This window comes from Spiroplasma endosymbiont of Tricholauxania praeusta (assembly GCF_964019535.1).
Lineage (GTDB): Bacteria > Bacillota_I > Bacilli_A > Mycoplasmatales > VBWQ01 > Spiroplasma_E > Spiroplasma_E ixodetis_A.
In genome coordinates, this window is sequence record NZ_OZ026450.1 from 57672 (window position 1) to 173014 (window position 115343).

Genomic DNA, 115343 nt, shown 5'->3' on the forward strand with positions numbered 1-115343 from the left:
AAAAATTTTGATAATTATATGATAAAAAAGAAAATAACAGTTGTTATTTGTGCTAAAAATAGTAGTGAAATTATTAAAGATCAATTAAATATTAATTTTAATGTTCAAGGTAGTTGAACAAAAAAATCATTATCTGTTATTAAAACAGTATTGGAAAATGATGAAAGTGTAATTAATCAATTAATAACTATTGAAGATAATACTAATGTTAGCAAAGTGGATATTGATAATCATATTGCTTTCCTTGTTAGTAAAAAAATAAATGAGTTTGGTAAGCAAAAATGACATCAAGATTTTAATGATCAAGATTATATTATTACTAGTAATGCGATTACTGGAAATTATCAAAAACCAAAATCTATAATAGTAACAATTGTTGGTAAAAATCAATTGCAAGATACTATCCAATTGATAATTAATCTAACAGCCAATAATACCGTAAAATCTTTATTTGCTATTAAGTCATCATTGGAAAATGATGAAAGCATAAATACTGAACAAATAGATGTTATTGACGATACTAATGTTAGCAAAGTGGATATTGATAATCATATTGCTTTCCTTGTTAGTAAAAAAATAAATGAGTTTGGTAAGCAAAAATGACATCAAGATTTTAATGATCAAGATTATATTATTACTAGTAATGCGATTACTGGAAATTATCAAAAACCAAAATCTATAATAGTAACAATTGTTGGTAAAAATCAATTGCAAGATACTATCGAGTTTTCAATAAATATTCAATGTCAAAATAAAGAACCAAATGAAAAAATTTTTAAAAATAACAATTTTAATGTTAAAGATTTAAATTCTATTGAATTATATCCAAATGTTCTTCCTAGTGGTGTAATATATCCAATTACTTTTAAAGATAATTCTATTTCACTTATTTCACTATTATTTCAAGAAGCTATTAATGATATGAATAATTTTTCTCCTACTAATGACATTAATTTAGAAATGAATATAGGAATTAATATTGATGGCGATAACTATCAAATTCATTTTCAAAAGACAATTAATTTTGATATCATAAAAAAGATAAATAATATTGAACTTGTTAGTGTTTCTGAACAAAATGATAAATATCAGCATTTAAAAAACATTGGTATCATTATTAAATATGATGATGATAAAGAATATAAAATGCTTCAATCCTTGGACGTTAATATTAAAAATAATAATTTAACCTTTATTAATTTTAGTTCTATTGTTAAAATAACTTCACGACGTTAAATTAAAAACAAAGGTGATGAGTATGGATAAGCCGCTGGCAACAATATTAAGACCAACTACCGTTAATGATATAATTGGTCAAAGTCATTTGATAAATGATAAAAATGGAATTATTAATCGAATATTAAATCAGAAGTTTTTAACATCATTAATATTTTATGGTAATCCAGGAACAGGCAAAACCACTATTGCTCAAGCACTAGCTAATGATTTAAAATGTGAATTTGGAGTATTTAATGCTGCCATTGATAAAAAAGAAAATTTAGAAAAATTAATTAAAATAGCACAAAATACTAAACCTTATATAATTATAATTGAAGAAATACAACGCATGAATCGTGATCGTCAAGATTTATTATTACAATATTTAGAACATGGCAATTTTATTTTAATGGCTTGCACTACTGAAAATCCTTATTTTGTAATTAATCCAGCTTTACGAAGTAGATGTCTATTATTAGAATTAAAGCCAATTAGTAATGAAGAAATGTTATTAGGTTTAAAAAAAATAATTACTAATAATTCATTTTTTAATTTTAATATTAGTGATGAAATTTTAGAAAAAATCTGTAATTTAGCAACCGGTGATTTACGAATAGCAATTAATATTTTAGAAATATTAATAAAATTATATCCTAATGAAATCATAACTATTGATATTATTAATGCTATTATGCCTAAAGCAAGTAATTGAAATGCTAAAGAGGGAAATGAACATCATGATTTAAAGTCAGCATTACAAAAATCAATTAGAGGCAGTGATGTTAATGCTGCTTTGCATTATTTAGCAAGGTTATTAGCAACTGGTGATTATGAAGTTTTATTAAGAAGAATGTTGATTATTGTTTACGAAGATATTGGACTTGCTAATCCCGCTTTAACAATTAGGGTAAAAACCGCTATTGATACTTTTCGTCAAATTGGTATGCCTGAAGGTATAATTCCGCTTGGTTTAGTAGTTATTGAAATGGCACTTAGTGAGAAATCAAATAGTGCTAATTTGGCAGTACAAAAAGCATATAGTGATGTTTTACAAGGAAAAATATATCTAATTCCTGATTATTTGAAGCATAATTGATCTAAAACATTAAAAAAATCAGTAGGTAAAGGTAAATTATATAAATTTCCACATGATTATGCTAACGATTATGTACAACAACAGTATTTGCCAACAAAGTTAAAAGATACGAAATATTATCAACCAAAACTTCATAACATTTATGAAAAAAAATTAAATGAAATTTATAATAGATTTACTAAAAAATAAAATTCTGAGGTGCAAAATAAAATGTTAAAAAATAAACATTTATGGTTGGGACTTAGTTTAACATTAGCAACCACTAATATTGTTGCTAACACTAGTATTACTAATAATTTAACAAGTATTAATAAATTAAAACAAGAAAATAAAAATAAAACTGAAACTAATGAAGTTGTTACTAATACTACGTATGGTAATTTAAGTAATAGTACTATTTTAAATAGTCAGGATGAAAATGGAATATATCATCTTTTTGATGTTAAAAGCATTATTGATAATCCAAGTTTAGAACCTTATGTAAAAGATATTTATATTGAGAATTTTAAATTAACTTATAACCCTGAAAAGATAAATAAAGATGTTATTAATGAGTTTGATAAAGAAATTGCTGCTATTAATTATAAAGAAGAACAATTAACAAGTACTAATGATTTGCAAATTTTTCAAAAACAAAACTTGAGCAAAATATCAACAACAGCTTATATTTCAAATAAAAAGTCTAAAAGTAATTTTACTTTTATTCAATTTGGTGGTGCTAATACTCATATATCATTAACTGGAACAAAAGGTATTATTGATGCAATTAAAAACTATGATAATTTAAGTGAAACATTGGGATTATATTATATTGCTCAATCTCATTCAAAAAATAGTAGGGGAATTTGTCTTGACTTTGTTAAACAATTTATTACTAAAAGTAGTTTAAAAAATAATGAGAGCACTGCAGAAAAAATTTCTGAAAATATTTTCAATAATATGATTGATAGTCCAAATTTAGAATCTGTTATTAATAATTTTTCAATTGAAAATAATAGTAAAAAGATAAGTATTAGATATTTAGTTGATAGTACTGGTAACATTATTAGCGTTGGATATTTACAATATGATAGCAAAAATTTGGATACTAATAATAATTTAACATTAAGTCATAGTTTTCCAAAAGATGGAGGAAAACTAATAGATTATAATTCAGAAATAACTACGCTTTTAAAATGAAGTGATTATGCTGATTCATGAAATAATTTTATGTTTTTATATCCAACAATTTTTGCTAATTCGACAGACAGTATAACTTATAGTGTTATGGATAATACAACAACAATTAAAAGTAATGAACTAAACTTTAATACCAAAAAAATTCAAGACAAAGATAATCAATTACCAGTTTGACGAGTAGTAAATCAGCCACCTGCAGGTCATAAATCACAAGGATTAGTTATTTATATATTTATGTGACATGATGAAAACACTATATATCAACAACTTAGAAGTAGTTCTATATCTCGTGCTTTTGATATTGGACCATCTTTCTCAATAAATATTAGTAGATGAACGATTAGTAATATTATTAATGAATAATTATGTATCATCTTATCAATAAAATTAAAAATTTAATTTAAAACTACTTTAACTATGAAAGGAATTAATAAAATGAAAATTAATAAAGAAGAAACATGAAAAGAAGTACAATGAGCATTGAATAATCTTCATGGTCCAATTAGAGCAGGAGCATTAAGTGCGCAAAATTGAACTAATACGACAACAGGAGTTTTACTAACAATAGCAGGACTTAAGTCTGTTACTAGAGATAGTAATATTGAAAAACGTTACCAATTAATTAAAAGTGGAGTAGCTGATATGTTATATGCTGCATTTGGTGGTTGAGTTGTTTGACAAGCATATAATTTAAATGAAACTGGTGGTAGTACAACTACCGAGCCAAATTTACCCACTTTTCCTACTTTACCACCAAATAATGAAAGACTTTATTCTGAAATTGCTGAACAATTAACAGAAGATGCTGTAAGTAATGAATTAACTCCAGAAATGATTTCTATTGCATTAAATAAATTATTTACTGGTACAAATGGATTAGTTAAAGTGCTTAGTGGAATATCAGGTTTTGATTTATATAAAATTCAAAAAGTAACAAAAACTATTGAATACTTAAAATCACTTACTACTTTTGCAACTGCAGGTATTAATTTTACAAATGGTAATATTGTGGGAGGAAATTTAATGTCAATTTCAGCAATGATGGATGTTAGTCATACATATTTTTCTACAATGAGTAAATCTAATACTTCAAATAGTAAAGAGGAAATTATTATTAAAATTATTAATGAAAGAAAAGAACACATTACAAAAAGTTTTTCTTTATATAAAGGTATTTTGAGTAATAAAGATTTAAAGGAAATATATGAGTATTTAGAAAAAAATAATTGAGATAAGTTTGAAATGAGACATTCAGATAAAACAATTCCTAGTTTTGTTAAACTCGGAAAAATAAAAGATTGAAGACCAACATTAACAAGGTTTAAAGAATGAATAGATAATTATACTCCCGAAAATAAAAAGGTAGAATTAGTAACAGAGATTGAAAATAATAGTCATCAGGAAAGAATAAAGTTAAAAATTCCTGATTATGAGTTTGAGCCGGAATTTGTTACAAATGCAAATAATGATATGTCAGAAGTTATCATAGAACCCAATGAAAGACAACCACTTTTAGGAAGTATTAATAGTTAATTAAAATTATTTTTTATTTATTATTTTATTTTTTCTTGTACAATTATTTTAGAAATGATGAATTTTAAAGAAAGATTAAAAATTTAACTTTGTTTTTAAAATAAAAATATTTTAAAATTGACACTTATTTTAAATAATAATATAATTAAAAATGGTTAAATTTTCTAGGTGAATTTAATGAACGAAAAAATAATTTTAATTTGTACTGTGTGTTTAAATCGTAATTATCATACATACAAAAATAAGATTAAATATAAAGAGCGTATGGAACTAAAAAAATATTGTGAACATTGTCAAAAACATACTTTACATAAGGAATCACGTTAGGAGAAATTTTCATGAGTGCAGAAGACAAATCAAAAGAAAAACCAAAAATTAATCCTGAAAAATTGGCTCTTTTAAAAAGTAAATTTAATATTTTACGTAAAATTAAACCTTTAAGAACAAAAAGAACTTCTGAAGGAAAACCAAGTTTTGATCCATGAACAGCCGATAAAAATAAAAAGGTTAATATTAGCGAAATTTGAGAAAAAGAACGTAAAAATCGTACGCCTGAAGAACGTTTTTATTATAAAAAAGAAGCGAGAACTTATCATAAATATTTTTTCTTATACTTATCAAGAGAAATTAGAAGAACTCGTTGAACACCAAGAAAACAATTAAATAATAAATTTATTACAACAGTATTATTTATTGCTGTCTTAGCACTATTCTTTTATGGAATTGAGCAGTTATTACTATTTGTATTACCTTTATTAAAAATAATGTAAAAAATGGAGATGCCAAAAAATGAGCGAAAGAATAAAAAAAGAAACCCCTTTAGTGAAAACTACATCATTAGAAGAAACACATAAACATCGAATTGAGCAAGCACAATGATATATTGTTAATTGTAACAAAGGTCATGAAGATAAAGTTGCTGCTGATTTGAAAAATAAAATTGAAAAAAAATTAAATTTAAAAGATAATATTTTTCAAGTTAGGGTTGTTAAAGAAGCAATACCAGATAAAGATAAAAAAATAACTGAAAAAAATATTTTTCCTGGTTATATTTTTGTTCATATGATTTTAACCGAAGATACTTGATATGATATTCGTAATACAACAGGGATTAATGGTTTTATTGGTTCTAGTGGTAAAGGTGTACCACCGACTCCACTTTCTACTAAAGAAGTTAATGAAATGTTATATCGTAATTCTAAAAATTCATCACAACCTAAAGTTAAAGAGACAAAAAAAATTATTCGTGATTTTGAGTTAAATGATTTTGTTCATATTACTTCTGGTGCTTTACAAGGCCGAGAAGGACAAGTTATTAAATTAGATGAAGATAAGGGTGTTGCAACAGTTTCTGTTGATATGTTTGGTCGTCAAACCGAAATTAAAGTAGAATATGATAGTTGTAAAAAAATTAAAGTTTAGTTTAAATTATTTAATTTTTATGTAAAATAAAATTAAAATATATTTGACTACTAATTATAATGATGTTATTATTTGTAAAGTACTATTTATATATATAAATAGACTTTAATTATGTTTAAACTTGTGGAAGATTTATTCGTTTGGACCACAGTGAGAATCCATTTAGGAGGAGTTGCTCATGGCAGATAAAAAAAATATTAATCGTGAAGGTATTATTCAATTACCAGCTGGTAGTGCCAAACCAGGTGCTAGTTTAGCATCATTCGGTATTGATATGCCACGTTTTTGTAGAGAATTTAACGATAAAACCAAAGATCAAAAAAATGATGTTAATCCAGTTCCAATTCCAGTTTTTATTACAGCATATAAAGATAAAACTTTTGACTTTAAAATAAAAACTGCACCAACAACATTTCTTTTAAAAAGAGCATTGAAACTTGCAAAAGGTTCATCAAATGCTAAATTAACAAAAGTAGGAACACTTACTATTGCTCAAATCACAGAAATTGCTCAAATTAAATTACCTGATTTAAATGCTTATTCTTTAGAAGATGCAATTAAAATTGTTGCAGGAACAGCCAAGAATATGGGTATTACTGTTGAAGATGGAAAGCAAGGTGTTTAATATGAATAGAAGTAAAAGATATCTTGCAGTTGCAAAATTAGTTGATAACACTAAAGTTTATCCAATTGATCGTGCTTTAGAATTAGCTAAACAAACTTCATCATTAAAATTTGATGCAACAGTTGAAGCAGCATTTCGTTTAAATGTTGATCCAAGACATGCTGATCAAATGTTACGTGGTTCTATTGTTTTACCAGCAGGGACCGGAAAAACACAACGTGTTTTAGTAATAACTACTACTAAACAAAAAGAGGCAATGGAAAGTCAAGCTGATTTTGTTGGTGGTAAGGAAATGATTGAAAAAATTCAAAAAGGTTGATTTGATTTTGATGTTATTATTGCAACACCCGAAATGATGGGTGAATTAGGAAAAATTGGTAGAGTATTAGGACCAAAAGGGTTAATGCCTACAGCAAAACTAGGAACAGTAACAATGGATGTTCAAAAAGCAATAGCTGATATTCGTAAAGGTAAAGTTGAATATCGTGTTGATAAACAAGGTAATATTCATGTTATTCTTGGTAAAGTATCATTTGCACAAGAAGGGTTAAAAGATAATTATTTAGCAATTCTTAACACTTTAAGAAAAGTTAAACCCGCAGCAGTTAAGGGTGCTTATATTAAAAATATAAGTATTACTACAGCAATGGGCCCTGGTATTAAAGTATTAATTGAAGAATAATATAATAATATAGAAAAAATCATTAGTACTTTTACTAATGATTTTTTTATGTTTTTATTCATAATTTTTTTAATATTTAAAAAAATTTTACGCTATAATTTATTTATTGTGATAATACCAATTAATACATTATTTTGGTAAAACAATAAAATAATTAGGTAGTAAAGGAGAAACCTTAATGAAAAATCTTATAAATCTTTTTAAGAAACAAAATTGAGGAATAAAAATTGGCTTTGCCTCACTGGTAATTAGTTTGCTCTGTTTAGCATTAGGACTAATTTTAATTGCAACAGCCAATTTTAAAGCCCCAAGTGGAGGAAGTTCACAATATGCCGGAAATGGCTTTCATGCTATTTCTGTATGAGGACTTGATAGTTTTTTAAGCAAAGCTGGCTATGATCAAATGTGAACAGATGCTACTAGTGATAAACTTTTAACTTATCCTCTTGCGCAAGTAGTTGTCGGAATTGTATTTACAGTAATTTTAACTGCTATCTTTCTTGGTGTTAGTGTTTTATCTTTAATATTTGGTTATTTTAAACGTTGATTATATTCTTAGTGTTTAGTAAGTGTTAAATATGGATAAAAATGTAGAATATAAAAAAGTTACATCTTGGGATTGAAAGCAAAAACTAGGATTATTCTTATGTATTTTAACTTTGCTTTTTCTAATAATTAGTTTAATACTATTTGGAACAGCTATTTTTAATGATCACTATAATAATTTTCTTGGTAACGGTTTTTGAAGTTTAAAACACTATGGTATTATTAATTTGTTTTATAATTGAGATCAACTAGATATAGAAGCGGCTAAAAATACTTATGTTTCTCATCCTTTTGAACAAGTTTATTTTGCAATTATTTTTTTAATCATTATTGTACCAATATGTTTTGTTCTTGGAGTTAGTTTATTAGTTAGAGGATGATGAAAGTCAAGAATTTAATATATAATTACTTCATAAATTTATTTATAGTAAAATTTAATAATCATTATTTCATTAAAAAGGGTGTATTATGATGTTTAATTCTAAAAAAATAATTGTTTTTTTACTAATAAATATTGTGTGAGTAGTAGTTTGGATTATGATAACTATTAGTTACGATAGTTATCGCGATCCAATTTTAAATTATGTACCACATAGTAATGATTATTTAACAAATGAACCAACTAATCAATTGGTTCCTAAAGCAAAAAAACCTAAACATGTAGTTATGGTGGGTATTGACGGTATGGCCAGTTATGCATTAAAAAGTGGCTATAGTCCAAATATGAACTATTTAATGCATCATGGTGCATATACATTGGAAGCACGTGATGTTTTACCAACTTCTTCTGCTGCAAATTGAGCAAGTGTTATGTTTGCTACAGATCCTATTAAGCATGGTGTTGTTGATCAAGATTTGTGGAATATTCATCATACTGTTCATGCTGAAGTAAAAGCTGATCAAGTAAGTATTTTTAGTTCTATTATTGATAAGTATGGTCCTTCAAAAAATTTATTTGGTTATGCTAGTGAAGGTGAAATGATTGCTAATTTTCAGCCCAAAGGGCAAGAAAATATAAAAACTTTAATTAGTAATAATGGTAATTATTGTGCAACAGAAAATGATAAACAAACTTTTGAAAATACGAAAAATGTATTAATTAATAAACCTTTATTTTCATTTTTTTATTATGTTAATCCTGATTTAGCAGGTCATTCACGTGAATGAAATAGTGAAGAATATTATCAAACAATTAGTCAGACTGATAAATATATTGGAGGTATTATTGAAAATTTAAAAGATTTAGAAATGTGAGAAGATACCTTATTAATTATTAGTTCTGATCATGGAGGTGTTTCACAATATCATGGTCATTCTTCTGATTCTGAACAAAAAATTCCTTTGCTTTTTGCAGGAAATTGTATTCCAAAACACGGAATTATTCCAGATAAAATTAAAATTTATGATATTCCAGTTACTATTGCTTGATTACTAGATATTAATTCACGACCAATAATTTGAGATGGTCAGCCAATTTTAACACCTTTTTTTGATATGACAAATATGTATGATCATAGTGAGGAGTTTAAGTAATGGATATTATCAATTTTAAACAAATTAATTTTCGAAATAATGGCATTAGATTACTTATTGTGCTTGCTACTATTTTTATTGTTTGAAATAATGTACAAAATGTTACTTTAAATATTGGTGGTAGTTTACATGCTTTTAATGCTTATTTTTGCTCACCAATGTTATTTGTTATATTGATATCATTTGGTTTTTTAAGTGCCAATAATAATTTTAGTTGAAAAGAGTATAGTAAATTAATACTAGCTATTATGATTTTATCTTTAATTACAAGTTTTATGTATTTAGATTTTTTTGCTTTTAAAGAAGGATATGTAACAACAGGTTATATGATAGGATTATGATTTAAATTATTATTTTTTGATTATGGTAAATGAATGATATGAATTATTATTGGTGGTAGCGCATTAGTAAAAGTTGTTACTAACCATTTTTCTTTAAGTAATAAAAGTTGAAATATTGTTAAAATAATAACTTTAGTTATTACTAGTATTTTTTTAATAATAGTTTTAATATTTAGTATTAACTTGCAACTTACTAGTAAGTTATATTGATATGATAACTTTAATTGAGATTTATTTTATGTATCATTTCGTGAGGGTGGATTTTTACAACTGATACCTGGGTTATTAGCTTTTTTAGTTGGTCTTAATTTTCAGTGATGAATAAATTGAGAAAAGATAAAAGATAATGTGGTTTATTCATTACTTAGTTTTTCTTTATTTATTGTTATTATTAGTTGTCGAATGATATTTTATTTTCCTTTAATTTATTGAGATATTATGGAAATTTTGCAAGCTTTATTTTTATTTATTCCTTTTATTATGTTAAATATTAATTATAATAAAACTTTAGCCTTTTTATTTCATGGTACTACTTTTATTTTATTTTTCCATATTGCTTTTAATAAAATAATTAGTGTTGAATTTATGACAGGTTTATTATTGCGCTTAATATTTGGATTAAATGTTGCTAGAAGAGCAGTGGAATTTGTAAATAATAATTTTTTTGTTACTATAATTTACTCATTTGTTAAGATGTCAATTTTAATTTTCTTTTGTGCTTTTTTATCAAGACAGTATGTAAAACTATTTAAATTTAAAGTATTTGCTATAGAAAAAAAGAAAGCAATTATTCATTAAATTATTATAATTAATCTTTTTCACTTATAATAAAAATAATTATTATCTTTTAATTATTAACGATTTTCCTCATTTTATAATCAACCATCTTTATTTGAAAAATGATAAAATGTTACTAAAATTAGTGTTAAAAAGGGGAGGATTAATTATGAAAACATTATTAACAACATTAGTAAGTTTAACAACTATTATTACACCAATTATCACAACAACTAATTTATCAGTTACTAGTGAATTAGATAATAATATTAATTATCATCATAAAAATTTACAAATAATATCAAAATCATTATTCAGAACAACTAAAGAAAGCAATATCAAACTTACACTTACACTAGGAGCAACTTATGGTGAAATTAATAAAGATATTTATAATACAGCAGATGTATTTAAACAACATCAACTAGCTGCTGGTTATCAAGTTAATTATTATAAAAATGATGGTGATAAAGATACTATTAATAACGATGGACAGGAACCAGGGGATGTTTATGTTATAATTACTGCCGATCACCATGATCCTTATTGAAAAGGTCAAACTAAATATTTGAAAATAACAATTCAAAAGGCCAATTTAGATAATATTACTAATCTTACTGATTTATCTAATATTAAAGTTGATACTACTAAAAAATATCAAGAAATTGATTCAACTGTTTTTAATAGTGCTAAGCAATTTGAGAATAATAAGTTAGCGGCTGGTTTTACTGTTAATTATTTTAGTGATGAAGAAGGAAAAGTGGCAGCAGATGATGAAGAACAGGTTGCTGGTGATATTTGAGTTAAAATTACAGCAGATGTTAATGATCCTTATTGAACAGGAACAACAGCCATTTTGAAAGTAACTTTAACAGATAAGCGTTCTGATTTAAATACAATTAATGATTTATCAGGAATGGATCCAATTATTGTTAATCCTAATTTAACATATCAACAAATTAATAAGAATGTTATTAATACTTCTAATCAATTAAAGAGCGATCCTTTAACTGGTAATTTTACTATTCACTATTTTAGTGATAAATTTGCTAAACATGTAATTAATAACTATTATCAACAAGTTGGTATGGTTTATGTTATTATTACTCCTGATTTTCATACAGGAACTAAGTGAAAAACTAATAAAATACCAATTGTTTTTTCAATTGGAAGTAATGATAGTTTTTAAATAAAAATAAATTAAAGAGATTATTTTTAAATATTTATTTATTATTAGGTTATAATGTAATTATATTTTTTATAAAAATTTATATTTTAATTTTTTTCTTCTAACATTTTTTAAAATACTAAACATGTTTTTTATTTGTGACAGCAATAGATACTTTAGTTATGAGCTTTTATAAAATATAATATTAATTAGATTAATTTTGTTAGAAAGGATAATATTATGGAAAAAGAAAATCTTGCTAAAGTTACTTTCAATAAACGAACAGAAAGAAATTCAATAAACAAGTTGAAAAGACAAGCTATTTTTAGCACGGCAAATCCATGAAAAGCAATCTTTATTATGGTCACACCACCTTTAATTGCTGTAATTATTTTTTCTACTTATCAAATTTTTGATAAATGAATTGCTACACAATGAGGTGGACAAAGTATTATTGATCGTTATAATAATTATCAAAATTCAGGAATAATGATAACTGCTGAACAAGCATTAAAAATTATTAATATTGCTACTACTTATGCTGCTGTTCCTTCTTCAATGATGGTTTCCTTTGCTTTAATGGTTGCTACTGGAACAGGTATTAAGTTTTCAATTGCATATGGTCAAAATAAACGAGAACAAATGTCAGAATATTTAGGAAATGGGTTTCTATTATCTTTTTTAGTTTCTATTGTTCTTATGATCATTATGTATTTTAGTTGTCAAGGTATTATTGAATTTCAAGCTGGAAGTGATGCTGGAAGTAATCCAGTAATTAGGGAAATAATAATTAAAGAAGCAGTTAGATTTTCACAAATTTTAATTCTTGCTACACCATTACTTTTTTTTGCTTATTTTTTAGTTTCATTGTTACGTAGTGAAGGAATGATGTTATGAACAATTTTAATTAATGTTGCAGCTTGTTTAGTAAATATATCTTTAGATTTTATTTTTGTTATTCCTGGTAAATTAGGAATGGAAGGCACTGCATATGCAACTATTATTGCTTGAGCAAGCATTAATTTATTTTCAATAGGTATTATTTGATATAGTGCCGATAATTTAAGATTTAAAGTAGCACACTTAAAACTTAAATGAGTAATAGTAACGGGCATTTTATTAATTGGTGCAACTTCTTTATTACAAAATATTGCCCAAAGTATTTTGGCAATGGTTACTACTAAAATTTTAAATACATTGCCACCTCGAGACTATCATGGTGGAGGAAGTACTGGTATTCCGGTTTTTGTTCAATTATATGGTGGTATTATGCCTTGGTTAATTTTAATTAATGCACCTATTATTGGAATTACGCAGGGAGCAAGAGCATTAATTGGCTATGTTTATGGTTCAAAGGACTTTAGTCGTGTTTGACAATTGATGTGACGTTTAACTTTATTACTTTTATTGTTGCTAATTGCTTCAGTATTATTAGTAGTAATAGCGGGGCAATATATGATGCATTTCTTTGGCGTAGATTTAGAAATGGCAAGATTCTTTAAAGTTTATATTATTATGCAGTTTGCTTTTTATCCATTAGCTACACTACATTATGTTGCTGTTATTTTCTATCAATCAATTAATCGTGGTAAATTGTCATTATTTGCTAGTTTACAACGAACAATTATAATGCCAATTATTTGTTTAGTTTTAGGATATTATGTTGCACATGTTTCTCATAATGGTTTTTATTTTTATTTATTTCTTGGCTTTATTGATTTATTTGCTGCTTTTATATTATTACCATTATTAATTTATACATTTTGAAAATCTAAACCATTTATTCATACAACTAAAGATAAAAAAACGCAAATATCTAATTTATCAGAAAAAAAAGTAGTTAATAAAAATATATCTTAATATTAATATATGAAGAAAATAAAAAATACTCATTTAAAACAGAGTATTTTTTAATTATTTAAGATTAAAAAAGGTTGTTAATTTTACAAATTAAAAGGAATGAATATACAATCTATATTTGATTGAAGTCATTCCTAAAATAAAATATTTATTTACCTTCATTAACTCTCTTTTTTAATGCTTTACAAGAATTAAATTTAACTACTCGCTTTCTAGGAATAGCCATCGGTTCTGAATTTTGTGGATTTACTCCCGGTCGAGCTTTGCGGTATTTAATAGTAAAAGTTCCAAAGTTACGTAGTGTTACTTTTTCTCCTTTAATTAAAGCAGTAGCAATTTTATCTAAGATAAATTCTAACACTTCTTTGTATTCTTTTTCTGATAATTCTAATTTTTTTTGTACAGCTCGTGCTATCTGACTTTTTTGCATAAAATTTTCAACCCTTTCTTCACCAATTACCATAAGTATGCTATAAAAACATGCCTTAAATGATACTTATTATTATATAACATTTTTTAAAAAAACCTTATTTAATGAAAATTAAAGACTAGTAAAAAAATAAGATTTGAATATATAAATTTATATGTTAATTAACATGTGCAAAGCAAAAAATCTTTACATTCATTTTCTTGTATGTTAAAATTCAAAAAATAAGTAAATAACTATTTCGGAGGTACTAAGATATGCAAATGAAAAATTTATTAAGACTTATGGGTGCATTAGCCCTAACAACAGTAGCTACTACTTCAGTTGTAGCTTGTGGTGATCAAACTGTAGTTAATTTAGATACAGTATTAAAAAAGAAAGAATTAGGTCCAATTTCAGTTGTTGATATTACTAAACCAACTGAGAAAGAACTTAAAGAAGCTATTAAAGCAGTTCCAGAAAATAAAAACATGTCAATATCGAGTGAAAATTTCCCAAAATACTTATCAAAAAAACTAAATTATTTTGGGAAATTTAAACTATTTCAGTAAAATACACAAATTTTAAATAATCCTGAAAATTTTAGTTTCTATTTTTTATAATATAGAAATATTTAATATTTAAAAATTTATTAATTATAATATTGTTAAAAACTAAATATAGTTTTTAACCCATTGTTTTATTTTTAAACAAATAGGTTTTTATTTTGAAAGGATAGTTTATATGGAGACCAATTCATGAAATGATAGTATGCTATCGGTAATTATTAATAACATAACTACTTTACCATCGGTAATCTCAACTCCTGTATCAAAAATATTCAATAAAATAACAACAACTGAAATGACAAATTTCAATAATCAAACTAATAATGCTAATAATACTAGTACTGAACTTTTTGAAACAAAAAAAGATATATGAACAAATATTAAAAATTATTTAACTAATTTTTATGAGTCAGATTATTTTTGACCAACAACAGGTTTTATTGGTTATGGATTAATTACAACATCAATTATTATTGGTTATTGTATTTATAATTGTAAAATAAATAACAATAAAAAAAACTTATTAAAAGAACTTGAAAAAGAAGAAATAAATTCAATGGAGTTGACAAATCAACCTTCAACTAGTGGATATAATAATCGTGCTTTTTTTGCCTAAATTTTTTCAATTAACAATGAAAGTTCTTTTTTTCTAGTATTTTATAAAATACTAGAAAAAAATAAAAAAAGAGTTACTAATGCTCTTGGATTTCAAAAAGACAAATCAAAAGTAAACAGTGAAGCTTCAACAAGCAAAAGTCAAAGTTCTAGTAGAAAATCACAAAAAAATGTAAAAGAGGAAGATATTGAATTTGTAATCTCTTTATATCTTTAAAATCAATTTTAAAGCACCAAATTTGCTCATATACAAACATTTTAAAAATTTATATGGTTTAGTATTCAAAAAATGTAAATCTTATATAACTTTAATTAGGAATTATTGATATCCATATCTTCAAGGATGATTTTTATTGGGTATATAAACTTTTTTAGTTTTTATCAAGTTGTCTTTAATAATTGGTTTTAGTGCTATTTCTTTTAGTTCATATATTTGATTATTGTAACTAAGATATAATTCATTAATAAACGATTTAAGTACAATTACATCAATTCGAGATTGTATGTATTGAACTTTGTTATTTTTATAAGGAAAATATTTTTTACCATAATATGTTATAGTTGAACCACTATCTGTTTTTCTTTTAGAAAATCTTGAAAGATAAATATTTATTTCTTCTTGTGTAGGAGCTTTAACCATAGCAGATTTATTATCATCAATAGGAAAGGCAAACTGTTTATTAAAAACGTTTATGTACATTTTGAGAAATTGATTAGCTTCATCTAATGTTTTAATTTTATTAAGTCGTAATTCACTAATTAATCGACTTTGAAGTGTTCCAAATAAACGTTCAATTCTACCTTTAGCTTGTGGAATTGAAGTTCTAATTATTTCAACACCCAAATCATTACAGCATTTTTGGAATTGAGTATAAGTGTCATTTTCTGTGTTTATTTTACCTGAATCAATTTTTTTCTTATATCCAAAAACTGTTCTATTATCAGTATAAAATGTTTTTGGTATGCCATAATTAGTTAAAATTTGATAAAAAACATTATAATAACCATCTAATGTTTCTTGATGATCAAATCATAGTCCAACAATATTTCCTGTAGCATCATCAATTGCAGCATGTAAAAATGATTTTGGTTTATCGTTACCAAATCAATGATGATTACTTGCATCCATTTGAATTAATTCACCAAAATTTGTTCTTCGATTTCTTGTTGGATGTAAGTTATTTTTTTTATTTTTATGTCTTTTTGGTGAAGTAATTTTTTCTTTGATTAATATAGTATAAAGTGTGCTATATGAAATTTTAATTTTTTCTTCATTCATTAATTTCTCATGAAAATGTTGAAAATTAAAATTATAATATTTTGTTTTATACAAGTTGATAATCTTAATTTTGATTTCAAAATTTGTTGCCTTATTAGAAATTGTATTGCGAGATTTATGAATAAAACCAACTTTACCTTCTCTATTAAAAATTTGAATTAATTGGTTAATTCTTCTAATAGTTAGATTAAGTTTATTCTTGGCTTGATGTTTAGATAATTTATTAATAATAATATCATTTATAATTTTGTACTTATATTTTTCTTTCATAGTCATGCTTCTTTCCATTTTTATCACCAAGTATATTTAACTTCACTTTTGGGAAATTTTTACTCGATAACTAATAGGAAATTATCACTAAATAATGACACAGAAAATAAAAACATTGATTTAAATGGTATTACAGTTAAAGTTAATACTCCTGAAAAAGAGGGAGATCCAATTACTAGTGCAGTAGTTACTCCTGATGGTAAAATTTATAATGGTGATTCAATAACTATTACATTTACATTAGCACATAAAAAGACAGATGTTGAAGTTACAACTGATATTAAAGCAGCTTTAGAAAAAGGTGTTGATGGTAAATCATTAAATGATTCACAAAAACAAAGTGATGCTAAAGATATTATTACAGCAGCAATTAAAAAAGTTACTGATGAAGATAAAGCTAGTGAAGCAACATTTACTTTTGATAAAGAAGATACAGATTTAACTGTAGGAGATAATACAGTTAATATTAAAGTTACACTTGGGCAATCAAAAGATGTTGCAGTTGCTGTTAAATTAACTGGTGTAACAGCACACGAATAAGAAATATAATATTTTATTATAATTAAAATGACACAATTTAAATTGTGTCATTTTTTTCTAATTATTTTTCAAAATTTATTTGACTATTACTATTAAAAACTGGTATTATACTTATTGGACTAAATTTTGATACACTAGGAATTGTGTATATAATTAATTCTTTAAAATCATAAAGGAGGCTAACGATTAATGCCAACAATGAACCAACTATTACGTAAAGGACGTACAGATAAAAAATACAAATCTAAATCACCAGCGTTAAATGTTTCATATAATTCATTAACAAAAACAACTTCTTCAATTAGCAGTCCGCAAAAAAAAGGTGTAGCGCTTGTAGTTACTACAAGAACACCAAAAAAACCTAACTCAGCTTTAAGAAAAATTGTTCGTGCTCGTTTAACTAACGGTATGGAAGTTACTGCTTATATTTCTGGAGAAGGTCATAATTTGCAAGAACATGCTATTGTTGGAATCCGTGGTGGAAGAGTTAAAGACTTACCTGGAGTTAGATACCATGTTATTCGTGGGTATTCTGATACTGCCGGAGTAGTAAATCGTAATCAAGGTCGTTCTAAATACGGAACTAAAAAACCAAAAGATAAGAAATAAGGAGGTAAAACTAAATGCGTAAAAATCAAGCTATTAAAAGAGAATTAGTTGCTGATCCAATTTATGATTCAAAAATTGTTACTCAATTAATTAACGCCATTATGATTGATGGTAAAAAAAGTGTAGCTCAAAAAATTGTTTATAATTCTTTTAAAATTGTTGGAGAAAAAACCCAACAAGTACCATTAGAAGTATTTGAAAAGGCAATTGCTAATATTACACCACAATTAGAAATTAAAACTCGAAGAATTGGTGGTGCAAACTATCAAGTTCCTATTGAAGTTAGTGCTACTCGTAAGATAACTTTAGCAATTCGTTGATTAGTTTCTTATTCACAAGCAAGATATGGTAATAGTATGCAAGATAAACTTGCAGCTGAGATTATGGATGCTGCTACTGGTAATGGTTCATCAATTAAAAAACGTGATGAAATTCATCGTATGGCTGAAGCTAATAAAGCCTTTGCTCACTATAAATGATAATAAAGGAGAGAGAAAATGGCAGAAAAATCAGGTCGAGAATATTCACTAGCAAATACTAGAAATATTGGAATTATGGCTCATATTGATGCTGGTAAAACTACAACAACAGAAAGAGTTTTATATCATACTGGTAAAATTCATAAAATTGGTGAGGTACATGAAGGTGCCGCAACTATGGACTGAATGGAACAAGAACAAGAACGTGGTATTACTATTACTTCAGCTGCAACAACTGCTGTTTGAAGAAATAATCGAATAAATATTATTGATACTCCGGGTCACGTTGATTTTACTGTTGAAGTTGAACGCTCATTAAGAGTTTTAGACGGAGCAGTTGCTGTATTAGACGCGCAAACTGGAGTTGAACCACAAACCGAAACTGTTTGAAATCAAGCAACTAGGTATAATGTACCAAGAATTGTTTTTGCAAATAAAATGGATAAAATTGGGGCTGACTTTGCTCATTCAATTCAAACATTAAAAGATCGTCTTGGTGCTAATGCTCATGCAATTCAATGACCAATTGGTGCAGAAGATGCTTTTGATGGAATTATTGATATAATTGAGATGAAAGCATACCATTTTGATGGTAAACCAAATGAGGATTATAAAGAAATTGCAATTCCTGAAGAACTTAAAGATGTTATTGCAAGTAGACGTGAGGAATTATTAGAAGCACTTTCTCACTTTGATGATGATTTCTTTATGAAATATGCTGAAGGAGAAGTAACTGTTGCTGAAATTAAGACAGTAATTCGTAAAGCAACAATTGCTGCTGAGTTTTTCCCAGTATTATGTGGTAGTGCCTTTAAAAATAAAGGTGTTAAATTAATGTTAGATGCAGTTATTGATTACTTGCCTTCACCATTAGATGTACCTGCAATTAAAGGAATATTACCTGTTTCATCAAAAGAAGTAGAACGTCATTCTAGTGATGAAGAACCTTTCTCAGCGTTAGCATTTAAGATCATGACTGACCCTTTTGTTGGAAGATTAACTTTTTTTAGAGTATATTCGGGAACATTAGAATCTGGTAGTTATGTATTAAACTCAACTAAAGAAAAAAAAGAGCGTGTTGGTCGAATTTTACAAATGCATGCCAATAGTCGTGCCGAAATTAAAAAGGTTTATGCTGGTGACATTGCTGCTATTGTTGGTTTAAAAGATACAACTACTGGTGATACATTATGTGATGAAAAACATGAAGTTATTTTAGAAAAAATGGTCTTTCCAGAACCAGTTATTTCATTAGCGCTTGAACCTAAAACAAAAGCTGATCAAGAAAAAATGAGTTTAGGTTTACAAAAACTTGCAGAAGAAGATCCAACATTCCGTGTTTCATCAGACAAAGAAACAGGACAGACAATTATTTCAGGAATGGGAGAACTGCATTTAGACATCTTAACTGATCGTTTAAAACGTGAATTTAAAGTAGCAACTAACATTGGAAATCCACAAGTTGCTTATCGTGAAACAATTAAAGCAGTTTGTGAACGCGCTGAGGGTAAATATATTCATCAATCAGGTGGTCGCGGCCAATATGGACATGTTATTATTAAATTTGAACCAAATCCAGATAAAGGATTCGAGTTTGTTGATAAAATTGTTGGTGGTAAAGTGCCACGTGAATACATTAAACCAGTACAAGAAGGATTAATTGAATCATTAGCTAATGGTTTAATTGCAGGATATCCAGTTATTGACGTTAAAGCAACATTATATGATGGTTCATTCCACCCTGTTGACTCTTCAGAACGTGCCTTTAATATTGCAGCTTCTAAATCTTTACAAGATAATAAAGATTTATTAAAACCAGTATTATTAGAACCAATTATGAATGTTGAAGTTATTATTCCAGATGAATATTATGGTTCTATTGTTGGTAAAATTTCTGGTAAAAGAGGTACTATCGAAGCAGATGAAATGCGTGGTAATAGTAAAGTTGTTAAAGCTAAAGTGCCTTTATCTGAAATGTTTGGTTATGCTACTGAATTACGTTCAATGACCCAAGGACGCGGAACATATACAATGTCTTTTTCACACTATGAAGAAGCACCAAAATCAGTTGCTGAAGCAGTTGCTGGTAAATATCAAAAAGGAAGAATTACTAAAAAATAAAATAATTTAATTGAAAGTATAATAACTTTACTTTAAAATTATCTTAGTGTTTAATTTAATTAAATAAAAATAAGTATTAATTATTTCCAAGGAGGAAACAAAAATGGCAGAAAAAGAAGTAAAAAAATCAAAGCCTGTATCAACAGGCCCAAAACAAAAATTTGAACGTACAAAACCGCACGTTAATGTTGGAACAATTGGTCACGTTGATCACGGAAAAACAACATTAACTGCTGCAATTACTAGTTATTGTTCAAAACATGAAGCAGATGGATATAAAGGTATGTTTAAGGACTATGCTTCTATCGATGCTGCTCCAGAAGAAAAAGCACGTGGTATTACTATTAATACAGCTCACGTTGAATATGAAACACCAACTCGTCACTATGCACACGTTGACTGTCCAGGTCACGCCGACTACATTAAAAATATGATTACAGGTGCAGCTCAAATGGATGGATCAGTGTTAGTTGTTTCTGCAACTGATGGTCCAATGCCACAAACACGTGAACACATTCTATTGGCACGTCAAGTTGGAGTTAAAAAAATTGTTGTATTCTTAAATAAGTGTGATATGGAAAGTGTAGACGATGACGTATTAGAACTTGTTGAAATGGAAATTCGTGAATTACTAACTAAGTATGAATTTGAAGGTGATGATACACCAATTATTCGTGGTTCTGCAAGAGGAGCATTAGATGGTAAAAAAGAATGAGAAGCAAAAATTAAAGAATTATTAACAGCAATGGATGAATGAATCCCAACACCAAAAAGAGAAGTTGATAAACCAGTATTATTAGCTGTTGAAGATGTTTTCACTATTACTGGACGTGGAACAGTAGCTACTGGAAGAATTGAACGTGGAACTTTAAAAGTTAATGATGAAATTGATATTATTGGTATTAACAAAGGTCTTAAAAAAGTTGTTGTTACTGGTATTGAAATGTTCAGAAAATTATTAGATGAAGCACAAGCTGGTGATAACGTTGGAGTATTATTACGTGGAGTTAAACGTGAAGATATTCAACGTGGACAAGTTATTGCTAAACCAGGATCAGTTACTCCACATACTAAATTTAAAGGTGAAGTTTATATTCTAACTAAAGAAGAAGGTGGACGTCATACTTCATTTAATCCGGGATATCGACCACAATTTTATTTCCGTACAACTGATGTTACAGGAAGTATGGGAAACTTTATTAATAAAGGTGAAAAATCGGAATTAATTATGCCAGGTGATAACGTTACTATTACTGTTGAATTAATTCACCCAGTTGCCCTTGAGAAAGGTACTCAATTCTCAATCCGTGAAGGCGGAAGAACTGTTGGAGCCGGACAAGTTACTGAAGTTATTGAATAATCACATTAAATCAAAAATCTTTATTCTCAAAAGAGAATAAAGATTTTTAATTAAAAATATTTTAGTAGTAAAATTAATTTATAGAAAAGAGATGACAAATCAATGCCTTATGTTAAAGAACTGGAAAGTCTAATTTTAAATCGTAAATCAATTCGTAATTATGATCCTAGTAAAATTATTAGTGATAGTAAAATTAACGATATTCTTAACTATGTGCGTCATACCCCATCTTCATATGGTTTAGAACCATGAAAAATTTTAGTTATTAGTAATTCTAAAATTAAAGCACAATTGCAACCAATCATAAATAATCAACAACAAGTTAGTACTTGTTCACATTTATTTATTTTATTAAATTATAGTGGTGAAAATTTCAATACTAGTAATCAATGATTTGTTGATACTGTTATGAAAAGACGTAATTTAACAAAACCACAATACGAAATTTATAAATCAACATTTAATAATTTCTTTGATCATGACAAAAAAACACAAATAAATCATTGGGCACAATGTCAAACTTTTATTTTATTACAAAATCTTTTATTATTATTAACTGCTCATGAAATTGATAATGTTGTATTAGGTGGTTTTAATGAACAACAATTATTAACTTACTTAGAATCAAATAAGATTATTGAACCTAATAAGTATCATGTTACAATTTTAGTGTCTGCTGGTTATGGTTATCCATCAAAAACTAAAATTATTAAAAATGAAGTTAGTGAAATCAGTACGCTTATCAAATAAATGTATTAGAAAAGGTATTGCAATGGAAAAATTAAAAATAAATAACTTAGATATTGAATTAAATATTAATGTTATTGGTAAATTTTTAGATAAGATTGAATATCCAATTCTTATTTTTGATTTTGAGACTTTTCGTAATTTATTACATAAAAAAAAGAAAAATTCGTATGCTCATGATTTTGAAAAAATTTTTTCAATTGCATTATTAATTATTAATAAAAAAGAAGATTTAAGTGTTAGTAATTTGCAAAATAAAAAGTTATATTTATTCGTTAAAACTGTTATTCCACAGCCAAATATTTTAAATGAAGATTTAAAACTTATTAAACATCAACAACAGTTTTTTAAATTTTTAACTAATAAGTTATTAAAATATAACATTAAATCTTTGATTTTACTTGGTGCTAGAACTGAAATATTAATGTTAAAAAACTATTTGAGTTATCATAATGATGAAAGTAAATTCAAAAATAAAGTTAGTTATTTTTTTCAAAAACATAAAATTTTTGATTTATATGATATTTGAAATAATGATCAAGTTTTAAATTTACCTTTATATAAAAAAGGTTTACATCTTGATTTTGGTGCTACTAAAAAAACTTCAATACTAATTAAAAATAATAATGATTATTGTAAAATATTAAAAGAACAATTTTCATTAACAAATAATAATATTGGAAGAATTATTGATCAATATTTTTTTAAAAATATTTGTTTATTACCTAGTTTTACTACGCAAGTAGCAAATCATAATCAAAATGATGTTTTAATTGGCGCTGCAATCTTATCATTACTTTATACTTTTTGTGATAAATATTAAGAAAATAAAAAATATTAATTATTTAAATTAATATTTTTTATTACATTTTATTTTTTTAGTTCAAATTTTTTGGTATTTGTGAATTATATATTGTTGTATTTGTTGATAAAGGCATTAAATTATTAATTTTATTAACATTCAATCTTGTTTCACTATTTGAACTTACATCTTGAGTTTCTAAATTATCATTATTATTTGTTAATTTAAGTAAATTTTGAAATTGTTCTTCAAGTTCTGTTTTAGATTGACTAATTAAATAAGTATTTTCAAACACTGATTTTTTGCAAAGATATCAATATCCATCTTCATCTCAAATTAAAACATCTTCTTTAGTATATTGTACTTCTTTTTTAGTACCATTTGGACCCCAAGGTAGTGATAATTCTCCACTTTTATTATCTTTATTAAGATTAACTATTTTTATTTTAGAATCGGGATTTGCTCAAGCTTCCCCCTTACTTATATTATTAATAACTGGAATATAAGTAGTTTTAAATTTTTTTGGTTAACAACTCAATGTTCACCAATAACTCCTGTAATAATATAATCACCGCGATGACAAGTTACTGTTACTTTTTCTAGTGTTTAATTTCTAATGGGTTATTATCTTGATGTAATTGAAATTCATATTTTACAGTAGGGTTTTTAATACAAAATGTAACATTTGAATTTTCTGTATTTTCTTTAAATAACATATTTTCTCCTTCATCTTTTTGTTTTTTGAATAAAGACTTTATTTTAAAAATAAACATATAGTAAATTTTAAATTTCAATATTTATCTTTATTTTTTTAAAATAATTTAATAAAATTAAAAAAACTAATATATATATATATATATATTAGTAATGAACATTTAATAAATTATTATTAATAATATCATTTTAATATCTTTTTTAAAAATATTTTTGTAATTAAATTATTATATATAATTGTAAATTTGTAAGTAAAAGTAGCAATATTATAAATTAAAATCATAATGTTATGATTTACTAACACTCAAACTAATACCTAATATAAGGTGTACTTATGTTATAATTACTATAGTATATTGTTGACTCTTCGTTAAAATTAAGTTTGAAAAGGAGTACTAACTATGAAAATTGGAATTATTGGAGCATCAGGAAAATCAGGACTTGCCTTAACTAAAGAAGCTTTAAAACAGGGATATCAAGTTGTTGCCATTACTAGAAATCCTATTAAAATGCCAATTCTTAATAATGATAATCGATTGACCATTAAAAAAGGTGATCTTACTAATAAAAGTAGTATTAAAGCGGTTGTTAATGATGTTGATATTTTAATTAGTGCTTACGGCCCTACTATTGATAATCCCCAAAATATTCATCAGCAAGTTGCTAAAAACTTAATTACTATCATGCATGAATGTCAAAATATTAAAAGGTTATTAATTGTTGGTGGTGCTGGTAGTTTGTTAAATGATAAGAATGAAATATTAGTAGAAACAATTGCATTTCCTGAAGCATGAAAAGAGCATGCACAACAACAAGTTCAAGCATTAGATACTTATCGTAGCAGTGACATTAATTGAACATATTTTAGCCCTTCTTTATACTATGACCCAGAATTACCAACTTTAGGCAAATTTAAAATTGGTAACAATCACTTAATTGTTAATAAAGAAGGAAAAAGTGAAATTAGTTATGGTGATGCTGCAATTGCTATTATTAATGAGATTAAAGAACAAAAATTTATTAAAAAACGTTTTACAGCGGGTTATAATTAATATTTTGTTTGAAAGGATATTAGACAAATGTTAAAACTTACAAAAGAACAAATTTTACAAAAAACGATAACTTTAAATAATGGTGTCAAAATTCCTCAATTTGGATTAGGTACATATTTAATGGTTGATAGTAAATCTATTTATAATTCAGTAATTTGTGCTTTGCAAAATGGTTATCGTCATATTGATACTGCAGAATATTATAAAAACGAGGAGATAATTGGTAATGCAATTAAAGATTTTTTAGCAGAAAATCCAGAAGTTAAAAGGGAAGATTTATTTATTACTTCTAAAATTTGAAATGACAATCATGAATATGAACTTACTAAAGATGCTTTGCGTGGTATCCTGACTCGTTTAAAACTAGATTATTTAGATTTATGTTTAATTCATTGACCAACTAAACAAAGTTTTGAATGTTGAAGAGCCTTAGAAGAATTTTATGAATATGGTAAAGTTAGGGCAATTGGTGTTTCAAATTTTAATAGTTCACAATTGAAAGATTTTTTTAAAAAAAATAAAAATAAAACCAGCAATTAATCAAATTGAAACACATCCTGGTTTTAATCAAAAAAACACAATAGATTTTTGTTACGAGAATAATATTGCTGTTACTTCATGAAGAACAATGCTAGGTGGTAGAGCAGATGAAATACCATTATTACAAGAATTAGCAAATAAATACAAGGTTACTACTAGTCACATTGCTTTAAGATGAGCTTGACAATTGGGTCAAATAGTTATTCCTAAATCAACTAATCCAGAGCGAATTATTAGTAATCCCGATATTGGGGGTTTTCAACTAACAGAAGAAGAGATGTTAAAAATTCAAAAATTACCACAAACTGCTTTAGGGCCACAATCTAATGATAAAAAATTTTGAAAAGGAATTATGATGGATTAAATTTAAAAAGGGGGTTAAATAATTGTGATTTGAAATGATTCAACTAAGGAATTAGCAAAAAAATTAAATACTAATTTTGTTACAGGTTTAACTGAAGAAGCCGCAGCTCAATTGCTAATAGAAACAGGACCTAATCAATTACCAGTTACGAAAAAAAAACCAATTTGAAAAATAGTTTTAGCACATTTTATTGAACCATTTGTTTTAGTATTAATTGCATTAGCAATTATTGCTACTGTTATTGGTCAATGACAAGAAGCATTAGTTGTTTTTTTAATTGTAATTGTTGATGCTACTTTGGCTACTTATCAAGAAGTAAAAGCTGCAGCTTCTTTGGACTCTTTAAAGAAATTAGTTTCTTCACAAGCAGTAGTAATTCGTAATGGTAATAAATACGATATTGATGCTAAAGATTTAGTGGTAGGTGATTTGGTTTATTTAGATGCGGGAATGTTTGTACCTGCTGATCTGCGTATTATTCAGTCTTATAATTTACGTACTAATGAATCACTTTTAACTGGTGAATCAACCTTAATTAGTAAAACTACTGAAGCATTAACTGAAGAAAAATTATCAATTGGTGAAAGAACTAATCTTGCTTTTATGTCTACTTCTATTGCGACAGGTAGTGGTCTTGGTTTAGTTTATGCAACAGCAAAAACTTCTGAAATTGGAAAAATAACTAAGTTATTACAAGAAGAAAAAGAACCTAAATCACCATTAACGCGACAAATGTCTTTTTTAATTAGAATAATTTCGGTTTTTGCTTTATTATTAGGTTTAGCTATGTTTTTATTACAATTTTTCTTAATTAAAGTACCTGCTATTAATGCTTTAATTTTTGGAATTGCTTTAACAATAGCAGTAATACCTGAAGGTTTGCAAGTTATTGTTACCGTTTCATTATCACTGGGAAGTTCAAGAATGGCAAAAAAACATGCTATTGTTAAACATTTACCTGCTGTTGAAACATTAGGTAAAGTTGATATTATTTGTTCTGATAAAACCGGAACTTTAACACAAAATAAAATGACTGTTAAAAAATATTATTTAACAAAATCAGTTAATGATAGTAATGACTTTAAAAAGAAAAATAAGCAAGAACAATTATTTTTAGATTGTTTAGTATTATGTAATAATAGTGAAGTTAGTAAAAATAAAACTATTGGTGATCCAACGGAAGCAGCACTTATTAATTGATCAGAAACATTAAAGTTTCCAACAAAGGCACTTAGTGATAAACATACTCGAGTTCATGAAATACCTTTTGATTCCAATCGTAAATTAATGTCAACAATTAATGAATACGATAAAGAAACTTATGTTTTTGTTAAAGGTGCGGTTGATAATATGATTAATATTTGTACTCATGCGCTTATTAATAACGAAAGGGTAGTATTAACTGCACAAATTAAAAAAGAAATAATTGCAAGTATGGAAGAAATGTCAAATTCAGCATTACGTGTTTTGGGAGCAAGTTATAAAACTGTTAATAATACGAAAGATTATAGTAATATTAGTGAAATTGAAAGTAATTTAACTTTTTTAGGATTAGTTGGAATGATTGATCCACCAAGAAACGAAGTTAAAGATTCTTTAGTTAAAACTAAAAAAGCAGGTATTGATACAATTATGATTACTGGTGATCATTTAAATACTGCTGTTGCTATTGGTCAAGAATTAGGTTTGATTGAAAATAAAACACAAGCACTTAGTGGTAATACGATTGATGATATTCCAGAAGAATCATTTAATGCTAATATTAATCAATATCGAGTTTTTGCTCGTGTTTCTCCTGAACATAAAGTTAAGATTGTTAAAGCATTGCAGAGTCATAATAAGGTTGTTTCGATGACTGGTGATGGTGTTAATGATGCTCCTAGTTTAAAAGCGGCAGATATTGGAGTAGCGATGGGTATTACGGGAACTGATGTTGCTAAAGAATCTTCACAAATAGTATTAACTGATGATAATTTTGCTACTATTGTTGATGCTATTGAAGAAGGACGCAATATTTACAGTAAAATTAAAAGAATTGTTATTTTTATTTTAATTACTAATATGGCCCAAGTATTTTCAATTGTTATTGGTGCTATTTTTGGATGAAATGAATTATTGCAACCAATTCAAATTTTATGAATTAATTTAATTGTTGAATCTGTTATTGCAATTCCAATGTCAATGGGACCTAATAACCCTGATTTAATGCTTAGAAAACCAACGAAACGGAATGATATAATTCTTACTGGTAGTTGAGGATTTATTGGTATTGTTAGTATAATATTAAGTACCTTATTACTATTAGCTTTTCATTTTTTACCTCAAATTTTACGTGAAAATAATAGTGAAGGTTTTGTTTTTGTTTTTGTTATAATGACTAATGCTCCTGTTTTTTATGCATTTTCTTTTGTTTTAGGTGCTAATACAAGTATTTTTAATAAGATTACTTGAAAAAATAAATATATTTGAGTTGCGGCGATTAGTGCTTTTGCTATTAATACTTTTATTATTTTTACACCTGTTGTTAGCAATGCTTTTGGTATTGGTGCTGGTTTTCGGGCAGTTGATTGATTACTTTGTATTGCTTTATCAACAATACCAATGTGATTATTAGAAGTGTATAAAGGAATTAGACTTTTAGTTAATAAATTAATTAAAAAAGAACAAAATAAAGTAAAAGTTAAATAATATAGAATGGAAAATTAATAATGAGAATTATTCCGTATGAATTATTTAGTTATACACCAGATATGAGTTTAACTGCATTGCGTAAAGAACTACTAATGTATGATCATTGTTTAAATAAAAAAATTACAAATATGGCAATGCAACCATTTTTAGACTTGGAACGCAACTATTTTAATTTACTTTTATGTAAATGAGAATTAGAAATGAAAAAACGAAATCATTATGTTAATTCATTATTTAAATGTTATACTAAATACAATGATTTTGAATTTGTTGCAACTCCTGATTTTTTAATTATTGAATGTTGTATACAATGAGATTTAAAAGGTTTTCAACCATATAAATGTAATTTAAATTGATATGAAATTATGATGATGACAATTAAAAATAAAGATAAAATAAATAAAGATTTTTATGAACAACTTTCTTTGTGGTATAAAGAAATGTTTATGAAAATTAATGATAATGGTTCTTTTAAACCTAAGAAATTAAATATGAATGTTGTTTTTGAAAAAATAAGTAATTTTTTATTAACAGCATAATAGTTTTTGAAAAAAATTTTGATTTTATTTTATAATTAAATTATAAAACACTCTAATAGAATGGAAATTTTATTTTTGAAAAATAAAATTAAAGATAAAGTATATAAATATGTTGAAAAATTTCTCTTTGAAAATAGAGAAATATGAAATAGATTCGTTTTTATTAATGAAAATGGAGTTAATAAAAAAATTTCTTTAATGAAATTATGAGATTTAATAAAAACAAAAAAACAATATGAAGATTTAGAAAAATTGTTTTGAAATGAAATAAATAAATATTATTTAGAAGTTATAGAAATTAATTTAAAAGATAATTTTAATATTTTAATGGAAAGTTTAAACTTTTTACAAGATAATTGATTTTTTAGTAGTATTTTTTTTGAAGTTAAAGGAAATTTAATATTTATCTTTAATAAATTAAATTTTTTAATTTCCAATAAAGAAATTTTGGAATTAAAAAATAATGATTTATGAATAGATTTACCTTCAAATCAATTAGTTTATGAAATAAATTCTTTATTTTTATTAAGTTTTTCTTTATCCAATAAAACTAATTTTAATTAGTCCATATCAAAAAATTAGTTATTTTCCTCACTTAATTTCTACTATATATTTAGTTTTGTGATATCTTTATGAAATAGATTACTAAAAATTTATTTAGATAATAATTGGAAATTAGATATCTTTACCACTTTTAATTGTTTTAATATCTTTTTTTAACTGCTCTTTTAAAAATTTAATATCATTCTCACTATTTTTTACTTTTTTTAATGCTTCAATTTTAACTTTAGTATCTTTTTTTAATGCTTGAATCTTATCATTTTTTTCAGATCTAATTAACAATTTGGCTCCAACTTTCTTTGTTAAAATGTGTAAACCCCTAAAAGGGTATTTTTTTAATAAAAGTTTTTCATCTTCAATTAATTCTTGATTGCGAGAAGCAATAACAGTAGCTTGTAAACCACCAGAAATATTAACTGCAGTTCTGCCCATATCAAATAAACCATCTAAAGCACCAATAATACCATAAACAGCAGCATAATAGCTACCAAAACCAAGACCACCTAAAACACCAGCTGTTACAACAGCAGCAGTTCCTGGTACTCCCGCAATTCCTAATGAAGCAACTAATGTTACAATTAAGCCATTAATAAATAAAATAGCAATTGTTCAGTTGGGGAAATTACCAGGAAGGATAACACTAAATCATAAGAAAGATAAAATAATGCCAGCTTGCACTCCAGCACAGCCACTTAAACCTATTGTTGTTGAAAGTGGCATTACTGTATCACTACCCTCTTCTTTCACTTTTAAATCTTCTTTTAAGGTATTCATAGCAATTGGTAAAGCGGCATTAGAAGACTGAGTTGTAAAACCAGCAATAATTGGTTTCTGTGCTTTTAATAATCAACGATAAGGATTAATACCAAATAAATATAATGATAATAAATGTCATAAGAAAGTAATAAGTAGTGCTAAATAAGCGACTCCAATAATAATGCGAATATTAGCAAGTGCACCAATTGGTTGATTAATAATTGCTGTTGCTAGCATACTCATAACAGCAAATGGCATAATTTTAATAAACATCATTAATATTGAAATAATAATTTTTCACATTGTTTCTAAAGTGTTTCTTGCTTTGTCCATTCGTTCTTCATTATGCTTAGTTAGTTTTTTAATTGCAAATCCAATTAAAGCACCAAGGACAATGATTGGAATAATTAATGTTTGAGTAAAAACACCAATTAAGCTGCTAGGAACGTAACTAATGATAATTTCGGGAATTGTTTTGGCAGTAGTTTTATCGTAACTACCACCATCAGTTAAATTAAAACCTTGGCCAATTTTAAAAGCAATTCCTAGTCCAAAGGCAATAGTAAAAGCAATAGCCACATTTATTAATAAAATAGTAATACCAACTCCTGAAACTTTAGTTATTGTTTTTGAGTTACTATTTTTTTTACTAGTAATTCTAGCGATAGCTAAAAATACTAATGGAATAGTTAACATAGTAATACCAATAATAAAAATAGTTTTTAATAATTCAATTCAGTGTACAATTTCTGCAACTCAGGGTATATAGTCAGGATTAGGTTTTATTGGTGTTCCAGGTAAGTTAGGATAAGTAATGTTATGATTATTAAAACCAGTAATAGCTTGGATAATAATACCAAAAATTAGTCCTAATCCCATTCCAGTAAAAATACGAATTGGAAATTTAGGTTTAGTTTTTTTAATAAAAATAGAAAGTGCTAGGATAATACTAAAAAAGACAATTATCCCGATTAGACTTTGTCAGTGTGAAATACCAACAAAGTCTCTTAATAAGTTAATATTGTCATTACTAAGAGTTGTCATAGTTGCTACCTCATTCTTTTTATTTTTTATAGGTTATGACGATGTTACTTTTCTGCTTGCTATATGAATAATATCACTAGTACGAGCAAAAGGAGGTGAATAAACTAAATCTAAATTTTGTAAATCACGGATGTCCATTTTATTTCAAATGGCAGTAGCAAGAGCATTAATTCTTAATGTGGCATGATTATAGCCTGCCATTTGTGCTGCCAGTAATTGGAAATTTGTTTTATCATAAAATAGTTTCAAGTATAAAGGACGAGATTGTTTTAAGTATCTTGGTAGATCATAATCTTTAATATAAACACTACCAATTTTATTTTTATCAATCGTATCAAAACTACCAGTTTTTGTTATTTCTAAATTACCAACACGTAAAATACTTGATCCTAAAGTTCCTGGATATTTATGTTCTGGGTTTTTAATATTATCAGCAATAATACGTGCCATTTTATTAGCATTAGTTGCCAAGGGAACATATATTGATGATTTATCAAATTGACTATATATTTGTGCACAATCACCACCACTATACATATTTGAAAACTTTTTTGTAACATTTTCTTTAGAAGGAATTTGACAGAATTCGTTAATAATAATTGCTTTATTTTTATTTAATTCAATGTTGCTATTTTGTAAAAAATTCGTATTTGGTTCAAAACCAACTGCTAGTATTACTAAGTCACAAGGTATTGTTTTTCCATTTTTTTTATCACTTACACTTCTTAAACGCAAATTATTAACATTATTATGAGTCATCATTAGTTCTTCAACTTGATAGTTTAGTAAAATAGTGGCATTGTTTTTTGATTTAGTTTTATGATTAATATTTTTTTTGGTTAGTTCATCATAAATTAATTGGCTAAATTCTTTATCAACAACGTCTGCCATTAATCGATCTTTCATTTCAACGATTGTGACATCTTTTTTTTGTTTTAAGCATGCTTCTGCCATTTCCATGCCAATGAATCCACCGCCAATAATAACTATTTTTTTAGCATTTTTCATTGCTTTTTTTAGATTTATGGCATCTTCTTTAGTAAAAACATTATAAACATTATGTGGCAAAATACCATGACTAAAAGGTGGCGGAATTTTTGGTTTGGCTCCTGTTGCAATAACTAAGGCATGATAAGATACAACTTTTGCTTTAGTTTTATCGTCTGTTATTTTTTTGACATGAATTTCTTGTTTTGCTGTATCGACTTTAATAACATTTTGATTTAAATGAATTTTAATTTTATTTTTATTATTAGTTTTTTCTGAAAAATCTTTTTTTGTACGATCATTTAAAAGTTTTTTATCTTTAAATTCATTAGCAATATAATAAGGAATACCACAAGCACCAAGTGAAATATAGTTTTTTTCTTGATAAACATGGATATCAAAATTTTTATCACTATTTTTTTCACTACGTAATAATTTACTCGCAACTCCCATCCCAGTCGCGCCAGCACCAATAATAATAACTTTAATTTTCATTTTTATCATCGCTCCACTCTCATTAATTATAATATATATTTAATAAAAATATCAATTAATAGTGTTTATCTTAAGTATTGATTCATTTTTGAACAAATTCTAAAGTAGTGTCACTAATACCTTTATCAGTTACTAAATTATATTCATTAACAACTGTGTGGTCTAAATCACCAATTAAAAAACTTTGACCGTGGTTAGCATCAAGGATAGTGTATAATGAACTTTTTTTTGGTATTTCATATCGAATTTTTTCTTGAAATAATTCGTTAGCATTAGTGTAGTTAATAAAGTGATCATTTTGACCATGAAGAAATAACATTGGCATATCAGGTATTAATTTTAAATATTTAATTGGTTGTATTTCTTGTAAACCATCGACACCAAATGTTTTTTGTGCTTTTTTCCGGCTTAATTTCAGCATTAAATTAGTAGGTAAGAAAGCATAATTGTATAGTTTTTCACTATACGTACGATCTAAGCGACTAAATGTACAATCAGAAATAATGAATTTTACTTTTTGATTAATTTTATGTTTTGCATATAAATCGCTTCACATTACTACTGTTGCGCCACCTAATGAAAAACCATATAATCCTAAAGCAGTAGTTTCTTGCTTATATGTTTTACAACAGTATTCAATAATGTCTTGTAAATCTTGTGATTCTTTTAAACCAAAAGTTGTTGGTGATGCATCACTTTCACCATGGTTACGAGCATCATATCAAATAACATTATAGCCAGCACGTAAAAAAATGAAAGCCTGTTTAAATATTCAAAATCTTGTATTAGTTATTCCGTGTAATAAAATTATTGTTTTATTATTATTTTCATTTTTAAGGGGACTTTTTAAAAGATTACCGTATAATGTTAAATTGTCAATTGATGTTTTAATTGAAAAAGGAATTATATTTTCATGTTTTTCTAGGTATTCTCAATATTCAAAATACATTGGCCATTTTGCTAATTCAATTTTAACTTTCGGTTGAGATTGAGAATTATATTGCAAGCACGCTTTAAACATTTCAATTGAATTTATATTAACTTTTTGTCTTAATTTTATTCTATTAATACTACTTTGTTTCATTAGTTTTCCTCACATTTTAGGTCATACATTTTAATAGTCGATGTTATTTAGTATTGTTGGTTTTGGTTTACAACGAATATATTTTTTGTATTTTTTATAAGGTATAAATTTAATATATTTGTATTTGCTAACTACGTGTTGTCCATTATTTTTACTATTTTGTCGTAAACAAGGTTTTACTTTTTTGATTTTAAAAGTACCAAAATTAGGAATAGTAATTACTTTACCTAGTTGGTTAATATTTTTAATTTCTTCAATTACACAATTAAAAACTATTTCAATATCTTGAATGTTAAATTTAGTTTTATCTGATACTCTTGCAATTAATTCTTTTGCGTTCATAAAAATCAACCCTATCTGTTTGTCCATATCCTTCTAATATTATTTTATATTATTTTATTTATAAAATGTAATCTATAAATTTTTCGTACTTTGCTTATTAATAATTTTAACATTAAAAATAATAAGAATCAAAGATAAAAATTTCTTTATTATATTAGACATATTCCGTAATTATTTTTTTGAAAAATCAAGTAATAATTTTATAATTTATTTTATTAATGAATTAATAAGGTGTTGATAAATATGGCTTTTGAAAATTTAAAAAAATTAAAAAATGATAAATTTTATAGATATTTTGGTATAAAACATTTTCATTTTAATGAAATGTTAGAAAAATTAATTGAAATAGAAAAATTAGAAAAAACTAAAGGTCGAAAAAATAAACTTTCAGTTGAAGAAAGATTGATGATGACACTTGAATATTGAAAAGAATATTATACTTTTTTTCAAATGAGTATTAAATATAAAATGAGTCCTTCAAGCTGTTTTCGAAATATTACTTGAGTTGAAAATAAACTTAGTAATGATAGAGATTATCAATTTTTAAAAGAAAAATATAAATCAAAAAATGATAAAAAACAAGAAAATTTAAATGAATTTCAATTTTATTTAATTGATTCAACTGAGATTGAAATTGAAAGACCAACTAAAAAAAACTACAGTTAGAATATTTTTCTGGTAAAAGTTGAATGTATTCTATAAAATTTCAAATTGTATATGATTTTTTTAATAAAAATATTGTTGATATTTTTGCTGATAATGGCAAAGTGCATGATTTTCAAATATTAAAAAATTCAAATCTTGTATTTTCTAAAAATACAATAATTATTGGTGATTTAGGATATCAAGGTATACAAAATATTTATGAAAATACAATAATACCAATTAAAAAAAGTAAAAATAAAAAATTAACTAAACAAGAAAGAAAATATAATAAGATTGTATCTAAAATTAGAATCAAAGTTGAACATGTTTTTGCTTGATTAAAAAGATTCAAAATTTTAGTAAATAAATGTAGAAAAAGTAAATTTAGACTTATGTACTTAAGATTTAACTTACTTTGTAAAATTTTTAATAAAATAAAACCATTAAAATAAAAAAAATCAAAAATATATTTTTTAAAATTGAAATTATTATCAAGTTAATATAAAAATATTATTAACATTTTTTTGTTTTCGAAATAGAAACTTATTTTTAAACTATTTTTTCGGAAAATATTAACTTTTATAATTAATAACACTAAAAAATTTATAAAAAGTATTATTGACAATTGATTAAATTTAATTATGGAATATGTCTATTCAATAGTATAAGTAAGTATATTCCTTAACTATAATTATAATTTCTATAAAATGTAATTACAAAAATAAAAGTGTTTGGCCATTGCTTTAGTTTTAAAGCAAGTGGTTTTTTATTTTTGAAAGAAAAGAAAGAGAGGTTTAAAATTATTCTAGAGATAGCGACAACAAATGTTTCAATAGGTGATATTGAAAATAAAATTAGAAAATTTAAAGAAAATTTAGAAATTTTTAAAAAAGAATTCACATTTTTCATAAATGAAAGTGTTGAGGAACAACGTAATTATAAACAAAGATATCAAGATATTTTATCAGAAGAAGAATTAGAGAATAGTAAATATGAAAAGGATTTATCTTATAAAGAAGATGATTTAAAAAACTTAAAAAGTCATATTGAAGATTTAACAAAAAGTAGGACTAATAATCAACTTAGAAATCAAACATTGGATGAAAAAATAGCAAAAGATCAAAAAGAATTAAAAAAAATAAGAAAAGAAATTAAAACTTTGCAAAAAGATAAAGAAGAGTTTAAAGAAAAAAGCGTAAAGATAGATAAAGATACTTTTCAAGAAACTCAAAAAAATATTGAAGATTTCCAAGCTACTATGAGAACAAAAATAAAATATGTTGAAGTAGTATCAGCTTTAATTGAAGTTAATTCAAGTGATGCAAACATACAAAAGCATTGAGATGCATTATGAATCGATTATAATAATAAAGTTAAAAATGCAAAAGAAAGAATTCAAATTTTAGAAACAAAAATTTCAAGTTATAAAAAACAAATTTTAGAAAATGAAATTAGTATTAAAAGCCAAGAAAAAGAAATAATAGTATTAACGCAAGAACAATTAAAGTTAGAAATTGATATAAAAAAAATTAAAGATAAAATTGAAAAAAATATAAAAGAAATAAGGGATAAATTAAATGAAATTAATAGTAAAATGAATAGTTGTTTTACTGAAAATAAATTGAATATAACCAAAAAGAGTAATGATATTATTAATTTATTTAATGAATTTAAAACTTTTCATGAAAAAATAAAAGAAGATTTTAAGTTTTTCATTACAATAAAAGAACAAGTAGATAAATTTTTAGGTGAATATTTTTTTATTAAAAACTCTAAAATTGAAAATTCTATATCAATAGTTGCTGATTATGATGCTGCACTTAAAATTATTATCAAGAATTTCACTACTTTTTTTGGAGGAAATAAATATGGTGAACTTTTAAAAAGTATAAAACAGTTTAATAACTATAAAGAAAGTAATGCTCAACAAGAATTACAACCATCAACTTCTAGTGATATCACTATTGATATCAATAATGAAAATAATGGTAAATGCAAATTATTTGATTTTGAAGAATTAAAATTAGAATCAGGATCAATAGTAAAAATGACTCTTAATTATTATAATTTTTTACAAGAATATAAAGGTCCATATTCTTATCTAATTTTTATTAAAGATGATAGTTTAAATGAAGGGAAGAATCAAAAAATAGCAAAAAACCTTTATTTTAATCCATTACTATTATTTGAAGATTGTAATGAAGAAGAACAAATGATTTTTAAAAAATTACAAAATAAAATGGCAAAAAATAGTAAAAAGAATTTTCTTTTTAATGAAAACAAAAAATTTGCTTTATTATGTACTAATGAAAATGATAGTTCGCAAAATCTTTTGTTTTTAATTGATTTTACAACGTTAATTAAAATTCCTAAAAAGTTTATTCCATTAATGTATGATTATCAAAAAAAATATAATTTAAATCAAAAAATATGTAAAAAAATAGTTAATAATTTTGAACAAAAAAATAAAAAAGATTATAAATTTATGTTTATAAAAGTTAGAGTACAAAATAATAATATTAAAAATTATATTAAAAATTTAGATTTATTATATGAAAAAATTTATCAACAAAAAGATCAATTACAAGAGTTAAAACATTTATTTTTTGAATTTAATGAATTTCTTGATTTAAATAAAAAACAGCAAAATATAAAAATAAGTGATTATGAAACGCAACAAACTAGCGAATTTCTTAAAGAAAATGATTTTGTATATAAAATGGTAAAAGAAATATCTAATATTTTAGATATAACATTAAATTCAATAAATTCAGATTGTTTGATAGGAAATTCTAATAATGTATTACAAATAGCAGATGTTGAATCAATAAACCAAGAAGTATCAGTTGGTCTAGTACTTTCTGAACAAAAGATAGCATTTACAAATAATATATAATCAAAAGTTTTAAACTTATAAATAATGCAATTTTCCAGATAATTAAATTATCTGGAATTTAAAATATTATTTACTTATTTTGTAATTTTTTATTTTATGATTTGAATTTATAATTTACAAATTTTGTAAAATTAACGAAGAAAGATGTTTAATAATTAAGTTTTTTGTTAAAAATTATCATATAATTAACAATGAACATCTTAATTATGGAGAAAAATATGAATAAGGATATGTATTTAATTAGAGCAGTAGAAATGGCGACAATTGCTGCTTATAAATTTATTGGTCGTAAAAATAAGAATGCTGTTGACTTTGCTGCTGTTGAAGCAATGACAATTATGCTAGATAATGTCCCTATTAAATGTCGTATTATCGTTGGTGAAGGTGAGTTAGATCAAGCCCCAATGTTATTTGTTAATCAAGAACTAGGAAAAGGAAAAACTTTAATTTATGATTTAGCAGTTGATCCAGTAGAAGGTACTTATCCTGCTGCTTATAATATTGCTGGTAGTATTGCTTATTTAGCAGCAGCAACACCCAATACTATTTTAAAGTTACCAGAAATGTATATGGAAAAATTATTTGTTGGACCCGATTTACAAGATGCTATTAACAATGAAGATGATTTTATTACTAATATTAAAACTATGCAAAAAATGAAAAAACATAATGATTTAATTGGTATTGTTTTAGATAAACCAAGACATCAAAAAATAATTGAAAAGTTGCATGATTTAGGTATTATTGTTCGTTTAATTGGTGATGGTGATGTGCTTGCTGCTATTGATGTTATTAACAAGGAAGCAGATTTTGTTTATGGTATTGGTGGTGCTCCTGAAGGGGCATTAATGGCAGCATTAGCATTAAGTGCTGGTGGCAATATTAAAACTAAGTTAATTTCCTATCAAACAATCTGACCTACTGATGAAGACACTAAGATTCGTGTTAATATTGAAGATATTGCTATTAAAAAATATAAATTATCATATAATAAATATTATTTTGCTAAAGATTTAGTAAAAGATGAAAATGTCCGTTTTGTTGCAACAGGTTTAACAGCTGGTGGAAGTTTAAAAGCAATTAAATATTATTATGGTACATATTATTTAAATACTTTTTTTGTATCGCATGGTGTTGTTAGAAATATGGAAGTTACTTATAGTGTTAGTCAGGTTAATAAACTATTGCCAAGTGTTGAAAAAATTATGAAAATATATAATAAATATGTTTAAAAATATTTAAAGGAGAAAATTATGAATGATATTGATCGTTTACCTGCCATCCCAGTTTTAGAAAGTCAACGTTTAAAACTACGTCCTATTACTTTAAATGATGCACAAGCATTATTTAATTATGCGAAGAATGAAAATATGACAAAATATGTACCGTGAAAAGCTCATAAAAGTATTAATGATAGTATTGGTTTTATTAATTCTTTATTACAAGAATATAAACAATTAAGTTCTTTAATGTGAGCAGTGCAATTAAAAGATGATAAAACTAATACGATGATTGGTACTTGTGGCTTTATTAGATATTTTGCTCACACTAAATGTTTGGAAATAGGTTATGCTTTTAATCCAAAAGAATGGGGTAAGGGTTATGCCAAAGAGGCATTGTTAACTGCTATTAAGTACGGATTTGAAAATACTGATAGTATTAGAATTGAAGGCAGTTGTGTTAAAGAGAACATTGCTTCAGCGAAAACGATGGAAAGTGTTGGTATGAAGTTTGAAGGAATTTCTCGTAGTAATTTTATTAAAGATGGTAAAGTTAGTGATTGTAAAATATTTAGTATTATTCGTAGTGAGTATTTTAAATAATATTTTAATATTATTTAAAGAGTGGCTTTATAGAGTTTTTTAAAAATTATTTTTAAAGAGGTTATTGTAATACTTTACAATCATATTTAACTTTGATATTATTTAGTTGTCTTTGTTAGGCAAAGATTTTTACACAAAAATGACAGAGGAGTAAGATCTTAGAAAAAAATCTTTAGATTTTAGTCCCTGAACGGTAAAAAGGTATCCGTTATATTTCCTTTAAAAAAGAGACTTTTGTCTCTTTTTGTTTTACATTTTATTGTGTACAATAATTTTGATAACAATAATTTCTAGGAGGTTCAAACTAGTGAATACTAAAAAATATTATTTAGGTTTAGATTTAGGAATATCATCAGTTGGATGAGCAGTTATGACAGAAGAAAATAAAGAATATTATATTGATGATTTTGGTGTCAGATTATTTGAATGTTCAGAAAATGCTAAAGATGGTAAAACAAATGCTGAACAAAGAAGGATATTTAGAGGTTCTAGGAGACTAATTCGTAGAAGGAAACAGAGAATAAATGATTTAAAAAAATTTTTGCAAATTAAGGGCATTATTAAAATTGAAGAAATAAATAATTTTTTTAAAAATTTTAAAATTACTAATAACATTAAATATGATGAAACAAAATATTTTAATCCTTATGTTATTAGAGTAAAAGGATTAACGACAAAATTAACACCACAAGAATTAACAGTAGCACTAATAAATATTGCTAATCATCGTGGTTACAATGATAGATTTTCTTTAAAAAACAACGAAAGTGATAAAGAAAGTAAATTAGATAGTTCAATTAATAAAGCAAAAGATCTTGTAAAAAATTATTGCACTATTGCACAAGCTATTGTTTCTGATGCAAGTTTTAAACATGAATTTAATGATAATACTTTAGGATTAATTCATAATAAAATTAAAAAAACAACAAATGATAATAAAACAAAAACCGAAATTTTTAATTATCGTTATTTATTTGATCGTGAAGACTATAAAAAAGAATTAAAAATGATATTAACAACACAAACTAAATTTTATTCTCAATTATCTGAAGATGTTATTAAAATAATTATTGATGATATTATTTTAAGACAAAGAGATTTTGAAGATGGTCCAGGACCAAAAGATGAAATGCAACTTAGTAAATGGAAAGCAAAGATAAAAAAACATCGTTTATTTGAACCATTTTTAGCAACTGAAGGTAATTGTACTTTTTATCGTCAAGAAAAAAGAGGTTATCGTTGTAGTTTAACCTTTGAAATATTTCAAATGGTATCGGCACTTTCAACTTTTACTGTAAAGTGTTTAGAAGAAAATGAAATTATTGTTCTTACAAATGTCATTTTTAATACTATTAAGGATGGAAATATATTAGATAAAAATAAATTAAAAAAAATTATTATTGAAACACTACATATTGATAAAAAATCATTTGATAATAATGTATGAACAAATAAAGAATTAAAATTTAATTTTGGCTTTTTAAAAATTTTAAAAGATTTACTTCCTGAACACTTTAAAACAATTGATTTTAGCAATTTAAAAAATCATATTTTTGATGAATTAGGAGAAATTTTACATAAAAACATTACTCCACAAAAACGTAAAAATAAATTAGAACAATTTTTTAAAAATAAACAAATTAACTTAACAAATGAACAAATAGAAAAATTTTTGCAATTACCATCTAATGTTAATACTAGTACTGCTAATACTTCATTTAAATATATGCAAGAAGCAATAGATGCTTTTGCTTTAGGAACATCATATGGCAAGTTTCAAGCAAAGTTTATTGAAAAAAATGAAGAAGAAATGTATAACTTTAAAAGTAATATGAAAAAATTATTTCAACCAATAAAAGATGAAGATATGAGTAAAAATGCTGTTGTTTTTCGTGCAATTAATCAAGCGCGAAAAATAATTAGTGCCTTACATAAAAAATATGGATTTTTTGCTGTTATAAATGTTGAAGTTGCAAGAGAGTTAGCAAAATCATTTGTTGAAAGAAGAGAAATTAAAAAAAATAATGAATTTAATTATAATCAAAAAGTTGCTATTGAAGAAAAGTTAATTGCTAATGGAATAAAAAGTAATGATACAAATATATTAAAATATCGTTTATGAGAACAACAAGATAAAAAATGTATTTATTGTGAAAATCATCATGAAATAACAATTGAACAAATTGGAAAGTCTTATGGTTTAGAAATTGATCATATTATCCCGCAATCGGTAATAGCTGATAATTCATCTAATAATTTAGTTCTTGTTTGTAATGATGCAAATCAAAAAAAAGGAAAACAAACACCATTACAATGATTAAAAACTAATGAAACACATAAAAAATCTTATTTTTATTTTATAACAAAAGTTATTAGAAAAAATTTATCTGATAAAAAGTATAGTTACTTAATAACTAAAGATATTAATGATGAATTATTAGATGAATTTGCATCAAGAAATTTAAATGATACAAGATATATATCTCGTTATGTAACTAATTGATTAAAAAGTGAATTTAAAAATTGAAGACGAAATACTGGTGAAGTAGTTGAAACAGATGTGCAGTCTATTAATGGAAGTGTTACGTCAAGATTTCGTCGTGCATGATTAAGAGAAAGTGCTTGAGGTTTAGATGAAAAAGTTCGTGATATTACGCCATTTCACCATGCTGTTGATGCTATTATTTTAACGCAATTTATTTCAACATCATATGTTACTTTTGCTAGTGATATTGCTAATATTGTTAATTTGAAGCAATTATGATTCAAAAAAAGAATTTCTAAAGAAGAATATCACGAACGATGTGACGATATTTTAATTAAATTAAAAAGAAAAGATACTAAATTATATGTTCAAGATTCAGAAAAAAGATTAAAACAAATAATTTATTCTGAAAAGCCAGAATTTAAAATCATGTCACCATTAGTTAAAGAGTTGAAAGAAGTTGTCGAACAAAGGATACCTATTATTTTAGAAAAAAGTGAAGAAAAAAAAGAAATTAAAATAAGTAATAAAGATAATAAGGAAATGCAAGTTCCAGATAAAATTGTTACTAGAAATATAATAGTACCTAAATATGTTGGTGTTTTAAATCAAGAAGAGTATAAAGAAAAAATGAATAATTTTTCTTTTAAAGGTAATATTCATTATCCATTTATTTCTTACAAAATTGATTATAAGTTGGCGGGTTCTGTTACTTCTAGTCAGATGCCCGTTAATAGCCATTTTGAATGAAAAACAGATAAAGATAACAAAGAAATTAAGAGAAAAATTAAACGTAGTCTAATTGATGAAAATGGTAATTTAAAAGATTCTTATATAAAAGATAAAAATAATACTATTTGAGAAGTTAATAATTATTATGGTATAGCGATTAATTTTAATGATAAACATCAATGAATTAGAAGAGTTGATGCAAAGCCAGAAAATTTAGAAAATCTTAAAAAGAAAAGTGTAATTTTAGTTCCAAAAAATATTGTTGAATATTATGATAAAAAACAAGATAAGAAAATAATTAAAGTATTTCATGGGAAAAAAGGTTCAAGTATATACGCTAATTTGATAGGTACAACCAATGTTTCTGAAAAAAACAGTGAAAATGTTTTTGGACATCAAAATTTTAGAGATTCTATTGGAAATTGAAAAAGTGAATTCAAAATATTAAACCCTAATATATTAGGTAAAGTAGTTACAAATTAATTTGTAACTACTTTAATTTAATGTTTATATTTATGTTAAAATTAATTTGAGGTTTTAGTCTTCTGACATTTTTGTGTAAAATATAACATTATGCTCTGTAACCCCCACGTTTTATTGGTTTTAGTCTTCTGACATTTTTGTGTAAAATATAACCAGTTGCAGCAAGTTCAGTTGTTGCATGTTGTTTTAGTATTCTGACATTTTTGTGTAAAATATAACATTTTTGTAAACCTTTACAAGCCGTATTATGTTTTAGTCTTCTGACATTTTTGTGTAAAATATAACCTCCAGTAGTACAAGCCCAATCTGGTACTTGTTTTAGTCTTCTGACATTTTTGTGTAAAATATAACTAAACCATGACTTCTTACTCTTGCAGATATGTTTTAGTCTTCTGACATTTTTGTGTAAAATATAACTAATTATTTGCGGTAATAATAGAGATACTAGTTTTAGTCTTCTGACATTTTTGTGTAAAATATAACAGTATTGGAAACTGAATATAGTGCTAGTACGTTTTAGTCTTTTGACATTTTTGTGTAAAATATAACTTATTAGCATTAGAAAAAACACCTATTTCAGTTTTAGTCTTCTGACATTTTTGTGTAAAATATAACAATTATTGAGATAGAAAAAGTTTTGTAGTTGTTTTAGTCTTCTGACATTTTTGTGTAAAATATAACTTAAATCACGTAAATTAGAAACAAAAATAGGTTTTAGTCTTCTGACATTTTTGAATTAATTAAAATAACTATTTATTTTTTCAAAATTATCAATACCTTCACTATTTCAAACCGAATTAACATTAAAACCACTTAAAAGGATTGTATAAATAAATATTAAATTTCTAATAGAACTAATATGTTGAACAGTATATTTTTCACTTGAAATATTATTTAATTTTTTAATAGTCAAAATTATTTCATCTGCAAATAAACTTTTAATTATAAGATCAAAAATATTTTCCTCAATGTACTTTATTTCATTTTGAATATCTTCTTCATCAATTAGAGAAAACAAATTATTTTTATAACTTATTAAATCTCTTTGATTAGATTCTCAAAATGAAAATAATATAATAGCATCTTTAATTATTACAGATAAATTTTCTATTGTAATTATATGATTATTGTTTATTAAATTAATACTATTTAAAGAAGGTTTTAAAGAAATTAAATATTCAGGACTATTTGATACAATAATCAAGGTTATATTTTTAGCTAATAATTTATTAAATCATTTATTTAATTCAAATAATATTTTTGGTGTGCCATATAATTCAGGTAGGTCTATTAAAATAATAGTTGGACGTAATTTATCACTAAAATTTAAACTATTCTTTAAAATATTAAATAATAATATACGTAACATAAAATGACTGTAATTTTCTTCATCAATTATATTGTTAGTTTCATTATTAATAATTTGGATTTTTAGAAGTTTATCAATTATATTATTAATAGAAAATATTTCTAAATTTGCTTTTAATTCTAGATTATTATTAATTACATCATTTTTATTAAGTAAATTAAAAGAACTTTCATTTAATAAATTATAAAAATTTTCATGTAATTCAGTTAATTTCATACTTATTATTTGATAATTTTTTTGATTAGAATTAATAATATTTTTATTAATATTTTGTATTAAAAGATTACGTAAAGTTGATGTTTTACTTAATTTTAATATTTTGTTTATCAAATATATGATTTGTAAATTGAATTTTCTTCATAACATTCTCCTTAAAGTTCAATAATGGGATTTATAGTTGTTATATCCTCCTGATATGATTGCGAACCAATCATTATTTTCATCATCTCATATTGTTTTTCAGTTACCATTAAACAACGAATGTTACCTTTTGGTGGTAAATGATTTTCAATAATATTATTTGTTTTTATAACTTCATCATGATTAGCACATAGCTTAGCGTAAATAGAAAATTGAATCATATAAAATCCTTGATTTAATAATAAACGACGAAATTTATTATAATTTTTTTGATCATTTTTAGTAGTTATTGGTAAATCAAACATTACAAATAAACGCATATATCGATACCTCATATTATTCATTATTTTCATCTTCTAAGAGATCAAAGTCTAGTATTGGTAATTCTAATTTATTTATAGTTTGTTCATTTAAGCATGTAATAAATGATCTAATCATATAATCAATTGCTCTTGTTATAGTAACAATTTTATTATTAATGATAGTTTTTTGATTTAATAAATTAATTAGTTCTAATCTATGATTATAAGAAATATGATCTTGAATAGTATCAATATGTTTTGTTACTCAATAATCAACTAATGGTCTTAATGGCTCTAAAAAATCACAAGCTAAATTAAAAGGATTGGTTTTGCCAATATGAAAAATTCCTAAATAATTATTTAATCCATATTTGGAAATTGTTCTAGAAATAGCACTCATTAAAATTTTATAACCATAATTTAAAGCACTGTTAATTCCATTATCACTAAAGCGAATAAAATTACTTCCATAAAGTTCACGAAAAAATACTTTTGCTGTTAAACCTTCTCTATTAGTTTTATCGCCAAGAATAATTGTTTTAGAAAAATGATCTACCATGCTAATGCTTTTCTCTTTGCATTTTAAATTTTTCATTACAATTAAAGTATTTTTTATTTTATATTCAATAATTAAGCTTCTTAACTGAAGTTTAAAATGTTCTGTCATATTTATTTGCTTTTCAAAAATAGTTAAAGGTTGTCAATGTTGATTTAGAGATAAAGTTATTCCAAGTGGATCATATTTGTCATCACATATGATAATAAAAATATTATTGATAACTAATTTTGCTAATATTTGTGTTGTAATATAAGTATAATTATTTTCTAAAATTATGCAGTTTATGTCTTTTAAGTTAAATAGTGCTTCTTTTTCATTGGTTATTATGCATAATTGATTTTGTTTTAAAAATATTTTTTCTGATTTTTTTATAATAACTGATTTTCATGAAATAGAAATCCCTCCCTTATTCTTACATTACTAGCTTTTTTATACATTCATTTTTATTTTTTTTCAATAATTACTTAAATATAATAATCATTTAAATCATGAAACTTTTTTATTTTATTGAATAACATTTTTATAATACTTATCATTAATATTTGTGGTTTCTAAATTTAGGTAATTAGTTAAATATTATTTTCACACATTATTAATGATTATTAACTATTATTTTCACCATTTAATAGTCATATATGTATGATTCTGACATTCATAAAAAAATATGTTATATTGTTATTAATTTAATAAATGTTCATTGCTAATATAGATTTTCTGATTTATTTATATTAGTTTTTTTATTAAATTATTTAGTTAAATAAACATATTTTATTTTATTGAATAACATTTTTATAATACTTATCATTAATATTTGTGGTTTCTAAATTTAGGTAATTAGTTAAATATTATTTTCACACATTATTAATGATTATTAACTATTATTTTCACCATTTAATAGTCATATATGTATGATTCTGACATTCATAAAAAAATATGTTATATTGTTATTAATTTAATAAATGTTCATTGCTAATATAGATTTTCTGATTTATTTATATTAGTTTTTTTATTAAATTATTTAGTTAAATAAACATATTTTATTTTATAGATTAGAAAGAGAAAAATAAAAATGCCTAATAACAAAAAAGAAAAAAAATCTAATTTACCTTTACCTGAGTTAGAAATTAATAATAATGAACTAGAAAATAATATGAAAGCAGAATTTCCCAAGAAAGATAAAGATGTTACAAAAAATGTTGGTAAAACAGTTAAAAAAAACTTAATTTTTATAGTTCCTCCCATTGTTGCAACAACAACAATATTAACAGGTGGTAGTGCAGCAGCAGTATTTGCAGCAACAGGTTCTGCTGTTGTTGCAAGCGCTGCTATTGAAAACAAAATAAGAAATAATAAAACAAAAAAGGAAGTTAAAAAAAATCAAAAAAGAGAAGAACAAGAAAATCTAAATAATCGTTCTAATAGACAACCATTATCTGAATTAAATCCAAACATTAATAATTTTAATAATGATATGCTATCAGTTGCTAATAATTTAGAAACTAATGCAACACCCCTTTTACGTACTGAATCAGTAACAAGACTTTAAAAAAATATTTTATAGATTAGAAAGAGAGAAATAAAAAATGCCTGATTTTAAAAGATTGAATTCAAATGTGTCTTCATCATCTGAATTAGAAATTAATGATAATGAAAAAGTAAAGAAGTCTAGTGGAATACCATCACCAAAGAAAATTGCAAATAATGTTAAAAAACAATTTAAAAAAAATATGCCTATTATAGGACCTGTTGCAGTTGGTGGAGGATTACTATTAAGAGGTGTTCCTGTAATAGGAGCACTAGCAGCAACAGCATCAACTGCTGTTGTCGCTTCTATTGCTGATAGAAAACTAGAAACTAATAAAGCAAAAAAAGAAAGTAAACAAAAAATGAAATATTTAAAGAAGAACAAATGGAATGTTTCAAATCAAAATTAGCAAGTCAAAAAGCACAATATGATTATGAAAGAAAAACATTTGAAGTGGGACTGGTTGAAAAAGAAGTAGAAAACAAAAAATTAAAAATTGAATTAAAAATGTTAGATGATCATTTAGAAAAACTAAATAATAAATGTAATAGAGAACCATTGTCTGAATTAAATCCCAATATTAATCAGTTTAATAATAAAATAGTATTAGGTGCTAATAGTTTAGAAACAAATATAAATAATAATGATAAAACAACATTAAGTGGATGGGTTACACTTTATTGGACACTAATTACGTAGACAAGTTCACAAATTAGTTAAAAGAAAGGAAAATAATTATGGCCAATATTAACTCATATTCAGATGAATTTAAAAAACAAATAGTAGCTTTATATCAAAGTGGCAAGTCAGTATCTTGTCTTGTTAAAGAATATAACGTTACAAGAGCGGCTACTTATAAATGAATTAAGCAATTTACTAATTCAGGCAGTTTTAAAACCAAAGATAATCTTTCTGATTTAGAAAAACAATTAATTCAAGCAAATAAAGAATTAAAACAATTACGAATGGAAAATGATATTTTAAAACAAGCAGCACTAATAATAGGCAGAAAATAGAAATTATTGCAAATAATAAATCTAAATATAAAATTCGCACAATGTGTCGTTTTTTAAAACTCTCTAAATCAACATATTATTTTAATTTAAAGAAAAAAAATAAAAATCAAAATAATATTTATGATGAAGCTGTTATTAGTGCTTTTAAAGAAAATAAAGAAGTTTATGGTACTAGAAGATTAAAAGTCATACTAGCAAACCAAGAAATTTATTTATCACGCAGAAAAATTAAACAAATTATGAATAAGCATAATTTAATATCAAAATACACTAAATTATCATTCAAAAATCATCATAATAAAGTCAATGATAGTCAAATTACCAATCTTGTTAATAGAAACTTTAATAATAAAATTAAAAATGAAGTTATTGTTAGTGATTTAACTTATGTTCAAGTTAATGGTAAGTGAAACTATATTTGCTTATTAATAGACCTATTTAACCGCGAAATTATTGGACATAGTGTAGGTACTAAAAAAGATGCATCATTAGTATATCAAGCATTTATGCACTCAAATCGCTGTTTAAAAGATATTGAAATATTTCATAGCGATCGCGGTAACGAATTTAATAATAAAACTATTGATAAACTTTTATTAGCATTCAACATAACTCGATCTTTAAGCAAAAAAGGCTGTCCTTATGACAATGCTGTTGCTGAAGCAACTTTTAAAACTTTCAAAACTGAATTTATTAATGATAAAAATTTTACATCATTAATCAAATTAAAATTAGAATTATTTGATTATATCAATTGATACAACAACATAAGAATTCACAGCACCTTAAACTACCTAACTCCAGTTAATTATCAAAAACAAGTGTCTACCAAAAAACAGTCCTAAAAAGGGTTGCCATTCCAAAGACCAAGTTTAGGTTAAAGGAAAGGTAGAAAAATTATGTTTGGATGATTAGATGATATTGCTAAAGGTATAGAAGATATTGGAAATGATATTGGTAAAGGATTGGAAGATGTTATATCAGATATTGGCTCAGGTATAGAAGATATTGGAAATGATATTGGTAAAGGATTAGAAGAAATTGGTAAAGGTGTAGATGATATTGGCTCAGATATTAGTGGCATTTGAGAAGATATTTCAAAAGGATTTGAGGATTTTACAAAAGACGTAGGAAATTTTTTTGAAAAAGGTTGACAAGGGATAGAATCATTTTTTAGTGATTTATTTGAAGGATTAGACTTTTTACTTTATGCTGTACCAATAGTTATTGGAGGAGCAATTGCTGCTGCAATAAGTGTCAAAATTTATAAGTTAATAACTAAACTGCAAAAAGATAAACTAGTACGAATGAATCTTAAAGATGCACAACGTCAAAGAAAAATTAATAAAAAAAATAGTCCTTTATTAGGAACACTTAGTGATAAAATTGTAAAAAGTAAAAATAAAATTAAAAAAAGAGAAGATAAACTGCAAGACGCAGAAAATAAATTAAAAAATTTAAAAGCAAAAAATCAAAAATTAGAAGAAAAAGAACTTAATAAACAAGTTAAAATAGCTAAAAAGTTAAAAAAAATTAATAATTTTCAAAATGAAGTAAATGATAGTGAACCATTAATTACTAGATATAATTCTTCACCTTCGTGTTCATTATAATATTTTTCTTATTTAAAAAAAGATTGCAACCGCAATCTTTTTTATTGTCAACAATATAATATTTTATTCATAATATTATTTTTATAAATTATATTAAGTTATTTGTTAAAGAATGATAATTAATTAATGAATTTTGCAAAAAATGAAGTTTTATAAGTAAAAATATAGTTACTCTAACTTATCAATGTTATAATTTATCAAAGGAATAACTAATATTAATTTATGAAAATTTAGATAGAAAGGTGCTATTGCCATTAATATGTTTTTTAAAAGTGTAAAATTCAAGAAGACAAATGATGATTTTGAAACAGATGATAATTCTGAATCAAAAGGTAATATAGAAGGAAAACAAGAAATAATTACACCTTTTAAACAGTATAAAAGTAAAGATAGTAAAAATCTTTTTGCTAAAAAATGTTATTAAAAAGAAAGCAATCAAAATTAAATAGTAAGAAAAAATTTAATGTTCATGATTGAGGGATTGATAATACTAATTATGTTTTTATTGATTTTGAAATTGCAAATTCGAATAAAACAAGTGCTTGTCAATTAATTATGATAAAAGTAATACAAGGTAAAATTGTCAAAACTTATAGTTCGTTAATTAAACCACATCCTGAAGAATTTACTTTTTCTCATGTTCATGGAATTACAAGTGAAAGCGTATCTTTAATGTCAAATTTTAAAGAATTATGAGTAGACATCGTTGCTTTTTTTACTGAAAATACTGTTGTTATTGCTCATAATGCTAACTTTAACATTAATATCTTAAGATCATTAATTAATCATTATGATTTAAAATGTCCTAATTTTTTTTACATTTGTTCAGTTAAGTTATTTAGAAGAACATATGATTATCCTAATAACCGTTTAAGTGCTCTTGCTCATAGTAATCAAATTAAATTTGATCATCATGATCCATTGGCAGATGTTACCACTTTATATAAATTAATTAATATACATTTCAGTGAACATTACCATTTAAAAACTTTATGTAATAATCTTAATATTAAAATGGGGAAATTATTTGGTGATTCTTTATCTTAATTAATATAAGATGTATTTTTATATATAAAAATACTTTTTAAGTTTAAAGGTATAGTAAATAAAAATTTGCAAATTTAAAAATTAACATTATAATTATACTTATGTAGGGATATTAAGATAAATTATTTAAGTCAAATTGTATACAAAAGAGGTTACAGTTATGGAAAAAGAAATAGATGTTGCATATGTTTTATCACCATTGGATACAGTCACCAATGTTAATGACAAAAGTGTCTTTTCAATAAAAACACATCTTGTGCTAATAAATAAAATACTTAAAAGTAAGTAATTACTGGTTTTTAATTAGTATTAATGATTATTAATTAAAACAGTTGCTATTTTTAGGTGCAGCACTAATTCTTTAAATAATATTTATATCTTGTATAAAAGATAATGAATTATAATTGAGAAGATTATTAAATAAAATTGAATTTTATTTAATAAAAGTCTAAAAAGTACATGAATATTTTGCTTGTTTATGATAACATTACTAAAGAAATTAAAAATAAAATTTCTTATTTTTGATGTTATTAATTTTGATATGTAATATTTTATGAAATGGAGGTGAAATCAATGAAATATGACTATGAAATTATTGTAATTGGTGCTGGTCATGCTGGTGTTGAAGCGGCATTATCTTCTGCCCGAGTAGGTCATAAAACCGCTATTATTACTCTTGATAAAACTAAAATTGCATTAATGCCATGTAATCCTTCTATTGGTGGACCCGCCAAAGGAGTTGTGGTTCGTGAAATTGATGCACTTGGTGGCGAAATGGCTAAAGCAGCAGATGCTACTGCTTTGCAAATGAAACTATTAAATCATTCACGTGGTCCAGCAGTTTGAGCTATTCGTGCTCAATCTGATAAAATTGCTTATTCACAATATATGCAAAATGCAATAAATAAACAAGAAAATTTAACAATTTTAGAAGTTATGGTACAATCATTAATAATTGAAGAAAACACTGCTAAGGGTGTTATTTTAGAGAATGGCGAAAAAATTACTAGTGAAATTGTGATTTTAACTACTGGCACTTATATGACAGCTTTAACTTTACAAGGTCATAATAAGAAATCAGAAGGACCAGATGGTCAAAGAACAAGTAATGGTATTTCTGAACAATTAAAAATTGTAGGCTTTAATATGATACGTTTAAAAACAGGAACACCACCTCGTATTAAAAAAAATAGTATTGATTTTGACAAAATTAATATTGAACTAGGTAGTGATTTACCTTTAGCATTTTCACATGAAACTAAAAATTTTTTACCATTACCAAAACAGTTACCTTGTTATTTACTTTATACAAATGATAAAACTCATACCATTATTAATAATAATTTAGATAAATCACCAATGTATAATGGTGAAGCACAAGGTACTGGACCACGTTATTGTCCAAGTATTGAGGATAAAGTAGTACGTTTTGCTGATAAGCCTCGTCATCAAATTTTCTTAGAGCCAGAATCACTTGCTTTGGATTCAATTTATGTCCAAGGTTTTTCAACATCGATGCCAATTGATGTGCAAGATAAAATGTTGAGAACATTACCTGGTTTAGAAAATTGTGAAGTATTAAAATGAGCATATGCTATTGAATATGATGCTTTTGAACCAACACAATTATGACCAACATTGGAAACTAAATTAATTAAAAACTTATTTAGTGCTGGTCAAATTAATGGTACTAGTGGTTATGAAGAAGCAGCGTGTCAAGGTTTAATGGCCGGAATTAACGCACATTTAAAAATAAAAAAAGAAAAACCATTAATTTTAAAGCGTGATGAAGCATATATCGGAGTTTTAATTGATGATTTAGTAACAAAAGGAACAGTTGAACCTTATCGTTTATTAACTTCTTTAGCTGAACATCGTTTATTATTACGAAATGATAATGCTCAAACAAGATTAATTAAATATGGTTATCAAGTTGGCTTAGTTAGTGAACAACGTTGATCACAATTTAATATTCAACAAAAATTAATGTCTAATATTGTTGAAAAATTAAAAACTATTAAAGTTAGTCCCAATTCAGAAGTTGCTAAGTATATTAATAATAATAATTTAGGTCCAATTCCCGATAATCATATTATTGCTTATGAATTATTAAAACGTCCAGGTGTCAAATTATCAATGTTTACTTCACAGTTACCTTTAATAAATGATTTACAATATCATCAATTAATGGAATTAGAAATTACAATTAAATATTCAGGGTATATTAATCAACAACTAAAAATGGCGCAACAAACTAATAGTTTAGAAAAAAAACAAATTCCTGGTGATATTGATTATGATTTAGTAGAAAGTATTACTGGTGAAGCTAGAGAAAAATTAAAGCGTGTTAGACCATTAACAATTGGTCATGCTACAAGAATTTCTGGTGTTAGTCCTGCTGATATTCAAGTTTTATTATTTTTTTTAAAACGCAAATATCCAAATTTAAATATTTAATAAATTAGCGATTTTTTAATTAAGTTCGCTAATTTTATATATTAAATATTTTACTTGCATTTTAAAGTTTAAAGAAGATTTTGATTTGTGATGACCAAAAAAAATTAAACAGTAATAAAAATTGTAAATCTGAAACAATGACACAGATTTAAGGGGTGATAAATTTATGAATAATGAAAAACAAAAAGAGTATAAGAAAAAGTGATATCAAAAAAATAAAAAAAGAATACAAGAATATCAACAAAGACCTGAAGTGAAAGCAAAAAAGAGAAAATATGATCAAGAAAAATATCAAAAAAATCAAGAAAAAATAAATCAATATAATCAAAGACTTGAAGTGAAAGCAAGAAGGAAAAAATATGCTCAAGAGTGATATCAAAAAAATAAAGAAAAAATGAAAGAATATGCTCAAAAGCCAGAAGTGAAGGCAAGAAAACAAAAATATGAGCAAAAATCCGAGGTAAAAGCAAAAAGGAAAATATATAATCAAAAATTATATCAAAAAAGGAAAAAAACAAAACAAGAATTACAATTTAATAATAATTATCAAAAAGAAGTAATGGTAAATGCAATCAACAAATTAGCTGATGAATATCCTCCTGCTGCACATGTTTTAAGTGAAAATCAAAAAATTTGAAAATCTTATTTATAAAATAAAAATAAATTAAAAAAATGAATTGATAAAAAATAAATCTAATTCTTTTTCATGTAAATCATATATAACAATTTTCTTTTCACTCAAAATAAAATTAAGTTGTGATATATAATTTTTATCAATTAATTTAATTAAAATACTATCAGTATCTTTATTATATTTAAATTGAAAATTATATAAACTTAAAAGTGATGATGCTACAAGATTATTGCTTGTTTTTAAAACAAAAATTTTACCAACTCCAAATTTATCAATTGGCCCAGTATAAATTAATTTACCATATTCAATAATAGTACAATTATCAATAATATCTTTTGTTTCATCAATCATATGAGTTGTTAATAAAATAGTTTTTCCTTCTTTTTTTAAATCTTGTAAAACAGAAGTAAAAAATTTTCTTGATTCTGAATCTAAATTAGCTCCTGGTTCATCTAAAATAACTAGGTTTGGATCATGTGCTAGGGCAACAATCAACATAATTCTATTTTTCATTCCTGAAGAAAATGAATTTAAAGATTTATTACGTGATTCTCATAAACCAAAAATTTTTAATAATCTTTCTAAATTTACTAGTAATTTACTTTCTGAAATTATTGTTGTTTTACCTAAAAATTTCAAAAAATTATAAGCACTTAATCCCTGAGGAAAATTTTCTATATTCAAAGAATAGCCTAAACTATTTTTTGAAAAAGTTGTTCCCGCTTTATAGCCATTAATGGTAATTAATCCTTCGTAATTACTTATTGGAATAGCACCAATAATTGATTTCAACAGTACTGATTTACCACTTCCTGAACGGCCAACTAAAGCATGAATAGTTCCTTCAAATACAGTAAAGCTAATATTATTCATGTGAAATTTCTTAAATTTTTTACTATAGTTTTGAACATTAATTAAAATTTTATTTTTATCATTTGTTGACATAAATACTCTCCTAACTAACTTATCCAATATTCTTTTTTAAGAAAAAACAAAATGATAAGAAAAATAAAACAATACACAACACACCGTAAAATAAACTAACAATCAAATTATTTTGTATGCTTGTAGTATTATTAACATCAATTTTATATTCGCTATTTAAATGAAAAGTAAAATCAGGATAACTAAATAAAGTATTTTTTTGAACATTAAAATCAATACTTGATAAAGCTAATGGTTTAAATCAAAAATTACCATAACATCCCATATAATTTGTTCACATTTGGTTTCAATGCTCAATAAAATTAAAATAGTTAATCAAAGTATATAAATTCATATTATTTTTAAATGCAATAAAATTTTCATCATTTAAAACTTTTTCTGATTTAACTTGATAATAAATTCATATTTGATTATAAATGTAATCTTCCACAGTTCTTAATAAAATATAAATTGGATTAAAAAAAAGATTATCATATTTGTTACGTAATGGACTGCTAAATTTAACATAATATCCACCATCTTTAAAAGCTCTTGTTCAATCATCACTAGTTAATGTTTTTTTATTACTACCTTCCTCAACATAAGATTTAGCAAGATCATATTCTAACAAATCAGGTATTTTTGATTTTTGTAAATAACAAAAATTATTAATTTCAAATTCATTATTATAATCTTCATATAATTGTAATAAATCTTTTTGAGTATCGTTATTAGATTCTTCAATTTTTTGTTTTAATTCTTTTAAATTAATAAAGTATTTATTAAAAACTAAAACTATTTTAACTGTTTTGCCATTAAAATCATTATGTCCATTTCAAACATCAATTTTACCTTCCATTTCACCACTATTAAATGAACTATTTAAAAGAAATCCTTCTTTTTTATAAAAATCTTGTCTTTTACTAATAACTTCCTTTTTATTAATATTTTGTAATTCATCAATTGTTAAACTATTATAAAAATCAGCAATATCTTTAGTTAAATTAGGATAACGAATTAATCCCATTTTATAATATTTATTAAATAACATTGCTTCTTTAATTTGTTTAACCAAATAAGGTCCAACACCTTCTTTAAAAGAAATTGGTAAATTTTCTGTTTTATTTAATATCAAAGAAGAAGGCAAACCACCCAAAAGGAATAAACTACAAAAAATAACAAATATTAAAAAAACCTTTTCTGATGAAAAAAACGCTAACATAGCTACCGATCCATTAGTTACTAAAATTGAGAAAAAAAGTAAAAAAAGAAATAATTTTAAAATAATTAAAATATAAAATTTAATATATATTATTTTTAGAATTACTCCTATGATGCCTCCAAAAACTAATAAAGTAATAATATTAGATACGATAAAAAATAATGAAGATAAAAATAACACGAAATATTGTGAAAGGATAATTACTTTTCTTGAATATGGTCTTGTTAGTATTAGAAGAAAAGAATTATCTTCAAATTGTGTACCAAATAACTTAATAGAATTCATTAAAGCAAAAATAAAAAGAAAAATGCTATACAAAATCATAATATAATATTGAAAAATAATGAAAAAAGTATTTGAACTTAATTTCAAAGTAAAAAAAACAATAGCTATTGTTAAAGATATAAATATTGATAAAATAAATAAAAAAACTGTAATAAAAGAATAATAAACCTTAATAAAAATAAACTCTAATAATTTACCTAAATTTGCTTTTTCAACCATACCTCTCTTAAATAACCTCTCAATGTATTAGTTTATAATATTTTTATTTAAAAAAACAATTTTATTAATTTAGAAACAACAATATATACTAGCAATTATATAATCAATATTAAGCATAATATGAAAAATTTCTTACTAGAATTTTACTATGTTTTATATAATAAATCTTGTTTTAATATTATTAAATACAGTAAATGTTAAATTTTAAAACTAGTTATTTTTTTAAAAAATAAAATAAGTAAAAACATAAAAAAACTTATAAAAAATAACTAAATATTATACTATTGGTGTTTATTATAAAACTTTAAAACATAATATAAAAAACAATTTTAGAATAATATAAAATGAAGTAAATATATTCAACAATTTAAATATGTCTTTAATTTATTAAATTAAAAACATATTTTATCCAAGTTTGATTTTAATAATATTATTTTTTGTTTTAAAACAAAAAATAATCATTTTTATTACTAATGTCAATAATAGTTGTATTGAATATATTTAATTATATAAAAAGATTTATTTATGGGGGTATAAATTATGAAAAAATTATTAAGTATTTTGGGGGCAATAATTTTAAGTACTACTGCTACTACAAATATTATTGCTTGTGGCTGAAATAATGATTAACCAATACCAGAAGAGCATGGTAAAGAACAGAGTGATACTGATTTATTAAAAATAGCAGAAGAAAAAGTTAACAGTTTATTTGGGGATCTAATAAAAGAGAAAAAAAATATTTTAAGACCAGATAACTTTGCTAGTTCTGGACAAGAACTATTAAATCAAATTAATAATATTCCTGATAATCAAGAAATTACTAATCAAGATTTAACTAAACATTTTTATGACGTAATTAAAGAAAACATTAGTAATTTTGGTTCTGAACTACGTAATGATTCTAATTTAAAATCATTATTTTCTGGTATTAATATTAATGAAATTTTAAAATTAAATACTGATAAATCAAAAATTACTAAAGTTGAATTTAATGAATGAAAAAATAATAATGCTTTTGGGATGGATGATTATAATAAAGAAAAGTATCAAATTGAATCTTGAAATCTTCTAAAATCAAGCCTAAAATTTGATTTAAAATGAAAAGATTTTGATGGTAATACATTAGATCGTGAATTAAGTATAGATTTTTTTGATATAAACTTTATTAATCAAAATGCTAATACTGAAGGCGTAATTGAAAAAGTAGCAAGCAAAATTGAAGATAGTTTAAAAGATTATATTGTCGAAACTACTTTAGATTTAAAATGAAATATTTCAAAATGATGAAATAGTAATGAGTTAAAAGAAAACATTTTAGAAAAAATAAAAACAAAATTGGGAGCTAAGTTTATTGCTCGTGATCAAACGAAATTTCATAATTATCAATTGCCAAATAATAATAATAATTGAAGTGTCACTAAAGAAACACAAAATGATTTTCAAAGTATGGCACAAAAAGTATTTTTAAATCAATCAGGTTCTGATGTTAAATCAATTTTTACTAATAAAGCTAATTCATATGCACAAACCTTTGAAAATAAATTTGAAAATTGAAAATATAGAAACAAAATTATTTCAGATCTAGATAAAGTAAGTTTGTTTGGAGAATTTGAAATTAATAGTTGAACATATCATAATTTAACATTAGACCCTATTAAAATTCCTGTTGTCATCCGCGATACTATGTCAATACAAGATCGAATTAATAATACTGCTGATAAATTAGCCAATTTTTGTTCTAAAGATGGTATTTGAAACAATCGTCTTACTATCAGTAAGTTTGAAGGTGACTTTACAATGAAAATGAATAAAAATGATTTTAAAGCTTACGAAAATAATAATTTTAGTGATACTTTAAAATATTTAAAAGATAAAACTACTGATTTAGCAAAAAAGAATCATTTTTTTCAAAATAATGATTCACTAGAATTAATTAATTGTCATGAATTAGGGCAAAAAGGTCTTAGATGACAAAACACGCAATTAAATTCTAAATTAAAAAATAATAAATATATTATAGATAATTTGTCTTTAGGTACTGTTGATATTTGAATGTATTTTAATGGTTATGTTTTATCTTTAGCATATTCTTTTGCTCCAACTTATGCGGTAATAGAGGGTGATAATAATAATGTTTGAAGTTAATATAATAATTTAAAAAAAATTATTAAACCTTAAAGATAGATAATACAAAAATTAGTAGTTTTTTAATTGAAAAATTACTAATTTTATATATTAAATATTTTTTTAAAATGAAATCTTTTTTGATTTTAATTTTTAAAATTTAGCATAGATTGCATTTATGATGAACAAAAATAAAAATTGTAAATATGTTCAAATTTAAGGGATGATAAATTATCAATAATGAAAATCAAAAAATTGAAAATCTTATTTATAAAATAAAAAATTATATAAAAAGTATTAATTATATTAACTATAATTAATATGTTGGTAACACAACATATTCATTAATTTTTAAATTTAAAAACAATTAATTATTAAATAAAATTGATTAAGTAAAGGAGTAGTGAGATTTATGAATAATTCAACAGAACAATCAAGAAATGAAACAACACGTTTATTAGGAGCAAATATGGCAAATACAAGTTGTTTACAAAAAGATTTTGGTTGTTGTTGTATCACAATGTTATCATCAACATTACTTTCAACAATGGGCTTGGGTGTTGGTGCAATATATGGTTTAATAAAAAACAATGATGCTAGTAATGTCAATAGTGTCGGTGTAGGACTTTTTTTATTAGGTGCTATAACAGGTCTTAGATGTGGAGTTACAATTAGGAACTGGTTAATAAATAGAAATAATAATGAGCAACAAAATAATTTAAACATTGGTTATGATAATGAGGAATTTTTACAAGAAGTTACTATAATAGATAAAGATGCTAGGCCATTAGTAATTTCTTCAAATACAACAAAAACTAGTAAACTAGATAATGGTTTAATAAAGATTGAACAAACATTTCAAGTAGAAATTGAAAAAGATAATGAACAACAATTTCAAGATGGAATCAATGAATATTATGAGAATGAAATGGCAAGAAAAACAAATGATAAAGATTGCTCTTTAAAAAATAATATAGATCAAAAACCTGATTTTATACAAATTAAAGCAGAAATTCATAGTATTTCAACTAATTTAAATGATGAACCATCAACAAGTACCGCAGTCATATATCATTTATAAGTATTAACTCTAAGACATGCTATTGAAAAAACTACATTTATTTATTTTAGCATTAAAATATGAATCTCTACCAGCAGAATTATTTACAGAAACTTGTATATTTCAATAAATATTATGATCATCATGTCATATGTTAAAACTAAAATCAATATGTGTTCCTCAACCAGAACCATTTTTGGTATCAATAACTCCCGAAGAAAAACTATGGATGTTACTAGTAATATCAGTTGTGGCACCATTTAGTTTAGCGGTTACTGATTGGCCAGTAGATATTGAAATTTTGCAATATGAATCTTTATTGAAAGCAAATGTTGGATAGATTTTAGTAAAGTTATCTCAATTATGAGCATAATTAGCTCAGTCTGTTAAAATATATGTGCTAGAAATATAATTATTAAGTGATAAAAATCCAGAATATGAATCAGAATATGAATAATTTATATCATTTTTATCAATATTAGTATTAGTTCATGTATTATAATAAATTTCAATTAAATTATTATTATTATCAAAAATATAATTAATTGAATTATTTTTATCTGTTATTTTTATTGGAAGATTATATATGAAATTATAAATATTATTATTACTACTAATAAAATTATTAATTTTATTAGTTAAATCTTTATTAAAACTATCTTTGATACTTGTTTGACTCATAAAGTATGTTCCTAATTTGTCAGCTATTGTTTCATCAATTTGATTATTTTTTGTTGCTTTAGCAATATAGTATAGTCCTAATGTTTCATTTAAACTATCATTATATTCTACTTTATTACCACCAGTTTGATTAGAAATACTAATATGATTAGGTAAACTACCTAATTGCACATATTGTCAATCGTTATTATCACCATCAAAATAAGTTTTATTATATTCACTTTTACTATATTCATTATCTGTATTTTTAATAGTAGTTATTTTTTTATGACTATTCATTTCTTGTTTTGTATTTTCAATATTTAATTTTTGATCACTAGGAATAGTAACATCAGGATTATAAACTACCTGTATTATCGACTAAAAATACGTCTCTTGCATTAGCAAAAGTATAATCTTTTAATGCAGATGTATCATAACTATAAAATTTATGATCAGTTGTTGATTGATTAGTTATTATGTCATTATCATTTAAGTAACCATATTTATTATTGAATAGTGAAGTTGTATTATTTACATTGTTTTTTAATGAGTTATTAATATGATTAATATTGTTATTTCCTGTTAAAACTAAGATTGTTAAACTGCTTAAAGCTATTAAAAATTGTTTCATGGATATCACCTATTTATATAAAATGAATACTATTAGTAGTATTATAGTATAATAATAGCACTTATTAATATAAAACAAAATTAAATAAATATTAAGAAATAAAGATGATTTTTATCTTATAATTTTTTAAAATGACATCCATTTGGATGTCATTTTAAAATTATTATTTATTTACTATCATTTAATCTTACTATATTTATTGTAAAAAGTATTAAACACTACCAATAAAAAGGTAAAACTTCTCAAATTAAGTAGTTTTGTAATATTTAAAATTTACATTTGTGCTGATTTACTACTAGAACTTTGATTTTCATTTGTTGTTGATTGATTTATTTTTGCTTTATTTTTTTCAAGGTCAAGAGCATTAGCAACTTTTTCTCGTCTTTCCTTTTCGTTTTTTTCTCCTCACACTTTATTTGTTTCTTTTGCTTCTTTGTTGTACTTATCTTTATCAGCTTGACTTCATTCGTTACATGATCTTCACATATTTATAATCTCCTTTATTTGTTCTTGAATATTTTTTATCATAAAAATATTCAATAAAAGTATATATAGCTAACGAAAGTAATGTTTACTCATAAATAATGTAAAATAATAATATGTAATTTAAACAATTCTTGCACTTACAAGTATAATTCAGCAATAATTAAAATAGATTAGGAAGATTAAATTATGCCAAAACCATACAGTGAGGACTTACGAAGAAAAGTAATAGAAGTTTATGAAAGTAAAAACATGAAAATTAAAGAAATTTGTAAAGTGTTCAATATCACTAGAAAGACTTTATTTTTATGAAGAAAAAGAAAGCAAAAAACCGGAAATATAAAACCAATTTTGAATTATCAAAAAGGACATAGCCACAAAATAAAGGATTTAGATGAATTAAAAAATTATTTAGCAGAAAATAAAGATGTTACAGTTCAAAAAGTAATTGAAAAATTTGGTGATATGACAAAAGAAACAGTTTATAACTATTTCAAAAAACTAAATTATACATATAAAAAAAACTTTTCTATATGAACAAAGAGATAAAAATAAACAAGAAGATTTTTTAAAAGAAATAGCGAAAATAATGAATGAAGATTTGGTATATATTGATGAATCTGGAATTGATGATAATGAATTTTATAAATATGGTTGGTCTGAAAAAGGTAAAAGATTATTTGATAATAAACCTGCATATAAAATAAAGAGAATGAGTATAATTGGTGCACTAAATAAAGGTAAATTAAAAGCTCTATGAGCATTTGAAGGACATTGCAATAGTAAAATTTTTGAATCATATGTTAAAAATATACTAATTCCAGTATTAAAGTGTGGACAAATTATAGTTTTAGATAATGCGACGTTTCATAAATCTAAAGCAACAAAACAATTAATTGAAAATGTTGGATGCAAACTATTATTTCTTCCACCATATTCTCCTAATTTAAATCCAATTGAACATTTTTGATTTGCTATAAAACATAATATAAGAAAAATATTACCAAATTATTGACCAAATATTAAAAACGCGATTGATTTTGTTTTTCAAGATATGAGTAAACATTACTTTCGTTAGCTATATTTTTAAAATAAAAATGTATAAAAAATAATAAAAAATTTCTTTTTTTTAAAAAATATTATTAAAAATTTATTACTTAATTAAATTTATATTATTAAAAATCGTTAGTTCACTAATTGATTATGTTAATAAAGGTTTTACTTTATTTCAATTATGATTTGTATTGATTGAAGATTGTTGCATTTGGTAATTTATTGAAATTTTAGTAGATGAATCAAAACTTTTAATACTTTGATTTTCAGAAATGTTATTTGAGTTTTGATTTAATATTTCATTATTTATTAAATCATTTGCTTTTTTATTTTTTCTATTATTTAATTCTTGTTTGAATAATTCATATTGTATTTCTAATCTATTTTCTAATTTATCACTTTTTAATTTTTTAATTATTGTTTCATATTCTTTTTTGTTTTTTTCTTTTTCTTGTTCATTTTCATATATTTGGTTAGAAAATCATGATTCATTTTTTTTGTTCAATTTGAAAGCATTCATGAAAAAGGCTTAAATATCAATCCAAAAATACGATTTATAATTGAGACATATTCCATAATTAAATTTAATCAATTGTCAATAATACTTTTTATAAATTTTTTAGTGTTATTAATTATAAAAGTTAATATTTTCCGAAAAAATAGTTTAAAAATAAGTTTCTATTTCGAAAATAAAAAAATGTTAATAATATTTTTATATTAACTTGATAATAATTTCAATTTTAAAAAATATATTTTTGATTTTTTTTATTTTAATGGTTTTATTTTATTAAAAATTTTACAAAGTAAGTTAAATCTTAAGTACATAAGTCTAAATTTACTTTTTCTACATTTATTTACTAAAATTTTGAATCTTTTTAATCAAGCAAAAACATGTTCAACTTTGATTCTAATTTTAGATACAATCTTATTATATTTTCTTTCTTGTTTAGTTAATTTTTTATTTTTACTTTTTTTAATTGGTATTATTGTATTTTCATAAATATTTTGTATACCTTGATATCCTAAATCACCAATAATTATTGTATTTTTAGAAAATACAAGATTTGAATTTTTTAATATTTGAAAATCATGCACTTTGCCATTATCAGCAAAAATATCAACAATATTTTTATTAAAAAAATCATATACAATTTGAAATTTTATAGAATACATTCAACTTTTACCAGAAAAATATTCTAACTGTAGTTTTTTTTAGTTGGTCTTTCAATTTCAATCTCAGTTGAATCAATTAAATAAAATTGAAATTCATTTAAATTTTCTTGTTTTTTATCATTTTTTGATTTATATTTTTCTTTTAAAAATTGATAATCTCTATCATTACTAAGTTTATTTTCAACTCAAGTAATATTTCGAAAACAGCTTGAAGGACTCATTTTATATTTAATACTCATTTGAAAAAAAGTATAATATTCTTTTCAATATTCAAGTGTCATCATCAATCTTTCTTCAACTGAAAGTTTATTTTTTCGACCTTTAGTTTTTTCTAATTTTTCTATTTCAATTAATTTTTCTAACATTTCATTAAAATGAAAATGTTTTATACCAAAATATCTATAAAATTTATCATTTTTTAATTTTTTTAAATTTTCAAAAGCCATATTTATCAACACCTTATTAATTCATTAATAAAATAAATTATAAAATTATTACTTGATTTTTCAAAAAAATAATTACGGAATATGTCTTTGGTATTTCCGAAACAATCGTAGAAATTAATTTGAAGAAAAGTCATGCAGATCTTGATATTAAAGATGGCTTTATTTTTACATTTTTTTGATTGTTTAGAAAATCTTTAATTGATATAAATTGACAATTAGTATTATTATTTATTGATGAAATGTTCTCAATTATTACTGTATCTTTTTTATATTTATTAATATTTTCATAGTTTTTTATTTGATTAATAACTTGTATATCACCATTTGTAAGTTGTTGGAAATGCATTATTTTTTCAGTAATAGAATTATCAATATGTTGAAGAGTTGTTATAAAATAAATTTTATTATTGATTGGTAAAATTTCTTCATGGATGTTTTTTATTTTTTTTAAGTCTTTATTTTTAATATTTTCAATATCTTTTTCGATTTTTAAAATTTGTTTATCAAAATTTATTTTTTTTCTTGAAGATGCAGTTTTATTTATTTTATCATTTAATTTTTCAATTTCTTTTTCTTTTTTCTTGATTTTATTTAAATTATTTATTCTATTTTTTTCAATTTCTTTTTCTTTTTTATTAATTTTATTAATAGTTTTATTAATTTCTATATTTTTATTTTCAATATCTTTATTTAATCCGACTGTCTCAGAAACGGGCAATCCTTGGCTTAATCACATTGATGGTAATTGGTGTTCTAATTGTTTTTCTTTTTTGTATATTTCTTCTTCTAATTGAATTTTTTCTTCTTCTCAAATACTTTGTCTTCTAATTTGTTCTCTTGTAATATTTTTATTTTCTTTTAGACTATTATTTTTTAGTTTTTCATTTTCTTCAATTAGTTTTCTTTTTTTTAAAATTTCTTTTTTTATATTTTCTTGTTGTTGTTCAAGTTCTTGTTTTTCTTTTTTTTGATCTTGAAGCTGATTTTTTCAAAATAAAATATCTTTATATTCATCTAAAATTGTTACAGCATTATATTTAAAATTGTCGAAGTTAATATTGTTTTCTTTTTCTTGTTTTAATGACTCGATTTTACTTTTAAGTTGCTGATTTTCTTTTGTTAGTTTTTGAATTATTGATTGTGTTTGTGATATTTCTTCTGTATTTGAAATTGAAGTTGATGCTGGTGATACATAATTTTTGAATTTTGTTCATACTGTTCATATATCATTATTTGTTTCTTGTATATTTTCACTATCTGTTGAAATAATAGAAACTGTCTCTGAATTTTCTATATGACTTTTTGATGGGTTATCATTAATTATTACATCTGTTAATTGATTATTAGTATCATTTTTTACTGAATTTAAATGTTAAGCCACCATGTCTTTCTTTTTTTCTTCCTTTTTTATTTTTAAATGTAGAATTTGATTGGTTTAAAATATCTTTAATGTCTTGCTGTGCTGTTATTTTTTGAAATATTTCTGATTTATTTTTGTCTGCCATTTTAATGCCTCCTTTTAACAAAAAATCCATTTACTTTCCTATAAAAGTAATTGGTTAAAATTTATATATACTATATAACAGTTGTATATTATCAAATTTTATGTATTTTACAATTAATTAAGTTTTTATTAAAAATAAATTTAAAGTATGTAAAATTTATATAAATAAGTTAAAGTTAATAGTAAATGATTTATTTTTTTGTTTTTTAAAATCATTGAAAAATTAGAGTTTCAAATAAATGTTCTAGCAAAAGATATAAATAAGAACGTAAATGGGACTAAAAATAAAATTAAAATTCCTCATCATTACATTTTAGAAATAACAAAAGAAAATAACTTTGAAAATAATAACAAACCAAATATTACTATTAATAAAATTAATTGTCATAAATCCTTTTTATTTATATTCTTTATTATTTTTTTAATAAACTGTTTAATTAATTTGCAATAAATTGATTGTTTGATATTAAACTAAGATTTCTTGTATAATTATAAATAAGTATTATTAGTAGGTGGTTTTTATGTTTCGACGTTTTCTATTATTCACTATAATTTTGCCAACAATAACTACTATTAGTAGTAGTATTTATGCTTGTACTTGAAATTTACAACCAACAGTTTTATTAATAACAAGTTATCAACAAGCACAAAATCAAAACATTTATGACCGACTTGTTTATCAAAAGTTACAAACTTTTTATGGTAAAGATCATGTAGTAACATTGTTTAGTTCTCAAGATGATAATTATTATGCATTAATGTTGAGAAACTTTTTATCTACATATAATATCAAAAAAGTTTATATTTTAAATCCTAGTTTTCAAAAGTATATTCCACATCATAGTGAAACTAGTAGTTATTCTACTAAAAACTTAATTAGAGTATTACAACAATTTCAGAATGTTAAATTTTATTTTTTTAATAATATTATTGCTGATACGGTTAAAGTCACTAATAATATTTATGATATTAGATATAACATTGATAACGTAACTAGTAGCCATTTAAATTATGGCAGTAAAATTGCTGAACATTTTGTTGAAAATGTTCAGGATGGAATAATAAATAAAAAATATAACTTTGATGTTGATGACAACGGTAAATTGATAGTTAGAATTGGTATTATTAATAATATTGGCATTGATTATGATCAAACTATTTTGAATCAATTTGCTGAGATAATTAATGGTATTGATAATCCAAAAATTACATATAAAATTATTTATGCTAATCCTCATGATAGTTTTGTAACAAGTAATATTTATAGTGCTGATAGTGTTGCCGGTGTTGGTCAGATTGCCCAATCATTATATGAGACACATGGTGTTAATTTTATTATTAATACTAATTATTGATATAACAGTATTATTGCCTATACTGCTAGGTTAATATCTTCACGTCCAACCTATAGTAAAACTATTAGTTTTGTTGGATCGAATATTATTAATAATAATGACTATGTTTATGATAATATTAATTATTTAGCTTTTGGTTTTATGCCTGATTTGGAAATTATTGATGAAACATTTAAAGAAGAGATTAATCCTAATTTTAAAATTATACCTAGTGCTTCAGAAAGTAAAATACAAACTTATGGTGTTAATAACATTGATTTTACTAATCAGTATCGAGATATATAATTATGGAAAAAACAATATTGAAGTTACAAAAAATTAGTAAATATTATGATACTCGTGTTATATTTGAAAATGTTAATTTAGAAATAACACAAGAAATTCATGCCATTGTTGGTAATAATAGCGTTGGTAAATCAACATTAATTAGAATGCTTGCTGGTTTTGAACAACCTTCTAAAGGAAAAATTGTTATTAATAGTTTAAGAAAAGGATGTTATTTTCCTCGTGATCCTAGTGAAATGCTTTATTTTAGAATGGCTTATGCTGGTCAAGATGATTTTTTCTTAGACAATCTTACTGTTAAACAAAATATTATACTTGGTAATGAACCAACTATTGCTAAAATTTTTCCTAATTGAAAAGAAGCTGAATTTAAAATTAATAATTTAATGGAAAAATATAAAATTAAGCTTAATTTAAATAAGAGAGTATCAACACTTGCGATTGAAGAATTAAAAAAATTATCTTTACTTCGTGCTTTATTCAAAGAACCTAAAATATTGTTGTTAGATGAACCAACTGTTGGTTTATCTGATAGTCAAAAAGTAGAGTTTTGAATGATTTTTAAAACATTTCGTAATGAAGAAATAACGGTCCTTTTCACAACTAGAGATGAAGAATTTGCTAAAATGGTTGCTAACCGAGTATCTTGAATTGAAAACTTAAATATTGGTAAAACAAAAGTAATGAAATTAGAAGAAAATACTAAATTGTTTACAACTAATTATTGAGGTAAGATTTTTAATTATAAAAAACCAAAATCGATAAATTCAGTACCAATGCTTTATATTGATAATCTTTCTTTGAATAAACCCAATATTTCAAATTTTCATAAAATTGAATTTGCAATTCGCCCTGGTGAAATATATGGTATTTATGATTATGAAAACCTTTATAGCGAGGTTTTACTTGAAAGTATAGTACGTATGATTAAAACGCAAACAGGACGCATTTTTTTTCAAGAACAAGAAGTAACTTATTTTAAACCGCAAGAAATTAGTAATTTAGGAATTGATTGAATATCTGGACATTATAGTAATACTGCTATAATTCCTGATGCCACTTTATTTGAAAATTTTACCTTTTGAAATTATAATAAAGAAAAATATGTAACTAAATCCGGAGTTGTCAAAACAGCCGTTGTTAATAAAAAGGTACGAGAAATTATTAAAAAATATCAAATATTTAACGATAATAATATTTTTATTAAAATTAATAAATTATCAAAAGGAGAAATGCAGAAATTTGTATTAGCAAGAAGTATTGAAGAGCAACCACAATTATTAATTTTATCTAATCCATTTTCTGATTTAGATGAAAATTCTTCGTTATTAATTATTAAAAAGATAATAGAGTTACGCGAAAGTGGTTCAAGTATTTTAATTATTGATACTGATCCGTACTTATTACAATTATTGTGTCAACGAGTAGCAGTTATTTATCACAAACAATTTGTTTGTAAATTGGAAAATAAAAATGTTAAAGTTGAAATAATGAACAATCCAGCACTATGGAATGATTATCCTATTACAAATGAAATAATTGTTAAAACTGATAAAATGTATCAATTGCCACAAACAAAGTGAAGTTTGAAAAAGAAAAAAATAATTAGAACAATTAATTATTTGAAAAGACCATTTGTCAAAATTACTAGTTGAATTAATAAAAAAATGGAAAATATTAGGTCAAGGTTGGGTTAAAAGATGTTGGAAAATATTAAAAAATGAAATTTTTGATTAGTGGGTGCATTATTATTACTAATAACTCTATTTTTTGTTAGTTTATTAATGTTATGTTTACAAGTTAATCCATTATCATTTTGGAAAACTATTTTTATTAATCCTTTAACTAATTTAGTAAGTTTTAGTAATTTAATTGAAACATATAGTGTATTAATATTAACAGGATTAGCAGTAGCTATTACTTTTAAGTATCGTATTTATAACTTTGGAGTTAGTGGTCAAATGTTATTTAGTGCTATGATAACATATGTATTGGCAGTAGCTATTTATAAAAGTGGTGGTTATAGTCAATGAATTACTCCTTTTCTTTTATTAATTGCAGTTTTAATTGGTGCTTTAGCTGGTTTAATTATTGCAATTTTAAAAACTTATTTTAAAATTCATGAAATTATTAGCACTATTTTATTTAATTTTATTGCTTGAGAAGGATATAAAGGTTTAATAGCCAGTAATGTTTATCATAACTTAAAAATTCCAACACAAATTACTAATCTTAGATTTTCATTAATTAGTGGACCTTTTAGCATTAGTAATTTATTTTCTGCTGGTATTATTATTGCTATTATTGTCTTATTAATCGCAATTATTATTTTTAATAATCGCACTCTTGGTTTTAAATTAAATGCAATTGCTAAAAACCCCGTTGCTGCAAAATATGCCAGATTAAATCCCCAATATCAGGGTTTAATAATTTTACCAATTTCAGGAGCGATAGCAGGAATTGCTGGTTATCTTTATTTTTTAGGAGTTAATAATAATTTACCTTCGCTTTCTGCTCCAATTCAAGAAGGATTTTATGGTGTAGTAGTAGCTGCTTTAGCGGGATATACGCCAGGAGTTATTTTATTTTCATCATTTTTTATGAGTTTATTTATTAGTCCTATTGAAAATAATGCTTTTATGTATTTGAAAAATCCAGAAATTGCAATAATAGTATTATCAATAACCATTTACATTATTGGTATTTATCCTTTTATTTGGCATTACTTAACTCATTCTATTGCTATTAAAGAATATTTGATAAGGCTAAAAAAGAAGTTAATATGAAAAAAAGAATTAATTAAGGATGAACAACAAAATGTTAAAATTGTTAATGTTGAATCAAAATCTTCAAAAATTTTTAAAAAAAATAAAATATTTAAAAGGAAAAGGAGAAAAAAATAATTATGTTACTCTCATTTTCAACAATTTTAGTTAATACATTATTATTTGCTTGTCCATTATTATTGTTATGTACAGGTGGAATTTTAAATACTAGAGCAGGAATTGTTAATTTTGGTTTTGATGGTATTATGTGTACTGGTGCTGCCACATATTGTATAATTGTTTCACAATTAAAAAATAATTTGGGTGGTGGAGTTGCAATTTTGGCATTTTTTATCACTATTATCATTGGAATTGTATTTGGCTTAATTCATAGTTTAGCAACCTTATTGTTTAGAACTAATCAATTTTTAGTATCAATGGTTATTAATTACTTTGGTTATGGATTAGCAGTAATTTTACCATTAACATTTACTGGAGAAATAAATTATTCATTAGCAAGTATTTATATTTATCAATTTTCTTGAATTGCAATTTTGGTAACCTTTTTAGCAATTTATATTTTTGCAGCTATTTTATTTTTGACTAAGCTTGGATTATACATTAGAGGAATTGGTGAGAATCCAACCGCAGTAGCTTTAAATTATATTCATGTTCGTCGTTCTCGATTTTATATTTCGCTATTTTCTAGTTCTTTAGCTTGTTTTTCAGGTGCTTTATTTGTTTATGTACTTCCAAGTACTTTTATTTATAGTAATAATTTTGCTGGTATTGGTTTTTTGGCAATTGCTTTATGAATGATGGCACACAGTAGATTTTTTTTAACTTCTATTATTTGTTTTATTTTTTCTTTTTTATATCAGTATATAAATGCTTCACAAACATTTATAGTTATTAGTAATAATATTCCAAGTTGATTATGGGGTATGTTTCCATATTTAATAGCATTAGTATCATTAATGATTTTTCGTCCTAATACAGAATTGGTAAAAAGTTGAGCGCAACCTTATGTTAAAGCAGGTAGAAAATGACAATAAAATTATATGCTAGCAATATTTTAAAACCTTTATCAAGTTTAATAAATATAATGTTTTAAATGTTTTTTAATAAATTAAGTTTTTATTTTTATTGTGTATAATAAATTTATTAAACAATGAAAAAAGGGGAAATTTAAATTATGGTAAAAAACTTAAATGACAGTTTTGAGAAATTGGCTGAACAGAACAATGAGAGTTTAGAAAAAAATATTAAAAAAATAAAAACATTTAAAAATAATGAGAAGAAAATAATTAATAAAATTTCTAATATTAACTATCAAAAAATTAATGATGATGAAGAAATAAGTTTTAAATCTAAAAAAAATAAGTGTATAGTAATGTAAATTAGATTAAAACATTTATTTTTTAAGAAAATATTTTTTATAATTTGTATAATAATTTTTAAAAAAGAAAGATTGTTAAATACTAGTATTTATTAATAAATTGATTAGTTGTTATATTAAGATCTTGGTTTTCATATTTTGTTATTTCTTCATGCAAAGATTTTGATCATTTAATGTGTGAATTTAATGGTTTTACATTTTCTAATAATATAGATTCTTTATATTCTTGATTTGTACTGCTAATACTTTCTTTTTTTTCTGCTTCTTGTTGGTAAATTTTTTTTGTTAAATCTTTTTTAGATTTGCTTTTTTGTTCTTGATTTTGGTATTTATTAATTAATAATTTTAATATTTTTCTTTTTTCTAGACTTAATGCTCCCATTTTTCTTGGACTTAATGCGGGTATTTGTTCTTTTGTGAGTGCTTCTATTTGTTGATTTGTAAGTCAACTAATTTGTTCTCTTGTCAATCCTTCTATTTGTTCTGATGTTAGTGCTTGTATTTGTTCAATTGTAAATCAACTAATTTGTAAAATAGTCAATGAGGGTATTTGCTTTGGTGTTAGTGCTTGTATTTGTTCGATTGTGAATGTTGCTATTTGTTCAGATAGAAATGCTGCTATTTGTTCTGCTGTAAATCAGGGTATTTGTTTTTTTGTAAATAAACTAATTTGTCATTCAGTCATTGCTTTAATTTGATGTGTTGTGAAAGCTTGGATTTGTGAAACTTTGAATTTCTTAGTTCATTGTGATGTAAACATTCTAATTTTATTGTAGTTAAGTGAACTTATTTGTTTGGTTGTCAAAGCTTGTACTTGTGAGATTTTTAAATAATAAATTTGTGAATTTGTAAATCATTGGATTTGTTGTGTTGTGAAAGATTGTATTTGTGAGACTGTAAATGCGGGTATTTGTTTTTCTGTTAATGCTTTATTTAGTTCTGTTTGTAACATATCATTAATACTTGAATAATCATTCTCTGCTTCTTTTAATAATCCTTCAATATTAATTGAAACTAGTTTACGTCCACCTGTTATAATAATTTTAACCAAACCATCAATATCAGAAAAAGTAAATTCTTCTTTTTTAAATTTTGTTAACTTTCCTTGAATTGCTTGTGCTTGTATTTGTTCTATTGTAAATTTTGATATTTGTTCTGCTGCAAATGATTGTATTTGTTCAATTGTGAGTGCTTGGATTTGATCATCATGAAATCATGAAATTTGAATTGGTGGTATTGCTGCTATTTGTTCTTTTGTGAAGTGTGGTATTTGCTCTGCTGTAAATGGTTGTTTTCATGTAAAATTTTTTATTTGTTTTGTTGTAAAACTTGGTATTTGTTCTTTTGTGAAGTGTGGTATTTGTTCGCTTGTAAATGCGGGTATTTGCTCAGTTGTTAGTCAAGTAATTTGTCATTCAGTCATTGCTTTAATTTGATGTGTTGTGAAAGCTTGGATTTGTGAAACTTTGAATTTCTTAGTTCATTGTGATGTAAACATTCTAATTTTATTGTAGTTAAGTGAACTTATTTGTTTGGTTGTCAAAGCTTGTACTTGTGAGATTTTTGACAATCTCCCATAATTTCACTTGCACCAGCAACAATTGTAGGTACTGCATAAGCATTATTAAAATTATTATTAATACCCATTGCTACACCACTTGATATTAAACATCCACCAGTTGCCATATTACAAATCTTTCTTATTGTTTCAAATTTATTAGGTATTAACTCCGTTAATCCATTAATAAGATTTGATATACCATAAGCATTTAAACTAATATATAGCTAACGAAAGTAATGTTTACTCATAAATAATGTAAAATAATAATATGTAATTTAAACAATTCTTGCACTTACAAGTATAATTCAGCAATAATTAAAATAGATTAGGAAGATTAAATTATGCCAAAACCATACAGTGAGGACTTACGAAGAAAAGTAATAGAAGTTTATGAAAGTAAAAACATGAAAATTAAAGAAATTTGTAAAGTGTTCAATATCACTAGAAAGACTTTATTTTTATGAAGAAAAAGAAAGCAAAAAACCGGAAATATAAAACCAATTTTGAATTATCAAAAAGGACATAGCCACAAAATAAAGGATTTAGATGAATTAAAAAATTATTTAGCAGAAAATAAAGATGTTACAGTTCAAAAAGTAATTGAAAAATTTGGTGATATGACAAAAGAAACAGTTTATAACTATTTCAAAAAACTAAATTATACATATAAAAAAAACTTTTCTATATGAACAAAGAGATAAAAATAAACAAGAAGATTTTTTAAAAGAAATAGCGAAAATAATGAATGAAGATTTGGTATATATTGATGAATCTGGAATTGATGATAATGAATTTTATAAATATGGTTGGTCTGAAAAAGGTAAAAGATTATTTGATAATAAACCTGCATATAAAATAAAGAGAATGAGTATAATTGGTGCACTAAATAAAGGTAAATTAAAAGCTCTATGAGCATTTGAAGGACATTGCAATAGTAAAATTTTTGAATCATATGTTAAAAATATACTAATTCCAGTATTAAAGTGTGGACAAATTATAGTTTTAGATAATGCGACGTTTCATAAATCTAAAGCAACAAAACAATTAATTGAAAATGTTGGATGCAAACTATTATTTCTTCCACCATATTCTCCTAATTTAAATCCAATTGAACATTTTTGATTTGCTATAAAACATAATATAAGAAAAATATTACCAAATTATTGACCAAATATTAAAAACGCGATTGATTTTGTTTTTCAAGATATGAGTAAACATTACTTTCGTTAGCTATATGTATCTCAATCCATTAATGACTGATTTTCTTGTTTATTTAATAGTAATCATGGCGGACCTTCTGTTGTAGTTGTAGTAGTTATTGGAATTGGTGTTGTTGGAATAATAGGATTAATATTATTTTCTGTTCATTTACTATAATTTGCTAAACCAATTGTTCCTAATCCTAATGCTATTTTTTTAGAACTATTAATTAATTTAGTTTTAGTATTTGGTCTTTGATTTAAATTTCAAATATCTAAACCTAATTTTTTACCAAATAATAAACTATTAATTGAACCTAATATTGGATTAGCAATTACTTGACCATAATAAGCACTTGTACCAATCATTGCACAAATAGGACTTATACCAGTTCTAATTAATTTGGTTAAAGTATAATTTGATTGTGTATTTTCGTTTGGCATTTTATTCTCCTTTATTTGTTTTTATCAGTTCTCTTATAACATCTAATAAGGAATCTACTACATAAGAATTTAATTCAAATTCATAATTTCTAATTTTAATTTTTTCCTTTTGCATTTGTTTAATCTCCTTTAATTTCTAATTTTTTAATTGTTACTTTAATTCAACCTTGATAAACATCATTATCACCAACTATTAATGCAACATTACTTTCGGGGTCAGAAACAATTATGTGTTTGGATTTAACATTTGGGTATTGTCTTAAAATAATTGCTCTAATATCATTACTTGTATGAATTGCTTTTGGAAATGGTGATAATATTTCAATTTCATCTTTATTTTCAAACAAAGTAGGTAATATTATCATTAATTATTCTCCTTATTTTTAATTTGATTAGCAATTTCAAGTTTTTCTTGTTCCAATTTATCTTTTATTATTTGATTTTTTCTAATTATTTCTTGTTCTAATGAATAAATATGTTCTGACATTTTATTTATTATTAAATTTATATAATGTATTTCTTCTTCAATATTATTAAATGCAAGAGTTCCTATTTTAATTTTTAAATTTTCTAATACTTTTTCCATATCTTTTTTTATTACTAAATCAGTCATTTGTTTTGGATTTTGATTAAAATTCATTATATTTTTTCTCCTTTTTGTAAAATATCTTTTATTATTTCTAATTCAGTCATTCTAATTTCATTTGTTTTAATAAAATTTTGCAATCTTTCAATTTCTTTTGTATATTTATTAATATTTTCTTTATGCTGCTTAATTCTGTCATTAATATATTCTAATGGTGTATTTTTAATCATTTTTTTACTCTTTTCATTTTTTAAATCATTTAACATTGATTGAACAAAATGCACGATTTTTAGGAATATTTAAAGTATTAAAAATTTGACCAGTTACAATAATTTCATCGTTTTTGTTTAATAAAATACATCGTCTATAAAATTTTGGGTTATTAAAAATTAAAGTAACATAATTTAATCCATTTCATTGACCACGAACACTATAATATAATTCCTTATTACCTTTTTCGTAATATTTTGCTTCAATAGTGTTACTCAGTTTTACTTTTAATTTGACATAATTTGCTTTATCTTTCATTTTTATAATTCCTTAAATAGTATTGAATATGCTTATAAGCATCTTGTTCATGTTTTGTTAATTTTATATTTCCTTTATAATTTTCTATTTTAGTTTTATTTTTTGGTTCACTTTCTAAATAATCTCAATTCATAACATCTTCTACTAATACCATTAATGCACCAATAATCTTAGGTGTTGCTAATGGATTAGTTAATAATTGTTTTGAGCTTAAAAAGAAATTTTCTACAATAACTAATATTTTTTGATTAATAAATTGTTTTTTAATTAATTTAAAATATTCTTTATATATATTTTTACTTTCTAAAACTGTTTTAATTTTGAATGTTTCATTAAAAGTAATATTATTAGTTTCACTTGAATATATAACCATTCCATTATTACCAATTCCAGCAGGATCAATTCCAATAATTAAGTCATATTGCATTAATTAAGTTAACCTCTAATAACCGTTTTAATAATTTCTAAATCACAATTACATCAACAATATTTACATTCTTCAATAAATTCTTTATGACCACAAACTAAATTATCTTTTTTTAAATCATCAATCAGTTTAATTAGCCCTATTTTAAATTCAATATCATCACTGTCTGGTATGCAAATCGTTCCTCTTTTAGTTAAATATTCTTTATTCATATTTATGCCTCCTACTTAACCTAATATTTAAAATACAGTCATAACAAATCGCTTTACTATTTTTATCTCTTAAAAAATATTTTCTTGTTTTTATATCATTAGTATTAAAGAATAAATAATCTAATTTATTTTGTTTACATGTTCAACAAAAATACTTTTTCATTATGAGTTGAAATTTCCTTATATGAAGTAACTATATAATTAATTGGTAAATCATCGTGTTTATATGGATTATTTATTTTAAAACTTTTTCTATTTTCTTCTCATGTAATGTTGTATTTAAAACATGGATTTGTAATATTAGTTTTGTTATCTGTTATTTCACCCATAAATCAACTATTATGCTGTTCATAAAATGTTAATGGTTCAAGTTTGATATCATTAAGATAATATTCTTTGGGTGTTTCTTGTTTATTAACAGTTATTTTTTGGTCTTTAATATATGGTTCTAATAATTTTATTAATTCATTACCACTTAATTCTCTTTTAATATTTTCTAAATTAAAAACTCAATATGTGTAACTGTTATCAACAATAAAAGAATTATTTTTAATCATTCATTTTGGAAGCGATAATTTATATTCAACATAATCAATAAGAATAGATTGTGGTTTATCTTTAACAATTTGTTCTTTTTTAAATTCTATTTGCATAATAATCCTTTCCTAATATGTTCTGTTGCTTCTAGCATAAAGAACATATATTTTGATTTTTAGATTATTAATAATACTACTATTAGTTTTATTCATTCCATGAAAACTGGGCTCAAAAATAAATTGTGAAATTTTAAAAAGAAATCGAGGCATTCGATTCAATACTTATTTAATTTGTGTTAAACAAATTAATATTTTAATTGAACCGGCACCGCTCAATTTTTTTTACAAGTTTGAAATTTATTTTCTCGCCCAAAAAAATTTTTCAAAAAAAATAAAAAATAAAACCAACACTTGCTCACTGGGGAGTGGCAAGGTTGGTTAAATAAAGAATAGAATTAATATAGTAGGTTCCCTAGTAGGTCTATATATACTAGTTTCCAATTCGCTCCCACCCCAAGAATTACCATTAAATGGTTAGTATAATTTATTAGGTATCACTCCACTTTTTATTTATTCATGCAAGTCCACATGTTCTAGCTACTATTTTTAACAACTGTGTTGTAGTTCACTTTTTTAGTTCCCTAACACGTGTTGATAATAGCGTTAAAGACGGTTATTAAAAATTTTAAAATTTTACAATTACAAAAAAAGACAAGATTATTTCTTGTCTTTTTCCTTGTTAATAATTTTTATTTTATCTTATAAAATCTATATTTTTTAAAATACGTCGAATATAAATTTAAGGGTAAAAGAGAATTTAATTTGTCTATCATCATTTTTAAATGGTAATTTCGGAAATAAGTTACTAATATGATAATTAATTATTTCGTAACTTTGACAACCGCCCATTTTTAAATAATAAATTTGTGAATTTGTAAATCATTGGATTTGTTGTGTTGTGAAAGATTGTATTTGTGAGACTGTAAATGCGGGTATTTGTTTTTCTGTTAATGCTTTATTTAGTTCTGTTTGTAACATATCATTAATACTTGAATAATCATTCTCTGCTTCTTTTAATAATCCTTCAATATTAATTGAAACTAGTTTACGTCCACCTGTTATAATAATTTTAACCAAACCATCAATATCAGAAAAAGTAAATTCTTCTTTTTTAAATTTTGTTAACTTTCCTTGAATTGCTTGTGCTTGTATTTGTTCTATTGTAAATTTTGATATTTGTTCTGGTGCAAATGATTGTATTTGTTCAATTGTGAGTGCTTGGATTTGATCATCATGAAATCATGAAATTTGAATTGGTGGTATTGCTGGTATTTGTTCGCTTGTGAGTGCTGGTATTTGTTTTTTGGTTAATGCTTTTATTTGTATTTCTGTAAATGCTGCTATTTGTTTTTTTCTAAAATAACTAATTTGTTCTTTTGTGAAGTGTGGTATTTGTGCTTCTGCAAATTCTTGTATTTGATCTTCTCTCAATGCTTTAATTTGTTGTTGTATAAATGCTGGTATTTGTTCGCTTGTGAGTGCTGGTATTTATTTTTTGGTTAATGCTTTTATTTGTATTTCTGTAAATGCTGCTATTTGTTTTTTTCTAAAATAACTAATTTGTTCTTTTGTGAAGTGTGGTATTTGTGCTTCTGTGAATTCTTGTATTTGTTCAATTGTGAGTGCTACTATTTGTGAAGCCGTAAATTCTTGTATTTGATCAATTATGAAGGCAGATATTTGTTTTGTTGTAAAATGTGGTATTTGTTCAATTGTGAGTGCGGGTATTTGTATTTTTGTGAATGCTTTCATTTGATTTTCTGTGAGTGCTTGTATTTGTTTTTCTGTTAGTGCGGGTATTTGTTCTATTGTGAATGCGGGTATTTGTATTTTTGTCAAATATGGTATTTGTTCAAATGTAAAACAAGTAATTTGTCAGTTTGTGAAGTGTGGTATTTGCTTGATTGTGAGTGCTTGTATTTGTTCAATTGTAAGTGCATATATTTTTTTTGAAATAATTAGTGCTGAGATTTGTTTTGTTGTGAAATATGGTATTTGTTGGCTTGTGAATGCGGGTATTTGTTCTGTAGTAAGTGCTTGTATTTGTTCGATTGTGAATGTTGCTATTTGTTCAGATAGAAATGCTGCTATTTGTTCTGCTGTAAATCAGGGTATTTGTTTTTTTGTAAATAAACTAATTTGTCATTCAGTCATTGCTTTAATTTGATGTGTTGTGAATGCGGGTATTTGTTCGCTTGTGAGTGCTTGTATTTGTTCTTTTGTAAATATTTCTATTTGTTCTATTGTGAATGCGGGTACTTGTTTTTTTGTCAATGATTGAATTTGTAATTTTGTCAATATTTGGATTTGTTCAATGGTGAATCAAGTAATTTGTCATTCTGTAAATGCTTGTATTTGTCTTGGTGTTAAAATTACTATTTCTTCAGTTGTCAATCTCTGTACTTCTTTTTTTGTGAGTATTTGAATTTCATGTGTAGTTAATTTATTTATATTTTGTAGATTTATATCTTTTTTTTCTTCATTTATTTTAATAAATAGTACTTCTCTTTTCATTTTATTTATGAAATGTGGTTTATATGTATTTATTGATTTATTAAATAAAACCTTTGATAATTCTTGTGATTTTAGAAAATTTTGATATATTTCTTCAAGTTTGTTTTTATGTTCTTGGATAGGATTTGTTCAATTATTAATTTCTATAATGGTGTTTAATGAACTATTATTAATAGATTTTGTTAGTTCGTTTGAAAAATTAAGTAAAATTTTCATTTTTTTATTTTTCCTTTCAATGGTATCAATTAAAACATAAAAACTCATTTACTTTAAATTAAGCAATGAGTTAAAAAACTTTTATAATTTGTTTAATAATTATTATTATATGTGTTAATTATATTTGAGTTTAAAGAAAATACAACGAAAATGATATTTTAAGCATTTTAAATTATTTAATTAATAATTAATTAAAAATAACATTAAATTTTGAAGGATAGTAGTTATGTGATAAAATTTCAAGCATATACTAAAAAAACATTATAATTAAATATAAAATTATAATTAAATTATATTTAATTATTTAAAGCATTATATTTATAGTCTACTTTAAATAAAGTATTTTATTAAAAGATTGATTTAGGAGTAAGCAATGAATAAAGATTGAACTATAGGTTTAACTAATTTAACTTTAACACCAATAATGGAACAACAATTAAGTCGGTATTATAAAATTTTAATTGCTGAAAATAAAAAATATAACTTAACAACAATTATTGAAGAAGTAGAAGTTTATTATAAACATTTCTATGATGCTCTTTTAATTAGTAATAACATCACTTTGGATGATCAAAATATTTGTGATGTTGGTAGTGGTGCTGGTATACCAGGAATAATTTTAAAAATTTGTTTTCCCAAATTACAATTAACCATTATTGAATCAAATACAAAGAAATGTCAATTTCTAAAAACAGTAATTACTGAATTAAACTTAGAAAACGTTTATATAATTAATCAAAGAGCAGAAGCATTTGCTCATCAATATCGTGAAACATTTGATATTGTAACAGCAAGAGCATTAGCACCGCTAAATATTTTAAGTGAATTATGTTTAGGATTAGTAAAAGTTGAAGGATTATTTATTGCCTATAAGGGTCTTAAAGTTGAAGAAGAACTTGCGTTGGCACAAAATAGTATTAACACAATGGGTGCAAGGTTAATTAATCAATTTACTGTTCAATTACCAAACAACTATGGTCAAAGAACAATCCTTCATTTTCAAAAATATAAATTATGTGCTTTAAAATATCCAAGACCTTATCAACAAATTAAAAGTAAACCTTTGTAAATAATATTAATTAAAATTAGTGTTAAACTTAATTAGTAGGATAAAATATTAGTCTATTAATTTAGAAAGGTAATTATTATGGGCAAAATTATTGCAATTGCTAATCAAAAAGGTGGAGTTGGAAAAACAACTACTGCTACTAATCTTGCTGCAGGTTTAGGTATAAAAAATAAAAAAGTGTTACTTATTGATTTGGATCCACAAGGTAGTGCTACTATTTCAATGGGTTTTGCTGCTGATAAAGTTGAACAAGATATATATGATGTTTTAGTACATGATGTTCCATTGGAAAAAGTCATTAAAACTGAAGTTTGTCAAGGAGTAGATTTATTACCATCGACCATTTCTTTGGCGGGAGCCGAAATATTTTTATTAGAGCAATCTCGTAATAAAAGAAATATTTTATTAGAAAAATTAGAACCCGTAAAGGAAGTATATGATTTTATTATTATTGACTGTCCGCCTAGTTTAGGATTAGTTAATCGTAATGCTTTAGCTTCAGCTAATTCAGTTATTATTCCGTTACAAGCTGAGTTTTATGCATTAGGTGGTTTGGTACAATTATTATCTACTATTCGTTTAGTACAACAATTATTTAATCCCAATTTAGAAATTGAAGGCATTTTATTAACTATGGTTAATATTAGAACAACTTCTTCTGTTGAAGTTATCAAAGAAATTCAAAAAAATTTTAGAGAAAAAGTTTATAAAAATTATATTCCAAGAAATGTAACCCTAAGTGAAGCACCAAGTCATGGTAAAAATATTTTTAGTTATCGGCCACGTTGCAGTGGTGCTATTGCTTATCAAAGTTTAGTGAACGAGGTGTTAAATAATGTCTAATGATAAAAAAAATCGTATTTCTGCTAAAGGTTTAGCATCAATTTTTGGTGAAGGTTTAAATGATTTGATAACTAACATTGAAAGTTCACCAGAAATTGCTAAAACTTTTTCACAAACTATTTCTCTTGCTAAAATTATTCCTAATCCATATCAACCACGTGTAGTATTTAATGAACAAGAAATTAAAGAACTAAGTGATTCAATTAAAATTCATGGTTTAATTCAACCAATTATTGTTAAAAAAACGATAACAGATGGTGTTTTTCAATTAGTTGCTGGTGAACGTAGAACTAAAGCTGCAAAATTAGCAGGTTTAACAGAGATCTCTGCAGTAACTATTGAAGTAACAGATCAACAATTAATGGAATTTGCTTTGATTGAAAATATTCAACGTGTTGATTTGAATGCTTTTGAAGAAGCACAGGCATATCAAACTTTAATTAGTAAAATGAAATGAACTCAAGAACAACTCTCACAAAAAGTTAATAAATCACGTAGTCACATTGCTAATACTTTACGAATTTTGCAATTGCCAGTAGAGATTTTACAAATGCTTCAACGCAATGAATTAACAATGGGTCATGTTAAACCATTATTAAGTTTAGGTACTAATCTTAATTTAATGGTAACTATTGCTAAAAGGGCATATAGTGAACAATGAAGTGTTCGTAAGGTTGAAGATGTTATTAAGATGCAACAATTAAGTTTAAATCAAAAACAAAATGTTAATAAAAAGTCAGATCTTCATTTAGTAGCATTAGAAAATACTTTATCAAGAACTTTAGATACTAAAGTAAAAATCAATAAAAAACAACTAATCATCAATTATAGTAATCACAAAGAATTAAATCGAATTTTAGAATTTTTAAAATTAATATAAATTTAAAATGAGTATAAATGTTTTAAAGCATTTATACTCATTTTTTATTTTGTAAATTTATTTTATGTTATTTCTCTAAAAGGAAATATTAATCCTGAATTAGTATAGATAATTAAGTTTGTAATAAAAACAAATAAGATAGACAAACCAATTGCAATTTTACTTATACCTAGTATGATTAATAATTTTTTTGATATATCATGAGGATAAGTTAAAAGTTTCTTTTCCATATTTTCCTCCTAAAAGTTATATTTATTTTTAAGCCTTACTTATTTATAATTATATACTATTGTAAAAGTTTTTATCATTATATTTGATGTTATAATGTTATTTAAAAAACATTGAAAGGAAAATTAAATATGCCAGAAAAAGATAAGAATACGTTATTTAAACGTATTATTTTTAGAAAATATAAAGATGAAATTAATTGAGTAAAAATGATTAATTATTTGTTTAAAGAAAGAAATATTTTTGAAGAAGATGTAGCAATTTTAACCGAGTTATTTAATGAAAAAAATAATGATTGATTAAAAAAGTTTAATATTTCTGAGGAAGATGCAGTAATTTTAACTAAATTATTTAATCAAAAAATTAATAATTGATTAGAAAAAGAACAAATTTCTGAAGACAATGTATTGGATTTAACTGATTTGTTTAATGAAAAAATGAATATAAATGATGAAACTACTAAACTTATTGAAATTGCTAAGTTACTTAAAAAGGTAGAAGATTTAAATAGGATACATGAAATATTAGATGAACTTCCTCCACGTTATTTTTCTGTTGATAACTGAGAAGATACTGATGAAGAAGATATTAAAAATGAAAGTAAAATAATGATTGCAGAAAATAGCAGTTTAAATAAAGAAGAAACTGTATCTATTTCTAATAGTCAAAAAGCATTTTCTAAACAAGATATTATCGATAGTGGTATATGCTTAGATGATAGTTTATTTACTTCTGAATTAGTGAGATCATTTACTGTTATTTAATTGTAATAGTATTAATATAAATAAATTAAAAAAATTAATTATACTAAAATTAGTAATTAAATTAAATATTAAAGATATTGAAATAGTTTTTAATTGTATTTTTTTTAAAAATATGTATAATCCTAAATATTAAAAGTTAATTTCTTTTAATATTATTTAATTTTAAAAAGTTATAACATACCACCTTGGTTAAGTATCATTTTTCACCGCAAGTGTAAAGTTTGATACTTTTTTTATTTTCTATGATAAGATATATAAAGATTTATATTTATTTATAAATCATTCAAATTTTATTTTTATAGAAATTTCAGCCAAGGAATGTTTATAAATGGATATTTCATATAATTTTTATGTTAAAAAGATTTTTTATGCTTGTTATGTTAAAAATGTTGTTTTGCCTATTGATATTTTGAAAAATGAAAGAAATAAATTAGGTGTAAAAAATATTGGTAATATTACTAAGTTAAGAAATAATAATGTTCGTACTAAATGCAAATTAGTTCAAAAAGCATTACATAATTTTTATAATGCAAGAATTTTAAGTTTTTTAACTTTAACTTATCATAAAAATGAAACTGATATTAAAAAAGCAAAACATGATTTACAATTATTCTTTAAACGTTTAAAGCGTTGATGAAATGACCCTAAACGTTCTAAACATTTAGGTGAATTAAGATATTTTTATGTTTATGAATATCAAAAACGTGGTGCAGTTCATTTTCATATATTATTTAATCGTAAAATACCTTATAGTATGATAACTAAATGATGACCACACGTTGGTAATAATAAAGGTATTGATTTAAAAGTTGTACATAAAGGAACAAATGAATTTGTAGTTAAGTATTTAAGTAAATATGTAACAAAAGTACAAGAAAATATTAAATCTTTAAATCAAAAAGATGTTGGTATTCAAGCATATTCTTTTAGTAGAAATTGTAAAAATCCGCTTGTAGTTCGTGGTACTAAAACTTTAAGTTTACAAGAATTAGTACAAGCATGTGAAAAAGCAAAAGAATTTTATTTATTTAAAACTAAACCGAATGAACAAGGTGTTACTCATTTAATTGGTGGAAGTTATGATTATGTTGCTGTTAGTGATTATTTTAAACATTTTCAATATTATGTTAGTTTAGAAAGTTTGCGATTTAGGTATTGATTAAAAATTAAATTTAATAAAAATGAAGTTTTAGATTTTCTTTATAAAGTTTTTGATAAAACTAAAATTGAAAAAATATTTTTAAAAAATCGTGTTTTACATTAATTTTAAATTTTTTCAAGTAATATATATATACTATATTTGTATTTTTTTGTTGTTTTGCTATACTTAATTTATAGTAAGTATTTTTTATTTTTCTTGGCTGGAATTAAAGAATGCTTACTTTTTTTATTTGTATATTTATTGATATTTTTATAAAATTTAGTAATATATTATTATAAGTTTATATTGTTTTAGATTAGTTTTTAAATGATATTTAACTTATTTGAATTGGTAACAGTTCCAGCCAAGGAATAGTTAAATATTAATATTAAAAACTTTTTATTTATTAAATTAATTTTGTATTTATAATATTTTTAATTTAATTACTTAATTGTTTGCCAATTCAATCTATTATTTTTTTTATTAAAATTTATAGAAAGGATTAGCAATTTTTATGTTTAAAACTCAATTAGTTAATATTGAAAAAGATAAGATGATACCCGATAAAAATAATCAAGGTAAATTTTTAAATTTTGATGTTTTAACCTTTTTGGAAATTAATAAACAAACGAATATTCCTACTGGTAAAGTAAGGGATAAATGGTATAATCCAACAGTTGTTAATGACTTTTCAAAATATTTACATAAATTAAATTTAAAAGTCGGTAATTATTATAATTTAGTTTTGGATTTATCCGGTACTATTGTAGATATTACTGAATGAAAATAATAATGTATAAACTAAGAATTTAATAAGGGGCTTATATATGGATTATATATTTTTCATTTTAAGCCCCTAATGGATTAGATTATAATTCATATATAAGCTCCTTATATTTTATAAAATAAGGAGTTTTATTTATGCCTATTAATGAATTTGAACAAACTAGTAATTATACTTTAACTAAAATTTTAAGAACTGGAATAAGCCCATTAAGTGCAATGATTGGAATTAGTGCTTATTATGGTCAATATTTAAAAGACCCAGTATTAGGTTCTATTAATTCTTTATTATTTAGTAAAAAGTTAGGAATTGATATATGAAATATTATTCAAAGACCAACTACTAGAAATAAAGTTATTAATAGTTATAAAAAGATATTTTTAGGATTAGGAACAATTGGTTTAGTTAATTATGCTAAGTTTGTTCAGTATGTAGATAAGTCAGTTTTTTTATTAAGAGATGAATCTTGTTTTTGACCACCTTGCCCTACTGAACCCCCAAGACCAACTTATTTACCCTTTACAACTGTTAAACCAATAATTGATGTACCTTTTGTAGATTGAGATACTTATATATCTTTAAATGGTTTTGGTATAGCAAATCTTATTAGTGGTTTAACTGAGTTAATACCTAATAGGTTTGAAACTATACGTAAAATAGCAAATATGGGAACTGGTGGTTGTTTGATTAGTAGTGGTGTAGCAATGGGTATTAATAATGATTTTAGTAATTATTTTGCTATTCCTACTATTATTGCCGGAGCAAGTGAGATTATAAATACTTTATTGTTACCGTTAGGAAATACACATAATAATACAGAATTACAAGAAGTATTTACAGATGAAAGAGCAAGATTAATTAATGTTAGTGTTAGTGATTATCAAAGTACAAATGACAGCATGATTGATATTGATTTAAATGATGATAGTATGTCTGAGATTAATTTAGATAGAGCAAGTTTAAATTGGGATTATTCTTATGCTTATACGTTAGGTGGTGTTTAAAATGGATTTTAAGGAGATTATAAAATATGCTTTATATATTGGTGGGTTTTGTCTTATACTTTGATTTTGTCGTAATTGAATACATGAGGGTATACAGAAATTCAAACATAAAAAACATATAAAGGAGAATGATAGTGAGCCTGATTGTATTTTTTGTCGTAAAGATTTTGAAAAGAAGAAACGTAAATTAGAAATGGAAAAACAACAAAAAGAATTAGAGAAAGGGGGTGATTAATATGCCCGCTGGATTATCAGCATTATTAAATATGATTGGTGGTGTAGGACAACAATTATTAAATGCTTTTACTTATATTTTTGGTTGAGTATTTACAACTGGCGATGGTGGGACACTTACAAATTGACCAGTGTTAATTTCAATTGTATTTATGGTTCTTGTATTTATTAAGCAGTTTGTTGGTCATATTATCCATGGAACTCATTAATAATTAGAAAGGAGTAAGCAAATGGTAAAGTTATTTTTTAGTTTGGTTTTTGTTTTACCTTTATTGGGTAGACTTTTACCAGTTGTTAATACTTTGGTACAAACTATTTATATGCAGTATTTAAGTTCATTTGCTGGATTACATACTGTGACACTTTTTATTAAGTCGTTCTTTTATGATAGTTTATACACTTTACCTTTGCCTATTCTTGCTTTAATAAATGTTAGTTTTGTATTTTATTTAATTTTAGGATTATTTAGATTTACAAGACATTAGGATGTGAAATTATGTTTATACCTTTTATTACAACGGTTATGCAATTATTTGCTTCAATTTTTATGAAATTTTTTAGTTTTCCACTTGGTGATTTAGGTTTTAATTTAGGTACATTAATGATATTTTTGATTTTGCTTAGATTTGCATTTAGGGTTATTTTACCCGAATTAATGTTACCAACATTAGGTTTAGGTTATGGTGTTAAGAAAATTGCTAAGTCTTCTGTTTCAGTTGGTAAAGCACTTGCTAAGGGTCATAAGCAAACACAAGATGTTAGTGGAATAAATGTAGGTAATTAATTATGTCTAATTTTGTTTTTAGTATATTGCATTTTATTTTTATATTTTCTAGTAATGATATTGGTATATTTTTAAATCAAACTAATATTACTGATGCAGTTTACATTTTGTTTAATTTGACTTTTTGATTGGTATTAGGTGTATTTTTTAATTTTATTTATCGTGTTATTAAATTTGTTTTTAGGTCATTGTTTGGGTAGGTGTTAAGTATGAGTGTTTTAGAAATTTACAATAAAATACATCAATGTATAGTTGATTATTGAACTATGTTTATAGGTAATCCAGTTGATGATTTTACTACTATTTTATGAAATTTAGTAGTTTATGGAACTCAGTTTTTTATTGGATTTGTTTTGTTTTATGGTTCATGGTGAATTTTAAAATGTTTATTTGGTAAATAATTATGTGATTTAAATTTGCTAAATTATTTTTTGTTGTAAATACTTCTGTTCAAGCACCGACTAGTTTAATTGCTTCAAATGACCCTAATGTTGTTAATTATGATATTACAAAAGAAATGGTTAAACATGTTAAATATCATGATTTTGATGATTGAGCAACAATTCCATGAAATTCTGCTTATTTTGATGTTGACCAACCAGATTTAAAATTAGTTAGTGGTGAATTTATAGGTAATAATGAAGGTTTATATACATGTTATTATTATAGTGATACAGTTGGTGTTCCATCACAAATGATAGATATGGGAACTGGTGTTTATACTTTTAATAGAAAACAATTAGATGAATTTTCACGTATTATGTTTAATCATAATTATGTTGCAAAGAATAATACTAATAATTTAAATTTTGTTAATACTGGTAAAAGTATTATAAATTTTCAAACACAGTTAAATTTTGAAATTGATAAACCTTTAAGTTTTTATATTCAAGGTTTTATGTTTTATTTTGAATATGAATATTTTAAAACTTTTACTGCTAATTTTGTTTTTAGTTTTTTAGATAATGTTGGTGATACAAAATATTTTTTTAAAGGTAAGGTTGATAATGATATTTATCAACAAGATTTATATAATTTTGTTACTATGCCTATTCGTGTTCCAAATTTAAGACATTTAACAGTATTTTTTGATGTTCATGGTGAATCAACTAGACCAACTTTTTCACCACAGTTAAATTTTGGTCAAATTAATATTTTTTCAAGTGAGAAAGTAACACCAGTCCCACCAAATAGTCCTTTTAACCCTGAGTATGAACGAGTTAGTTGATACGATGTTTTTGGTCATTTACGTAATGCTTTTAGATGAGTACTTTATGGTGTTGTTGGTAAGGTTTTACCGGTTGAACCATTAAGAGAGTTTTTTACTAAACTTGATGGATTATTGAGACGTATTTTTGATGATACTATTAGTTCTGTTTTAAATGTTGATTTTACTAGTGGTTTAGAACAAGTTTTAACTTTATGAGTATTTTTAAAAGCAGTAGGCTTTTTAGTTGGTTAGGAGTTGAAATAATGCCTTGATATGGTTATTTCCTTTTAGGAATTTTATTATTAATAATACTATATCCATTTTTAATAACTAGAAAAAATATAAAGATATTACAACGTGTAGGTAGTTATATTATTTCAGCACCACCACGTACTGGTAAATCTGCTCTTATTTGTTGTTTAGCACAAAGACATAAAGGTAGAGTAGTAAGCCCTATTCCTATAAAAGTTCGTAATGAATTTAGTTATCGTTGTAGTTATGATGATGTTTTTAAGTTTAATCAATTAAATAGTAATTATGCTTTCAAAGAAAATGATATGCTTGTTTTTGATGAATTAGGTTTAAAAATTAATTCTAATGATTTGTCATCCGAATTTAAAGAAACACAAGAAAGTTTAGGAATGTTTTGTAAATTGATAGGTCATAATTTTAATGGAATTATGTATATGATTGAACAACACCCCGATAGAATACCAAAACAAGCACGTGAAAAAGTAGAGTATATTGTTCAAGTTAAAAGAATGCGTATTTTATTATTTTTAGTTAAGTTTAAACTTAATATTTATACTAATGTTGATGATTATAATAAAATTGTTTTATCTAAAAGACAGACTAAGAAAATAATTAAGCGTGGTGGTTTTCCTCCAAGTTATAGTGGTGAAACTATGACTTTTAGTTTATGATTTCCTAGGTCTTATTTACAAAGATATAATAGTCGTGCTTTAAATTATATTCATTCATTGAAAAGTGAATTAAGTAGTGTTAAAGACTATGAACAGTCACAAGCATTAGATTTTACTGTTAATGATATTAGAGCAGTAGGATTAGATAAGTTGGATAATATATTACAACCTGACAAGAAAGAAACTGAAAATACTCTATGTCGTGCTTGTAATTATAAAAATAAACATTCTAAGAAAAAAGTAGTAAAATAAATATATAAAATTAAACAAAATTAATATAAATATAAGTTTTAACCCATTACTTTATTTTTTAAAGTAAATGGGTTTTTGATTTACATAAGGAGAAAAAAATGAAATTTTTATTAGAAAAATTATATAAATTAAAAAATATTAAAAAAATAAAATTAACAATATGAAGTTTAGTTGGTATGGTTACTTTACAATCAAATAATATTTGGAATGTTTTAGCAACTAAAATTAACAGCGGAAAAGAAATTCTTTTTTTTGATTTTAATTGATGAAAAAAACAAATTTTTGAATATTCTTTAACTCCTAGTGTTATAAGTATTTCTATTGTTGGTATATTTTGAATGAATTTTATTCAAGTTGGTGCTATGAATTGTATTTGAAATAATATAAAAAAATCTTTATTTAATGATAATAAAGATGATAAGCAGGAATTATTAATAAAACGTTTAGAAAAGTTAGAAGAAGAAATTAAAGAAATTAAAGAAAGTTATAATAAATTATTGTTAAAAATAGATATTAATGAGACAACTGAAACAACAGAATTATTAGAAAAAGATATAGAAAATATTAATAGTTTAAGATTTATTTATAAAAATGAAAGGAATTGTAATTCTTTAATTTTGTAAATTAGAATAAACCCATATTATTGGTCGGTGCCAACCAGAACCTTGGTTGGTTGGCCGCGGGGTTTAACCCCGCTGGGGTGAGTTGCGAAGCAACGAGGGGCAAAGCCCCTATTACTTGATTTTCAAATCAAGTTGGTATTTTTTGTTTTAAATATTTGAAATAACAATAATGAAATTATTATATTAATATTAAATTTAATAAAAAACAAAAAATAGGGAGGAAAATAATGCCAAACACATTTAATTTTAACAACATAACAAAAGGTCAACAATTAAAAATTTTTTTTAATAATAATAAAACATTAATTTTTAAGACAGAGAATGCTTCGCAAGGTACAAGATTTGTCGTATTTGGTGAAACATTGGAAGGAGAAAAAGTATTAATTCCTGCTTTTACTGCCGCAGAATTGGATACTAAATATAGTTATGTTGATGATAAATCACAACGGACTAACAATTTTATCGATTGAAAAAGTGAAACTAGATTTGGAAGAGTCATTTCTCGTTTTCTAGATGTAGAAGAAATTTATTTATTAAATGCTAAAGGTCAGTTAAGAAAATATAATGATACTTTTCATGATACTGTTTGTTTTCAAAGAAGTAATTTTTATGTGTCTAATGAAACCACTTACAATTTTGAAGATTTAAATTTGTTTTCTTTAAAAAAGAAAGTTTCCAATATTTTATTAGAACATAATAGAGGAACATTACCAATGACCGAAAATGTTTCTCTTATTAAACAAGCAGCAGAAAAAATTGGCGTTTCTTCAACAGCGAGTTCTGTTAAATTATTAACAATGGTAGGAAAATTAAAGTTATTTATACAAAAAATTAATCAATTGCATGAAGTAATAAACGTTTCTGCTTATTCGCAAGAGACAAATATTAATGTTGATGATATCACCTCATTAATTTCCCAAACAGAATTATTAAATAATTTAAATAATAAAACTGGCTCAATTTTTACTAAAGAAGAGTTAGCAAAATTTAAAATTAAATTAGAAGATGTTAAAATTGGTGACCAAACAAATATTTTTGACATAAAATTAAATTTTATGTATAAAATTGATGATAATAATTGAAGTAAATCTTTTACTTCTGCTACATTCCAAATTGAAACGAAATGAATAACAAAGTTAGAATTATTAGTAAACATTTATGATGGTGTATTTTCAATGCATTTTATTTTAAAACTGTTAAATTTAGAATCAGAAAAAACAACAAATGGTTTTAAGATGTTAGATCAAGAAATTGCAAAATTAGATCAAGAAATTGTAAGTTTTGTTAATTTAATTGCTGAAGATAACAAAGCGGTTGCTGATCTAGTCAATTTACAAAAAAAATGTAGAAAAAAAAATGCTTTTTTAAAAACAGAAAATAAATTAAAAAATGCAATTGCAGAAATGCAAAAAATTTTACATAAAAATGAAAAGATTAAACAAGAACGATTAAATTATTTGCTAACAAGGATAAAATTGGTTAATAATGTTCAAATGCTAAGTTATTTACAGAAAAGGTTATTGACAAAAAGTAAAGAATATTTAATAATAAGTAATGTTTTTAATGAGGTGCATAATTTATCTTTATATAATAGAGAAGCTGTTAAAGGATATATTATTAGAAGCACTAAAAATAATAATTTATTAGCTACTGATTTTGATTATAAAATTGATAATTTATTTAATGAAAATTTTCTTGAATTTGTTGAAATTCATAAAAATTTACCTCTTGAACTTCAACATAAACCAGAAGCTGTTATTGGAAGTTTATTACAATTTTTAGAAGAACTTAAAGAAATAGAAAAAAATAAACTTTTAGCAAAGACAAGTCCTATTTATACATCAAAAAGGATGGGAAAATCTTATTTTTCGTTATTATCATATGCAAATTATGAAGGAATTTTTTCTGAAACCATAAACAATATTAAAGATATCAAATTAAAAATATTAAACTCTAAAAACAATGAAGAAATTAGAAAATATCAACAACAGTTAGAAGAAATATCTATTAAATTTTGAGAATCACAAAAAGATTTTACTAAGTTAGTTAATGAGTTAATGAATGTTTATTTTCCTAATCAGAAGCAAGAAATTTGGCTTAAGTTTGCGTTAGAAGAACATTTTTTATCAGAAAATCAAATATTAAAAAATAATGTTATTAAAAATTATAAAGACAAAGCAGAAGAAAAATTTACTAAGATAAGTAGTGTATTAAAAATAAATCAGCAATTAGTACAAGGTTTTCAAGAAGAATTATCTGATACATTCAAAGTCTCAAGACAAAGAATTAAACAAAAATTAAATCAACAAAGATTGGCAACTGGTAATTGAAAAGTTGATGATATTATTTCAATTAATAGTATAATCGATATTACTGGTATTAATGAAAAACAAGCAGTTTCATTTAAAGTTTTAACAAAAAATAAAGATGATTTTACTGTTATTATTCAATATTTAAATTCAAAAAAACAATTAGAATATAAAATAAGAGACATTACGATTAATAATTGTGGGACATTCAATTTTACTTTAAATAAAGAAGAAGTTACATTTCCAAATTGACAAGAAATTTTGAAGTTACAATCGTTAATAAATGATTATATAATTTGAAAAGATAAAGAATTAGTAGAACATGTAGAATTGTTATCGAACAAACTTAAAAAAATTAGTAATTCAGTTTTAAGTTTTGTTAAAGTTAATAATCAAAATTTTTTCAATAATTGAGAATGAGAAATTAATTTGCAAAAAATTAAAGAAAAATTATTAGTAACTATTGAACAAGAAATAGAAGAATATAAACAATTAATTGAAAAAGGTCAAATGCAATATGAAAAAAATTTAAAAATTAGTCAAGAATTAAAAGAAAATCTTACTAATGGTAATTTAAATTTTGTCTTTAGTGAAAACAGTAAAGAAAATATTAAAAATTTAAATCAAAATAAAAACAACACCAATGTAACATTTGATATTTTTTATTATAATAAAAAATATTTTTTAGGTACTTATAAAACTGAAACATCTGCCATTAATTTTAAAATTCTTAGAGATAGTTTAATTGCAAAAAACAGGCTACTAGAAATAAAAGAAAAAGTTGCCGCCATAAGAAAATCAGTTTTAATAGTTGATAGTAAAATAAGAACGGCAGTTAATGATTTAACTAAGTTACATGATAGCATTATTGAACTTTTACAAATTAAGAAACAGGAATGAGAAACGTTAACTAATCATACAATTGTAAATGTTCAACTACAAAATCAAAAGATATTAGCACAATTAAAGTTAGATATCGAACAACTTGTTAAAAAAATCAGTTTTATTAAAAATAAAATTTCTGAATTAAGTAACCAAAAAATAGCAAATTCATGATTTTATAATGACTATCTAACTTTTATCAGATATTATGAGAAAGCGAATGAAGTTGCACCTTGAAGTATTGAAAAATATTTATGTTGAGATAAAAACTATAATATTATTAAAAACAATTTAAAAATATATACTGGTTATGATGATTTTGATGATTATAAAACAATATTTTTAAGTAAACTTTACAATATTAAAACTATTGATATTGAACACTGTCAAAAATCTTTAGTAGAAATATCAAAAACAAAATTTAAAAAACTTAGTTGATGACAAAAAATAATAAATAAATTATCGTGAACATGAAAAAAAACAAAAAGAAATATCAAAGTGATTAAAGAAAATAATATAAAAAATTTTGGAACTTTAATTGCAAATTTAAATGAAAATAAAACATCAATAGATAAAATAAGCGTACCTTATCAAAGACAAAGTATACCAGAACTATTACCAACATCTGAGCCTTGAGATGAATGAATAATTGAAAAAAAACCTAAATTATCACGTTCAAATAGTACTGATAGTGCGATAAGTTCACTTTCTTATGAATTTGAAGAAAATGATTATTCTATTATTGATATCGATAAAATATTAAGAGAACTTAATAGTTATAGTTTTCCACAGTATAGTGATTTAGAAAGCAGTACTGAATCATCTCGTCAAGAATTTAATCATTGTCTTACTAGAACAGCATCTAGTGATAGTGGCATTTGTTCTGGTCAGATTACTCCTAAACCAGTTAGTACAAATCCTTTTGATGATGAAAGCGATGATGAAGAACTTGCTGGTAATACTATTAATGAATCTAATAATTTAGTAAATACTGTACCATTACCATCCAAATCAACTCCAAAATTAAATTTTTCTTAATTGATAATTAATTTTATATTTTTCTTTATAATTTATATGATACGATGTAATCATATAAGTAAAAGAAACAGGTGTATATTATATGTTAACTGCTGGTATCGTTGGTTTACCTAATGTAGGTAAATCAACATTATTTAAAGCCATAACCAATTCACAAGTATTAATTGAAAATTATCCTTTCGCTACTATAAAACCAAATATTGGTAGCGTTCCAGTCAATGATTCAAGAATTTTAAATTTAATAAAAATTTTTAATCCACAAAAAGTTGTACCAACAATTTTAGAATTACATGATATTGCTGGACTTGTCAAAGGCGCTAGTAAAGGTGAAGGATTAGGTAATCAATTTCTTGCCAATATTAGAACGGTTGATGCAATATGCGAAGTTATTCGTTGTTTTGATGATATTAATGTTACTCATGTTGAAAATAAAATTGATCCAATTAATGATTTTGAAATTATTGAATTGGAATTAATGTTAGCTGATCAAGAAGTAATAAGTAAACGAAAAGAAAAAGTTCGTAAAAAATCGCAAATAACTAGAGATAAACAAGGTATTGCTGAGGTAGCTTTATTAGAAAAAATTAATAATGAATTAAACAATGGTATTGCTATTCGTAATCAAAAGTTAAGTTCAGAAGAATTACTAATGATTAAACCTTATAATTTTTTAACTGCTAAACCAATAATTGTTATTGCTAATATTAATGAAAAAGATTTAATAACTAAAACTAATAAATATGTTGAACAATTACAACAATATATGAGCAAAAAAAATATTACTGTAATTGTTGTTTGTGCTAAGACAGAATGTGAACTTTCTGAATTAGAAGCAGAAGAAAAAAAAGAAATGTTTAAAGAGTTAAATATTTTTGAATCAGGAATTGATCAAATTGTATTAGCAACTTATAAACTATTAAATTTAGGTACTTATTTTACTGTTGGACCCAAAGAAGTTCATGCTTGAACTTTTATTAAAGGAATGAAAGCACCAGAGTGTGCTGGTATCATTCATACAGATTTCATGAAAGGTTTTATTAGACTTAAAGTTTATAATTATCAAGATATAGAATTATTGGGTAGTGAAAAAAATGTTCAGGAAAAGGGAAAAATGAGAGTTGAAGGTAAAAATTATATAGTTGAAGATGGTGATATTTGTCATTTCCTTTTTAATGTTTAGTTTTAAGATAATATTAATTATAAAAAGGTTATAGTTTTGTTATAATTAATTTGAAAATATATTAGCAAGAAAGGAAAAAATTATTATGTTAAAAAGTAATTTACAAAATCCTGATTCTGACATTCAAGAAAACAATTATGTTCCAAATAAAAAAACTAAAAAGTTTGATGTTCTTAATAAAATAAAAGTTTCAAGAGCTTTACTTTTTTGATCACCAATTGTGCAAATTATTGGTAGTATTGCTTTTTTAATACTATTAATAGTTAATGCATTTGTTGGGCAAAAAATGGGGTTTGAATTTAGTAAACTACAATTAGCTTTATCATTATCATATGTTGGAATTGCAATTTTAGTCAGTATTATTTGTTTTATGATACCAGCAAAGAAACTTAAAAAGAAATCTTCATTTAGAATTACTGCTATTTCAACATTAATATTATCAACATTAATGTTAAGCGGTAGTCTAGTTTTTTGATCAATACCAGTATTATTATTTTTTTCATTAATCTCATTAATTGTATGAATATGTGAAGTAATAGCAGCGATTATTTTAATTTTAGTAGTTGAAGAATTACCTAATGAAAAATAAAGTAGGTGAAAATAATGAAAATTAAAGATTTAGATAATCTTAAAAACAAAGAAACATGTTTTATTCCATATGAACAAAAAACTAAAAATGCATATTTTGTTTATTTGACAATATCAATAGTTCTTTTTTTATCAGTTTTTATTTTTTCATTATTTGCTGCTATTAATGTATCAAAATATAAATTATATAATGTACTTACTGATTTTAATTATCCTATTTTGAATTTATTTTATGCACCAATTGTTTGTTTAATTGCAATTACTGTAAGTATGATTTTATTAATATTTGCTCCTAGAGTAAGTATTATCTCTTCAAAGTATAGCAGTAGAATGTTTTATACTGCTTTTTGATTATTAATTCTTAGTGTAATGTTAAGTTCAGAAGTACAATTAACTTATATTTCACAATCTGGAATATTATATAATGAAAATTATCATTGAATTAATCCAATTATTGCAAGAATATTTATTATTTTTAGTCTTTTTTTAATTTTGATTACACAACTATTTTTTTGAATTATGCGTAGAAAGTTTACATTTATGAACTCAGATTATGAAATTTATACTACTAGAAGTATGGAAAAAAACCAAAGACGAATTAGAAAACAAGAATTAAAAAAAATTAAAAAACAAGAAAAGGGATTTAGTAAAAAAACTTTGAATATTAAATAAGGGGGACAGATTTATGAGAATTCGTAATTGGTGGTTTATTAGTTTTTATTTATTATTAAGCACATTTATTATTTATGAATTATTTTTTTTAATTGCTTTGTCAAAAAATACAGTTTTAAAAGATTTATATTATTATGGTTTTCAAATTGCAGAACCTTCACCAAGTTTTAATCCTTCAAGTTATACTGCAGTTTATTATTTACCAGTAATAGGTTTGATTGTAAGTAGTTTTGGGTTGATAAGTTGTATTTTTACGGCAAGAGTTTTTCTTGAAAAATCTCCTCGTTTTAAATTTGTATTTTTAGTTGTAAACTTTATAATTTTTGTTGTTGGATTTTTAATAAGTTTTTCTGGTCAATTGCTTTATTGTGAATGAAGTAATGATAGTGCACAAATAATACCTAATAGGGGTGGAACAATTGAAACACCAAGTTTTTATTATCGAAATTGAGTTTCTTCAACAATTGTTTGATCAATTTTTGGTTTTTATTTTGCATTACTTGTTGCAGCAGTTATTTTATTACTTAAATTAAATTTAATTAATGTTCAAACATATCACTTTTATCGTCAACGTATTGAACAAGCAATTGAATTTGAACCAGAATTAAAACAACCATTACCAAGTTCTAATGAATTTGATCCAAATGATACACAGACTATTACAATTTTTCTTGATGAAGAAGTAAATGAAAAATTACAATCTAAAACTAATCGTAAAAAAATAATGAAATCCTCTAAAAATAATAAAAAAAATTAAATTCTAAAAAAAAGACTAATAAAGTAGAAAAAAAAGTTAGTAAGATTAAAAAATCTTAAATTTAATAAAGATGGTGAAAATATGAAAATTCGTGTACGATATGCACCTAGTCCTACTGGGTATTTACATATTGGTGGTGCTAGAACAGCATTATTTAATTATTTATTTGCAAAAAATAACAAAGGAGATTTTATAGTTAGAATTGAAGATACTGATTTAGAACGCAATATTGAAGATGGAATTAGTTCACAATTAGATAATTTACGTTGAATGGGAATAATTCCTGATGAAACTATTGATTTACCAGGTAAATATGGTCCTTATAAACAAACTGAACGTTTAAATATATATATTCAACATGCATTAATACTAATAAAAGAAAAAAAAGCATATTATTGTTTTTGTACACCTCAATATCTAGAAGAAATGCGTAAGAAACAAGCAGATAAAAATATTTTAGCTTTCCAGTATGATGGAACATGTTCAAAATTAGAGCAGTCTGTAATTGAAGAAAATTTACAAAATAAAATTTCATATGCTATTAGAGTTAAAATTCCCACTAATAAAAGTTATAAAATTAAAGATTTAGTTCGTGGTAATGTTGAATTTAATTCAGTAGACTTAGGAGATTACATTATTATTAAATCAAATGGAGTGGCCACTTATAATTTCGCTGTTGTTATTGATGATCATTTAATGGAAATAAGTCATGTTTTTCGTGGTGAAGAACATTTGTCAAATACACCAAAACAATTAGTTATTTATGACTATTTTAATTGGAAAATGCCAATTTTTGCCCACTTAACATTAATTGTTAATAATAAACGTAAAAAATTATCAAAACGTGATGGTAGCATTATCCAATTTATTCATCAATATCGTAAAGAAGGATATTTACCAGAAGCAATTTTTAATTTTATTGCTTTATTAGGATGAAGTTCGCATGAAGAAAAAGAAATTTATACTAAAGAACAATTAATTAAATTATTTACCCCAAAATATTTAAGTAAAGCACCAAGCATGTTTGATCCAGAAAAATTAGTGTGAATGAATAATTATTATATTAAAAGATTAAATGTTGAACAATACTTAGCTTTAGTAACACCTTTTATTAAAGAAAAATATAATTGAAATAGCAAAACTATTGAATGATGAAAAGAAGTATTATTAATTTATCAATCACAGTTAGAATATGGTAGTCAAATTAATGAATTGGTAAGTTTATTTTTTAAAAATAATTTTAAGGTAGATATAGAAGCAAAGACTTTTTTGAATGATAATGAATGTAACTTAGTTTGTATAACATTTATTAAAAAGATTATTGATTGTAAAAATTGAACTAGTGATAATATTAAAAACATTATTAATGAAGTTAAAAAAGAAACTAATGTTAACGGCAAATTATTATTTATGCCAATTAGAATTATTACGACAGGACAAATGCATGGACCTGATTTAGTTAGCACCATTAAACTATTAGGTTATGCTACCATTATTAATAATGTGAAATTAAATTTTAAATATTAAAGAAAAATAATTATTATTACTTATATAGAAAATATAATATTTACTTTTGTTATAAATAAAAATTATAAAATTGTTCTTTTCACTCAAAATAATTATTAAAATAGAAGAAAAATTTTATATTATGTTACTATTAAAATAAAAAATTAATAATACCTAAAATTTATAAGATATTAATGAGAGGTTAAAATTTATGTCAAGCAATAATTATAAAGTAACTTTTATTCGTGACGCTATACACAAAAATATTAATATCAGCGAACCCGTTATTCAGGCGTTAATATCTTGTAAAGAATTTCAAAGATTAAGATGAATTAATCAACTTGGTGGTGTCCAAATTGCTTTTCCTAATGCAACTCATACTAGATATGTTCATAGTATAGGTGTTTATCATATATTAAATCGTGTTCTTAGTGAAGTTGAAGGTTCTTCTTTATTAACTAAAGAGGAAAAAATAAACATTAAAATTGCTGGTTTATTACATGATTTAGGACATGGTCCTTTTTCACACACTTTTGAAAAAATCATAAACCTTAATGTTAATAAAAAAGAAAATTTTACTCATGAAGATTATACTTGTGCTATTATTAATGATAATAGTACTGAAATTAACATGATTTTAAAACAATTTAATATTAATATTAATGCTATTATTGGTATCCTTAAGAAGGATTATAAAAATTATCCTAAATATCAAATTCAATTGGTATCATCGCAATTAGATTGTGATCGTATTGATTATTTAATGCGTGATGGATATTTTACAGGAGTTGGTTATGGAAGTATTGATATTGATTGAATTATTACAAATATGATAATTGATATTAAAGAGGGTTTAGTTTTTTCATACAAGGCAATTTCTGCTATTGAAAATTATTTAATCACAAGGTTCCATATGTATTCTCAAGTTTATTATCATAAAAGTGGAATTCTTTTTGATCTAAATTTACAAAAATTATTTTCAAGAATAACTGAATTATATTTTGATAAAACTTATTCATTTAAAATCAATATTCATGATTTTATTGCTATTTTTGAGGGAAAAAGCGTTGAAATACAAACATATTTAAATTGAACAGATGCTACTTTAATTAAGTTAATGCAAGATATTATTAATTTTGAAAAAGATAATGAGTTAGTAAAAATATCAAAAGTAATTTTATTTTGTTTTAACTGAGAAAATGAATTGTTGTTATTAACAAGTCAAAATAACACTAATGTTATTGGGGTTAAACAAGATTTAAAAAATGTACTTTATTATTTTAAAAAAGATCCAATTATTATTAAAACAAAAAACGAAGAGTATATTACTTTAGAAAAAATCTCACAAATTTTGCAAGATCCAATTAAAGCACCAAATACAATTTATTTTTTAAAAAAGAAATAGAAATTTAAAACTGTTATAAAATGAGGTAATTATGAAAATTTTAAAATCAATTAATAAAGTTTTTGAGTATCCAAATATTTTAGATTTAACGCCAGGAGATTTTTACTTAAATTCACATGAGTATCACTTAGCAACGCAAGAAGTAATAGTGATATTGGGCGTATTAATTAATAAAGAAAAAATTGAAAATGCTATTAAAACTTTAAATTTTACTTGAATAAATTTTAAAGAAAAAGTAATAGTTTATTTTTCTATTTTTGCCTACCTTATAATAGGTAATGAATATAATGATTTAAAATCAGTTAAAATAAATCAAATTAAATTTAAAGATAATACGTTAAAAATTAAATTTAAAGAAACATTACTTACAATGATTAATAAGTTTCCAAGAACTTTGCATTTAACTAATGTTTTGGGTAATGATAATGATCGCGCTAATATGTATGCAGTTAACGCTATTTTAAATATTAAAAAAGGGATTGGATATGATAATTTTCATATTACTCTTTTTTCAGTATATCAATCGTTAGAATTAAAACTAAAGCATTGTTTAAGAAAATATATTCAAGTTGAACCTTCAGCTAGTAAGAAAAAATTTAATTTTCATAATTTAATACGATTGATTAAATTAATTAGTACTACAAGGGTTGAAAGTGAGGAAATGAGTAAAATATTATTAAATTTAAGAGAACGTTTGCGTTATTTTGAACAAATTAATCCTGGTGGTCAAGCAGCAAGATATGAAGCTGAGATAAATCATAATTATTTTCATAATTTAAATTCGTATATAATTAATGAACAAGAATTGCTAAGTAATTTTGTCAAGGCTTTAAGTTTATTACAAGAATTATATTTAAAATTAATAGAATTATATAAAGATGATAATACTAAAGTTAAAATGCAAAAAAAAATTGATTTAGAATTAGTTAAAGTTTCAGGAATTAAGATCGAAGATGATCCAAAAAAAATTAATGATAAATTAAGAAATGTACTGGATAATCAAATTTTTGGTAACTATCAAGAATTAATTGATTTAAATTACAATGATGTTGCTATTTTGGAATTTTTAATCAGAATTGGATTTATACAGTATGTTAATGATACAATTGAGCAACTTTTATAAAAAAGTATTTATTTTTATTTTTGTATATGATATAAATTAAATTTATGAGTATAATATTTTAGATATTGAAAGGGGTCTGAACTGTGGACAGTTATGTTATTAATGAACTCACTACTATTATTCTTGATGCAGTAGCATTTGCAAATTATGAAATAGAATTGAATCAAGTTGTTATTGAAATTAATAAAAATAATGACTTAGGTGATTATTCTACATCAATAGCAATGATATTAGCAAAAAATTATAAGCAAAAACCATTAGACATTGCTGAAATTATAGTTAAAAATATTCATCAGAAACACCCATTAATTAAAAAAATTGATTATATTACTCCTGGTTTTATTAATATTAATATTAATGTTGAAGTATTTAGTTTGTTATTAATGAAAATTATTAATGAGAAATCATTATATGGTCAATCTAATAAAAAAAATATTACTTATAATATTGAATTTATTAGTGCCAATCCAACCGGACTTTTACATTTAGGACATGCAAGAAATGCGGCTATTGGTGATAGTTTAGCTAATATATTAGAACATAGAGGATATAATATAGTTAGAGAATACTATATTAATGATGCTGGTAATCAAATTAATGTTTTGGCCAATTCAATTTTCATAAATTATCAAAATCTTTGTGGTAATGCTGTTGAATTACCAAAAGAAAGTTATCGTGGTTCTGAAATTTTAACTGCTGCACAATCATTTTTGAAATTAAATGGTAATAAATTTGCAAATAAACCTTTTGATGAAACCTCTTCTTTAATTTTTAAAGAATTTGGTATTAATTATATGCTTTCAGAAATTAAAAAAGATTTAAAAAAATTTAAAGTTAAAATTAATATTTGATTTTCTGAATCATTTTTATATAAAGAAAATATTATTTCTAATTTAATCAAACAATTTGAAATGCAAGGCAATACTTATCAACTTGATGGTGCTATTTTTTTAAAAACTACTTTATTTGAAGATGATAAAGATCGTGTAATTGTTAAGAAAGACAAAACTTATACATATATGCTTCCTGACTTAGCTTATCATCATATTAAATTTCAACGTAGTGATGTGTTAATTAATATTTGAGGAGCAGATCATTATGGCTATGTTCCACGAATTAAAGCAGGATTATATATGCTTAATAATGATGCCACTAAACTTGATATTTTATGTATGCAAATGGTAAAGGTTATTGATAATGGCAAAGAACAAAAAATGTCAAAAAGAGCAGGAACATCAATAACTTTAAGACATATGATAGATTTAATTGGAAAGGATGCTTTACGTTATTTTTTAGTATCAAGATCAGTTGAATCACATCTTGATATTGATTTAGCACTTGCTAAACAACAATCTAACGAAAATCCTGTTTATTATGCACAATATGTTCATGCACGTATAAATCAAATTATAGAGAATTATCCAAAATTTGAAATTGCAAATAGTATTAATTTATTAACAGAACAAAAGGAAAAAGAATTATTGATTACATTAGATGAATATATAATTATTTTGCAAAAAATTGAAAAACAGCATCAACCGCATTTACTTACAAATTATATTCAGAAATTAGCTAAGTTATTTCATTCTTATTATAATAAACATAAAGTTATTAGTGAAGATCAACAATTAACAATTCAACGATTAACATTAGTTTTAGCAATAAAACAAATAATGGCCAATGCTTTAAATTTAATTGGTGTGGATGCGCCTAAAAAGATGTAAAAAATATATTTTTTATTATTTATAATATACAATTTAGAAGGTGATTAAGAAATGCAAAACAAACAAACATTAGTAGAAGTAGCATATAGTTTTTTATGCAAAAAGAAAAAAAGCAGTTTTAATGAAATTTGAACACATGTTAAAAAACAATGTAATATTTCTAAAGAAGATGAAGAAAAAATTGCTGGTGAACTTTATACTGGAATTATTTTAAATACCAATTTTTTCTTAAAAAATGATAAACTTTGATATCCACGTAATGAAGTCTCATTAGAGGAAATTAAAGAACATATGACAAGAGTAGAAATTCCAAGTAATACAAAAGACGAAATTGATAGTACTGAAACAGTTACAGATAATGATGAAACTATAGATTTAAGTGAAGACGTAGAAGATGAAGATGATGATTTAGATACCATTAGTATTAAACCATTAGAAGATAGTTATGATGATGAATAATAATGATATTATTAATTAATATTTAGGAGAAAACTAATGAATTCAAAGTATATATTTATTACTGGTGGTGTTGTATCATCTTTAGGTAAAGGAATTACAGCAGCATCGCTTGGGCGTATATTAAAGCAAAAAAATATTAAGATTTTTATGCAAAAATTTGACCCTTATATTAATGTTGACCCAGGTACTATGAGTCCTTATCAACACGGTGAAGTATATGTAACTAGTGATGGTGCTGAAACTGATTTAGATTTAGGTCATTATGAACGTTTTATTGATGAAAATCTGACTAGAGATTCCAATATTACTGCCGGAAAAGTATACCAAACTGTTTTAAAAAAGGAACGTGATGGTTTTTATGAAGGGAAAACTGTACAAGTTGTACCTCATGTTACTGATGAAATTAAAAAACATATTTTTAATTCCGCAATTAATAGTAAGGCTGATGTTATTATTACCGAAATTGGTGGAACAGTTGGTGATATTGAATCATTAGCTTTTATTGAAGCCATTAGACAAGTTAAAAACGAAAAAGGTCATGAAAATGTTATTGTTATTCACACTACATTAATTCCTTATTTACATTCGGTTGGTGAATTTAAAACGAAACCCAGTCAACATTCAGTAAAAGAAATATTATCATTAGGTATTCAACCTGATATTTTGGTTTGTCGTAGTGAAACTATGCCACCTGATCATATTTTTGATAAATTATCTTTATTTTGTAATATTAAACGCAGTCATGTTTTAGCAATTCCTGATTGTGATAATATTTATAAAGTGCCATTATCTTTAGAACAACAAAAAATTGATGAAGTAGTTTCAGAATTATTAAAGTTAAATAAAACTAAACCAGATATGTCAGAATGACATGCAATTGTTAAAAAGTTAGATAATATTAATCAAGAAGTTACTGTTGGTATTGTGGCAAAGTATTCGAATTTAAGTGATGCTTACTTATCAGTAATTGAATCATTGAAAATTGCAGGTTATAGTCTTAATACTAAAGTTAATTATAAAATTATTAACGCCGAAAGTTTAGATAGTAAAAACATTAATTCTATGCTTTCCCCTTTCCAAGCAATAATTGTTCCTGGTGGCTTTGGTAATCGTGGTGTTAAAGGCAAAATCAATGCAATTAATTATACTCGAGTTAATAAAGTTCCTTTCTTGGGATTATGTTTAGGTATGCAGTTAGCTTGTATTGAATATGCTCGTAATGTATGTAATTTACAAGATGCTAATTCTACTGAATTTAATGAAAAAACTAAAAATCCTATTTTTGATTTATTACGTGGTAAAAATAAAAATGATCAAATTGGGGGAACTTTAAGATTGGGTAATTATCCAACCACTTTAATTAATGATTCATTAGCAAAATCTCTTTATAAACAAACTATTATTATTGAACGTCATCGTCATCGTTATGAATTTAATAATAGTTATAAAACATTACTTGCAAAAAATGGATTAATTTTTAGTGGTATATATAATAAAGAAGATTTGGTAGAAGTGATTGAGTTGCCAAAAGAAGTACATCCATTCTTTATTGCAAGTCAGTTTCATCCTGAATTCACATCAAGAATTAATAAACCAAATCCTTTATTTTTAGGATTAATTAAAAGTATTATTAAAAAATAATGATTAAGTAAGAAAATTTAATTTTAAAATTGTTATAATTTTTATGAATTGTATATTCTCAAAATATATATGCAACTAGATTTTTTATGAAAATATATAATATAAGGTTATAATATTTTAAGAAAGAAGGAAAAGAAATGAATAAATTTGTTAGTGCAAAAAATATGATTGATAAAGCAAAAGCAGGTAAATATGCCGTTGCTCACTTTAATATTAATAATTTAGAATGAACAAGATCTATTCTTGAAGTTGCACAAGAAACTAAATCATCTGTTATTTTAGGTGTTTCAGAAGGTGCTATTAAATACATGGGTGGATTTAACACAGTTGTTAGTATGACTTTAGCGTTATTGAATGATTTAAATATTACTATTCCAGTAGCATTACATTTAGATCATGGTCAATCAGTAGATTCTTGTAAGAAAGCATTAGATGCTGGTTTTAGTTCAGTTATGTTTGATGGTTCTCATTTAGATTTTAATGAAAATATAAAAGGTACCAAAGAAGTAGTTACTTATGCTAAGAAAAAAAATGCATCTGTTGAAGCAGAAGCAGGTACTATTGGTGGTGAAGAAGATGGAGTTATTGGTAGTGGTGAGATTGCTAGTGAGGAAGATTGTAAATCATTAGCAGCTTTAGGAATTGACTTTTTAGCAGCCGGAATAAATAATATTCATGGAAAGTATCCTAAAAATTGAGATGGTTTAAATTTTGATGTGTTAAAAAATTTATCAGTAGCTTCAAATAAGCCAATGGTATTACATGGTGGTTCTGGAATTCCAAAAGATCAGGTTAAAAAAGCTATTAATTTAGGAATTAGTAAAATTAATGTTAATACTGAATTACAAGAAGTATTCGCCGCAGCTATTGAAAAATATGTTACGGAAGGAAAACTTAATGAAGATAAAGGGTTTGATCCTAGAAAAATTTTTAATCCAGGAATGGAAGCAATTAAACTTAAAGCTAAAGAATTATTAACAGAATTTGGTTCATTAGGAAAATCTTAAAAAAATGGTCATATTATTACTAATATGACCATTTTTAAATAATTTTCCTTAAATTAAGATAAATTTCAAATATGAAAATTACTTTTATTATCAATAACTTGTGATATTTTTTCATTACTTAAAATATCAATTATTACTTCGGCCTTAATAGCAACTTTCGCGTCTAACATATGACCACCAATTACGTTAAAATTATCATCACCAAAAGTAGTATGACAATGAATAATTGGTTTATTTCTATCTTTTTCATCTCAAATGATTGTTCCAATTGTTGATAACAATTCATATTGTTCAAGAAAAGTTTTTTTTACATAATCAGTACTTTTTTTAGGAATGTAGCCTAAAGTGACATTAGTAATAGCACCAATCATTTGGAATTGTGCCATTCCTATGTTTTCTTTAATAGCAAATTACTCTAAAGTTTTAATAATCATTTCATCTTTTTCAATAATTAATGCATACTTATTTCCGATCATTTTTTTAATTTTCATAATAAGAATCTCACCTTTCTTTTAGCAGTATTTTAACATATTTATTAATAGCAATAATGATTAAAATTGATTATTATAGGAAAAAAATATTTTTCTTTTTGTAATAAAAATTATTTTAAAAAGAAAATATATTAATTTTAAAATTAATAGGTATAATAAAACTAATATTTAAACTAAGGAAGTGATAAAGTTGAAAACTAATGGTTTAGTAATTGCTATTGGTAATGATCATACCGCTTATGAATTTAAACAACCAATTATTAAATTTTTACATACAGAAGGCTATCAAATTTTAGATTTAGGAACAAATAGCAGTGAACCTGTTGATTATCCTAATTTTGGTTTTAATGTTGCAAATGCTATTGTTAGTAAAAAAGCAGATTTTGGTATTGTAATTTGTGGTACTGGTATTGGTATTAGTATTGCTACCAATCGTATTAATGGTGTTCGTTGTGCTCTTTGCTATGAGGAAGAAACAGTAAGATTGGCAAGACTTCATAATGAGGCTAATGTTTTAGCACTAGGTGCTAGAATTATTTCTGATTATAAAGCAGTAGAACTTGTGAAATTATTTTTAAATACTAAAACAAGTGATGAAAAAAGACATCAATTAAGAGTTGCAAAACTAAAATAATTTTACTATTAAATTATTAAAGAGAGGATGTTTAAAAATGGATAAATCTTTTAATAAAGGTCTTGACCCAGAATTAAAAAAAATTGTGAAAGATGAATGACAACGTCAACAAAATGATATTGAATTAATAGCTTCAGAAAACTATGTATCACCAGCTGTACTTACACTCGCTGGAACAATATTAACTAATAAGTATGCAGAAGGTTATCCGGGCAGAAGATATTATAATGGTTGCGAAAATGTTGATAAAATTGAAAATTTGGCAATAGAGCGTTTTAAACAATTATTTAATTGTAGTCATAAACCAGGTCAATGTAAAAAAGGTAATTTTCATGCTAATGTACAACCTCATTCTGGTAGTCAAGCTAATGCTGAAGCATATGCTGCTATATTACGTCCAGGTGATACTATTCTTGGTATGGAACTTGATGCCGGTGGTCATTTAACTCATGGTTATAAAATTAATTTTTCTGGTAAAATTTATCACGGTGTTAATTATGGTGTAAGTAAAAAGGATGAATATTTAGATTATGATGAAATTTTAAAAATTGCTAAAGAATGTAAACCAAAAATTATTGTAGCAGGAGCTAGTGCTTATTCAAGACTTATTGATTGATCAAAGTTTCGTAAAATTGCTGATACTGTTGGAGCATATTTAATGGTTGATATGGCGCATATTGCTGGATTAATTGCTGCTGGATTACATCAAAATCCTATTTGTTATGCTGATATTACAACAACAACAACTCATAAAACATTAAGAGGACCACGTGGTGGTGCTATTCTTTGCACTGAAGAATTAAAAAAGAAAATTGATAGTGCGGTATTTCCTGGTAATCAAGGTGGACCATTGGAACATATTATTGCAGCAAAAGCACAAGCTTTTTATGAAGCATTAACACCAGAATTTAAAACTTATCAAATGCAAGTAATTAAAAATGCGCAAGCATTAGCAAAAACTTTTCTTGATGCAAAATTTCATGTAGTGGCGGGTGGAACTGATAATCATTTATTAACTGTTAATGTTACTAATATTAACGGTTTAAATGGTAAAGAAGCTGTTGATATTTTAGAAAAGATTAATATTGTTGCTAATAAGAATGGTGTTCCCTTTGATCCTTTACCAGCTGTTATTACTAGTGGTGTTCGTTTTGGTAGTCCAGCAATGACAACGAGAGGTTTTAAAGAAGAGCAGTTTATTGAATTAGGAAAGATTATTATTAGTGCTTGAAAATTACCTAAGGGTATTAATGATGATGGTTTACATGAATTAAGAAAAAAAGTTGATATACTTTTAAATAAATTTCCCATTTATGAAGATATAAAATTACCTCAATAATAAAATAATTATTTTACATTTGGAATATGAAAATAAGTTTTCTGTTAATTAACAGAAAACTTATTTTATTTTTTTGAATCTTTAATTTCTTTTATTTTTTCAATAAAATTATTATCATATTTAACCGAAGATTGTTCTTTAATAAACTTTATTAATTCCGAAACATCTTCATCACTAATTCATGGTGCTTGTAAGCGATTGATATTATTTTGTCCTGGAGCTAAAAATAACATATCGCCTTTACCTAATAATTTTTCTGCTCCAGCAGTATCAAGGATTGTTTTTGAATCAATTCAAGATGCAACTTTAAAAGCAATTCTTGCTGGAATATTATTTTTAATTACGCCAGTAATTACATCTACTGATGGTCTTTGTGTTGCTATTACTAAATGAATTCCTGCCGCTCGACCCATTTGTGTAATTCGCATGATTCCTTCTTCAATTTGCTTGCTTGCTTGTACCATTAAATCTGCTAATTCATCAATAACAATAATATAATAAGGTAATTTATCAATTTCTTGACTTATTTTTTTATTATAACTTTCAATATCACGATTTCCATTTTTTGCAAATAGTTGGTATCGACGCATCATTTCTAAAATTACTACTTGTAATGCTGCTGGTGTTTTGTTTGCTTCATTAATTACTGGAATAATTAAATGTGGGATATCATTATAAATTGCTAATTCTACTCATTTAGGATCGATTAATATTAGTTTTATTTCATGAGGTTTGTATTGTAAGAGCAAAGAAATTAGTAAATCATTAATAAAAACGGATTTTCCTGAACCAGTACTACCAGCAATTAATAAGTGGGGCATTTCTTTTAATGAATGAAAGATGTAATCACCAGTAGTATTTCTACCAATACTAATTAATAATTTTTTATTTTTATATTTTTCGCTTATATTTTCAAATTGTTCTTGCATATTAATTGGAACAATATTTTTATTACTAACTTCAATTCCAATCATTGATTTACCAGCTATTGGTGCTTCGATTCTAATATTATTATTTGCTAAAACTAGTTTTAGTTCTTCTTCTAAGTTAGTAATTTTGTTAATTTTCATTCCTGAAGTGATTGAAACCTCGTATTTTGTTACTGTTGTACCAATAGTAAAATCATTTACTTTTCCTTGAACAGAAAATTGTTTAAATAACTGATTAATTTTTTGGGAGCGTGTCGAAGATGTCGATAACTAAAAAGTTTTAAAAATAGCTCCTTTCTTTTTTAAACCCTTAAATTAAAAATAAATGACAAAAGACGAGAATAAAAATCTTGTCTTTTTTTGTAATTGTAAAATTTTAAAATTTTTTATTATTAACATCCTTTAAATATCTACTACACGCAGTGACCAAGTAGGAGAAAGTTAATAATTAATAACCCTCTTTAACGCTATTATCAACACGTGTTAGGGAACTAAAAAAGTGAACTACAACACAGTTGTTAAAAATAGTAGCTAGAACATGTGGACTTGCATGGATAAATAAAAAGTGGAGTGATACCTAATAAAATATACTAACCATTAATGGTAATTCTTGGGGTGGGAGCGAATTGGAAACTAGTATATATAGACCTGTTGTAGGGACCTATTGTATTAATTCTATTCTTTATTTAACCAACCTTGCCACCCCCCAGTGAGCAAGTGTTGGTTTTATTTTTTATTTTTTTTTGAAAATTTTTTTTGGGCGAGAAAATAAATTTCAAACTTGTAAAAAAAATTGAGCGGTGCCGGTTCAATTAAAGTATTAATTTGTTAAACGCAAATTAAATAAATATTGAATCGAATGCCTCGATTTCTTTTTAAAATTTCACAATTTATTTTTGAGCCCAGTTTTCATGGAATGAATAAAACGAATAGTAGTATTATTAATAATCTAAAAATCAAAATATATGTTCTTTATGCTAGAAGCAACAGAACATATTAGAAAAGGAATATTAAATGAAAAATTATTTTTGCTGAACATGTAAACAAAAACAATTATATTATTTATTCTTTACTACTAGTGATATTAAAACAAGAAAAAAATTTTTAAGAGACAAAAATGGTAAAGCAATTTGTTATGACTGTATTTTAAAAATAAGTTAAGTAGGAGGTATAAATATGGATAAAACAAACTGTACAATAGATGATTGTAAACTTTTTATTAATCATGATGGTAAATGTAAAACTGAATATGATTTTTGAATTAATAAAGAAAAATTAAGAGAAAAATTTAAAAAAGAAATAATTAATGAATATAAAGAAAAATTAATTAAATATTTAGAAAATAAAATTGAAAATGATGGATATAGAAGTGCAAGTAATGATTCAATATATTATTCATTAATTAAAAAAATCAATAATCAAGAATTTGATTAATTATGCAATATGAATTAATTATTGGTATTGACCCAGCAGGAATTGGTAATAATGGAATTGTTATATATTCAAATGAAACTAATAATATTACTTTTAATGAAACATTCAAAATTAAAACAGTTTTAGAAAGTAAAAATATATATAAAGAATATTTTAAATTAATTAAAAAACAATTTATTAATCAAAAAATATTAGTTATTGTAGAAAATTTCTTTTTAAGCTCAAAACAATTATTAACTAATCCATTAGCAACACCTAAGATTATTGGTGCATTAATGGTATTAGTAGAAGATGTTATGAATTGAGATTATTTAGAAAGTGAACCAAAAAATAAAACTAAAATAGAAAATTATAAAGGAAATATAAAATTAACAAAACATGAACAAGATGCTTATAAGCATATTCAATACTATTTAAGGAATTATAAAAATGAAAGATAAAGCAAATTATGTCAAATTAAAAGTAAAACTGAGTAACACTATTGAAGCAAAATATTACGAAAAAGGTAATAAGGAATTATATTATAGTGTTCGTGGTCAATGAAATGGATTAAATTATGTTACTTTAATTTTTAATAACCCAAAATTTTATAGACGATGTATTTTATTAAACAAAAACGATGAAATTATTGTAACTGGTCAATTTTTTAATACTTTAAATATTCCTAAAAATCGTGCATTTTGTTCAATCAATGTTAAATGATTTAAAAAATGAAAAGAGTAAAAAAATGATTAAAAATACACCATTAGAATATATTAATGACAGAATTAAGCAGCATAAAGAAAATATTAATAAATATACAAAAGAAATTGAAAGATTGCAAAATTTTATTAAAACAAATGAAATTAGAATGACTGAATTAGAAATAATAAAAGATATTTTACAAAAAGGAGAAAAAATATAATGAATTTTAATCAAAATCCAAAACAAATGACTGATTTAGTAATAAAAAAAGAGAAGGAAAAAGTATTAGAAAATTTAAAAATTAAAATAGGAACTCTTGCATTTAATAATATTGAAGAAGAAATACATTATATAAATTTAATAATAAATAAAATGTCAGAACATATTTATTCATTAGAACAAGAAATAATTAGAAAAAATCAAATAATAAAAGATAAATTGGAACAAGAAAAACTTGAAATTGCTAATCAAATTAAAAATAAGGAGAATAATTAATGAATAGATGTACATTTTCACAAACTACTAAATTTACTAGTTTAATACCACCACATGATGAACATTTTGAACAAATACAATGTGAAAATATGACAGAAGAGCAATTTGATGAATATGGAAGAGTATATTGTAAAGAACATAGAAATAAAGTTGATGAAATTAATAATTCAAGACATAAAAATTGTATTAATAAAGAAAAAATAATTGAATATTTAATTGAACATGACACATTAGATATGGAATTAATAATTGAATATTTAGAAAAAGGTTACTTTGATAATGAATAAATGTGAACATGAAGATGTGAGTATTGAATTAGTATTTAGATGTGATAATTGTAAAGCTGTTCAATTTCAACATCCAAAAAATAATAAGGAGAAATAATTATGAAAATTTGTAAAAATTGTAAAGAAAATTATAATTGACCAAATTGTCAAAATTGTTTTAAAGAACCAATACCATGTTGTTTTAGTGAAGTTAATGAAGTTGGTAAACATATAACTAATTGTACTAATTTACCAACAAAATTAGATAAAGATAATGTTCAAATAAGATATTTTTGTGAAGAACATATGATTAAAGTTGAAAATAAGGAGAATAATTAATGATAATATTACCTACTTTGTTTGAAAATAAAGATGAAATTGAAATATTATCACCATTTCCAAAAGCAATTCATACAAGTAATGATATTAGAGCAATTATTTTAAGACAATACCCAAATGTTAAATCCAAACACATAATTGTTTCTGACCCCGAAAGTAATGTTGCATTAATAGTTGGTGATAATGATGTTTATCAAGGTTGAATTAAAGTAACAATTAAAAAATTAGAAATTAAAGGAGAATAAATAAATGCAGAAGGAAAAAATTAAAATTAGAATTCATGAATTTGAATTATATGATTATCAAGTAAATACTTTATTAGATATTGTAAGAGAAATGTTAAAAGCAAATAAAGGAGAATAAATTATGTTAGATGAAATTTTAAAAGTAATTTTTGATAGAGCAGATAAAAAAGAATTAATTTATATGATAGAAAGATTAATTCTTTGTACTAATAATCAGTCAGAAACAAAAAAATGATTGATTAGAGAATTTGATAAAAATCATTATGTTTTAGAAAAATTATTACAAATAAAAGGAGAAAAAAATGGAAACAAATAATTATACTTTAACCAAATTAATTAGAACTGGTATAAATCCAATTTGTGCAATGATTGGTACAAGTGCTTATTATGGTCAAGTAATTGCAAATCCAATATTAGGTTCAATTAATAGTTTATTATTTGGTAAAAAATTAGGTTTAGATATTTGAAATTTAAATCAAAGACCAAATACTAAAACTAAATTAATTAATAGTTCTAAAAAAATCTTATTAGGTTTAGGAACAATTGGATTAGCAAATTATAGTAAATGAACAAAGAATAATATTACTCCAATTATTCCAACAACACCAATGCCAATAACTACTACAACTACAACTGAGGGTCCTCCATGATTACTATTAAATAAACAAGAAAATCAGTCATTAATGGATTG

At 24.1% G+C, this 115343-nt stretch carries 134 protein-coding genes (2 of these 134 cut by a window edge); 99 read left to right on the forward strand and 35 right to left on the reverse strand.

What is annotated here, in order from left to right; genetic code table 4:
• The 15 genes from AACK96_RS00300 to AACK96_RS00370 form a co-directional block, all read left to right on the forward strand.
• Positions 1-1236 carry the 3' portion of a hypothetical protein gene (locus AACK96_RS00300; protein WP_338974387.1) on the forward strand. Its footprint begins 828 nt before the window's first position, so only the last 1236 of its 2064 coding nucleotides appear in the window; the start codon falls outside the window, past its left edge; the stop codon is at positions 1234-1236.
• A gap of 22 nt (positions 1237-1258) precedes the next feature.
• The gene (locus tag AACK96_RS00305; protein ID WP_338974389.1) at positions 1259-2503 is read left to right on the forward strand and encodes a replication-associated recombination protein A; all 1245 of its coding nucleotides are present in this window, start codon (positions 1259-1261) and stop codon (positions 2501-2503) included.
• A 21-nt stretch (positions 2504-2524) separates the two neighbouring features.
• Positions 2525-3856 (forward strand): hypothetical protein, encoded by a 1332-nt coding sequence (locus tag AACK96_RS00310; protein ID WP_338974390.1) that lies wholly within the window; start codon positions 2525-2527, stop codon positions 3854-3856.
• 72 nt (positions 3857-3928) lie between these two features.
• Complete coding sequence (locus tag AACK96_RS00315; RefSeq protein ID WP_338974392.1) at positions 3929-5026, forward strand: hypothetical protein; 1098 nt, start codon at positions 3929-3931, stop codon at positions 5024-5026.
• 177 nt (positions 5027-5203) lie between these two features.
• The gene (rpmG, locus tag AACK96_RS00320; RefSeq protein WP_174481441.1) at positions 5204-5353 is read left to right on the forward strand and encodes a 50S ribosomal protein L33; all 150 of its coding nucleotides are present in this window, start codon (positions 5204-5206) and stop codon (positions 5351-5353) included.
• 11 nt (positions 5354-5364) lie between these two features.
• Complete coding sequence (gene secE, locus AACK96_RS00325; RefSeq protein ID WP_338974394.1) at positions 5365-5796, forward strand: preprotein translocase subunit SecE; 432 nt, start codon at positions 5365-5367, stop codon at positions 5794-5796.
• A 19-nt stretch (positions 5797-5815) separates the two neighbouring features.
• Positions 5816-6448: a transcription termination/antitermination protein NusG gene (gene nusG / locus AACK96_RS00330; RefSeq protein ID WP_174481439.1), complete on the forward strand. Its 633-nt coding sequence runs from the start codon at positions 5816-5818 to the stop codon at positions 6446-6448.
• A gap of 178 nt (positions 6449-6626) precedes the next feature.
• On the forward strand, positions 6627-7073 hold the full coding sequence (gene rplK / locus AACK96_RS00335) for a 50S ribosomal protein L11 (protein ID WP_338974396.1): 447 nt from the start codon (positions 6627-6629) through the stop codon (positions 7071-7073).
• 1 nt (position 7074) lies between these two features.
• Positions 7075-7755 (forward strand): 50S ribosomal protein L1, encoded by a 681-nt coding sequence (gene rplA, locus AACK96_RS00340; RefSeq protein ID WP_338958648.1) that lies wholly within the window; start codon positions 7075-7077, stop codon positions 7753-7755.
• A 178-nt stretch (positions 7756-7933) separates the two neighbouring features.
• Positions 7934-8314, forward strand: coding sequence for a hypothetical protein (locus AACK96_RS00345; RefSeq protein WP_338974398.1), 381 nt, complete (start codon positions 7934-7936; stop codon positions 8312-8314).
• 19 nt (positions 8315-8333) lie between these two features.
• Positions 8334-8699, forward strand: coding sequence for a hypothetical protein (locus AACK96_RS00350; protein ID WP_281748740.1), 366 nt, complete (start codon positions 8334-8336; stop codon positions 8697-8699).
• A 139-nt stretch (positions 8700-8838) separates the two neighbouring features.
• Positions 8839-9834: an alkaline phosphatase gene (locus AACK96_RS00355; protein ID WP_338974401.1), complete on the forward strand. Its 996-nt coding sequence runs from the start codon at positions 8839-8841 to the stop codon at positions 9832-9834.
• Entirely contained in the window at positions 9834-10973 is a 1140-nt protein-coding gene (locus AACK96_RS00360) for a hypothetical protein (RefSeq protein ID WP_338974403.1), read from the forward strand. Before AACK96_RS00355 ends, AACK96_RS00360 begins: the two co-directional genes overlap by 1 nt.
• Positions 10974-11121: 148 nt before the next feature.
• A complete protein-coding gene (locus tag AACK96_RS00365; RefSeq protein ID WP_338974405.1) occupies positions 11122-12141 on the forward strand; it encodes a hypothetical protein in 1020 nt (339 codons plus the stop codon).
• Between the two features lie 219 nt (positions 12142-12360).
• Entirely contained in the window at positions 12361-13980 is a 1620-nt protein-coding gene (locus tag AACK96_RS00370) for an MATE family efflux transporter (protein WP_338974406.1), read from the forward strand.
• Between the two features lie 148 nt (positions 13981-14128).
• Here AACK96_RS00370 and AACK96_RS00375 read toward each other — a convergent pair whose 3' ends face one another.
• Positions 14129-14410 (reverse strand): HU family DNA-binding protein, encoded by a 282-nt coding sequence (locus tag AACK96_RS00375; RefSeq protein WP_174481356.1) that lies wholly within the window; start codon positions 14408-14410, stop codon positions 14129-14131.
• Positions 14411-14664: 254 nt separating this feature from the next.
• Between AACK96_RS00375 and AACK96_RS00380 the strand changes: the two genes are divergently transcribed.
• Both AACK96_RS00380 and AACK96_RS00385 read left to right on the forward strand, forming a co-directional pair.
• Positions 14665-14958, forward strand: a complete 294-nt coding sequence (locus tag AACK96_RS00380) for a hypothetical protein (protein ID WP_338974408.1) — start codon at positions 14665-14667, stop codon at positions 14956-14958.
• 199 nt (positions 14959-15157) lie between these two features.
• A complete protein-coding gene (locus tag AACK96_RS00385; protein WP_338973439.1) occupies positions 15158-15571 on the forward strand; it encodes a hypothetical protein in 414 nt (137 codons plus the stop codon).
• 318 nt (positions 15572-15889) lie between these two features.
• Here AACK96_RS00385 and AACK96_RS00390 read toward each other — a convergent pair whose 3' ends face one another.
• Positions 15890-17137, reverse strand: coding sequence for an ISNCY family transposase (locus tag AACK96_RS00390; protein WP_338973446.1), 1248 nt, complete (start codon positions 17135-17137; stop codon positions 15890-15892).
• Positions 17138-17167: 30 nt separating this feature from the next.
• Between AACK96_RS00390 and AACK96_RS00395 the strand changes: the two genes are divergently transcribed.
• From AACK96_RS00395 to AACK96_RS00425, 7 genes are all read left to right on the forward strand, one after another.
• Positions 17168-17659, forward strand: a complete 492-nt coding sequence (locus AACK96_RS00395; protein ID WP_338974410.1) for a hypothetical protein — start codon at positions 17168-17170, stop codon at positions 17657-17659.
• 189 nt (positions 17660-17848) lie between these two features.
• Entirely contained in the window at positions 17849-18268 is a 420-nt protein-coding gene (gene rpsL, locus AACK96_RS00400) for a 30S ribosomal protein S12 (RefSeq protein ID WP_252320120.1), read from the forward strand.
• Between the two features lie 14 nt (positions 18269-18282).
• The gene (gene rpsG, locus AACK96_RS00405) at positions 18283-18750 is read left to right on the forward strand and encodes a 30S ribosomal protein S7 (protein ID WP_174481359.1); all 468 of its coding nucleotides are present in this window, start codon (positions 18283-18285) and stop codon (positions 18748-18750) included.
• 15 nt (positions 18751-18765) lie between these two features.
• Positions 18766-20868, forward strand: coding sequence for an elongation factor G (gene fusA / locus AACK96_RS00410; RefSeq protein ID WP_338974412.1), 2103 nt, complete (start codon positions 18766-18768; stop codon positions 20866-20868).
• 103 nt (positions 20869-20971) lie between these two features.
• Entirely contained in the window at positions 20972-22228 is a 1257-nt protein-coding gene (gene tuf / locus AACK96_RS00415; protein WP_338961656.1) for an elongation factor Tu, read from the forward strand.
• A gap of 102 nt (positions 22229-22330) precedes the next feature.
• The gene (locus tag AACK96_RS00420; protein WP_338974414.1) at positions 22331-22978 is read left to right on the forward strand and encodes a nitroreductase family protein; all 648 of its coding nucleotides are present in this window, start codon (positions 22331-22333) and stop codon (positions 22976-22978) included.
• Positions 22953-23798 carry a hypothetical protein gene (locus tag AACK96_RS00425; RefSeq protein WP_338974416.1) on the forward strand — a complete coding sequence of 282 codons (846 nt, stop codon included), beginning with the start codon at positions 22953-22955 and terminating at the stop codon, positions 23796-23798. Before AACK96_RS00420 ends, AACK96_RS00425 begins: the two co-directional genes overlap by 26 nt.
• A gap of 55 nt (positions 23799-23853) precedes the next feature.
• On the opposite strand, the gene AACK96_RS00430 is transcribed toward AACK96_RS00425, so the two are convergent.
• On the reverse strand, positions 23854-24072 hold the full coding sequence (locus AACK96_RS00430) for a hypothetical protein (protein ID WP_338974418.1): 219 nt from the start codon (positions 24070-24072) through the stop codon (positions 23854-23856).
• 820 nt (positions 24073-24892) lie between these two features.
• Here AACK96_RS00430 and AACK96_RS00435 point away from each other — a divergent pair.
• The 6 genes from AACK96_RS00435 to AACK96_RS00460 all read left to right on the forward strand — a co-directional run bounded on the left by AACK96_RS00435 (position 24893) and on the right by AACK96_RS00460 (position 30241).
• Complete coding sequence (locus tag AACK96_RS00435; RefSeq protein WP_338974420.1) at positions 24893-25543, forward strand: NAD(P)-dependent oxidoreductase; 651 nt, start codon at positions 24893-24895, stop codon at positions 25541-25543.
• Positions 25544-25570: 27 nt separating this feature from the next.
• On the forward strand, positions 25571-26083 hold the full coding sequence (locus tag AACK96_RS00440) for an aldo/keto reductase (protein WP_338974422.1): 513 nt from the start codon (positions 25571-25573) through the stop codon (positions 26081-26083).
• A gap of 88 nt (positions 26084-26171) precedes the next feature.
• Positions 26172-26447: an aldo/keto reductase gene (locus AACK96_RS00445; protein ID WP_338974424.1), complete on the forward strand. Its 276-nt coding sequence runs from the start codon at positions 26172-26174 to the stop codon at positions 26445-26447.
• A gap of 24 nt (positions 26448-26471) precedes the next feature.
• Positions 26472-29135 carry a cation-translocating P-type ATPase gene (locus AACK96_RS00450; RefSeq protein ID WP_338974426.1) on the forward strand — a complete coding sequence of 888 codons (2664 nt, stop codon included), beginning with the start codon at positions 26472-26474 and terminating at the stop codon, positions 29133-29135.
• A 20-nt stretch (positions 29136-29155) separates the two neighbouring features.
• A complete protein-coding gene (locus AACK96_RS00455; protein WP_281748805.1) occupies positions 29156-29677 on the forward strand; it encodes a hypothetical protein in 522 nt (173 codons plus the stop codon).
• 75 nt (positions 29678-29752) lie between these two features.
• Positions 29753-30241, forward strand: a complete 489-nt coding sequence (locus AACK96_RS00460; RefSeq protein WP_338974428.1) for a hypothetical protein — start codon at positions 29753-29755, stop codon at positions 30239-30241.
• Positions 30242-30352: 111 nt separating this feature from the next.
• Here the strand turns inward: AACK96_RS00460 and AACK96_RS00465 are convergent, their stop codons facing one another.
• The 4 genes from AACK96_RS00465 to AACK96_RS00480 form a co-directional block, all read right to left on the reverse strand.
• Positions 30353-32038: a dicarboxylate/amino acid:cation symporter gene (locus AACK96_RS00465; RefSeq protein ID WP_338974430.1), complete on the reverse strand. Its 1686-nt coding sequence runs from the start codon at positions 32036-32038 to the stop codon at positions 30353-30355.
• A gap of 33 nt (positions 32039-32071) precedes the next feature.
• Positions 32072-33520, reverse strand: a complete 1449-nt coding sequence (locus AACK96_RS00470; protein WP_338974432.1) for an FAD-dependent oxidoreductase — start codon at positions 33518-33520, stop codon at positions 32072-32074.
• A 70-nt stretch (positions 33521-33590) separates the two neighbouring features.
• Positions 33591-34604 carry an alpha/beta hydrolase gene (locus AACK96_RS00475; protein WP_338974433.1) on the reverse strand — a complete coding sequence of 338 codons (1014 nt, stop codon included), beginning with the start codon at positions 34602-34604 and terminating at the stop codon, positions 33591-33593.
• A gap of 30 nt (positions 34605-34634) precedes the next feature.
• On the reverse strand, positions 34635-34946 hold the full coding sequence (locus tag AACK96_RS00480; protein WP_338974435.1) for an HU family DNA-binding protein: 312 nt from the start codon (positions 34944-34946) through the stop codon (positions 34635-34637).
• Positions 34947-35189: 243 nt separating this feature from the next.
• Between AACK96_RS00480 and AACK96_RS00485 the strand changes: the two genes are divergently transcribed.
• From AACK96_RS00485 to cas9, 6 genes are all read left to right on the forward strand, one after another.
• Positions 35190-35612 carry a transposase family protein gene (locus AACK96_RS00485; RefSeq protein ID WP_338973316.1) on the forward strand — a complete coding sequence of 141 codons (423 nt, stop codon included), beginning with the start codon at positions 35190-35192 and terminating at the stop codon, positions 35610-35612.
• 23 nt (positions 35613-35635) lie between these two features.
• Positions 35636-36043, forward strand: coding sequence for a transposase family protein (locus AACK96_RS00490; protein ID WP_338973314.1), 408 nt, complete (start codon positions 35636-35638; stop codon positions 36041-36043).
• Positions 36044-36363: 320 nt separating this feature from the next.
• The gene (locus AACK96_RS00495) at positions 36364-38487 is read left to right on the forward strand and encodes a hypothetical protein (RefSeq protein WP_338974437.1); all 2124 of its coding nucleotides are present in this window, start codon (positions 36364-36366) and stop codon (positions 38485-38487) included.
• 218 nt (positions 38488-38705) lie between these two features.
• Complete coding sequence (locus AACK96_RS00500) at positions 38706-39719, forward strand: fructose-bisphosphatase class II (RefSeq protein ID WP_338974438.1); 1014 nt, start codon at positions 38706-38708, stop codon at positions 39717-39719.
• A gap of 21 nt (positions 39720-39740) precedes the next feature.
• Positions 39741-40310 carry a GNAT family protein gene (locus tag AACK96_RS00505; protein WP_338974440.1) on the forward strand — a complete coding sequence of 190 codons (570 nt, stop codon included), beginning with the start codon at positions 39741-39743 and terminating at the stop codon, positions 40308-40310.
• A gap of 307 nt (positions 40311-40617) precedes the next feature.
• Complete coding sequence (gene cas9, locus AACK96_RS00510; protein ID WP_338974442.1) at positions 40618-44010, forward strand: type II CRISPR RNA-guided endonuclease Cas9; 3393 nt, start codon at positions 40618-40620, stop codon at positions 44008-44010.
• A 736-nt stretch (positions 44011-44746) separates the two neighbouring features.
• On the opposite strand, the gene AACK96_RS08390 is transcribed toward cas9, so the two are convergent.
• Genes AACK96_RS08390 through cas1 form a run of 3 tightly spaced genes read right to left on the reverse strand, consistent with a single transcriptional unit; the run spans position 44747 to position 46999 of the window.
• Positions 44747-45709, reverse strand: a complete 963-nt coding sequence (locus AACK96_RS08390; protein ID WP_422397325.1) for a hypothetical protein — start codon at positions 45707-45709, stop codon at positions 44747-44749.
• Between the two features lie 41 nt (positions 45710-45750).
• A complete protein-coding gene (gene cas2 / locus AACK96_RS00515) occupies positions 45751-46059 on the reverse strand; it encodes a CRISPR-associated endonuclease Cas2 (RefSeq protein ID WP_338974444.1) in 309 nt (102 codons plus the stop codon).
• 16 nt (positions 46060-46075) lie between these two features.
• Positions 46076-46999 (reverse strand): type II CRISPR-associated endonuclease Cas1, encoded by a 924-nt coding sequence (cas1, locus tag AACK96_RS00520; RefSeq protein WP_338975130.1) that lies wholly within the window; start codon positions 46997-46999, stop codon positions 46076-46078.
• A 670-nt stretch (positions 47000-47669) separates the two neighbouring features.
• Here cas1 and AACK96_RS00525 point away from each other — a divergent pair.
• The 10 genes from AACK96_RS00525 (at position 47670) to AACK96_RS00570 (ending at position 54910) form a co-directional block, all read left to right on the forward strand.
• Positions 47670-48146, forward strand: a complete 477-nt coding sequence (locus tag AACK96_RS00525; protein ID WP_338974446.1) for a hypothetical protein — start codon at positions 47670-47672, stop codon at positions 48144-48146.
• A gap of 37 nt (positions 48147-48183) precedes the next feature.
• Complete coding sequence (locus AACK96_RS00530; RefSeq protein WP_338974449.1) at positions 48184-48534, forward strand: hypothetical protein; 351 nt, start codon at positions 48184-48186, stop codon at positions 48532-48534.
• Entirely contained in the window at positions 48510-48824 is a 315-nt protein-coding gene (locus AACK96_RS00535; protein ID WP_338974450.1) for a hypothetical protein, read from the forward strand. Before AACK96_RS00530 ends, AACK96_RS00535 begins: the two co-directional genes overlap by 25 nt.
• Before the next feature lie 38 nt (positions 48825-48862).
• Positions 48863-49986 (forward strand): IS3 family transposase gene (locus AACK96_RS00540; RefSeq protein WP_338974451.1). Its coding sequence is split into 2 segments (ribosomal slippage): positions 48863-49112 and positions 49112-49986, totalling 1125 coding nucleotides; the frame shifts between segments, so codons are not numbered across the junction.
• A 54-nt stretch (positions 49987-50040) separates the two neighbouring features.
• Entirely contained in the window at positions 50041-50754 is a 714-nt protein-coding gene (locus tag AACK96_RS00545; protein WP_338974453.1) for a hypothetical protein, read from the forward strand.
• Between the two features lie 259 nt (positions 50755-51013).
• The gene (locus AACK96_RS00550) at positions 51014-51178 is read left to right on the forward strand and encodes a hypothetical protein (protein WP_338974454.1); all 165 of its coding nucleotides are present in this window, start codon (positions 51014-51016) and stop codon (positions 51176-51178) included.
• The gene (locus AACK96_RS00555) at positions 51169-51801 is read left to right on the forward strand and encodes an exonuclease domain-containing protein (protein ID WP_338974455.1); all 633 of its coding nucleotides are present in this window, start codon (positions 51169-51171) and stop codon (positions 51799-51801) included. Before AACK96_RS00550 ends, AACK96_RS00555 begins: the two co-directional genes overlap by 10 nt.
• 160 nt (positions 51802-51961) lie before the next feature.
• On the forward strand, positions 51962-52090 hold the full coding sequence (locus AACK96_RS00560) for a hypothetical protein (RefSeq protein WP_255495891.1): 129 nt from the start codon (positions 51962-51964) through the stop codon (positions 52088-52090).
• Positions 52091-52374: 284 nt separating this feature from the next.
• The gene (gene mnmG, locus AACK96_RS00565; RefSeq protein ID WP_338974457.1) at positions 52375-54258 is read left to right on the forward strand and encodes a tRNA uridine-5-carboxymethylaminomethyl(34) synthesis enzyme MnmG; all 1884 of its coding nucleotides are present in this window, start codon (positions 52375-52377) and stop codon (positions 54256-54258) included.
• A 166-nt stretch (positions 54259-54424) separates the two neighbouring features.
• Positions 54425-54910: a hypothetical protein gene (locus AACK96_RS00570; RefSeq protein WP_338974459.1), complete on the forward strand. Its 486-nt coding sequence runs from the start codon at positions 54425-54427 to the stop codon at positions 54908-54910.
• 12 nt (positions 54911-54922) lie between these two features.
• On the opposite strand, the gene AACK96_RS00575 is transcribed toward AACK96_RS00570, so the two are convergent.
• Both AACK96_RS00575 and AACK96_RS00580 read right to left on the reverse strand, forming a co-directional pair.
• Positions 54923-55837 carry an ABC transporter ATP-binding protein gene (locus AACK96_RS00575; protein WP_338974461.1) on the reverse strand — a complete coding sequence of 305 codons (915 nt, stop codon included), beginning with the start codon at positions 55835-55837 and terminating at the stop codon, positions 54923-54925.
• 19 nt (positions 55838-55856) lie between these two features.
• Entirely contained in the window at positions 55857-56963 is a 1107-nt protein-coding gene (locus AACK96_RS00580) for a hypothetical protein (protein WP_338974463.1), read from the reverse strand.
• Between the two features lie 1119 nt (positions 56964-58082).
• Here AACK96_RS00580 and AACK96_RS00585 point away from each other — a divergent pair.
• From AACK96_RS00585 to AACK96_RS00595, 3 genes are all read left to right on the forward strand, one after another.
• The gene (locus AACK96_RS00585; protein WP_338974465.1) at positions 58083-58172 is read left to right on the forward strand and encodes a lipoprotein; all 90 of its coding nucleotides are present in this window, start codon (positions 58083-58085) and stop codon (positions 58170-58172) included.
• Between the two features lie 390 nt (positions 58173-58562).
• Positions 58563-59687 (forward strand): hypothetical protein, encoded by a 1125-nt coding sequence (locus AACK96_RS00590; RefSeq protein WP_338974467.1) that lies wholly within the window; start codon positions 58563-58565, stop codon positions 59685-59687.
• A gap of 391 nt (positions 59688-60078) precedes the next feature.
• On the forward strand, positions 60079-60747 hold the full coding sequence (locus AACK96_RS00595) for a hypothetical protein (protein WP_338974469.1): 669 nt from the start codon (positions 60079-60081) through the stop codon (positions 60745-60747).
• Between the two features lie 9 nt (positions 60748-60756).
• Here the strand turns inward: AACK96_RS00595 and AACK96_RS00600 are convergent, their stop codons facing one another.
• The 3 genes from AACK96_RS00600 to AACK96_RS00610 all read right to left on the reverse strand — a co-directional run bounded on the left by AACK96_RS00600 (position 60757) and on the right by AACK96_RS00610 (position 62506).
• The gene (locus AACK96_RS00600; protein ID WP_338974471.1) at positions 60757-61686 is read right to left on the reverse strand and encodes a hypothetical protein; all 930 of its coding nucleotides are present in this window, start codon (positions 61684-61686) and stop codon (positions 60757-60759) included.
• 58 nt (positions 61687-61744) lie between these two features.
• Positions 61745-62020, reverse strand: coding sequence for a hypothetical protein (locus AACK96_RS00605; RefSeq protein ID WP_338974473.1), 276 nt, complete (start codon positions 62018-62020; stop codon positions 61745-61747).
• A gap of 273 nt (positions 62021-62293) precedes the next feature.
• Positions 62294-62506: a hypothetical protein gene (locus AACK96_RS00610; protein WP_338974475.1), complete on the reverse strand. Its 213-nt coding sequence runs from the start codon at positions 62504-62506 to the stop codon at positions 62294-62296.
• Between the two features lie 186 nt (positions 62507-62692).
• On the opposite strand from AACK96_RS00610, the gene AACK96_RS00615 reads away from it, so the two are divergent.
• Together AACK96_RS00615 and AACK96_RS00620 are read left to right on the forward strand one after the other, a co-directional pair.
• Positions 62693-63052, forward strand: a complete 360-nt coding sequence (locus AACK96_RS00615) for a helix-turn-helix domain-containing protein (protein WP_338973555.1) — start codon at positions 62693-62695, stop codon at positions 63050-63052.
• A 28-nt stretch (positions 63053-63080) separates the two neighbouring features.
• Entirely contained in the window at positions 63081-63581 is a 501-nt protein-coding gene (locus tag AACK96_RS00620) for an IS630 family transposase (RefSeq protein ID WP_338975131.1), read from the forward strand.
• A 123-nt stretch (positions 63582-63704) separates the two neighbouring features.
• Here AACK96_RS00620 and AACK96_RS00625 read toward each other — a convergent pair whose 3' ends face one another.
• The 4 genes from AACK96_RS00625 to AACK96_RS00640 all read right to left on the reverse strand — a co-directional run bounded on the left by AACK96_RS00625 (position 63705) and on the right by AACK96_RS00640 (position 65911).
• Positions 63705-64076: a hypothetical protein gene (locus AACK96_RS00625; protein ID WP_338974477.1), complete on the reverse strand. Its 372-nt coding sequence runs from the start codon at positions 64074-64076 to the stop codon at positions 63705-63707.
• A 245-nt stretch (positions 64077-64321) separates the two neighbouring features.
• Positions 64322-64729: a transposase family protein gene (locus AACK96_RS00630; RefSeq protein ID WP_338973314.1), complete on the reverse strand. Its 408-nt coding sequence runs from the start codon at positions 64727-64729 to the stop codon at positions 64322-64324.
• 23 nt (positions 64730-64752) lie between these two features.
• Entirely contained in the window at positions 64753-65175 is a 423-nt protein-coding gene (locus AACK96_RS00635; RefSeq protein WP_338973316.1) for a transposase family protein, read from the reverse strand.
• Positions 65176-65212: 37 nt separating this feature from the next.
• Positions 65213-65911 (reverse strand): hypothetical protein, encoded by a 699-nt coding sequence (locus tag AACK96_RS00640; RefSeq protein ID WP_338974479.1) that lies wholly within the window; start codon positions 65909-65911, stop codon positions 65213-65215.
• A 322-nt stretch (positions 65912-66233) separates the two neighbouring features.
• Here AACK96_RS00640 and AACK96_RS00645 point away from each other — a divergent pair, with 322 nt between their 5' ends.
• The gene (locus tag AACK96_RS00645; protein ID WP_338974480.1) at positions 66234-66371 is read left to right on the forward strand and encodes a hypothetical protein; all 138 of its coding nucleotides are present in this window, start codon (positions 66234-66236) and stop codon (positions 66369-66371) included.
• Between the two features lie 147 nt (positions 66372-66518).
• On the opposite strand, the gene AACK96_RS00650 is transcribed toward AACK96_RS00645, so the two are convergent.
• Positions 66519-66680: a hypothetical protein gene (locus tag AACK96_RS00650; protein WP_338974482.1), complete on the reverse strand. Its 162-nt coding sequence runs from the start codon at positions 66678-66680 to the stop codon at positions 66519-66521.
• Between the two features lie 520 nt (positions 66681-67200).
• Between AACK96_RS00650 and AACK96_RS00655 the strand changes: the two genes are divergently transcribed.
• The 5 genes from AACK96_RS00655 (at position 67201) to AACK96_RS00675 (ending at position 72483) form a co-directional block, all read left to right on the forward strand.
• Positions 67201-68319: a hypothetical protein gene (locus AACK96_RS00655; RefSeq protein ID WP_338974483.1), complete on the forward strand. Its 1119-nt coding sequence runs from the start codon at positions 67201-67203 to the stop codon at positions 68317-68319.
• Between the two features lie 2 nt (positions 68320-68321).
• Entirely contained in the window at positions 68322-70016 is a 1695-nt protein-coding gene (locus AACK96_RS00660) for an ATP-binding cassette domain-containing protein (protein WP_338974485.1), read from the forward strand.
• A 3-nt stretch (positions 70017-70019) separates the two neighbouring features.
• Positions 70020-71222, forward strand: a complete 1203-nt coding sequence (locus AACK96_RS00665; protein WP_338974486.1) for an ABC transporter permease — start codon at positions 70020-70022, stop codon at positions 71220-71222.
• A 2-nt stretch (positions 71223-71224) separates the two neighbouring features.
• Positions 71225-72139: an ABC transporter permease subunit gene (locus AACK96_RS00670; protein ID WP_338974487.1), complete on the forward strand. Its 915-nt coding sequence runs from the start codon at positions 71225-71227 to the stop codon at positions 72137-72139.
• Positions 72140-72279: 140 nt separating this feature from the next.
• A complete protein-coding gene (locus AACK96_RS00675; protein ID WP_338961729.1) occupies positions 72280-72483 on the forward strand; it encodes a hypothetical protein in 204 nt (67 codons plus the stop codon).
• Between the two features lie 82 nt (positions 72484-72565).
• Here the strand turns inward: AACK96_RS00675 and AACK96_RS00680 are convergent, their stop codons facing one another.
• Positions 72566-74053: a YbaB/EbfC family nucleoid-associated protein gene (locus AACK96_RS00680; protein ID WP_338974489.1), complete on the reverse strand. Its 1488-nt coding sequence runs from the start codon at positions 74051-74053 to the stop codon at positions 72566-72568.
• Positions 74008-74169 carry a hypothetical protein gene (locus AACK96_RS00685; RefSeq protein WP_338974491.1) on the reverse strand — a complete coding sequence of 54 codons (162 nt, stop codon included), beginning with the start codon at positions 74167-74169 and terminating at the stop codon, positions 74008-74010. Before AACK96_RS00685 ends, AACK96_RS00680 begins: the two co-directional genes overlap by 46 nt.
• 216 nt (positions 74170-74385) lie before the next feature.
• On the opposite strand from AACK96_RS00685, the gene AACK96_RS00690 reads away from it, so the two are divergent.
• Both AACK96_RS00690 and AACK96_RS00695 read left to right on the forward strand, forming a co-directional pair.
• Positions 74386-74745 carry a helix-turn-helix domain-containing protein gene (locus AACK96_RS00690; RefSeq protein ID WP_338973555.1) on the forward strand — a complete coding sequence of 120 codons (360 nt, stop codon included), beginning with the start codon at positions 74386-74388 and terminating at the stop codon, positions 74743-74745.
• A 28-nt stretch (positions 74746-74773) separates the two neighbouring features.
• Entirely contained in the window at positions 74774-75274 is a 501-nt protein-coding gene (locus AACK96_RS00695; RefSeq protein ID WP_338975131.1) for an IS630 family transposase, read from the forward strand.
• On the opposite strand, the gene AACK96_RS00700 is transcribed toward AACK96_RS00695, so the two are convergent.
• The 10 genes from AACK96_RS00700 to AACK96_RS00745 all read right to left on the reverse strand — a co-directional run bounded on the left by AACK96_RS00700 (position 75271) and on the right by AACK96_RS00745 (position 80766).
• Positions 75271-75687 carry a hypothetical protein gene (locus AACK96_RS00700; RefSeq protein WP_338974493.1) on the reverse strand — a complete coding sequence of 139 codons (417 nt, stop codon included), beginning with the start codon at positions 75685-75687 and terminating at the stop codon, positions 75271-75273. The genes AACK96_RS00695 and AACK96_RS00700 overlap by 4 nt on opposite strands.
• A 119-nt stretch (positions 75688-75806) precedes the next feature.
• Positions 75807-76052: a hypothetical protein gene (locus tag AACK96_RS00705; RefSeq protein WP_338973650.1), complete on the reverse strand. Its 246-nt coding sequence runs from the start codon at positions 76050-76052 to the stop codon at positions 75807-75809.
• Positions 76052-76327, reverse strand: a complete 276-nt coding sequence (locus AACK96_RS00710; RefSeq protein WP_338973652.1) for a hypothetical protein — start codon at positions 76325-76327, stop codon at positions 76052-76054. The genes AACK96_RS00705 and AACK96_RS00710 overlap by 1 nt, the downstream gene beginning before the upstream one ends.
• The gene (locus AACK96_RS00715) at positions 76327-76539 is read right to left on the reverse strand and encodes a hypothetical protein (RefSeq protein ID WP_338973522.1); all 213 of its coding nucleotides are present in this window, start codon (positions 76537-76539) and stop codon (positions 76327-76329) included. Before AACK96_RS00715 ends, AACK96_RS00710 begins: the two co-directional genes overlap by 1 nt.
• Positions 76508-76801, reverse strand: coding sequence for a hypothetical protein (locus tag AACK96_RS00720; RefSeq protein ID WP_338973423.1), 294 nt, complete (start codon positions 76799-76801; stop codon positions 76508-76510). Before AACK96_RS00720 ends, AACK96_RS00715 begins: the two co-directional genes overlap by 32 nt.
• Positions 76791-77228: a hypothetical protein gene (locus AACK96_RS00725; RefSeq protein ID WP_338973653.1), complete on the reverse strand. Its 438-nt coding sequence runs from the start codon at positions 77226-77228 to the stop codon at positions 76791-76793. The genes AACK96_RS00720 and AACK96_RS00725 overlap by 11 nt, the downstream gene beginning before the upstream one ends.
• Positions 77229-77236: 8 nt before the next feature.
• On the reverse strand, positions 77237-77440 hold the full coding sequence (locus tag AACK96_RS00730) for a hypothetical protein (RefSeq protein ID WP_338973654.1): 204 nt from the start codon (positions 77438-77440) through the stop codon (positions 77237-77239).
• A 134-nt stretch (positions 77441-77574) separates the two neighbouring features.
• Positions 77575-78093 (reverse strand): hypothetical protein, encoded by a 519-nt coding sequence (locus AACK96_RS00735; protein ID WP_338973655.1) that lies wholly within the window; start codon positions 78091-78093, stop codon positions 77575-77577.
• A 660-nt stretch (positions 78094-78753) separates the two neighbouring features.
• Positions 78754-79467, reverse strand: a complete 714-nt coding sequence (locus AACK96_RS00740; protein ID WP_338974494.1) for a YbaB/EbfC family nucleoid-associated protein — start codon at positions 79465-79467, stop codon at positions 78754-78756.
• Between the two features lie 57 nt (positions 79468-79524).
• Positions 79525-80766, reverse strand: coding sequence for a hypothetical protein (locus tag AACK96_RS00745; protein WP_338974496.1), 1242 nt, complete (start codon positions 80764-80766; stop codon positions 79525-79527).
• Between the two features lie 373 nt (positions 80767-81139).
• Between AACK96_RS00745 and rsmG the strand changes: the two genes are divergently transcribed.
• The 3 genes from rsmG (at position 81140) to AACK96_RS00760 (ending at position 83558) form a co-directional block, all read left to right on the forward strand.
• Entirely contained in the window at positions 81140-81835 is a 696-nt protein-coding gene (rsmG, locus tag AACK96_RS00750; protein WP_338974498.1) for a 16S rRNA (guanine(527)-N(7))-methyltransferase RsmG, read from the forward strand.
• A gap of 78 nt (positions 81836-81913) precedes the next feature.
• Entirely contained in the window at positions 81914-82678 is a 765-nt protein-coding gene (locus tag AACK96_RS00755; protein WP_174480209.1) for a ParA family protein, read from the forward strand.
• Positions 82671-83558 (forward strand): ParB/RepB/Spo0J family partition protein, encoded by an 888-nt coding sequence (locus tag AACK96_RS00760; RefSeq protein ID WP_174480208.1) that lies wholly within the window; start codon positions 82671-82673, stop codon positions 83556-83558. The genes AACK96_RS00755 and AACK96_RS00760 overlap by 8 nt, the downstream gene beginning before the upstream one ends.
• Before the next feature lie 62 nt (positions 83559-83620).
• Here AACK96_RS00760 and AACK96_RS00765 read toward each other — a convergent pair whose 3' ends face one another.
• Positions 83621-83788: a hypothetical protein gene (locus AACK96_RS00765; RefSeq protein WP_281749041.1), complete on the reverse strand. Its 168-nt coding sequence runs from the start codon at positions 83786-83788 to the stop codon at positions 83621-83623.
• Positions 83789-83917: 129 nt separating this feature from the next.
• Here AACK96_RS00765 and AACK96_RS00770 point away from each other — a divergent pair, with 129 nt between their 5' ends.
• From AACK96_RS00770 to fba, 24 genes are all read left to right on the forward strand, one after another.
• Positions 83918-84550 (forward strand): hypothetical protein, encoded by a 633-nt coding sequence (locus AACK96_RS00770; RefSeq protein WP_338974502.1) that lies wholly within the window; start codon positions 83918-83920, stop codon positions 84548-84550.
• 328 nt (positions 84551-84878) lie between these two features.
• On the forward strand, positions 84879-85814 hold the full coding sequence (locus AACK96_RS00775) for a rolling circle replication-associated protein (RefSeq protein ID WP_338974503.1): 936 nt from the start codon (positions 84879-84881) through the stop codon (positions 85812-85814).
• Between the two features lie 391 nt (positions 85815-86205).
• Positions 86206-86481 carry a hypothetical protein gene (locus AACK96_RS00780; RefSeq protein ID WP_338974505.1) on the forward strand — a complete coding sequence of 92 codons (276 nt, stop codon included), beginning with the start codon at positions 86206-86208 and terminating at the stop codon, positions 86479-86481.
• Between the two features lie 131 nt (positions 86482-86612).
• Positions 86613-87479: a hypothetical protein gene (locus AACK96_RS00785; RefSeq protein ID WP_338974506.1), complete on the forward strand. Its 867-nt coding sequence runs from the start codon at positions 86613-86615 to the stop codon at positions 87477-87479.
• Position 87480: 1 nt separating this feature from the next.
• On the forward strand, positions 87481-87714 hold the full coding sequence (locus tag AACK96_RS00790) for a hypothetical protein (protein WP_338974507.1): 234 nt from the start codon (positions 87481-87483) through the stop codon (positions 87712-87714).
• Position 87715: 1 nt separating this feature from the next.
• Entirely contained in the window at positions 87716-87922 is a 207-nt protein-coding gene (locus AACK96_RS00795; protein WP_174480363.1) for a hypothetical protein, read from the forward strand.
• Positions 87923-87943: 21 nt separating this feature from the next.
• Positions 87944-88198 (forward strand): hypothetical protein, encoded by a 255-nt coding sequence (locus AACK96_RS00800; protein ID WP_174480864.1) that lies wholly within the window; start codon positions 87944-87946, stop codon positions 88196-88198.
• An 11-nt stretch (positions 88199-88209) separates the two neighbouring features.
• The gene (locus AACK96_RS00805) at positions 88210-88497 is read left to right on the forward strand and encodes a hypothetical protein (RefSeq protein ID WP_338974509.1); all 288 of its coding nucleotides are present in this window, start codon (positions 88210-88212) and stop codon (positions 88495-88497) included.
• 209 nt (positions 88498-88706) lie between these two features.
• A complete protein-coding gene (locus tag AACK96_RS00810) occupies positions 88707-88898 on the forward strand; it encodes a hypothetical protein (protein ID WP_174479934.1) in 192 nt (63 codons plus the stop codon).
• 2 nt (positions 88899-88900) lie between these two features.
• Positions 88901-89959, forward strand: coding sequence for a hypothetical protein (locus tag AACK96_RS00815; RefSeq protein WP_338974512.1), 1059 nt, complete (start codon positions 88901-88903; stop codon positions 89957-89959).
• Between the two features lie 11 nt (positions 89960-89970).
• On the forward strand, positions 89971-90882 hold the full coding sequence (locus AACK96_RS00820; RefSeq protein ID WP_338974514.1) for a hypothetical protein: 912 nt from the start codon (positions 89971-89973) through the stop codon (positions 90880-90882).
• Positions 90883-90980: 98 nt separating this feature from the next.
• Complete coding sequence (locus tag AACK96_RS00825; protein ID WP_338974516.1) at positions 90981-91505, forward strand: hypothetical protein; 525 nt, start codon at positions 90981-90983, stop codon at positions 91503-91505.
• Between the two features lie 227 nt (positions 91506-91732).
• Positions 91733-95734 carry a hypothetical protein gene (locus AACK96_RS00830; protein WP_338974519.1) on the forward strand — a complete coding sequence of 1334 codons (4002 nt, stop codon included), beginning with the start codon at positions 91733-91735 and terminating at the stop codon, positions 95732-95734.
• Between the two features lie 82 nt (positions 95735-95816).
• Entirely contained in the window at positions 95817-96914 is a 1098-nt protein-coding gene (gene ychF / locus AACK96_RS00835; RefSeq protein ID WP_338974522.1) for a redox-regulated ATPase YchF, read from the forward strand.
• Positions 96915-96999: 85 nt separating this feature from the next.
• Positions 97000-97503, forward strand: coding sequence for a hypothetical protein (locus AACK96_RS00840; RefSeq protein ID WP_252319777.1), 504 nt, complete (start codon positions 97000-97002; stop codon positions 97501-97503).
• 14 nt (positions 97504-97517) lie between these two features.
• Positions 97518-98174, forward strand: coding sequence for a hypothetical protein (locus AACK96_RS00845; protein ID WP_338974524.1), 657 nt, complete (start codon positions 97518-97520; stop codon positions 98172-98174).
• A gap of 13 nt (positions 98175-98187) precedes the next feature.
• Complete coding sequence (locus AACK96_RS00850) at positions 98188-98931, forward strand: hypothetical protein (protein ID WP_338974526.1); 744 nt, start codon at positions 98188-98190, stop codon at positions 98929-98931.
• 81 nt (positions 98932-99012) lie between these two features.
• Positions 99013-100458: a glutamate--tRNA ligase gene (gltX, locus tag AACK96_RS00855; RefSeq protein ID WP_338974527.1), complete on the forward strand. Its 1446-nt coding sequence runs from the start codon at positions 99013-99015 to the stop codon at positions 100456-100458.
• Positions 100459-100648: 190 nt separating this feature from the next.
• Complete coding sequence (locus AACK96_RS00860; RefSeq protein ID WP_338974528.1) at positions 100649-101842, forward strand: HD domain-containing protein; 1194 nt, start codon at positions 100649-100651, stop codon at positions 101840-101842.
• A 31-nt stretch (positions 101843-101873) separates the two neighbouring features.
• Positions 101874-102965, forward strand: coding sequence for a hypothetical protein (locus AACK96_RS00865; RefSeq protein WP_252319787.1), 1092 nt, complete (start codon positions 101874-101876; stop codon positions 102963-102965).
• Between the two features lie 83 nt (positions 102966-103048).
• Positions 103049-104689: an arginine--tRNA ligase gene (gene argS, locus AACK96_RS00870; protein WP_338974531.1), complete on the forward strand. Its 1641-nt coding sequence runs from the start codon at positions 103049-103051 to the stop codon at positions 104687-104689.
• 51 nt (positions 104690-104740) lie between these two features.
• The gene (gene rpoE / locus AACK96_RS00875) at positions 104741-105148 is read left to right on the forward strand and encodes a DNA-directed RNA polymerase subunit delta (protein WP_338961844.1); all 408 of its coding nucleotides are present in this window, start codon (positions 104741-104743) and stop codon (positions 105146-105148) included.
• A gap of 36 nt (positions 105149-105184) precedes the next feature.
• A complete protein-coding gene (locus AACK96_RS00880; protein ID WP_338974533.1) occupies positions 105185-106789 on the forward strand; it encodes a CTP synthase in 1605 nt (534 codons plus the stop codon).
• 137 nt (positions 106790-106926) lie between these two features.
• Complete coding sequence (gene fba, locus AACK96_RS00885; protein ID WP_338974535.1) at positions 106927-107796, forward strand: class II fructose-1,6-bisphosphate aldolase; 870 nt, start codon at positions 106927-106929, stop codon at positions 107794-107796.
• Positions 107797-107849: 53 nt separating this feature from the next.
• Here the strand turns inward: fba and AACK96_RS00890 are convergent, their stop codons facing one another.
• Positions 107850-108200: a PPC domain-containing DNA-binding protein gene (locus AACK96_RS00890; RefSeq protein ID WP_338975132.1), complete on the reverse strand. Its 351-nt coding sequence runs from the start codon at positions 108198-108200 to the stop codon at positions 107850-107852.
• 292 nt (positions 108201-108492) lie between these two features.
• On the opposite strand from AACK96_RS00890, the gene rpiB reads away from it, so the two are divergent.
• Together rpiB and glyA are read left to right on the forward strand one after the other, a co-directional pair.
• Entirely contained in the window at positions 108493-108921 is a 429-nt protein-coding gene (gene rpiB / locus AACK96_RS00895) for a ribose 5-phosphate isomerase B (protein ID WP_422397329.1), read from the forward strand.
• Positions 108922-108958: 37 nt separating this feature from the next.
• The gene (gene glyA, locus AACK96_RS00900) at positions 108959-110260 is read left to right on the forward strand and encodes a serine hydroxymethyltransferase (RefSeq protein WP_338974537.1); all 1302 of its coding nucleotides are present in this window, start codon (positions 108959-108961) and stop codon (positions 110258-110260) included.
• A gap of 65 nt (positions 110261-110325) precedes the next feature.
• Here glyA and AACK96_RS00905 read toward each other — a convergent pair whose 3' ends face one another.
• Positions 110326-111459 carry a DNA translocase FtsK gene (locus AACK96_RS00905; RefSeq protein ID WP_338975133.1) on the reverse strand — a complete coding sequence of 378 codons (1134 nt, stop codon included), beginning with the start codon at positions 111457-111459 and terminating at the stop codon, positions 110326-110328.
• A 744-nt stretch (positions 111460-112203) separates the two neighbouring features.
• On the opposite strand from AACK96_RS00905, the gene AACK96_RS00910 reads away from it, so the two are divergent.
• The 11 genes from AACK96_RS00910 to AACK96_RS00960 form a co-directional block, all read left to right on the forward strand.
• On the forward strand, positions 112204-112350 hold the full coding sequence (locus AACK96_RS00910; RefSeq protein WP_338973430.1) for a hypothetical protein: 147 nt from the start codon (positions 112204-112206) through the stop codon (positions 112348-112350).
• Between the two features lie 15 nt (positions 112351-112365).
• Positions 112366-112623 carry a hypothetical protein gene (locus AACK96_RS00915; protein WP_338974540.1) on the forward strand — a complete coding sequence of 86 codons (258 nt, stop codon included), beginning with the start codon at positions 112366-112368 and terminating at the stop codon, positions 112621-112623.
• 2 nt (positions 112624-112625) lie between these two features.
• Positions 112626-113063, forward strand: coding sequence for a hypothetical protein (locus AACK96_RS00920; protein ID WP_338974541.1), 438 nt, complete (start codon positions 112626-112628; stop codon positions 113061-113063).
• Positions 113053-113346 (forward strand): hypothetical protein, encoded by a 294-nt coding sequence (locus tag AACK96_RS00925; protein WP_338973519.1) that lies wholly within the window; start codon positions 113053-113055, stop codon positions 113344-113346. The genes AACK96_RS00920 and AACK96_RS00925 overlap by 11 nt, the downstream gene beginning before the upstream one ends.
• A complete protein-coding gene (locus tag AACK96_RS00930) occupies positions 113315-113527 on the forward strand; it encodes a hypothetical protein (RefSeq protein ID WP_338973522.1) in 213 nt (70 codons plus the stop codon). The genes AACK96_RS00925 and AACK96_RS00930 overlap by 32 nt, the downstream gene beginning before the upstream one ends.
• Positions 113527-113802 carry a hypothetical protein gene (locus tag AACK96_RS00935; protein ID WP_338973523.1) on the forward strand — a complete coding sequence of 92 codons (276 nt, stop codon included), beginning with the start codon at positions 113527-113529 and terminating at the stop codon, positions 113800-113802. The genes AACK96_RS00930 and AACK96_RS00935 overlap by 1 nt, the downstream gene beginning before the upstream one ends.
• Positions 113802-114089, forward strand: a complete 288-nt coding sequence (locus AACK96_RS00940) for a hypothetical protein (protein WP_338973525.1) — start codon at positions 113802-113804, stop codon at positions 114087-114089. Before AACK96_RS00935 ends, AACK96_RS00940 begins: the two co-directional genes overlap by 1 nt.
• 99 nt (positions 114090-114188) lie before the next feature.
• Positions 114189-114407: a hypothetical protein gene (locus AACK96_RS00945; protein ID WP_338974542.1), complete on the forward strand. Its 219-nt coding sequence runs from the start codon at positions 114189-114191 to the stop codon at positions 114405-114407.
• Positions 114407-114652: a hypothetical protein gene (locus AACK96_RS00950; RefSeq protein ID WP_338973415.1), complete on the forward strand. Its 246-nt coding sequence runs from the start codon at positions 114407-114409 to the stop codon at positions 114650-114652. The genes AACK96_RS00945 and AACK96_RS00950 overlap by 1 nt, the downstream gene beginning before the upstream one ends.
• Positions 114653-114773: 121 nt before the next feature.
• The gene (locus tag AACK96_RS00955; RefSeq protein ID WP_338974059.1) at positions 114774-114968 is read left to right on the forward strand and encodes a hypothetical protein; all 195 of its coding nucleotides are present in this window, start codon (positions 114774-114776) and stop codon (positions 114966-114968) included.
• Positions 114955-115343: the start of a hypothetical protein gene (locus tag AACK96_RS00960; RefSeq protein ID WP_338974061.1), read on the forward strand. It continues 424 nt past the right edge of the window; only the first 389 of its 813 coding nucleotides appear in the window; it begins with the start codon at positions 114955-114957; the stop codon falls past the right edge of the window. Before AACK96_RS00955 ends, AACK96_RS00960 begins: the two co-directional genes overlap by 14 nt.